The following is a 115343-nucleotide window of genomic DNA, read 5'->3' on the forward strand; positions in this document are numbered from 1 at the left end:
TATTTAAATGACACGTTATGGCAGTTTTACTTTATATACGCGATACGGTTCAGTGCGTTTATTTACGCCGTTGTTGTAATCAGGTTGTTTATTGATTTGCGAAGTGGTGATATATAAATATCCATCTTTAGAAATAGAATAAGTATCGGGCCAAATCAGGCTCATATCTTTAAACCATAAAGATGCTTTTAAATCTGGCGACATACGCAGCATACGGTAGTTAATCATATCTCCCATAATAAGATTTCCCTTTTTATCAAAAATCATCCCATCAGTAACCGCAACGTTGCCTAAATCCTGAACTTTACCACTCAACTGCTGTGGTGTAAGTTTTTGATCCAGTAACGCTGTTGTTGGAACGCGGTACAACTTTTTATCGGTTAGCGGTTTGTAATATAACCAACTGCCATCAGGTGTTAAAGCAATACCGTCTGAGCTGAATTTTACCGGTTGACCTTGTTTTTTCAATTCTTTACCATCTATCACAAACTTAAAGTTAGGATCAGAATGAACCGATTTGTGATTTTGTAACACTTGACGGGATTTTCCTGAATTTAAATCCAAAATAATTATACCACCCGTACCAGAATTGGTTAAATAAGCTACCTGTTTTTTAGTATCAACACGAATGTCATTCAGGTAGCTGCTTTGGTCGATTGTACCTGGAAAGCGATAAACGCGTTCAATTTTATTGGTGTTCAGGTTAAATTTAATCACTTTAGCACTGTTGCCTACCACTTTATTTAACATAGGAGCGGCCGGGTCAACAATATATAGGTAATCATTATCATCCACGTAGGCGGTTTGTACGCACACCCATTTGTTCATACCATCTTCGCCTGCTTTCCAACTGTTCATAGCGGCGTCTGGAAACGGTTTGGATGTGCCGTTTGGCATTACCTCAACAACCGCATATTTATAGGTTTTTGACCACAGCGGATAAGTAACAAAAAGCCGGTTTTTAGCCGATACAGCTACACCGGTAAACTGATAGGTATTATCAGCAAATACTTGTTGTAGCTTAGGTTGCTGGGCTGTACTGCTTTTTGGAATCGTTGCTGCGCCAGCAAAACTTACCAGCGTAATCAGGTGAATAAATATTTTCTTCATGTAGATATTAACCTGCTGATAAACCAAAAGTTTACGGGCTTCATGTAAATTACAATTTTATCAGAAGCTTACTTTTTAAAAGCACTCAACAAAGTTTTAACTACGCCGTCCATTTCATTATTTTCAATCCAGCGCACTACCATTACCACATCATATTCAGGGTCGCAGTAAATCATATTAGTACCATTGCCAATATGTACCCATGCGCTCTCCGGTGCCGATGGTAAAAGCTTTTTATCAGTATTCAAAAACCAGTTCATGTAGCCATAGCCGGTGTTAGCAGTGGTAGGCGTAAGAGCTTGTTTCACCCATTGCTCACTGATAAGTTGTTTGCCGTTCCAGTTGCCGTGGCGCAACGTAAGCAATCCAAAACGTGCCATATCATAGGTGTTTATAAACATGCCGCCGCCCCAGTGGCCCCCACCGCTCACGGATTGTACTGGTTGTCCATCCAACACAATCCACGCATTGCGGTAACCTGTCCACCGCCAAGTGGTCGAAGCACCAATAGGGTCCATGATATTTTCTTTCAGCACCTCTGGTAAAGGCTGGCGCCATACTGAAGTAGCAGCTAACGCTAATGCATTTACCCGCACATCATTGTATTTATAAACACTTCCTGGTTCGTTACGTTGCCTGGTTTTACACTGTGTCAGCTCGCCTTGCGGACGGTCGGCCCAGTCGGGTTTGCCCCACAAAGTACCTTCCCAATCGCTGGTTTGCCGAAGCATTACTTCCCAAGTCAAGCGGCGGTTGTGTGGCGTATTAAAGGGGTAAATTAAGTTGGTTTGCGCTGCATCGTAACCCGCAGTGTTAATGCCAAGATTATACAGTTCCACAAAGGGTACATAATGAGCAACAGTGTCCATAGTGCTATGAATTAGTCCACGGTCAACTGCCAGTCCAACCAGTGTAGATAAAAAGCTTTTAGAAACACTGTTTACAATATCCACGCGGTTTGGGTCGCCCCACTCGGCCACTTTGTAGCCATGATATATAATCACACCAGATGAGCCGCCCCGGTCAGTAAGCGGCCCTAAAGGTTCGCTAAACGGTTCTCGACCAAAGCTTTGATGTTGTGCCAGTTCTCCGTTGCGAGGTGATTTTGCTTCATGTTCTTTGGCAAAGTTGATGGTTTGTTGTATAGCCTCCGCATTTAAGCTCATTTGAGCAGGCAATCGGCTTTGCCAGCTTCCGGCTGGTGGAAAATAACCGGTGTCCTTATTCTTTTTCTGGCTATACGCCCAAGGTGATATCAGTAGTAACAAAGCGGCAGATAAGATGCGGATTTTCATGCAACCAATATAGTAAGGCCCATAGGCTTTAGAAAGTAATTTTGCTCTTGCATCTTAGTTTTGCATCTCAAAACCACTTAAAATATCATGTGCGCAGCATGTGGTTTGTTCCATTTTCATCACTCAAAAAATCCTATCTTTGCACACCAATTTTATATTGAAAAATGACAGCTCAACAGATACGCCAGGCTTTTCTGGACTTTTTTTCTTCTAAAGGACATACCGTTGTGCCATCGGCACCCATCGTAGTAAAAAACGACCCAACGCTGATGTTCACCAATGCGGGTATGAACCAGTTTAAAGATTTGTTTTTGGGCGAAGCTGTAGCTAAATACCCACGGGTAGCCGATACACAACGTTGTTTGCGGGTATCAGGTAAGCATAACGACTTGGAAGAAGTTGGTATTGACACCTATCATCACACCATGTTTGAGATGCTGGGTAACTGGAGCTTTGGCGACTACTTTAAAAAAGACGCTATTGCCTGGAGTTGGGAGCTATTAACCCAAGTTTACAAATTACCGGCCGACCGCTTGTACGTTACCTACTTTGAAGGTGATGAAAAAGAAGGCTTGGCTAAAGACCAGGAAGCGTATGGTTTGTGGAAACAATACGTAGCTGAAGACCATATTTTACCCGGCAACAAAAAAGATAACTTTTGGGAAATGGGCGAAACCGGCCCTTGTGGCCCTTGTTCTGAAATACATTTTGACGGTCGTAGCGATGAAGAAAGATCAGCGGTAAGCGGAGCAACCTTAGTAAATGCCGATGATCCAAACGTTATCGAGATTTGGAACAACGTATTTATGCAGTTTAACCGTTTAAAAGACGGTTCATTACAACCTTTGCCGGCCCGACACGTGGATACCGGAATGGGTTTTGAACGTTTGGTGCGTGTACTGCAAGGCAAAACTTCAAATTACGACACGGATGTATTCCAGCCGTTGATACAATTTTTATCTGCAAGAAGCGGTAAGGTGTATAACGCCGGCGCTACGCCGGGTAATGAGGGTTGGAACGAAGCCGTGGCTATGCGTGTAATGGCCGACCATATTCGAGCCATCAGCTTTGCTATTGCTGACGGGCAGTTGCCGTCTAACAACAAAGCAGGCTATGTCATCCGCCGTATATTGCGCCGGGCAGTACGTTATGCTTACCAATACTTAGGCTTTAAAGAGCCTTTCTTGAATCAATTGGTACCATTACTGGCAGAGCAGTTTAAAGGTGTGTTTGACGAGTTGTACAGCCAGAAAGATTTTGTACAAAAAGTAATTCTGGAAGAAGAGAACGCCTTTTTAAGAACTTTAGATAAAGGTATTCAATTATTTGAAAATCATATCAATAGTTTCATAAGCAATACGAATGAATTGAATGAAGCTACCACTGGCTCAATTGCCGGAAGCTTTGCTTTTGAACTGTACGATACCTACGGTTTTCCGATTGATCTTACCGAATTGATGGCTCGTGAAAACGGCTTAAGCGTAGATATGGCCGGTTTTGAAAATGAATTGCAACAGCAAAAAAATCGTTCACGCGCCGCTACGGCTATTGATACCGGTGATTGGACAGTATTAAAAGAAGATGATGCTGTTGAATTTACCGGTTACGATGAAACTGAGACGGTAGCGCACGTAGTAAAATACCGCAAGGTAAAAGCGAAAGGCAAAGAACAGTATCAGCTTGTGCTGGATAAAACACCGTTTTATGCCGAAAGTGGTGGTCAGGTTGGTGATACCGGCGAGTTGGTGTTTCCAAATGGGGAAATTATCGAAATTACTGACACCAAAAAAGAAAACGGCTTAACCGTACATTTTACCGATACTTTGCCGCAAGCTATTAATGACGCCTTGACTGCTATTGTTGATTCTGAACGTCGTTCAAGTACTGAAAATAATCACTCGGCCACACATCTATTGCATGCAGCTTTAAAGCAAGTATTGGGTAGCCATGTAAATCAAAAAGGTTCACTAGTAAATGCAGATAGTCTTCGGTTTGATTTTTCACATTTCAGCAAGGTAACCGATGAAGAATTGGCTCAAATTGAAACCATTGTTAACCAAAAGGTTCGTGAAAATATAGGTTTAAAAGAAGAGCGTAATGTACCTTATCAAGAGGCGATCAACAGTGGCGTAACTGCTTTATTTGGTGAAAAGTACGGTGATTTTGTTCGGGTTATTACTTTTGACGACCAATTTTCGAAAGAGCTTTGTGGTGGTACACACATCAAAGCAACCGGGCAGATTGGTTACTTCAAAATCGTATCAGAAAGTGCTGTTGCTGCTGGTGTGCGTCGTATCGAGGCCATAACTGGTGTAGCTGCCGAAAAGTTCATCAACGAGCAAAATCAGCTAGTACAACATTTGAAAGAGCTGTTAAAAAATCCTAAAGATATTTCTAAAAGTATTGAAAGCTTGTTGGAAGAAAACAATCGCCTCAAAAAAGAAATCGAGAAGTCGGTTCATGAAAAGGCAGTAGGCCTGAAAGCAGAACTGGCAAAAAAAGCTGAAACTATAAACGGTGTCAACTTTATTGCCCAGCAAGTAGAACTACCTAGTGCTGATGCAGTGAAAACGCTGGCTTACCAATTGAAAGATATTGTAAGCGATTTGTTCCTGGTACTGGCTGCTAACATCGACGGTAAGCCTAACCTGACCGTCATGATAGCCGAAAATCTGGTAAAAGAAAAAGGCTTAAATGCGGGTGCTGTCGTTCGTGAATTGGCTAAAGAGATTCAAGGTGGTGGCGGTGGTCAGCCTTTCTTTGCCACAGCCGGCGGTAAGGATTTGGGCGGCTTGGATCGTGCTTTGGCTAAAGCAAAATCATACGTGTTGTAAAAAGTAGTTACATATAAAAAGTAAGGGAGCTTAACTTAAGCTCCCTTACTTTTTATAATTCACCATGTACAAATAAACTTTCCGAACTGCCGCTCTTCTTTAGCAACATAAAGTGCGACTTTAACGCTTCTGATAACGGATACGAACGGTAAGGTAAATTGTACTTAGCGGCGTATTCCCTGATAATAGGTGTAATGGACGGGTAATAAGTATGCGCAACGGTTGGAAATAAGTGATGTGCAACATGATGATTGAAGCCGCCAAATAAGAAATTTGCTACGGCGCTATCAGGACTAAAATCTTTAGTTTCGGAGATTTGATACATGGCCCAGGTCATCCCAATCTCTCCGTTCTCTGGAGGAAGCGGAAACTCTGCATCCTCATCGGCATGGGTAGATAGCAGTGCCGTCACCCCAAAAGCGCTGGATGTAATGTGCATTAATAAGAAAGCTACTAATACTGAATGCCAGGGTTGATTTAAGATCAACATAGGTATAACCAACAAAAACAAAAAATTAATAATTTTAGCTGCAAATAGCTTTACATACTCTACGGTTGGTATATTGGTTACCCGTTTTAAGTAATTGTCTTTCGTTCCAAAAAAGTCTTTAAAATCTCTTACAAACAGCCAGTTTAGGGTATAAAAGAGGTATAAAAACCACATATACAAGTGTTGATATCGGTGGAAACTAAAGCGAGGACTCTCTGGAAAAATACGAACAATGTTGCTTTGCTTTACGTCAATATCCCAATGCTGTAAGTTGGGGTAAGGGTGGTGTAAAAGCAGGTGACGTTTTTTCCAAATATAGCTATTACTTCCAAAAAGTTCCAGTACGTAGGTATACAACTCGTTGTGCTTACGGCTTTTAAAAACAGCGCCATGTGCAGCGTCATGAAATCCGTTTAAAAAAACCATAATCATGGTTAATCCCGTTAGAATATAAAAAGCAAACAGGTAAGGTGTTTGGTTGCCAAATATTAGAATACAGCTATAAAAAGTAAAATACAGTGCCAACATAGTAAGCGATTTGGCTACTATGCTTTGCTGTACTATACGATTGTTAAGTACGCGTTCATGTACTTGCTGATTTAATTCTCTGAAAAAGTCGTCGCGTCCGGACTTTCGAAAAGTTGGTTTTATAAATATCTCGGTATCCATAGGTATGTGTTAAAAATTCGGTTGAAGAACCTTGTAGCAACATAAGCTGCAGCTTGTAATTGCATGGTTAAACAACAATTCTTTTGTAATGGTTTGTTCAAAACCACCGCTACCTGCCCAACCGCATTTTACATTCTGGTTATGTGCCTGTTTTAAAGCTGATTTCAAAGTTTATGCCGATTTTAGGCTTCGGTATGCCTATCTGTCAGCAATAGCTTTATATTTGCCTAATTCCGGATAACTGTAATTATCCTTTAAATTGTGATGACAAACACCAATATAGAAGCGCACGAAAAATATGAGCTGGTTGTAGGTTTAGAGGTACATGCACAACTATCTACATTAAGTAAAGCTTTTTCTTCTGATTCGGCTGCATTTGGGGCGGCTCCTAATGAACATGTCAGCATGGTATCGTTGGGGCATCCTGGTACGTTACCATTCCTTAATAAAAGAGCTGTAGAATATGCTGTGAAAATGGGGCTGGCTTGTGATTGCCGTATTAATCTGTACAATTATTTTGCCCGCAAAAATTACTTCTACGCAGATTTGCCAAAAGGTTATCAAATTAGTCAAGATCATGAACCTATATGCATAGGTGGCCATGTAACGGTAAAATTAAGCAACGGTATCACTAAAAATATTGCCATACACCATATTCACATGGAAGAGGATGCTGGCAAAAGTATGCACGATCAGCACGATGATTATTCACTGATAGACCTGAACCGTGCTGGCGTGCCTCTAGTTGAGATTGTATCTGAACCTGATATTCGCAGTGCCGAAGAAGCTGGGCAATATTTAACGGAAATGCGTAAAATATTGCGTTATCTAAGCATTTGCGATGGTAACATGGAAGAGGGTAGCATGCGCTGTGATGCCAATATATCTGTACGGTTAAAAGGTGCTACCGATTATGGCAATCGTTGCGAAGTAAAAAATTTGAACTCGATTAGAAATGTACAACGGGCAATTGAACACGAGTTTATCCGCCAGGTAAAAGTTATCGAAGCCGGTGGTTATATCGAACAAAACACCTTAAATTTTGATGCTAATACCGGCGAAACATCGGTACTTCGCACTAAAGAGATGGCTAATGACTATCGTTATTTTCCTGAGCCGGATTTACAGCCGCTACAGCTTACTGAAGAATACGTTGAATTAGTGCGCCACAGCATGCCTGCTTTGCCACAGCAGTTGCACAAAAAATTCACAGAGCAGTTCAATTTAAATGATTATGACGCATCAGTTATCGTAGCCGAACATGAACTGGCTATGTATTTCGAAAAGCTGGTTACTTATACGCATCATCACAAATCGGCTGCGCATTGGGTAATGGGGCCACTTAAGTCATACTTAAACGGGCAGCATCGCAACGTGGAAGAAGCCGGACCATCGCCCGAAAGATTAGCAGGTTTAATAAATTTGGTAGAAAGCGGAACAATAAATCATACCGTCGCTACTCAAAAGCTATTCCCGGCCCTTATGCATCATCCAGATAAAAATGCTGATGAGCTGGCTGCAGAATTAAATTTGTTAATAAGCGAGGACACAGACGAGTTAGCTCAATTTATTCGGGATGCTTTGGCTAAGTACCCGGATAAGGTTAAAGAATACCATAAGGGAAAAAAGGGCGTCTTGGGGTTGTTTATGGGCGAGATAATGAAACGCTCAAAAGGGAAGATTGACCCACAAAAAACCAATCAATTATTAGTAGAAGCATTAAATAGCAAATAATGAAAAGCAGACATTTATTTACAGCTGCGTTATTAGGCGTTATAGCCTTTTCTGCCTGTAAAGACAACAAATCATTTACAATTACAGGTGTAGTTAAAAATCCGGCTCAGGCAAAAAAAGTTTACCTGCTGCAAGCGGATAGTACTAATATTAGTGTAGTTGATTCAACTACTTTAAGTGAGGATGGTAAATTTACTTTTAAACGTCAATCACCTTACGCCAATTTATTTAAGATACGCGCCGGGGGCGTAGTATTCGATTTAATTGCGCAGAACGGTGAGCAAATTGAGTTTGAAACCGACCTGAAAGACCAAGCCCATCAATACCAAGTTAAAGGGTCTGAAGAATCTGATAAAATTAAAGAGTTCAACAGTTTAAGCAATAAGTTTGTAGCGCAGAATACCACTTTAATGGACGAATTTCAAACAAAGGCTCAAAGCGGTTTGAATCAGGACTCCTTAGTTCAGGTATATCAACCTCAGGTAAAAACCATTATGGAAGCCTACAGCACTGCTGTTTTAAAATTTGTTAACAATAATAAAAATACCCTTGCGGCTTTTTATGCTGCTATGTCGTTAGATCCACGTGAGTATGAGCCTGAACTGGTTTCTTATGCTGATGACATAAAGGGAAAGTTCACAAGTAACGCAACGGTGCAGCGCTTTGTTCAGCATATGGATAAGGTTAAACCAATATCAGTTGGGCACGCTGCTCCCGATTTTACAGTGGGTGGGATAGACGGTAAGGAAGTAAAGTTATCCGATTATAAGGGCAAATATGTGATGCTTGATTTTTGGGCGTCTTGGTGTGTACCATGCCGGGATGAGAACCCTAACGTTGTGCGCTTATACAATCAATTCAAAGGTAAAGGTTTTAATATTTTGGGTATTTCTCTGGACAAGGAAAAAGATAAATGGCAGCAGGCAATTGCCAAAGATAAGCTTACCTGGCAGCATGCATCAGATTTGAAAGATTTTGAAGGGCCTACAGAACGCTTGTATCAGATTGATGCCATACCTTCAAATTTTATAATTGATCCGCAAGGTAAAATCATTGCTAAGAATATAGTTGGCAAAGATTTGGAAAACTTTTTAAATAAAACGTTCGCTAATCTTTAAACCAATATTAAGGTTTAACAATTATTTAATATTGGTTTAACCATTTTCTTTTCTTTCGCTATTACCTTTATCCCAAAATTCGACCTGATGAGTACTACTGCGAAACAAAAAATATTAATTGTAGATGATGAGCCTGATATCTTAGAGCTCATAGAGTATAATTTAAAGAAAGAGGGTTATCAGGTGTATACTGCCAATAACGGACAGGAGGCGGTTGCAGAAGCTAAGAAAGTTCAGCCGGAATTAATTGTGCTGGACATTATGATGCCAAAAATGGACGGCATTGAGGCCTGTCGTGTAATGCGTACAATGCCCGAGTTTAAAAATACGTTTATGGTATTTTTAACTGCACGCAGCGAAGAGTATTCAGAAATAGCCGGCTTTAACGTAGGCGCTGATGATTACATTGCCAAGCCTATAAAGCCACGTGCACTGGTAAGCCGTATCAACGCTATCTTACGTCGTAACAATACACCCGATGAGGTATCTGACAATAAGCTGGAAGTGGATGACTTGGTAATAGATCGTGAAACTTACCTGGTTTACCAAAACGGAAATAAAGTTGTTCTCGCCAAAAAGGAATTTGAACTGCTGTACCTGTTGGCATCAAAGCCTGGCAAGGTTTATACACGCGAAGTGATTCTGAAAAACATTTGGGAAGATTCTGTGGTGGTAACTAATAGAACTATCGACGTGCATATCCGTAAGCTTCGTGAAAAGCTGGGTGATAAATATGTAACCACAGTTAAAGGAGTGGGTTACAAATTTGAAGCATAAACAAAAAGCGCTGGTTAACTACCAGCGCTTTTTGTTTATATGCCTTAGTGTTTTTGCTTATAATGCTTAATCCATTTAAGTTTATTTGCTTGAAGCCTTCGCCTTGGGTTTGGCAGCATTGGTTGCGGCTTTTGAACGTGGCAATTTGTTTTGGCTGGCTGGTGCTGTTTCTTGCTTAACTGCCGGTTCCTTCTCCGTATTGTTTTCTTTCAAATCCTCGGCTGCATCAGTGGTGCTTCCCCAAACATCACTAATGGCATTTTTAACTTTGTCAAACAAAGCTTCTTCTTTTGTTTGTACGGGTTTTGCTGACTTAGTACTCATAGTATTTTAGCTTAGCTAGTAATCGTTTATATAAAAATAATTAACATAAGGCTTATGTAAATGTTTCTGCAGATCATCCCAGCCAGCCGCCCTTAAGGATATTGCACGCATTTGGCATAATTACTGTATTTTTGCCAGCTATTGTATTATTATGAAAATTCCAAAAATTGCCGACCTGATATTGTATGAAGATGACAACTTGTTTGTGGTAAACAAGCCAGCGTTCATCAGTACACTGGATGAAAGGGGAGAAGGCAGTGAAATAAATATGCTAAGGCTGGCTAAAGCCTATTCAGATGATGCACAGATTTGTCACCGCCTGGATAAAGAAACGTCTGGTGCGCTTATTATTGCTAAAAATCCAGAAGCTTACCGTTTAGTGTCTATGCAATTCGAACGCCGCAAGGTAAAGAAGGTTTATCATGCTGTAATTGAAGGTACGCATGTGTTTGAAAGTTTACTGGTAGATTTGCCTATTTTAAATACCGGTAAAGGTACCGTGTCCATCAGCCGTCAGGAAGGTAAGCGAGCAGAAACCTGGTTTCAGTCGTTAAAATATTTCAAGCATTATACCTTGGTTGAATGTCGCCCTGTAACGGGCCGGATGCACCAGATCCGTATCCATTTGGCTACCCAGCGGGCGTCAATTGCAGGTGATGAAATGTATAAAGGTAAACCGGTTTTCCTGTCTCAGTTAAAACGCAAGTACCATTTGGGCAAAGACCAGGAAGAGTTGCCCATTATGAAACGATTTGCCTTACATGCTTACGAAGTAACTTTCAAAGTGAGTGAAGACAAAGAGGTAACTATCCATGCGCCCTATCCTAAAGACTTTGACACATTGCTTAAACTGTTAGACAAATTTGATAGCTAACAGTTATTATCTTAAGCCAGTTTAAAATCCGCAAGCTACTCGCTAACTACGATAGCTTGCGTTTTGCTTTTGTTCCGTTAGGAAAAGATATTTTCTGATGATTTCATTGGATGGAATTTCGATATAAGTGTGAATAATATATATGCAGCTATTGCAACAATTGTCGTTACGATAACTATAAGTGCATACGGATTTTCAACATCAATTACGCTTGATATGTTGGCAATTCAAAAAACACCAATATGAGAGTTTAAAAGCTTAAAATATTCAAGACCAAAAGCCCTGCGCTTTAATTTGATGGTTGCTAAATCCCAGTTTTCTTAATACTTTACGAAGTCCGGAAACCATTGTACTGTTACCAACCAAATAAAAAATAGTATCTTCTAAATTATAAGATTGCTGCAACAACCATTCGGTTAAAGAATGATGACCATAAATGTCATTGCGCGCGATAGGCTGTAATGGTGTTTTAAAATATTCAGTAAATAACTTGCGCCCTTGTTCGTCCCCAATTAAAACAGCGCCCGAAAAACGACTTACTGGTAATGACAGCTGTTGCATGGCCAACAGGTGCCCCAAACCACTTTCATCACCTAAGCAAATGATGGATGAAGTGTTAACGGGGGTTTGGCGGGTAGTATTAGTTCCCAAATAGGAAATACTATCACCTGTCTGAATTTGCTGCGCCCAACGGCTGCCAGGGCCATTATGGTTAACGTCTATGTATAATGTACAGGTTTGTGTTTCGACATCCCAGCCTGATGGTGTGTAATCACGAAAAGTTAGGTCGGCTACCATGCATTTCATGTATGGTACCTCATTCCAGTCATCCATGGTAGTAGAAGGTAAATGCAAATCTATTTCCACTATGGTTGATGAATCCCATTTTCTGACATCCAATACTTTGCCTGTTTTCAATAAGCGGTCTTCAATTAAGCCCGATGCTTTTCTTTTCAGTTGATGCAAAAATTTTGTACTCATTGTAGTAAGATTTATTTACTACAAAGAAACATTATAAAACTGCTTATTAAATTAGATGAAATAGGGTAGGGATTGGACTATTTACGGTAAATTTCTCTAAAAGCAAGTGGTGTTATTTGATTTGCCTTTTTAAACAGACGCGAAAAATAGGTATGATCATCATAACCCAAGTGGTGGGCTATTTCTTTTATATTAAGCTGACTGTAATATAACAATCTCTTAGCTTCCAACATTATTTCTTGCAAAATCCAATAACTCACCGAAAAGCCGGTTACTTTCTTTAAAGCTTCGTTTAAATAAGATTCTGAAATATTTAACATGCTGGCATATGCGGATGGGCTTTTTACCAGTTGTACATTGTCATTCAACAACTGTTTAAAGTCATGTGCTATTTGTATAGGTCGTGACTGACTTTTTGTACTAACCGCTTCGTTACAATACCCACAAGCTACCATTGATAAAAATGAGTTCAGTAATGACTGCATTATACTCAGATAAAAGCTTCCGTTGGTATCCGTCAGATAATGGTCTTGCATTAGCCGAAGGATACTTTGGTATTTTAAGTACTGTGTATCATTCAATTGAAATGGTTGTTGCAACAAAAGGCGGTTTTCAAATACGGAGCGCAACTCTTTTGCAATTAAAGCAGTATCAACCGCTATAAACCATCCGCTTGTATTTTCGCTGTGTGTGCCGTAATGTACCTGTCCTGGTAATACATAAAAGATAGATTTATTGTTGATCGTTATTTCGGTAAAATCCACCATAAACGATACGGTTCCCTGCTCAATCATAAAAAATAAATAATGATCATCGCGGTGAGCGCCTATAATACCGCTGTGCTTTTTCCACTTCTTGTCGTTTGTATGATGGATTTCTAACCCTATCTCCGCGCGGCGTTTCAGTTTATGTACAGGTATGTGATTCATGAGGTACGCAAAAATCAAAAAGATTTAGGTAATAAAAAAGCCCTCGGTTAAAAGGGCTTTTAAAAATTTATGCAGTGTAACCAAGTATTTTTAAAACCTGCTTACTGTTTTGTTCTTCGCCAAATACTTCATAATTAAATGTTTCATCACGATTACGGCGTATTAATACATGTTTAGGAGAGGGCAGCAGGCAGTGGTGTATGCCACCGTAGCCGCTTAACACTTCCTGGTAAGCACCAGTATGGAAAAATCCTAAGTATTGTACCTTACGGGTTTTAGGCATATACACACTGTTCATATGCGCTTCCTGATTGTAATAATCCTGACCATCGCAGGTAATGCCACCCAAGTTTACCCGTTCATATTCTGAATCCCAGTTATTTACCGGTAACAAAATATATTTTTGATTTAGTGCCCAAACATCCGGTAAGTTGGTTATAAATGAACCGTCCAGCATTAGCCATTTTTCGCGGTCGTTTTGTTGTTTACGGCCTAATACTTTGTATAAAATGCCTGAAGCTTCGGCACAAGTATATTTTCCGAACTCGGTAATGATATCTGGTTCTTCAACGTCGTGTTCGGCGCAAATTTCTTTGATACGTTTAACAATCTCATTGATCATATACTCGTAATCAAAGTCGAACACCAGCGAATCTTTGAACGGCATACCGCCACCAATATCAAGCGTATCTAAATCCGGATTAATTTTCTTGAACTTGCAATAAAGCGTTACATATTTTTCAAGCTCGTTCCAGTAATATGGTGTATCAGAGATACCCGAATTAATAAAAAAGTGCAACAGCTTAACCCTAAAGTAAGGGTTCTTCTCAATTTTACTGTAGTAAAAGTCAATAACATCCTCCATTCGAATGCCTAAACGCGAAGTGTAGAACTGCGAATCCGGCTGCTCTTCAGAAGCTATACGTATTCCTAAATTGCAAGGTGTATCCAGCTCAATTTCATCGTCGTAAATATTGAACTCTTCCTTGTTATCCAAAACCGGAATAATGTTTTGGAAACCATCATGCAACATATCTACGATATACTGCTTATATTGATAGGTTTTGAAACCGTTACATATTACTGTAATATCTTTGCTTACGACACCTTTCTTTTCCAGGGCGTCAATCATCGGCATATCAAATGCAGAAGATGTTTCCAGGTGGATGTCGTTTTTTAAAGCCTCTTCAACTACGTGTTTAAAGTGCGAGCTTTTGGTGCAATAGCAATATTTATAACTGCCGCGATAGTTATTTTTAATAATAGCCTGCTGAAACATCAGCTTGGCTTGCTGTATTTTTTTAGAGATAATAGGAACATAAGTAAAACGCAGGGGAGTACCATACGTTTCAATCATCTCCATTAAATTCAGATCGTGAAAGTATAATTCGTCGTCTATGATTTCAAACCCTTCTTGCGGAAAACCCACACTCAGGTCCAGAAATTCCTGGTAGCTTTGCATTCTTATTTTGTCCTCAAATTTTTTCGCAAAAATGTAACTTTTTTTGCGAAATGATCATTAAAGTTTCCCACAAATTTATCGCTCGAATGTAATTTATTTTCAGCGTGTTGTGCAAGCGTTACAATGTTGGTAAATGTACTTCGGCCAGCATACAACGGGCACTGCCACCGCCTACAGCCTCTATGGTTGTCAAATCAGCATAAATTATTTCAACGTACTGCTTTAAACTTTCTACCTGAACGCTATTTAAACAGCTATATGCACTTTTTGACATGACCAAAATTTTTTTGCCTTCATTATTGGTAACTTCCAGCATATTGCCGGCAAAATGGTTAAGCTGAGCTAACTCAATAGCTATGATTTCTTTACCTGTTACTTTTAGTGATTCTATAACCTTTTGTTTCTCATTATCATGCGTAATGCTATCTAAACAAATAATAGCAAATTGGCTGCCTATACACATCATTACGTTGGTATGGTAAATCGCTTGTCCGGTGTTATTTACTGCATTAAATGTTATAGCTTGGTATCCTAAGTATTCGCACACATTTTGAAGCACCTCCTCATTAGTGCGTGGAGAAAGGCAGGCATATGCAAGCTTATTCTCGCGGTCTAACACCATACTGCCTGTACTTTCCAGAAACTTGTCTTGCAACTCAAAGCGACTTAAATCGATGATGTGGTTCACCTGGAACCTATCTTCCAGTTTGCGAATGATATCCTCCCGTCGCTCAAAACGCCGGTTTTCTGCTTGCATGGGATATAATATTACATCTCCGTTTTCATGAAATGACACCCAGTTGTTTGGAAAGATTGCATCTGGCTTTTGCGGTTGATCTGTATCTTTCTGTACCATTACACTTACTCCACGACTGGAAAGCAGGTTTACAAACGCATCAAACTCCTGCAGTGCTTTTTCATGTACTAATTCATTTGTGTTTTTCTGAAAGGTATTGCTTTCGGCCGTTTGCTCATTAAAGCCAAAACTGGCTGGACGTATCATCAGCAGATTTGAAGTGGATTGACCCATATTGCTTTTATTCTAAATAAATAGAAAATAAATGTTAGATGATTTTGTTTGATTAATCGACTCCGCACCTTAAATTATAACGCATCCCTAAACAGCGGCAAACTCATACAGTGAAAGCCGCCGCGTGCTCTGGATAATTCCGAAGAAGGCATCAATATTAATGTGTCTTGCATGTCATGCGGCTCAATTTCGCCGTTCTCAAGTTTTGGCAGTAATTCAGTTACGTGTAAAACATTAAATCCCTGCTCTTTGAAAGCTTCAACCGTTTTATCGTTCCGGTCATATCCTAATACTACACCTTCTTTTAGCGCTAGCAGATTGCAGGAATCAGTCCATTGTTCACGGGCGTCGAAAGGAAAGGTGTTATTGCCAGAGTAAATGAACTTGGTTTTGTCTTTACTATGCAAATCGTTTCTACTAATGTCAATTAATAAATCTTCTATACAATCAAATAATCGCGGCTTTGGCTGACCAGCTAAGAATTGTACAATCTCTGGTTTGTCTTTTGACTTTTTATCAGCAAACCAGCTAATCGGTTCGGGGTCGGGTATTGGTGCTTCAGCGATAGACAGCGATCCAAGCAAAACCCATACGTTGCGTTTAACTTGCGTAAACACTGTATCGATGTGCATGTAGTCGCGCTTGTGCGGAATTTTAAGAACAGTAACTTTATCAACTACTTTATTGGCAAACAAAAGTTTGACGGCTTCGTTGGCTCCGCTGATTGACGTACGTTCACTGCACCCAATAATGACGTGGCCTGGACTAACAACCATCACATCACCGCCTTCAAGCGTGGTTTTTTCTTCGTGCTTTTCGCCGGGACGTAGAAAGTGCTGTACGCTTTCAGATATTTCCAAAATGTTATCGCGATAGGCCTCAAATAAAGGGTGATTAAATAGGATATATCGTGCCAAGAGCGTCTCACGTGATCTTGCCTTTTTAGCAGGTTTATTTAATAGTATGTGGTTGTTAATGGTAATGCCAATATCTCTTGAAAAAATCAAGTTAGGAATGGGAGCAAAAATCATTTCGTCTCTGTGCATCGAACCCGATATGAAAACCTTAGCCAGTTCAACTGGCGGCATATTGATCAACTGCTGTTGCAACCGGTAACTACACCCCTCAATGGCACAAACAGACGATGTTAAGTTTCTGCGGATGCCATCATCTTGCAATATATCAGCTATAAGCGTTTGTATTTCTATCACTTTATCAGACGCATAAAAATGCTCGTGCCCTGGTTTGTAAAAGTTACGGTCTTGCGCTAATGAATCTATCTCAGCAAGCCGGCCTTTAATTTTTTCAGGGTCTAAAAAGTACAGCAACAATTTTATATAGTAGTCATACTCATTTTTGCGCATGGTATCTAAGTGCACTATGTCTTCAAAGAGCCAGTCTTGCGCTTTAGAAGGCACCACTTTACCTAAACCACTGTCGGGGCTGTGAATTAACAATGCACGTAATGTGCCTATTTCAGATGTTACATTTAGTTTTATTTGGGCGGACTGTAGTGTCATAAAATAATAATGACTCAAAGGTATTCAGAATTAATCAATATAATAATAACACAGGGTTAAGGCAATTTATTAATTTTGGCGAATGGATTTTATTGTAAAGGCCACTATCGAGGCCGTTAAAACCTTATTTCAAACAGATATAACCGAAAAAGATGTAAACCTTCAGCAAACCCGTAAAGAGTTTGAAGGTCAGATAACATTGGTAACGTTTCCCTTCACCCGGTTTTCACGCAAATCGCCCGAGCAAACCGGCCAGATGATAGGAGAGTACCTACAGCAAAATGTGGCAGACGTAGCTGCCTTCAATGTCATTAAAGGTTTTTTAAATTTATCTATAGCAGATGCTTACTGGTTGCAATTGTGTCAAAACGAGGTACTTAACCCAGCCTTTGGCACGTTGCCTGCTAATGGCAAAAAAGTAATGGTTGAATATTCATCACCAAATACCAATAAGCCATTGCATTTAGGCCACGTGCGCAACAATTTACTAGGTTACTCAGTGTCCTCTATTTTGAAGGCAGCCGGTTATGAGGTGATAAAGGCGAACTTAGTGAATGATAGGGGTATACATATATGTAAATCCATGCTGGCCTGGCAAAAATTTGGCGAAGGCGAAACACCGGAGTCATCAGGGTTAAAAGGCGATCATTTGGTGGGTAAGTATTATGTGATATTTGATAAGGAGTACCGTAAGCAAATTGACGAGCTGAAATCAACAGGTATAAATGAAGAAGAAGCCAAAAAAACAGCGCCTTTAATTTTAGAAGCGCAGCAAATGCTGCAAAAATGGGAGGCGGGCAACGACGATGTAATTAGCCTTTGGAAAATGATGAACAGCTGGGTGTACGATGGCTTTGCCGTTACTTATAAAAAGCTGGGCGTTAATTTTGACAAGTACTATTACGAATCGAATACCTATTTATTAGGTAAAGATATTATTGAGGAAGGTTTATCTAAAGGCGTATTTTTTAAGAAAGATGACGGTTCTGTTTGGATTGACCTTACCGAAGACGGTTTAGACCAGAAACTGGTACTGCGTGCCGACGGAACGTCTGTATATATAACACAAGACTTGGGCACTGCTCAGTTAAAATATAACGACTTTAGCATGGACGAGTCGATATATGTAGTAGGCAATGAGCAAGACTATCATTTCAAAGTACTGTTTTTAATTCTGCAAAAGCTTGGAAAAACTTGGGCTAAAGGTTTGTACCATTTATCATATGGTATGGTGGACTTGCCATCGGGTAAAATGAAATCGCGTGAGGGAACTGTTGTGGATGCCGACGATTTGATTGACGAGATGGTGCAAACGGCAAGCGAGTATTTTGAAAAACAAGAGAAAAAGCTAGATCTATCAGAAGATGAGAAACAGGCGCTTTTTCCGGTGATTGGTTTAGGTGCTTTAAAATACTTCTTATTAAAGGTAGATCCGTCTAAACGTATTTTATTTGATCCCAACGAATCTATAGAACTACAAGGACACACCGGGCCATTCATACAATATACCCATGCCCGTATCAAATCGGTATTAGCCAAATCTGGTGCCGATTTCAATATCGCAAGTGACATTAATGTAATTGATCCTATAGAACGTGATTTAATTATTCATTTACTTGATTACAATCAAACATTGACTACAGCCGCTAAAGACTTTAATCCTGCTGCGGTTGCTAACTATGCCTATGAGTTAGCTAAACTTTACAATAAATTTTACCATGAAAAGTCAATCTTACAGGCAGAATCTGAAGTTATTAAAACTTTCAGACTCCAATTATCGGCTTCCGCAGCAAAGATCATAGCCAAGTGTATGAATTTGCTGGGTATCGAGGTGCCTGAAAGGATGTAAGATGATAAATTCTTAGTTGTTTTAACATATCTTAAAATGCAGTGGTATAAACACTGCATTTTTTGTTTTATTCAACTTTATAACAGAAGCGCATACCGAATATGCGGCTAAAATGTTTTAGGAAGCCTCACTATTGCCCACTTTTAATAAAATCATAAAAATTTTTTAACTTATTAATGTTTTATTAGGGTTTTGATTTTAATTTTTATATTTTTCGCTCCTGAAAACTATTTTATTAACTCAAAACTATTAACAAATGAAGAAAGTTTTACTTGTTCTTCTCGCTTTGTGCACGTTCGTTCTCAACGATGTATTTGCTCAGAGTAGGAAAATTACCGGTAAAGTATTAGGAAGCGATGACGGCTTGCCTGTTACTGGTGCTACCGTAAGGGTAGTGAATTCAACTATTGGTGTTCAAACGGATGCCAATGGTAACTTTTCCATCAACGTGCCATCCAACGCTACAAGTTTGGCAATATCTTTCATTGGTTTCACCACCCAAAATGTTAGCATTGCAGGTAAAGATGTTGTTGATGTAAAATTACAAGCTAATAATAATCAATTAACTGATGTGGTTGTAATTGGTTACGGTAGTGGAAAAAGAGCAGCGAACGTTGTAGGTACTGTTTCTACAGTTTCATCTAAAGAAATAGAAAACAAACCTGTAGCTAACGCTTTTGATGCATTACAAGGTAAGGTAGCCGGCTTGCAAATCTTTACATCATCCGGTGAGCCGTCAGAAACACCTTCAATTAGAATCAACGGCGTGGGTTCTTTAACAGCAAGCTCTTCTCCATTATTCTTGCTTGATGGTATTCCGGTTGATCAAACTACAATTACTTCTTTAAACCCTAATGACTTTGAAGATGTGACTGTATTAAAAGACGCATCATCTACTTCAATTTATGGTGCGCGCGCAGCAAACGGAGTTATTTATATAACTACGAAAAAGGGTAGTACCAATAGGCCTTCAACTATTCAGATCACTACACAAGCCGGTATTGCTAAAATTGCAAATAAAGACTTCTTTAATCGCTTAATGAATGCTCAGCAGCTTTTAGATTTTCGGTTAAACATCCCTACTGGTTTGCCAGGCGCTTTAACACAGCAAGGTGTAAATGATATCAGAACCCAGTTTGGAGCTAACACTGATACTAAATGGTATGACTATTTCTACAAAGACCAAACGCCAACTTTTCAAACCGTAGCTAATGTGAATGGTGGTGGTGGTAAAACCACTTATTATGTGTCAGCTGGTTATTACAAACAGCCAGGTCTTGCTTACCGTTCTAATTACGAGCGTTATACTCTACGTTCTAATATAAATTCTGTTGTTAATAACTGGATGCAGTTCGGTTTGAATTTATCAGGTGGTTATGATATTAGACAGACCAATCCATACGGAAGTAACAGTACTGCACGGGGTTTGGGTCTGTTAGCGGCACCTTATTATCCAACTGTTGATCCTAGCGGTAACGATTATACATTTATTCCGGGATGGAACGCGTATAATCCTCGGTATAGAGCTTCTAAAAATATAGATCCTCGAAATAAGACTTCATTCAATCCAACTGGCTATATTCAATTAACTCCATTTAAGGGCTTAACATTAAAAAGCCAGGCTGGTTTAGATGCTTACGACTATAGATTTAGTACAATAAGGCTTCCATCTTACCTTGGTTCTATAAACAATGGTAGTGTTAGAGAAGAATTCCAAAGAAACATTACCAGAACCGTTACAAACACTGCTGAGTATCGTTTTAGCTTCCTGCAAAAAAACCACATGTCTGTGTTAGCTGGTCAGGAGTCAATTGATAATTCATTTAGCGGATTTTGGGGTTCATCTACAGGTCAGGTAGACGATCGTTTAATATTATTAAATAACGGTCCTAGTAGTCGTGATTTAGCATCATACAAGTCTGAATACTCATTTCATTCATTATTCGGACGAGTTAGCTATGATTTTGATACTCGTTATTTTGTAGACGCATCTATTCGTCAAGATAAATCATCTAGGTTTGGTGCAAACAACCGTAGTGCTACCTTCTGGTCTGTAGGCGGTATGTGGAAACTAAAAGAAGAGAGTTTCTTGAAAGAGGTTAACTGGTTAGATGATTTATCATTAAGAGTAAGCACTGGTACCACAGGTAACTCAGATTTCGGCGTTGATAATCAGAACTATTTAAGCCTAGCTTTAGGTAGCACCAACACTTACAATGGCGGAGCTGGTTTGGCTATTTCTGCACCTGGAAACCCAGATCTAACTTGGGAAAAACAGCAAAACACAACTTTTGATGTAACTGCGACAGTTTTTGACAAAGTAAGATTAGATGTAGCATTTTATAACAGAGTTACTACTCAGATGTTGTTGGCTGTGCCTTATGCTTATACTACAGGTTACTCAAGTATATATCAGAACATAGGTAAGCTTAAAAACTGGGGATGGGATGTGTCTTTAGACTTTGATGTTTATAAAAACCGGTCGAAAAAAGCTTACATTACTCCATACTTGAATTTTAACTTTAACCAAAATAAAGTACAAGAATTATTCAACGGTAAAAATTACTGGGTGCAACAAGGAACTGGCGTTGCTTGGGTAGTTGGACAACCTGTGTCGTTCTTATACCCTATATGGAAAGGTGTTAACTCACAAACAGGACTACCTGAATGGTACGTGCCGGGAGCCGATCCTGGTGTAACTCGTAAAGATGATAATGCTATCACTAACACTTTCAATACAGCAGGTTTGCAACAAAACACTGGTATAGGCCGTTATCCTAAATTAAATGGTGGATTTGGTTTAAATGCAGGCTATCAAGGCTTTACTTTAGCAGCTCAATTCAGTTTCTCAACCAAGAAGTATTTAATTAATAATGATCGTTACTTCTATGAAAATCCAAGTCAATTTGCCGGGTATAACCAATACACCACTATTACAGATTATTGGAAACAGCCTGGTGATGTGACCAGATTTCCTAAATATGGTGTACAGTTTACGCAATTTGACAGCCGGTTAATTGAAGATGCATCATTCTTAAGATTAAAGGTTTTTACTTTAGGATATAGTGTACCTGAATCATTATTGAAACGCACCAAAGCAATTAAAGGTCTAAACTTGTTTTTAACAGGTCGTAACCTTTTAACTTTTACCAAATATACTGGTCCGGACCCAGAAGTTGACTCCAACTTGGCTTTAGGAACAAATCCTAACACTAAACAATACACTATAGGCTTAGATGTTAAATTCTAAAAATTAGGTAGATATATAAATTTATATTGAAATGAAAAAAATTAAAATAGGTTTTATTGCAGGTGTTATTGCTTTGACAGCAACTACATCTTGCAAAAAGCTCGATTTGACTCCATACGATTCTATTGAAGTAACAACCGCGTTCAGAAACATGCAGGATGCACAGTTATGGGACAACGGTTTATACGCTATATTACGTGGTCGTGTTTACGGTACTTACACGGTTAGTCAGGATGTGCAGGCAGACCAATTGAACGCTACGTTAGATTATGGTAACAGAAATGGTTCACCACACAGATGGGGAGACTCATTCTTAGCTGACGACGGCTCACTTACTACAGCATGGCAACAATACTACTATGCTATTACTGATATCAATAAAGCTTTAGAAGGTTTCGAAACAATTGCAGTAACTGGTGCTGACGCAACAAAGTTAAACCAGTATAAAGGTGATGCTTTGCTGGCAAGGGCATTTTATTATCACAATCTTATTATTCGCTTTGCAAAGCCGTATGAGCCTGCCACAGCTGCTACAGACTTGGGTGTTCCTTTGATCACAAAATATGATGTTTCGCTACAACCATCTAGGGCTAGCGTAAAACAAGTTTATGATCAAATTATTGCTGATATTACACAAGCAAAAACCTATTTGACAAGTGTAGCCGGCGTACCGGGAGCTAAAACCTTTACCATTGATGCGGCACTTGCATTGGAAGCAAGGGTGAGACTTCATATGCAAGATTGGACAGGAGCATATACGGCAGCCAACACCGTAATTGGTCGTTCCACTTATCCGTTGATATCATCTATAGATAGCTATAAGGCTTATTGGGCAACTGATGGAACTCAAGAATCTATATTGCAGATGAATGTGAATACAACCAATGAGTTCCCGAATGTTAATAATATCTATTTGGGATATTTAGCAGGAAACAAGAGATTTGATCCAGACTTTGTTCCGGCTCAGTGGGTGATAAATTCATATGCAGACGCAGATATTCGCAAAACTGCATATTTTGAAAGCAAGCCAATTGCAATTTCAACAACAAACAACATTAATTTAATTTTAGTAAATAAATATCCTGGCAATCCGTCTTTATTTACTACAGCAACTACAAATTATGCACATGCACCTAAGGTATTTCGTGTAGCTGAGCTATATGTTATTGCTGCCGAAGCTGCATACAAAGCAGGAAACGAAGGAAATGCTTTAACTGTATTAAATGCGTTGCGTACCGCTCGTGGTATCGGATCAGTAAACGTATCCGGAACCGCATTGTATCAAGCCATTAAAGATGAGCGTTTCCGTGAATTAGCTTTTGAAGGGTTCCGTTTGTTTGACTTAAAACGCTGGCACGAAGGTTTTACCAGACATGATGCACAAAACACTTCCGTAATTAACAGGGGAGCTACTTTTGACGCGTTGTCTGTACCTGCCAATGCAGACAAATTCACTTGGGGTATACCTACTAACGATATCATTATCAATTCAAATTTGGTTCAAAACCCAGGTTGGTAATCAATATCATTTCAACAAAAAAGGCTGTCTCAAAGACAGCCTTTTTTGTTGAAATGATATTTGGAATTATATTAATCAATCAGAAAAGTAGTTACGTCACAACAATTGGCAAATTCTTTTCATCTCAATATTATTAATATTTCCATCACTCAATGATAATAGGGGAATCAATTTAATATCAACTGTTGTAGGAATTTGTCTCCTAATTATACCTTCTGAATAGGTATCTTGTTTTCCGTTAAACATCAAAGCTTTAACTTTAATTCCTTTTTGCTTCAACAATTCTAGTGATAATAATGTATGGTTTATACTGCCCAAGTAATGCTTAACCACCAATATTACTTCCGCATCAAATTTTTGAATTAAATCAACTACAAACTCATTATCGTTCAACGGCACCATTAATCCACCGGCTCCTTCTATAATAAGCTGATTATTTGTTTCAGGCATCGTAATTTTATTTAAGTCAATTTTGACGCCATCCAGGTCGGCTGATTTATGCGGCGAAAATGGTTGTGTAAGCTTGTAAGCTTCAGGATGAAATTGGGATACTGAATTTGATACCAGCCTGCGCACTTTCATGGTATCACTATTATCTAAATCGCCCGATTGTATGGGTTTCCAGTAATCAGCTTTTAACTTTTCAACCAATATAGCCGATACTATAGTTTTACCCACATCAGTGCCTATGCCTGTAACGAATAAAGGTTTTTTATTTTCCATCAATAAAGCGTTTTATCTGTTGTGTTAACTGACTAATTTCGTTTTTGGTGTTGTAGGTGTGAAGGCAAATGCGCAACCGTTCAGACCCGGCAGGCACGGTTGGATTTAGAATCGGTCTCACGTCAAAACCATCCGATTGTAATTTATTAGCAAGCTGAACTGCTTTCTCGTTGCTGCCTAATACAACGGTTTGAATTGGACTGTTGTTTACTGCTGCGACACCCTCAATTGCACATGTATAATAATTGATTATATCGAACAAATCATTGTTGAGGTCTGCGTGCATATCCAGATATTGGTAGGCAGCTTTTATGGAAGCCAATTGATGAAAAGGTGCTGCTGTGGTGTATATAAAAGATCTGGCAAAATTTATAAGATACTCACGCAATACTGCACTGCCTAGCACTGCTGCCCCATGACAACCTAATGCTTTACCATAGGTTATAATCCTTGCAAATACCTCATTTTCTAATCTTGACTCATTGATTAGTCCTTTTCCAAAAACGCCTGTAGCGTGGGCCTCATCTACTATCAAATTTGCGTCATACTTTTTTACTAGCTGTGCTAAATCTTTAAGTGGTGCTAAGTCACCATCCATGGAGTATATACTTTCCACTACAACATAGCAAGTACCTTTAGACACTTTCAACTTGCTTTCCAAGCTTTCCAAATCGTTATGTTTAAAGTTAAACCGATTAGCATGACTCAATCGGATACCATCTATAATAGAGGCATGAATAAGTTCATCGTGAATTACGGTGTTGCCACGTTGCGGTAAAGACGATAGCAAACCTAAATTTGCGTCATAGCCTGAGTTAAATAATAAAGCTGCTTCACTCGAATGGAAGCCAGCTATATACGTTTCCAATTGTTCTGCATACTCAGAATTGCCGGCTAACAGTCTCGACCCGGTAGAACCGTTGAGTACTTGTCCATGACGTTCAATTTCTTGCTCAATCTGATGCTGTAATTCTAACGACCTGGCTAAACCTAAGTAATCATTCGAGCAAAAATCAATCAACCCATTTGCGGATTTTAACCGACGGAATATGCCGTCTTCGCGCCGTTGATCAAGCTTTTGTTGTATGTATTGATGGGCTGTTAGCATTAAATTTTTTTCAAAAATAAAAAAAGCGGCTTATAGCCGCTTTCAAATCATTTAAAATGTCGCTTATTTTTGTGCAGGAGCACCACCACCGTTTTGACGACGAGCACGTTGTTCTGCCAGCATTTTGTCATAAGCTGTAGCTTGCTCTGGAGTAAGAATAGCTTTAATTTTTTCAGTTCTTTTCTCCATCATTGGGCGCATAGCCTGAAACATAGCTTGCCTGTCACCATTTGAGGCAGTCATAATACTGTCTCTGGTTTTCGCATCAGTTTGGAAAATGGCTACCAATTTACTAGTTTGATCGTCAGTTAATTTTAACTGCTCCTTAAATTGTTTTGCTTGCTCCTCAGGGCTTCTTCTCATGCCGCCTTGTGCAAAGCTAACTGCGCTGATACCTAATAGAAAGCAGCACATCAATAAAATCTTTTTCATCGCTTTGTTTGTTTAGTGTTTTGATAAAGTTAATCGCTTAACGTTTAATATCAACGATGTAACTTAATTGTTGCTTTGCTGTAATTTAGCGATAGACTTTTGCATGGAGGCCATCATGCTAGTTAAATTTTCCATAGTAGGCGTAGGCGCCGGTTCTGGTAATTGTGTTGACAGATAAGCTTTAGCTTTCCAAACTTCCAAAATATCGTCACTTGTAATTTCATATGGTTCGTACACCGGGTTATCTGATATTAATTTTAAGCTCCGGTTTTCTTTGTATTTATTGCCCGCACGTTTGTAAACAACACCTTCGGTTTTTGACACTATCACATAAGTGTCGCCGGCTTTAATATCAGCCCAGTTTTCTACATATTCACCTATTATTACAGCACCTGAAGGCAGCGGCAACATAGAATCACCTTTAATTTCAAACGCCCGGTAAGTGCCTTGTTTAAACATAGGCAAATAAAATTTTGGTAATGCAGCAACATACTCAGGGTCGGCGTAGCCATTTAAATAACCTGCACTTGCCTTCACCGGAACCATTTCTATATTCTCGTTATCTTCTTTGTCTACAGAGATGCTTAGTACACGTAAATTGGCTGGGTTGCCTTTTGGTTTCGGCGCCCATTTTTCGTTTATCGTTTCATTGATGAAGTCATCAACGCTCACTTCAAAATAAGATGCTATTTTTTTTAGCAAATCATATTTAGGATCTGCGCGATCTTCCTCATATGCGCCCACTAAAGAACGTTTTATGCCTATTTCATCAGCAAACTGCTGTTGGGTGAGGCCTTTCTTTTTTCTAAGAAATTTAATATTTGATGAAATTATTGACATAAAATTTGGAATTGCTAAATTTGTTAGTAACTTTATGCTCATAAAATTAGTAAGAAATTTTTATTCAGCAAAATTTATTATCATTATGAAACAGTTTATTTATATCATTACCGACAGAAACCGTAACAATCTACATGTTGGACTTTGCTCTGATATGATGAAAACTGTTCAGTTTTACCGGGATATGCCAACGTTGTTTTTCGACAAATCGCAGCAATTAAGCCGCTTGGTTTATTTTGAAGAGATAAGTAATGAAGAGCAGGCAATGGAGCGCTTCAAATTTGTTAGCACGTTTACCCGGTCTCAAAAAGAAAAGATGATTAGATCTGTAAACCCTAACTGGATAGACCTGACCATCGGCTTAAATTTAGAAAGCAATCTGCGTACTCGTCCGCATTTGCGTCCGGCACTGGCTACAAGCCGTCGCGGAATTACTCTTTAATGAATTTTAGTGCAGCTGAATTCATACAATAGCGTTTGCCACCTTTGTTAGCAGGGCCGTCGTCAAACACGTGCCCAAGGTGCAGGCCAGTGCTGCGTTCCATTACTTCGGTGCGTTCGCCATCAGCATCGGTTACCAGCAACACTTTATCTTTGCTTACTGGTTTGGTAAAGCTGGGCCAGCCGGTGCCGCTATCAAATTTGGTGTCTGATGTAAACAACACGTCACCGGTTGCAGCGCTTACATAAACTCCTTTTTCGTGATTGTTCCAATAGGCGTTATGAAAGGGCGGCTCTGTACCTTTTTCTACCATTATGCGGTAGGTATTTGAATTTAGTTGTTTTTTCCACTCTGCTACCGGTTTGCTCTTAGGCCCCTTTGGCTGCTGGGCTTGACCGTTTATATCCTGGCAACTTAATATAGCTGCAAATGCAGCGACAGACAATATTACACTCAACTTCTTCATAACATATATACGAATTTGTAATACCGCCAGATTTAAAGCGGTGTTACAAAGCCTTTTCCTTTGGTATTAAAACGTTTGTAATGCCGTGTAGTATGCCATTGTTTTGTAAAACATCAAATTGTGCTACTACGCTCTGTCCGCCAGTTTCATCATACAACACAATATTCCGATTGCTGTCAAGTCGGGCTATTATTTTACCTCCGGACAAGGTTACAAAAGAAGCTTCTCCTTTTCCATCTTTTATTTGCTTGGCAATATCTTTTGCATTGAATCGGCCCGGAACCGCATGGTAGGTAATAATATTGCTAAGCTCATATTTATGAGCTGGCTTTAGCAAACTATCTAGTCGCGCTTGTCCAAATTTTTCAACAAAGGCACTATCGTTTGGTACAAATAAAGTAAGTGGTCCACGGCTTTTAAATGTGCCCACTAAACTGGCTGAGCGAAGGCATTCTAAAAAAAGTGTATGTGATTTAGATGATGTCAGATTTTCAACAATATCCATTATGGAATTCATCTTTGCACCGTCCAATAAACGCTGTTCATTTTTCACGTATTGCTGAGATCGTACAGAGTCTTGATATGATGATCCCCGGGGCACGGCGTTCTGACTATATGAAGTAGCAGCGCTAAAGAGTAACAAAAATAGTATCAGAATATATTTCATAGACATAAGCAATTAAGTGTATTAACTTAATTAGTGTTATCTGGTTTTACAAGCATAAAAAAAGCGGCTTAAATAGCCGCTTTTTGTTTTTCGTATTATCAACACTTACCAGCCTGGTGCGAAGTTTAAGCCAAACACCGCTCCGGTTGCGCTTGTACGAGTAAAGGGCACCGCAACATATGGCTCTAAAATCAGATACCCAAACAGATTTACCCTTAGTGATACACCAGCACTAGTGATAGGTACACGCGAGTAAATGCCGTAAAATTGTTCTTGATTTTTGGTGTCTAAAATTGGAACACCGTTGTTGTTAACTAATTTTTCGGTACGCAGAAGGGTAGGCTTTGATTTAAATTCAATTTTATCACCAGCGTTCCAAGCTAAACCAGCATCAAAGAAAAAGTTTAAGTCAGTGAATAAAAATTTCGACTTAATTTGTGCCAGTTTTTCAGGTCCGGTAAAGGGCAGCCTTATTTCAAAGTTGGCTACGGCAATACGATTTCCGGATAATTGATTAATATCAAAGCTGCTTTGCGGTATAGCACTAGCATCAGCATAATAGCGAGGCTGTGTGTTGCCTGTTCTGTTATAAAAACTACTATACTCGTATCCGCGTATTAAAAACGGGTATCCTAAATACATTGGATAGAGCGCATTCTCAGTGTTGCCAAACCGGCCCGTTCCGTATAACCGGCCAGCAAAAGTAACAGGCTTTGTACGCACATATTTTCTTAAGTCGACGGTTGGGCTAAAGAATTTAAATGTCCCCACGTTATATTGCGCATCTAGGCGGTAACGGAAACCGCTTAACGGCGCTGCAATCCCAAAATATGAGTTGTCGCCAACCAGAGCAGTATTCACATTGAATATTGCAAACGGACGCAAATCTATGTTGTTTTGGTCACGATATTCACTGCGTGATACCGTGTGCCGATCTTGACCTAAATAATTGCCTAAAATCAAGCTGTCGTTTCTGGTTGTGTACTGAGCATATTCGCTGTACCGCTGTATACGGTAAGAATAATAAGAAGCACCTGCACCGAATTCGACTCTGGTGGAGCGAGAGAATGGATATGACGCCAGTACTCTTCCTGAACTTTCAAAGGTTCTGATGATATCTGTATACTGTTCATATGCAGGTACATCCTGACCGTTCACACTTAGGGTAGTAAGTCGGTTTCCGAAATTACCATACTGATATGGAATATGTGAAAGACCAACACCCAGGTTCCAACGGCCTTTTTGATTCAAATAAAGCACCTGAGCACCAAAATCGTAAATCTCGCCATTAATAGCAGCACCAGCATAGATTTGGTTGCGACCTAATATATCGCTGAAAACGCCTTGAACACCACTGGCCAAACCCGTACCGTAATAGCTGCTTACACCAACACCTACGCCGCTACTGGCCAAGTAATCGAGTTTAAATTGTGGTTTGTAAGGAACATTATGAATCGAGTCGGCTGGAATGCGTTGGTAAGCCAGATAATTATTTAAATTGGTGTTAATCAAATCAACACCAACTGCGCCTGAGGGTGGCAGCATTGCGGCACTGAAATTGGTTTCTCCACCGGCCACAACTTTTGGTTTAAAGTCGGACGCTTTAGCGTTGTACAGCGAATACTTTTGAGAACGATAGTAGGAGTACAGCACATCGTCGTTATTGGATATACTAAGCGCTGGGGAAAACTCAGTGATGCCGCTGATACCGGTAAATAAATCGGTCATCTGTTCAACGGTACCGTTTGCTTTGCTATATCGGTATAAGTTTCTAAATCCGTCGCGGTTAGATAAAAAATATATTTTACTGTTGTCTGCCGAGTATTGCGGGTTAAGGTTGTTGGCACCGTCAAATACTTTGATATCGGTTACTTTCAAAGTAGCCAGATCAATTTCGGCCAAATTGAATGATATCGTTTGCGATAAAGAGGCGTCGTAGGTAGTACGGTCGCTCGAAAATACTATTTTCTTTCCATCTCTTGAAAAACTCGGCTGATAATCTGAATACTTATCATCAGTTAATTGTGTAAGCTTTTTGGAACTGAAGTTATATAGATATAAATCGCTGTGACCGTTAGCAAGACCTTGAAATGCTATCTGAGAACCATCTGGCGACCAGGTTAAATTACTAAACTGCTCGGCCTTGCCCATAGATAAATTACTAAGCACGCGTCCACTGGGTACTTCAACAACTAGCATGCGGTTGCGCCCGCCGCTAAATACGCTAAACGCAAACCTTTTACTATCCGGCGACCATGCACCTGTTGATTCAATAAAGTTAAATTCGTCGATATGAGTGTTCGACGTTTTACTGGTAAGCTTCTTTATCACTCGCCCCGTCTGTGCATCTGCTAAAAACAGATCTATTGAAAACAAATCTTTTTCGGACAGGAACGCAAGATATTTACCATCCGGACTGATAGCCGGTGCTACGTTCATCTCACCACCGTTTTTGCTGTCGATAATTCGCTTTCCTACTGGTGTTTGCAAAGTGTCTTTTAAGAATGGCTGATAAGTGGAAATGATAGAGTTTTTCCAAAGATTAGATAAGGTTTTATCATCATAACCAAAGGTGCGGCGTATTCCATACTCTAAGCCAAACCGTGCTGTATTTTTGAAGAAGGGTACAATAATACTATCGCCGTAAGTTGACCCCAGGTATGACCAGAATGCCTCTCCATAACGGTAAGGAAAGTACTTAGTACTTTCTGTCAAATCACGTATAGTCGGGATGTCTTTGTTCAAATAGGCGTCGCGCATCCACATAGCGGTATAAGCATCTTTTTTACCTAATGATAAATATTCGGCCATACCTTCAATCATCCATAGGGGTAAATTGTTGATATTACCTAAGCTGCTGGTATCATTAACCAGCAACATATGGTACTGAAAAGCGTGAACCAATTCGTGTCCCAGTACGTGTCGGGTTGTTTGGTTGGTTTCCATAATAGGCATTACCACCCTGTTTTTTAAACCTTCGGTAACACCACCTGTACCCACGCCAATATCACCGTCAATAGCAGTGGTTTGTTGAAAGTCGGGGTGATCGGCATATAAAATGATTGGGTTAGCGCGTCTGAAAGTATCCCTAAACACCTGTTGATGCAGGGTATACCACAACTCACTTTCCTGCGCGAAACGCTTGAGCAGGCTGTCGTTTTTCAGGTAATAATAAATTTCGAAGTGCGGTGTTTTATAAACCTTAAACTTTAAATTTTTATAACGCACTTTATTCTGGCCAAAGTACTGCGCCCGCGCCTGACTGCTTAAAAACAAGGCACTAATTACACAGGTAAAAATCACCAGATATTTTTTGGCTTTACTTACGGTGAAGTAATTGTTGCTCATATGGATGAATAAGGTATAACTGTTTTTTAAAAAGTGTTAAACCGTGTCAATATAATCATTACCCAACTATTATTTATCTTCGGCAGGTGGGTTTTGCTGTTGGGTTTGAGGCGGTTCTACGGTTTGTGGTGTGGCCGACGTGGTGTCTTCTGGTGCCGACAAACTATCAGTTTCCGAAGATGTTGTATCTATGGATATCCGCGGCGATACACACATGTACGATTTGGTGATTTTTACCCATGGTTTTGGAAATGGCCCAGGCTGATAACCGGACTTAGGGTCTGCATATACTCGTTCCATAAAGCTACCAAATATCGGTAAAGCAGTATGTGATCCTTCGCCACTTTCGGATGTATTAAAGTGGACGCTACGGTCATCAGCACCTACCCAAACACCTGTAACTAAGTCTTTTGTGATACCCATATACCAGCCATCCACATAATCAGACGATGTGCCGGTTTTGCCACCTATTTGGTTACTCGCTTTTTTCCAAAGTCCCGGATATTCCCACAAAGCCTGTGATGTGCCGCCTGGTTCTTCCATACCACCACGGAACATATACAACATCAGCCAGGCAGTTTCTTCACTTAAAACTTTGGTGGTTTTAAGCTCAAATTCTTCCAATACTTTATCATCATGATCTGTGATTTTGGTTACGAGTAACGGGTCAATACGTTCACCTTTGTTTAGGAAAGTGCTATAAGCCCGAACCATCTCATATACCGAAACATCATTAGAGCCCAGTGATACGGAAGGTACCGATTTCAGCGGACTTTCTATGCCACACTTATGTGCATATTCTACCACTTTATCCCAGCCCACTTGTTGGGTAAGCTGTGCGGTAATGGAGTTTACCGATTTGCCCATGGCCCAGCGCAATGACATTTCTCGGTATGAAAAATGAAAGTCGGCATTATTGGGCGACCAAACTTCTTGTTTGCCATCTTCAGTATACGAGATAGACACCGGTTTGTCAGTAAACTTATCGCAAGGAGTAAAGCCGTTATCTATAGCTGTTAAATAAGCAAAAGGTTTAAATGTTGATCCCGCTTGACGCTTTGCCTGATTTACGTGATCGTAATTGAAATATTTGTGATTAATGCCGCCAACCCAAACTTTGATTTTACCGGTTGTGGGTTCGATAGACATCATGCCTGTATTAAGGATTCGGGCATAGTATTTTATAGAGTCGACAGGAGAAAATGTAGTGTCTTGTTCACCATTCCAAGTAAACACCTTCATGCGTTTCTTAGTGTTGAAGTACTCATTTATCTTGGTGGTGTCGCCATTAAACTTTTTTTCTAAAATTTTATAAATAGGCAAGCGTTGTTCCGCTTTAGGAATAAAATCTACAATTTCTTTTCCTTTAGAATCACGCCATGGGTTTTTACCTCGCCAGATATTATTAAAGCGCTTTTGAAGCATCTTCATTTTTTCTTCAACGGCCTCTTCGGCATATTGCTGAAGGCGTGAATCAATGGTGGTGTATATCTTTAAGCCATCTTCGTATAAGTCGTAATCTTTTTCCTTCAACCACTTAGCCAGCCATTTTTCTACCGCGCGACGCAGATAAGAGTCGCCCTGACCGTCTTCTTCTACATAGCTCAAATTTAAGTTTAACGGTTGTGCCGAATTAGTTTTGTAATCTGCATCCGATAGAAATTTATATTTATTCATTTGGCTCAGCACCACGTTGCGACGCTCCAATGTACGCTCGGGATTACGGATAGGGTTGTATGTGGAGGTGGCTTTTAGCATGCCAATCAACATGGCAGCTTCGGCTGGCGTAACAGCATTTGGCGTTTTGTTGAAATACTTTAATGTGGCAGTTTTAATACCAAAGCTATTATTGCCAAACGGTACGGTGTTGAAATATAAGGTTAAGATTTGCTGCTTGTTGTAGATATGTTCAATTTTATACGCAGTTAGCCATTCTTTAAACTTATAAACCACTGTACGTAATACGGGTATATGCCTTACAACGCCTTGTGACTTACGTTTACGGGTTTTGAACAGATTTTTAGCAAGTTGTTGGGTGATTGTACTTGCACCACGCTTGTCGCCTTTTGCTGTTGATGCCAAGCTGGAAAAAAAGGAATAATAGTCTACACCATGATGTTTGTAAAAGCGCACATCTTCTGTCGCAATTAATGCGTTGACGAGGTTGGGAGACAAATCTTTGTATTCGATAGGCGACCGGTTTTCTTTATAAAATTGAGCTAAAAGTTTGCCGTCAGCCGTGTAAACTTCTGAAGCTACCGATAAGATGGGGTTCTTAATATCCTGTAGGCTAGGCGAGTAGCCAAACATGTTTAAGAAGTTTAATTCAATAGAGCAGAATAGGATGATTACAAAGTAGAGGAGTATAACAAAGTAACGCAGAAAGGGATTTCGGATACGTTTAAACATTGGATAAATATGTGAAAAATATATCGGTACTAGATATAAATATCAATAACGAAAATCTATTCGGTAAATTTTAAGTTAATAAAGTACAAAGCTATTTTTATCTATGGAAAATGTAAGTAACAAATTTAAAATATCTGACCGCAAAAAGATCTCGCTTAAAGATTATGATACCGGAGAGACGCTAGGTTACAAAAAAGAAGATGCAGATGAAGTGCTAGCCGGTCTTATAAAAAAAACTAACGAATTACATACCAGGTTGTATGCGGATAACCGCCATGGTTTGCTTATCATATTTCAGGCTATGGATGCTGCAGGTAAAGATAGCGCTATCAAACATACCTTCTCTGGTCTTAACCCGCAAGGTTGCCAGGTTTACAGTTTCAAACAGCCAAGTTCAGAGGAATTGGATCATGATTTTTTATGGCGGCATTACAAATCACTGCCCGAGCGTGGTCGCATTGGTATACACAACCGTTCGCATTATGAAAACGTGCTGGTTACCAAAGTTCATCCCGAGTACGTTTTAAATGAAAATTTGCCGGGCATTAGTAGCGCTGATGATTTAGATGAAAGGTTTTGGAAGCACCGTTACAAAAGCATCCGGGAGTTTGAAAAGCACTTGACACGTAACGGCATTACTATTATTAAGTTCTTTTTACACGTGTCTAAAGATGAACAGAAAGAGCGCTTTTTAGCCCGTATTAATGAACCGGAAAAGAATTGGAAGTTTTCGGCGGCCGACATTAAAGAGCGGCAGCATTGGAAAGAATACATGGAGGCTTATGAAGAAGCTATTGGTGAAACGGCTACTGAAGAAACTCCTTGGTATGTGATTCCTGCTGATAAGAAGTGGTTCACCCGAATTGCCATTTCCACCATAATACACGACACTTTACAAAGCTTAAACTTACAATACCCAACACTTCCTGAAGAAGAAAGGGAAAGGCTTGGAGAAGTGAAGCGATTGCTGGAAAGTGAAGAATAGTAGAACCTGCATGATAAACAACGCGATCAGGCATTGTTTATCATGCAGGCATTTGCTTACCTTACGGTTATTTCATCAGCAAAAATATATGAGAGACTGCCTTTATTTTCGTGCCAATCCGGTAACGGGCCGTATTGTTTAGCAATTACCTTAATATACCGAGCGTTAGTGTTTAACATACTATCAAAACTTTGGGTTTGCACCTTAGTATCTTCTGCATTGATCTTAGTATTCACTGTAGCAACAGTTCTATAATTCTTACCATCGGTTGATACCTGGTATTGGACATATTTAGGAAATATGATCCATGAGCCAGTATCCTGCAAAGTGTTAAGACTAACTTGATGAATTGGTTTTACAGTGCCCACATCGATAATAGCCTCCAAATCATTACCCTGATAGCCTTGCCAATTGCCTAATCGCCAGTTAGTTTGGCCGGTCAATCCGTCAACTAAACTTTCGTCGCCTTGTGCTGCATAATTAGGAAGGTATTTGCTTACTTGAATCACTTTCATATCGCTGTTAGCTTTAACAAAAGTGCCACTATTTACTAAGCTGCTTTTTCCGTTTTTAACAGCAATTGCTTTGATTAAAGTGTTGTCGCTGATACTGATGGGCTTGTTGTAAAGGGTTGTTGCAGTAGTTGGAGTGCTGCCATCCAACGTGTAATATAATTTAGCATCCGGTTCATAATCTTTAATTTCAATGGTTGCGGCTTGCTTAAACGTGCGGGCGCTGCCAATAAAATACGGATTAGCAACAATTAGAGAGTCGGTTATTTGCGACACAGGCTTTTCAAGTGCTTGCGTAAATAGCTGGTTAGGCAGTCTGCCACTAAAAACCTCAAAATCCCCGCCGTTGGCAATATTTTTATAATCTAATATTAATTTATAATACGGGTTTTTATTTAAGTTCATTCCCTGCAAATACACATTGTTGGTGCTTACAGCTACGCCCGAGTTTAGAATGGTAAACTTTTTGCCATTCTCGAGATTAATTACAGCTTTCTCAAACCTTGGCATTCCAATTTGGAACTGTTGCTGACCAGGCGCTATGTTATAAAATCCAAGTGCGCTCATTACATACCAAGCCGACATTTGGCCGCAATCTTCATTACCGGCCAAGCCATCGGGCTTATTGCTGTATTGCTTATATATAATGTTGTTTAAATTAAGCTGCGTTTTGCCCGGATTGTTGGTGAAGTTATACAGATAAGCAATATGATGGCTTGGTTCATTACCATGAGCATACTGGCCAATTAATCCGGTTACGTCTGCTTGCTCATGGCCGCTTAGTTTGGCGTTAGTGGTAAACAGTTCGTCTAATTTGCTTTCGAGTTTGTCTTTGCCGCCCATGCGCTCAATCAACCCATCTATATCCTGCGGTACAAAAAAACTGTACTGCCACGCATTTCCTTCTGTGTAATTTTTGTTAATTTCAGTCGGCTCAAACGGACTGAACCAGCTGCCGTTTAAACGTGCCTGCATAAAGCCGGTTTGGTTGTTATAAACGTTTTTCCAGTATTGCGCACGCTGTATATATATATTATAATCTGATTGTTTACCGAGCATTTTCGCCATTTGTGCGATACACCAGTCATCGTAGGCATACTCCAGTGTTTTGGAAACTGATTCATTTTCACTGTCTGCTAAAACGGCGCCATATGTTCGGTAAGTGTCAAGTCCAAATTGGTTACGGTCAACAGCCGATTTCATCGCAGTAAAAGCTTTCTCTGCATCGAAATCACGGATGCCTTTGGCATAAGCATCAACAATAACTGGAATAGCATGATTACCTATCATGCAAAATGTTTCATTACTGGCTAGCGGCCATACCGGCAGTAAACCACCTTCATCATACATTGCTAAAAATGTTTTAATGAAATCCAGCGTGCGCTTTCTGTCTATTAGTGTCAGTAAGGGGTGCTCGGCACGAAAGGTATCCCACAGCGAAAAAACTGTATAGTAATTAAAACCTTGTGCAGTGTGCACCTTGCCATCTAACCCACGGTATTGTCCGTCAACATCATTGTAAACGTTAGGCGCCAGCATGCAATGGTACAATGCTGTATAAAATATGGTTTGTTTAACCTTTGAGTAGTCTGTACCGGGCGGTTGTTTGCGAGGTGTGGCAACCCCGTTACCATAGCTGTTGTATTGCTGCTGTTGTACAGGCGGGCCACCGCCTTCTACGTCAATTTTATTCAGTTCTTTGTTCCAGGCAGCTTTGGCTTGTTTTTGTGTCTTTTTTAAATCAAAGTCAGGTATTTCAGCTTCCAGATTTTTTAAAGCACCCTCGGCACTCACAGCAGATATTCCCACTTTTGCAACTACTTCTTTAGGACTTTCAAACTGCACATACATCTTTACGTTTTTTCCTTCTGCGCGTTTTTGGCCTTGTTGCAACACATCATTTAAAGCAATGCCATAACTTTTAAAAGGCTTGGAAAATTTAGCGTAAAAATATACGTATTGATTTTGAGCCCACGCTTTTGATTGTCGTAAGCCGCGAATTTCGTGATCGTTAACCACTTCAATCCAGGAGTTAAGCACTTTGTCGTTATGCTGTAGATCAATGATGATATTGCCTTCATTACTAGATGTATATGTGTATTTGTGTATACCGGCGCGCTGGGTAGCTGATAGCTCGACCTTGATGTTGTATTTGTCTAGCTGCGTTCTGTAATATCCTGGTGAGGCTGCCTCATTTGATTTTTTGAAGCCGGAACGATAGTCTGTATTTTTAAGTTGAGGTTGCCCGGTGGTAGGCATAAACAAAATGTCGCAGTAGTCTGTCACGCCTGTTCCACTTAAATGGGTGTGCGAAAAGCCATAAACAAGTGTGTCAGAATAATGGTAGCCCGACGAACCGTCCCATCCCTCTAAACGAGTATCCGGGCTAAGCTGAACCATACCAAATGGCATTACGGCACCTGGGTAAGTATGTCCATGTCCACCCGTACCTATAAAGGGATTAACTAGGAGCGTGTAATCTTTATCTTTCTTTTTTTGTGCGGATGATGTTATGCCTAAAGCACAGAGTGCTAAGCATAACAAAGTTGTACAAGATACTTTATCGTAAAAATGCATGTATGGTTGTAACCCTTTTGGTTAGCAATGCAAGGTAAGCAGTTTACTACTTACATACAATACGGCAAAGTTAAGCGGTTCTGTTTGTTGCAAATGGCTTTATTCGTCAAAGTGAAAACTTTCCATGTCTTTTAAAAAGGGAAGTGCCCTGCGCGTTTTTATAACTTCCTCTCCATTGATGGTGAAGGTGTAAACGTCTTCTTCGTCACGTTTATAATAGACAACATTACCCATTGGGTCTATACACGTCGAATCGCCAGAATGGTAAACCTCATTACCGTCATGTCCAACACGGTTTACACCAATAACGTAAGCTTGGTTTTCTACAGCGCGTGCCGGTATAAGCGTACGCCAGTGTAAAGCCCTACGCTCGGGCCAGTTTGCCACAACCAGCAGTAAATCATATTTCGGATCCGTATTTCGCATCCAAACCGGGAAGCGAAGGTCATAGCAAATCATTGGGCAGATGTTCCATCCCTTTAATTCAACCAGCAGCTTTTTACTACCGGCTGTATAAACTTGATGCTCTTTGCCCAAAGCAAACAAATGGCGTTTATCGTAACATTCGAAAGTGCCATCGGGGCGCATCCATATTAAGCGGTTATAGTATTTTCCGCCATCGTGTATGGCTAGGCTACCGGTTACTACGCATTCATATTTTTGTGCGGTAGCTTGCATCCATTGCATGGTTTTGCCGTTCATAGGTTCGGCCAAACGCTCAGCTTCCATTGTAAACCCGGTATTAAACATTTCGGGCAATACAATCAAATCAGTTTTAGTACGAATACCTGATAACTTCAAAGATATATTTTGAAGATTTTTATCAATGTTTTCCCAAAATAGATAGCCCTGGTAAGTAGTGATTTTTAAGTTTTCCATAACGAACGGCTTAAATATGTACTAAAAGGTTTATAACGGATAAGGCAATTATTATATTTTCATCAAACGTTCTATAGCACGGTCGAGTGTTTCGATCTTCTTAGCAAAGCAAAATCTTAACACTTGGTAATCAATGGCTTTGTTATAAAACGCTGAAACTGGTATAGCCGCCACTTTAAACTCAGTGGTAAGTCTTTTAGCAAATTCCGCATCCGATTCGTCACTCATACCAGTATATCTTACCGATTGAAAATAAGTGCCCGAGCAAGGTAGTAATTCAAATCTGGTTTGTGATAAACCAGTTCTAAAATGATCCCGCTTTTCCTGAAAAAATTGTGGTAACGCAAGATATGACTGCTCATTTTTTAAATATTCAGCAACAGCCACTTGCATAGGTGTGTTAACACTAAAAATTAAATACTGATGCACTTTGCGAAACTCTTGCATTAAATGTGCGGGCGCCATACAATATCCTAGCTTCCATCCGGTGCTATGAAACAGCTTGCCAAACGAAGCTACAATATAGCTGCGTTGCTGTAATTCTGGATAACGGGCCATGCTTTGATGCGTTTGCCCATCGTAAATAAGATGTTCATAAACTTCATCGCTCAAAATTAAGATGTCACGATTTTTCACAATAGTAGTTAACTGTTCAATATCATCTTGCTGCAAAATAGTTGATGTAGGGTTATGCGGCGAATTTAAGATAATCATCCGCGTGCGAGAACTAATCAGGCGCTTCACCATTTCCCACGGAATGCGATAGTCGGGCGGTTCTAAGGCTAATGATTTTACGGTGCCGCCCATCAATTTAATGGCAGGAGCGTAGGCGTCATAAGCAGGTTCAAACACAATAACCTCATCATTGGGATGGATAGTGGCACAAATTGCTGTAAATATGGCTTGCGTACCACCGGCGGTTACTGTTATTTCGGTGTCAGGGTTATAAACAGCGCCATATAACTTTTCGGTTTTTTCGGCAATGCGCTCGCGTAAAGCTGGTAGTCCGGCCATTGGCGCATACTGGTTATGCCCATTTTTCATAGCGGTATTTACCAGTTCAATCAACTCGGCAGGGCATTCATAATCTGGAAAACCTTGCGATAAATTAATAGCGCCCACCTCATTTGCCAGGGCCGACATTACAGTAAAAATAGTAGTTCCGGTTTGCGGAAGTTTAGACACAGGTATCATGTAGGGGCTAAATTAGTTAAAAGCAGGTAAAAAAAACCGTATGCACATAAACTATTAACGCAGAATTGCGCAATTGCTTACTTTAGTGCGATGAAGTATACCAACTGCCTTTCCCTTTTTGTTAGCGCTTGTTTACTAACAGCCTGTCAGTCATCTCACAACAAAAATATGCCTGTTGTAGGCTTTGTTGATGCTTTTGAAGATGCAACTATTGCCCAGGCAAAAAACGGTTTTGTAGACGCCCTGGCAAAGCAAGGGTTCAGCGAAAAACAAAATAATATTAAAATAGAATATCGTAATGCACAAGGCAGCATTCCAACACTTACCCAAATAGTAAACTACTACGTTGCTGAACCGGTAGACCTGCTGGCCACCAGCACTACCTTATCATCAGTAACAGCTGCTCAAAAAACCAAAAGCATACCTATATTCATGATGGTGTCGCCAACGCCCCAACGTGCTCACTTGGTAGATGCGCAAGGCAAAACGCAACCAAACCTATTTGGTACTGTAGAGGATTTAAATTATATTGATACGTCATTTAGCCTGATACCTAAATTGTTGAAACCAAGAGGTAGTAAGTTGGTAGTAGGCATGATTTATAATCAGTCAGAACCGCAATCGGCAGACGCACTAGAGCGCATTAAACAATTGGCTGCTCAATTAAACGTTACGGTAGAGGCTTTGCCACTCAATTCGTCGGCGGATGCACAGTTGGTTACACAGTCGCTACTGAGCAAAAACATAGATGCTTTTTTTGCCAATCCAGATAATACGGTGTTTGCTGCTTTTGAAACCATCTTAAAAAGTTGCAATGAAAAAAATATACCAATTTTCACCAGCGAGGCGGGTTTGGTACAACGTGGTGCGGTAGCTGCTTTTGGTGCGGATATTTACCAATGGGGATACCAATCGGGCTTACAAGCTGCTCAGTACTTAAAAACACATAAAACTGATGGGTTAAAGCCTGAAATGGTCAAAATCAGAAAGCGGGTTTATAACGCAGTGGTGGCTAAAAAGTATAATATTACTATTCCGGCAAATTTTGAAGCTGTAAAATAATGGATTTTTATTTAACTGCTTTATTGCAAGGGCTATGCTTTTCGGGTTTGGCGCTGGGTATTTATATATCCATGAAGATATTTAACATCCCGGATATAACCACCGATGGCAGTTATACGCTTGGTGGTATGGTAACTGCTGTAATGCTTACACATCAACAACCCATTTATTTAACGGCATTGGCTGTTTTAATTGCTGGTGGCCTAGCCGGTGCTGTAACAGGCCTCATTCATACCAAACTAAAAATAAATGCCTTGTTGTCCGGAATTTTGGTAATGACAGCCTTGTATTCAGTTAATTTAGTAGTGGCCGGCCGTTCCAATATTCCGCTGATTGGAACTGCTTCATTATACTCAGCTATCAGTTTAACAGAAAATGCAAATTTGAATAGCCTTGTTGTACTACTCATGGTTGTTGTAGTTTTGGTTTTGCTTATCGGCTACATGCTTAAAACAGATTTTGGTATTGCCATGCGTGCCACTGGCAATAGTGAAACCATGATCCGTGCGTTGGGTGTAAATACCGATCGGATGAAAATTATTGGTCTTGCATTAGCTAACGCTTTGACCGCTTTAAGTGGTTTTTTAATAACGCAATTACAAAGCTATGCAGACATCAGTATGGGAATTGGTATAGTAATTATTGGCTTAGGTTCTGTGATCATTGCAGAAACTTTGATTAATTGGCGCCTAATCACATCTGTATGGGTAAGTTTAATGCTGGTAGTAATAGGTGCTATTATTTTCCAGATGGTGCTTGCGTTTACACTGGCCAGTGGGGTAGATGCTAACTTGCTTAAAGCGGTAACGGCTATATTTGTATTGTTAATTGTGAGCTTGCCTCGTTTATCGTTATTAAAAAGAAATGATTGAAGTAAATAACGTAACCAAAATATTTAACCGGGGCAAAGCAAACGAGGTAACTGCTGTAAAACAATTGTCTTTAATTATCCCTGCACAAGAGTACGTTGTAGTTGTAGGAAGCAATGGTTCGGGCAAAAGTACACTGCTTAATTTAATTGCCGGAAGTACGTTTGCCACTAGTGGTGACATAAAACTTGACGGCGAACTGGTTAACCGCTCCCCGGATTATGAGCGCAGTCGCTGGATTGCTCGTGTTTTTCAAAATCCACTTAGTGGAACAGCGCCTGATTTAAGTATACTTGATAATTTTAGACTAGCAGCTTTACGTACAAAACCGAAGGGGTTGAGCATTGGCACCACAGAGGCCTTCAAAAAGCTGGTACAAGATAAAATAGCTATATTAGGTATGGGACTGGAAAATAAGGTACAACAAACCATGGGAACTTTATCCGGCGGACAACGACAGGCGCTTACCTTGCTGATGAGTGTAATGGATGAATGCCGGATTTTATTGTTGGATGAACCCACTGCCGCTTTAGACCCAAGGTCTGCTGATTTGGTGATGCGAACTGCGGAAGAGTTGGTAAAAACATTCAAACTGACTGCTATTTTAATCACTCATAACTTAAAAGACGCTTTTAATTTCGGAAATCGAATTATTTTAATGGGAGAAGGACAGATTATAAAGGATTTTTCGTCAGAAGAAAAATCAAATTTGAAGCAAAGTGATTTATTTGAGTGGTTTAGTTAATTAAGTTTCTATAATGGCAAAATAATTGCGTAAGTGGTAGTACCATGAAAAACAATTTATTTGCTCCAATTAAAGATGCCTATCAATTAGTACAAGGCGCGAAGATTAAAGGTATTAAACACGAAGAAATATTTGAACTGGGTAGTTATGACCCGAATAAACGCGGATATACCATTTATCCTTACGAGGATGGTGTTAAATTTGATGATTTCAGCATCATTGTGAGTGAAAAAGAATTGAAAAATCATTACGTAATTGAGGGTATAAATGTAAATATGCCCATCTCATCAACTACACAAAATACTGACAATTTCAGAAGATTAGGCATGGCCAGCTAAGGCAATTGTTTCTAATTCAATTTTATAATATATACCATCAAAATGCAGCAAGTTCGCTGTTCTTAATTCATTAAGCTTGCTGCATATTTTAGATAAGCATTTTATTAAACTTTGCTATATTTGACAAACTTTAATAAAATGCTTACCAATAAATACATATCTTATCTGCGTGTTGAGCTGCCTTTAGGCTTGCTGCAGAGGGGTATTGTGTTTGCATAGCCTTTCTGCACTACGCATTGCTGAACCTTTCTAATCAGCATTCCTTCATTTATTTCTTATTTAAAATTCGGCAGCGTTTGCTTGTCCGTTTGAATCTATTGTTATCATGGATATTTATTACACCATTGAAGAAAAATACTTGAAAGCTATTGAAGAATATTGGTATGGTGAGTCACCTAAAAGCTTTCAATTGCTAAATGAAATAATTATTACCGATGCTTCATACGCTAAAGCCTATTACCAGCTAGGGCGAATACATTACTACGAACTAAAAGATTATAACGCTGCCGGTTACTACTTTAAAACCTGCAACGAACTAGATCCGTCTTTTCCTGATTTATATAAGGATTATATTCAACTACTGGCCTTCTTGGATATGGAAAAACTATTGAATGTGGTTAAAGAAAAAGCTTTGGCTACGCCAGGAGTAGATTGTGCAGCAATATGGAATATCATAGGTTTGCATGCCGAAAAAAAGAAAGCTTTGCACGAAGCCAAAAGGTGCTTTGATGAAGCCTTTGCTATAACCACCAGCAAAAAACAGTTGGATATTATAGAGGAGAACCTGGAACGGATAGAACGAAAGTTTAAGCGAAAAGTTGTTTACAAGTATAGTATTGTATAAATAAAAAAGGGGCACCAGCCCCCTTTTTTATTTCATTACTTGCCTGGTCGCAGTTTATTGACGTCTGCTACAGTAACAGATGGCGCTTTATTGCCAAAGTTATTTCGAACAAAGGTAAGCACATCGGCTATTTGCTGATTGGTTAAGTGTGCGAAAGATGGCATAGCGTTAGAATAAGTATCGCCGTTTATCTCTACATCCTCGTTGAACCCATTTAGCAGAATTTTAATTAATCTGTCTTTATCACCTAAAACATAGGTGGTTTTTATTAAAGGTGGGTTCATGTTTTGAACGCCGCCGCCATCTTGCTGATGGCAGGGTAGGCAGCTTTGCATATAAACAATTTTACCGTTTGCGGCAGATGTTGCACTTCCGCTGGCCTTGGTAGCCTTTTTAGGCGTTTTTTGTGCAGACAAAAAAGTTGATAAACACACTAAGCCGGTTATAAATACTACGCGGACCAATTTCATAAATTACTTTCTATTATATACAATTCGGTAGATGGTGCCTTTGTTATCATCGCTTACGTACAAAGAGCCATCGGGGCCTTGTGCCAAGCCGGAAGGGCGGTGCTCTGCCCGGCCTGAAACTACATTTGCTTCTGAACCGGCAAAGCCATCAGCAAAAACTTCCCATTTGCCAAATGGCTTACCGTCTTTAAAGGGCTGAAATACCACAAAGAAACCTGCTTGTGGCTCTGGTGCGCGGTTCCATGAACCATGGAAGGCAATGAACGCCCCATTTTTATATCGCTCCGGAAACATGTTACCCGTGTAAAATAATATTGCGTTTGGCGCCATGTGGCCGGGATACGCTGCTGCCGGATCAATAATACCACTTGGGCCTTCTTTTTTACCGTCGCCGCCATACTCAGGTGCTAAAATCTTTTTGTGCTGATCTTGGTCGTAGTAGATGTAAGGCCAGCCGGCATTATCGCCCTTTTTTAAGGCATACATGCACTCAGCCGGGTAAATGGCCGATTGTTGAACGGTGTATAAATCTGGAAATAAATCGTGCAGTTGATCTCGGCCATGTTGCATTACAAATAGCTGATTGTTCTGCTGGTTCCAGTCTAAGCCAACTACGTTTCTTAAGCCGGTTGCATAACGGGTGCCGCTACCGTAAGTTTGGTTTAACTTGTCGGCTTTAAACTGCCAAATGCCACCGGCCGAATCTAAGATAGGGCAGCCTTTACGGCCCATTGATCCTTTGGTGCGCTCTTGTTCCTGGCAAGAATTTGAATAAGCACCGATGTTTACATATATATTGCCGTCGTTATCCAGTACCACCGACTTAGATTCGTGCTGACGGCGGTTAATCAAACCGGTAACAATATGCTCCGGCTCGGCAGGGTTTACTACTTTTTGGTTTGCATCCAATTTGTAACGGTAAACATCGTTATTAGATGATGCGTACAGGTACCCGTTTTTAATGTACATACCTGTACCCGGATAATTGCCAAAACCCTGCGTATCATCCATTTTGCCATCACCATTGCCGTCATGTAAAAATAAAATACCATTACCATTAACTGCACGGTTCAATTTAACATATACATCGCCCGATTGTGTAACGGCTATATGACGAGCTCGGCCTAGATTGTCGGCCGCCTTTAAGGCACCAAAGCCATCCGGTAATTTTAAACCTGCATTGTCTGCATCCGGTGTAAAAGCAATGCTTGTACTGCTGTTATATTTTGCACCGTACCATGCTAATCCGGCAACCGCAATTAACGGCAGAAATGATGAGAAGATAAATTTTGTTTTCATAGCTAATTATGAACTGCCAAATTAAGGTATTTAAGCAGGCAATCAAAGTATCGATGCAGCAGGATATTGATTTGTTACACTAAACGTGCTTGCCTGAAAAGATTTTGGCAAGTAAGCGCTGATAATTAATTATATGATATCAGTAACGCCATTGGCAACAGGTTGAGGTTGTAACAGTAATCGTTTAGTATTCAACCCTTTTCTGAATCGATATATTGGCCTTTCAATAACATAATAACAGAAAACCGATAATAGCGATGTTCCTGCAATACAGCAAGCAAAATACAGGTAAGTATGTCCATTTGCCTGTATAAAAGCAAGAGATTTTACGACCAGCATATGTAACAGGTAAATAGAATAACTTACTTTTCCTATTGATACTAGCGCTTTATTAGACAATGCCTGCCTGATAATCGGATAACTATCAGTGTTAATAATCGCCGGAACTAGAATGAAAAATGATAATCCCTGAAGTGTATACCGAACGGTATACCTAAACATCGGATCGCGTATAACAAGGCAAAAAACTTGAACCAAAAATGCAAAAACGAGTAGTTTTTTGTTCGATAACAATGACTTGTAATTGTCTGACTTTTTGCTGGTTAACAAAACAGCCGCCATACAGCCAAATAAAATTGAATCGAACCGGGTGTGTGTTAAAACATAACAGTAACGTTCCAATTCATCTGCAAAGTGCTTGTACTGTATATAGCCGCCTATTCTTACAACTAGCGCAAGCAGCATCAAACCAAGAAAGATGCCTATGATTTTTTTGGTGTTTTTAAAAAAGCCCAGAAACAAAAGGGGGTATAAGAGATAAAAGTGTTCTTCAACAGCCAGCGACCATAAGATGGTTAATGTCAAATGACCTTTGCCACCGTAGAAAAAATAATAGTTTTCGTAATACAATAAGCAAGCTAATATCTCGCCCAACTTAAAGCTGTAGCTGATATAAATAAGATAAAACGCCGTCAATATCAGCATAAACAACAACGGTGGATATAGCCGTAGTATCCGTCCTGTGTAAAAGTGTTTAAGGTTGATAGACGTGTTTTTTTTGTATTCGTTGTTCAGCACCAGGGTGATGATGTAACCGCTGATGAAAAAGAAAAGCGTAACGCCTAGTCCACCAGGTACTATACGGTCAAAACCTAAATGGGCAATAAACACAAGCAATATTGATAGGCCTCGCATGCCGTCAAGTGCAGGAATATAGGCTAAGGTTGCTTTTTGATGCATTTAGGTAGAAGCGCTAATATGATATAGTTAACGGATTGCTTTCGATAACGTAAAATGTTACCTTATGTTTTACAATCATATACCACTTTATCAAATATACATATTAGTTAATAATCTGTAATTAAAGTTACTCCAATTAAACTTTTCATTTTATAAACGCTATTTCCCGGCGAAGCTAGAACACTTAATTAAGTGTTCGGGAGCGAAGCTAAATTATGGAGTAATTGTAAGTTCAATTAAACCTCAAAGCGAATATTTGGTCATACCTACAAATTCGCAGATATGAAAAAGGTAGTCTTAACCATGATGATAGCAGCCGGTAGTTTAATGTTTAAAACTGCAAGCGCACAGGTAGGAGTGAGTGTTGGTTTCAACATCGGCCCGTTATCCGTTCAAATACACAAACCGGTGTATGACGATTTTTACTACCTGCCGGATGTGGAAGCATATTATAGTGTTCCAGAACAGGTATATTACTATATGGATGGCGATGATTGGGTTTGTAACCCATATTTACCGGGTGCTTACCGTAATTATGATTGGCGTAACGTTCCGCACTACGAGGTGAGAGCACAGCGGCCTTATATGAACCATGACATGTACCGGTCTAAGTTTGGTGGTTATGGTGCAGGCAGACCCGATTGGAACCGTAGAGGCAACGACGGCGGATATGCTTATAACCGTCCGCAGCGTATGGAGCCACGTGGTGGCAATTTTCCACACTCACCTTACGATTCAAACAATGCCGGCCGTGGATACGGTCAGCCTGATAGACAACGAGGTGGCTATGGCGCTCGTTATAACAATGGACGCGGTAACTGGAATAATGATAATGACAACCGCGGACAGGGCAGCTATAACGGTGGACAGCGCGGTAATTGGAATCGAGGCAATAATGACAACCGTACGCAAGGCGATTACAATAGAGGCCAACAGGGTAACTGGAATCAAGGTGGCAATGACAACCGTAACCAGGGCGGTTACAACGGTAATCAATGGCAAAACGGTAATAACGATAATCGCGGACAAGGCGGCAACTATGGTCAACCAACCAATCAGCAAGGCCATGGCAACAGAGGTGGCGACCAACAACGCAATAACAATCAGAACGATAACCGTCAACGCTTTCCCGGCAACCGCTTAATGTTTTAAACTTAGCAGATCCCCTATATATATTAAATCAATTCTAAAGGGCCGCTTACAGAAAGCGGCCCTTGCTATTTAGTAACTGCTGGCTCGAGTAAGCGAGTCAACAGCTTCTTTGCTTAAATTTAGATGAACTGCTTTTGTTAGTTCATTTAATTGCTCAACACTGGTAGCGCTTGCAATTGGTGCTGTAATGCTGGGCTGGGCAATTACCCATGCCAAAGCAACTGCAGCCTGGGTTGCATTGTACTCTTTAGCCACAGTATCCAATGCATCCAAAATGCGGTAACCGCGTTCATTCAAATTTTTTTTTATGCCCTCACCGCGCTTACTTTTATTCAAATCTTTTTCGCTGCGGTATTTACCGGTTAAGAAACCACTGGCTAATGAAAAGTAAGTAATTACACCAATGTTATTCTCCCGACATAAAGGAGCCAGTTCTTTTTCATAACCTTCCCGATCGTATAAATTATATTCTGGTTGCAAAGTATTGTAAATTGGCAAACCGTAATTACTGCTAATTTTTAAAGCCTCGGCCAAGCGCTGGGCAGTAAAATTTGATGCACCTATGGCTCGTACTTTCCCTTCATTAATCAATTGTGTATAAGCTTCCAATGTTTCTTGTAACGGTGTATCGGTATCATCACGGTGCGATTGGTAAAGGTCTATGTAATCGGTTTGCAAACGATTTAGCGAATCTTCAATTGCCTGCACAATGTACTTTTTAGACAGCCCCTGTTTACCTTCGCCCATAGGGCTACCTACTTTTGTAGCGATGATTACTTTGTCACGTTTGCCACTTTTTTTTAGCCAGTTGCCTATTATCGTTTCAGATTCGCCGCCTTTGTTGCCAGGTGCCCAGGCTGAATAAACATCTGCCGTATCAATACAATCCAATCCGGAGTCTACAAAAGCATCCAGTAATTTAGAAGAGGTAGGCTCATCAATTGTCCACCCAAACACATTGCCACCAAACACAAATGGATCTATACTGATCCCAGAGTTGCCTAAACTTCTTTTTTCCATTAAATTGTTGTGTTTTGTTGTTTTGAGAAATTAATCTGTTCTACCAATTCATCTACCCAGCCAGAAAAAAACGGCTCAGTGCCAGCAATGCGAACCCAATGTCCGTCAGTATCTTGTGCAATAATTAGGTGCAAGCTATCATCGTATGAAACGAATTCGTACGCAGGGTTAAAATTATCATGAGTAATTGCTTTTACTTCGCCTTCAATTTGGCTGTCCGATCCGGTAAGTATAGCTTCTATTGGTTGTTCCATAATAGTAAGTTCTGTTAAGTATTTGATATAAGCATAAATATCGGCGATGAGGAAAATGTTTTTATATGGCCATTAGTAATTGTATGATGAGACTGCTGTTGCACCGGTTTTTAAGTTACTAACGGCAGCTGTAATGGCTGTTGCAACACGCAATAAAACTTTTTAGCTAAACGTCTTGTTAATAAAGCAACCAAATTATCTGCTATTTTCTTAACTTATGAATTATAACAACAATATAAAATATTTCCAGGTAGCGCAGGGTGTGTGGGGCATGCGACTGGTATTTGTTAACGTATATATCATTGCCAACCGGCGTGGGTTTCCCAAAGGTTGGGTGCTTGTAGATGCCGGTATACAAGGCTCTGCTGATAAAATTATTGCGTTTGCTGAATCTATCTTTGGCGCTGGAACCCGGCCGTCTGCTATTGTGTTAACGCACGCACATTCCGATCACACCGGCGCATTGGAAGAGCTTTTAAAACATTGGGACGTGCCGGTTTATGCACATGAACTGGAGATTCCTTATTTAACCGGCAAGTCAAGCTATCCACCGTCAGATCCTACAGTTGGTAGAGGGCTAATGAGCTTGATGTCTCCGTTTTTCCGTACCAAGCCGCTTAATATTAACGAAAAGGTAAAAGTTATTGATGTAAATTCAGGTATAACAGAGTTACCCGAGTGGAAAGTAATTCATACCCCCGGACATGCACCTGGCCATATTTCGTTGTTTTTACCGCTTAATACAACGCTTATTGCAGGCGACGCTTTTGCCACAACAAAAGCCGAGTCGGCAGTTTATTTGCTAAATAATATCAAAAAATTGTCGGGACCGCCCGCATACATGACTACCGATTGGAGTGCAGCAAAAGCATCTGTGCAAAAGCTGGCTGATTTGCAGCCGCGTATAGCCGCGGCAGGGCATGGGCCGGTTATAAGAGGCAGAGAACTACAAGCTGAGCTTCGTAAACTGGCCGATAACTTTGACAAGAAAGCGGTACCCGGTAGCGGACGTTACATTGGCCACTCTACCCAAGCCGACGAAACTGGTACTTACTATGTGCCGCCGTTTAGGTCGAGCACAAAATTCAAAGTGGTGGTAGGCTTGATTGGTGCTATAGCTGGCTTTGCCGTTACGCAAAGTTTAGTTAAGTAAAATGTATTATTGTAGCTTTGCCGGGTGGAAAATGTTCGGCCCGACTCAAGCATACTGATTGATATTGTTAAAACCCGCATGCCCTTTGGTAAACACAAAGGAGTTCTTATTTGCGATTTACCTGTACATTACCTGGAGTGGATATATAGTAAAGGTTTGCCTGCAGGTAAAATGGGAATGATGCTGGCCACCGTTTATGAAATTAAAACCAATGGTATGCATTCAATTTTACAATCCGTTAAGAATGCAGTGAACTCCAAATAGCTGCTAACTGCGTATATTGCTATATGAAGCTAATGATGATTTATATAGCTGGCATTCTGCTGCTTGGCAGCTGTGCCAACGGACAGGCAAATACCAATCATAAAGACAACGATAAACAGTTTGCTAGTGCTCCGCAGCCTAAAGCTGGTGAAGAGGTAACCACATTTGGTGGAGGGTGTTTTTGGGCAACTTCAGAAGCTATGCTGGAGTTAAAGGGTGTAAACCGGGTGATAGCAGGATATGCCGGAGGAACTGTTAAAAACCCGACTTATGAGCAAGTTTGTACCGAAACTACCGGCCATGCCGAGGTGGTGCAGGTTTATTACAATCCCAAAGTAATAAGCTATGAAACGTTAATGAAAGCGTTTTTTAGTGCGCACGATCCGACGACTTTAAACCGCCAGGGTTGGGATGAAGGCACAAGTTATCGTTCCATTGCGTTTTACCGCACTCCGCAAGAAAAGGAAACTATTGCCAAGGTGGTTAATGAGGTAAACGCCTCTAAGCATTATCCTAAAAAGGTAGTAACGCAGGTAGAGCCATTCAGGACATTTTATCCAGCCGAAAAATACCATCAAGGTTATTTCCGTGAGCATTTGGATGATAATTCATACCTCACTTCTGTATCACTGCCTAAAATTGTAAAAATGCGTAAGGCGATGAAGGCTCAATTAAAACCGGAGTTCCAAAAATAGCCTAAAAGTTTTTGAACCAGCCTTTGCGCCAAAAAAACAGCACTTGCGCAATACCAATCAGCCCCATGATAGCTATGCAATAAATGTAGCCGTGGGGTTGATACAGTTCCGGCATATTACCTGGTAATAGTTTGTTCGTAAATGGGTTAGTAGGCGCAAAGTTCATTCCGTAAACGCCGGCAACAAACGTTAGCGGAATAAATATTACAGAGATGATGGTAAGTACCTTCATCACCTCGTTCATGCGGTTGCTAACCATAGACAGGTACAGGTCGATGTTATTGGCGCTAATCTCCTTATAGCTTTCTATCAGGTCGATGATTTGTATACAATGATCGTAAACATCCCGCAAATAAGTTTTAACCTCGTGGTTAATTAACGGACTTTCAGACCGGATCATGTCGTTAATCTTATCCCGTTCGGGCCAACTGGCACGTCTAAGGGTAATAAGCAGTCGTTTCAGTTGTTGTGTTTCGTACATGACGCTGCGGTCGGCACCAGTATATAACCTATCTTCAATGGCTTCTAGTGCATCACCAATTTGATTAAGAACTACAAAGTACCGGTCAATAACAGTATCTAATAAGGCATAGCAGATATAGCCGGGTCCGGCTGTACGGATAGCTCCTTTACCAGCTTTAAGGCGGGCTTTTACCGCTTGGAAATTTTTTTCGTAATCCTCTTCAAAGCTTATTAAAATATTGTCTTTAATAATTGCGGAAAACTGTCTGTTGGTCAGCTCGTGCTCGTCACTCATGTTAATGAGCCTGCTGGTATCAAACAAATAGTTTTCGTACTCGTCAAATTTAGGGCGCTGATGAACGTTCATAATATCCTCCAATACCAGTTCATTTATGCCCATGTGCTGACCGATATCAGCAATCAAACCGGCGTCGCCCAATCCGTTTATCTTAATCCAATGAAAATGATCCTGGCATACTTGCAGCTGATCAAAAACAACCTTAATGGAATCGCCTTTTGACGACACCACCTCTTTTTCATTATATGAATAAACCCGGATTTGCGGTTTAAGCGCGCCCTCTGGAACATTAATGGTACCCGGGCGCTCGCCAACGTTTGGTTGGCGCCGGTTTATTCTGTGAAGCTTTTTTTTGGAGGGGTAAGCCATTTATAAATAGTTAACCGACTGAGGCCCCTGGTTAAAGAGCAAATCTACAATGCTCAAATTTTTCAAAAAGCCTTTACGTTCTTCAAAAACCTGAAAATATGGCTTTTGTTCAAAAGCTGATTCTTTTTTAGGGTGTATGCTGTTACGATAATCTGCAATGTTTGTGTAGTTCGCCTGGTAGTCTTCCGTAAAACCGGTTGAAACAGAAAGCTTCAAGAACTTAAGAATCATATTAAGCAATTGCTCATTGTAATCGAACAGGTAGTCAAAGCTGTCTTCATAAAATCTTGCAAAGTCATCTTCATAATATTCAAAATAAGCGCTACGGCGATAGCATGATTGTAGGCTCATCCAGTGTAAACGCTGCCAGTTAAAATCGTTGCTTATTTTAACATCCTTTACCTGGGTATGCACTTTAGAACCTTTTACTACAGGTACAACTAGCGATAACAAACCATCCGGCGAGTAAATATGCGCCCGGTTACGATAAGTTTGTTTTGGAAAGTGTTCATGTTTGTCTATCAGCACATTCGGCTTATTGTTAACCAATATTGTAAAATACTCAACAGGTGGCAAATAAAACATCGGCAGCACAGCACCTTTTTCCATCATATATTTTTTATGTTTGTGGCTTTAAATTTTGCGAAAATAATGATAAAGAAAGGGTTTTCAATGCTGGGCACAGGTTTACTGTACCTAATTTCATTGTTGCCTTTTTTTATACTTTACCGCATTGCCGATATATTGTTTCTAATCACTTATTATATAATAGGCTATAGACGCAGTGTGGTACGGGAAAATTTACAAAGTGCCTTTCCGGAAAAAACTAAAGCGGAACGGCTGGCTATAGAAAAAAAATATTTTCGTTATCTGGCCGATTTAATAGTCGAAAGTATCAAGCTGTGTACTATATCTACCGGCGAAGTGCAAAAGCGTATCCATATCGTTAATATGGACCTTATTGAAAGCATAGCTTTTAAGCAGGGCAGGAGTGTGATTGGTGCGGTAGGGCATTATGGTAACTGGGAGATGGGGGGCTTGCGCTTAAGTTTGCTGACGGATAAGCGCAGGATAATTGTTTACAAGCCGTTGTCCAACAAAATATTTGATCGCTTTTTTTTCAATATGCGTTCAAGATTTGGTGCTACGCTCGTGCCCATGAAAAGCACATTTCGTAAATTAGTGGAATATCGCCACGAAGTAACGTTTACTGTGCTAGCAGGAGATCAAACGCCATCACGCGAGGAAGTGCAATATTTTATGCCTTTTCTGAATCAACCCACCGCTGTATTTTCCGGCGTCGAAAAATTGGCTAAGGCTGTAAATAGTGTAGTTGTTTTTTGTGATGTAAGACGCATTAAGCGCGGCTATTATAATTGTACATTTGTACCTTTATTTGAAGAACCTAAATTGACTGCCGAGCACGAAATAACCCATGCACATGTGCAATACCTGGAAAAGGTAATTAAAGAAGAGCCGCAATACTGGCTCTGGTCGCACCGCAGGTGGAAGTTTAAGCCGGAGAATATGAATAGATGAGTAATTTTCCAAAAGTAGCTGTTGTAATATTAAACTGGAACGGCCTAAACTATCTGAAAAAATTTTTACCTTCTGTATTGGCATCAACATGGCCGAATTTTGAAGTGGTTGTTGGGGATAATTGTTCTACCGACCAATCTGTTCAGTTTTTAAAAGATGCATATGCTGATAGCGTTAAGCTTATCATCAACAATGATAACTACGGGTTCACAGGCGGCTATAACAAAGTGCTTGAACAGGTGGATGCTGATTATTACGTTTTGCTTAATTCGGATATTGAAGTTACGCCTAATTGGATAGAGCCGGTTATTGAATTGTTGGATAGTGATGACTTAATGGCCGCTGCTGCACCCAAAATTCGATCATACAATCAAAAGAACTTTTTTGAACATGCCGGAGCAGCAGGCGGATATTTAGACCGGCTAGGATATCCGTTTTGCCGTGGACGTATGTTTTTTGAAGTTGAAGAAGACAACGGGCAATACGACCAGTCGGGAGAAGTGTTTTGGGCAACAGGCGCCGCCTTATTTATTAAAAGTAAATACTGGAAAATATCCGGTGGGTTTGACGAGCGATTTTTTGCCCACATGGAAGAAATAGATTTGTGCTGGCGTTTAAAAAACATGGGCTTCAAAATAATGTACTGCGCGCAATCCGTAGTTTATCATGTGGGTGGTGGTACTTTAAATGTTGAGAACCCTTTTAAAACCTATTTAAATTTTCGCAACAACTTATTATTACTGCAAAACAACTTGCCAACTGTTAAAGCGTTGCGGGTAATAGCCATGCGCTTTAGTATGGACTTTATGGCCCTTATACGTTTTTTAAATGAAGGTAAACGTAAAGATGCCTGGGCCGTAAGCAGGGCCCATCAAAGCTTCGTGGCAGGTTTGTTTCGTAAAAATGAAAATAAATTAAAACGCCAAGTATCAACAAAAAGCATTGCCAGCCATGATTTGAATGGTAGGCAAGCAAACTTGAAAGGTCTGTACAAAGGCAGCATTGTTGTCGACTTTTTTGCAAAGAAGAAAACGCATTTTACCGATTTGAAGCCGGAGGATTTTTGTTAGGTTCAGTGCCGCCGTTGGGCAAGTAAACGTTTACATCAGTCCCGCTTTTAGGTAATTCAATGCCTTCTGTTTCAAATAGTTTATAAATGGCCGATAGTACACGGCTTTTCAGCTGCTGGTACATGCTGATGTCGGCTGCCCAAAAAAACACTTTAAAGTCTACCGAACTGGGCGATAAGTTATTTAAGTACACTACTGGTGCCGGGCTAATCATAATATCATCGCGGTTGCTCAATAAATCCCGCAATAAACTTTTTACAACATCAACATCACATCCGTACGCTACACTGATATTAAGTTCTACCTGGCGATTATTGTCGCTTAAGGTCCAATTGATCACATGCTGCGAGATCAGATCGCCATTAGGAATAATTATTTCGGCACCATTGCCTGTAGCTATTTTACTGGAACGGATCCCTATTTCTTTTATCGTTCCTGAACGGTTAGAAACCTCAATGACGTCTCCCACTTGTACAGGTTTTTCAAACGCCAGTATAAGCCCGGATACGAGGTTGTTCACGATATTTTGTAAGCCAAAGCCTACACCCACGCCCAACGCACTAATAATAATGGTTATCTTATCCAGCGGAAAGCCTGAGGCACCAACGGCCAGTAAAAATCCGACACTGAAAATCCCAATGCGAATTAGCAGAAGAGAAGTTTTGCTTTTACGGCCGGCAGATGTTTTAGATTTGTGCTGTTCAGCGAAGTCATAAAAGTAGCTTATGATGCGTGCTACTACCGACGACAGCCAGATTACACCCACAAAAATAATGATGCTGCCAAAAGTGAACAGCGTGCCGCCTAAGGCCCGCGATTGGGTTAAGAAATTGCCTATGAAGTCAAAAACATTTTCTTCAATACTTAAATTTTGCAGTAGCGCTACCACCCAAATTACAAAGGCGGCAATGTTAAGTATATTTCGAAATTTGCCTTGCAATAGTTTAAAATCCAGATAAGAGCTGATGTTGTTCTTATCAGATTTGTTGGCTTCGAGTTGTAAAAACAAGCTCTGTACTAGTATTTGAACAAAATAGTATAAACATAGTGCCTGCCAAAAATTATACACCGCCGTTATCCCAATAATTTTAGACAAACTGAATCTGCCTGTTATATTCATTAGGAACGAAATAACTTCCAATGCTGACAGTAACCACAACGCAGCCCTTGCATGCGGCACATAGGGTTCATGGCTTATTCTAATATGTTTTAAAAATTGCAGATTGAGCAGCACCGTCAATGCGGCCAATAATAGAACTGCATAACGATCTATAGCGGTTATTTCTATAAATAAATTGCTGATGCTGAAAAGTAGCGTAATGCAAAATAATTTAAGTAAGTACCTAAATGCAGGCGACGGGCAAGTTTTATAAATGATGTATAACAACGAGCTTATCGAAACAAGGAAAATAATCTCTAAAAATACAACCGGTGGATGATCGTAAAAGAACGGCGCAATTATGGTTGCAATTAGCAGTGCCGAGGCCAGCGGATAATTTGCTGCGTAAGTGGCTTGTGCCAAAACATCCTCTTGTTGTTCATGATTATTAATTACCCTTTTGCGGTTAACATAAATCCATCCACCAAATGCGAATAGCACAACCAAAGCCAATACATGATTTAAAGTTTCACCATTTAGCAATCTAAACAGTTTTGTGTTAACAGTAAACGTTCGGGTAAGCGCTGATAAAAACTTACTGCCATTTTTTACATCCCATATATAACCGGACTCGCAATTCAGCGCATTTAAACTAAAATTGTGAATTTTGTGGTTAATCAATTCCTTTTGATCAATAATAGAAATGTATGCAGATGTTACCCGATTTTGCAGCAAGCCAACTCGCAGTAAAGCTTTCCTATTAATGGAGTCAAGCTTATGCCCTTTGTTTACTAAAGCCGTTCTTTGTTGCAAAAACGTAAGCATTAATGTGCTGTCGGTAGGGAAAATGCTGAATACTGAATCGCGATGAATTTGTGTGAGGTTGCCATGCACATCAACCAGCTTGCTATTCATATCTGCCAATTCATTTTGCCAGATATCTAATTCGTCCTGACGATGACTTAAAATATCTTTTATGGCATACAGGTACCTCAAAGTTCCAGATCTGTCTTTTGCAATTAAGTTTCTAACCAATGTAACAGTTCTTTCAACTTTGGGCAGTTGACTGCTAATTTCCGCCGTGTCTAAACCCCTGTTTAAGGTGTTACCTATTTGATTAAACGACTCAGTATAATACTCAATTTTTTGTAAGAGATTATTAGTCGAGGTATCCGATGTTTTATAATACCGGATCAAGGAATCCCGACGCAACATTATACCGCGCAATGAATCAGCAACGCTTTTATGCTTCCTAATTTGAGCAAATGCAGGCTCACAGAAGCACAAAGCAATAAATGTAATAATAACACTTAATAGATTGCAGTATTTTCTAGTCATTTATAATCAGCAACTTAAATGATTTATGTCAACAAGATTTTATACGTTTACTTTGATATAAAGTTTTCAAGTGCCAAACGATATGAATCTAAACCAAACCCAGCTATAACGCCTTTGCAATTAGCTGCTAGCATTGATTTATGTCGAAAACTTTCGCGCCGGTATACATTGGATATGTGCACTTCAATAACAGGTGTTGTAATTCCAGCAATGGCATCAGCAATAGCAATTGAGGTATGGGTATAAGCGCCGGCATTTAAAATTATACCGTCATATAAAAAGCCTACTTCATGAAGTGTGTCTATTATCTCGCCCTCATTATTGCTTTGGAAATAGGTAAGCTGTTGGTCGGGATAGCGCTGTATAAGGGAGTTGAAATAGCTATTAAAATCAGCGTCACCATAAATAGATTTTTCTCGTATGCCCAGCAAGTTTAAATTTGGGCCGTTGATGATTTGTATTTTCATTTCATCAAACTTAATACAAAACATCAAAACTAAAAAACGTGGATTGGCAGTCGGCAATAAAAGGGTTTCAGTCGTACTTAAAGTTAGAAAAATCGCTTTCATTAAATTCTATCGAAGCCTATAGTAGAGATATAGATAAGCTTAAGCAATTTGCTGAAATACAACTACCTGTATTAAATCCGAACCAATTTTCTTTAAATGATTTAAGGCGTTTTATCACATGGTTAAATGAGTTGGGTATGATTCCTAGTTCGCAAGCTCGGATCCTATCCGGTATCAAAGCTTTTTACAAATATTTGCTCATGGATGATGTCATCAGTAATGATCCTTCTGAATTGCTCGAGTCGCCCAAAATACAACGCAAGCTGCCCGATACGTTAAGTTATAAAGAGATTAATCAAATAATTGCTGCTATAGATTTATCCCGACCCGATGGTGTTCGGAACAAAGCTATATTGGAAATGCTGTACAGCTGTGGCTTGCGTGTGTCTGAACTTACAGATTTAAAATTGTCTAATCTTTACCTGGATATTGAATTTATTAAAGTAGTAGGTAAAGGAAATAAAGAGCGATTGGTGCCAATTGGTAGTTCTGCAATCAATGCGTTACAGCAATGGCTGCAGCATGTACGTGTGCATCATCCCATAAAAAAGGGCGAGGAAGATATTGTGTTTTTAAACCGTAGGGGTACACGTTTAACACGTGTTTTTATATTCATGGTAATTAAGCGACTGGCCGAGAGCATAGGTTTGAAAAAGAAAATCAGTCCCCATACTTTTCGTCATTCTTTTGCTACACATTTAATTGAAGGTGGTGCAGATCTGCGCGCTGTTCAGGAAATGTTGGGGCATGAAAGTATAACTACTACCGAGATTTATACGCATCTAGATCGAGATTATTTGAAAAGTACCATCATTCAATACCATCCGCGCAGCTAAACTTTAGTTTAGCCATGCCGCTTTAATCATCCGGTCTCTACTTGACATATCTTTTCTTAACTCAATGTTTTTAAAGCCTTTATCAGTAAGCATGTCAACTGTTTGTTTTCCGTAAGATTCATTAATTTCAAAGAGGAGATGACCATGATTAACTAAATGCGAACTGGCATAATCGGCAATAGCTTTATAAAACAACAAGGGATCCTCTTCAGGTACAAAGAGGGCTGTATGGGGCTCGAAGTCCATAACGTTTATATGCATTTGCGTTTTATCGGTCGGTGTTACATAGGGCGGGTTGCTGACGATAATGGTATATTGCTGTTCATTCGCGATTATGTCTTGAGCGTTTAAAATGTCCGCCTCAATAAAATTTATTTCTGCGTTATTAGCTTGGGCATTTTGCTTTGCTGTTTTTAAAGCCGCTGTAGATATATCAATGGCTGATACATCAGCCACAGGTAAATTCACTTTTATTGAAACAGCAATACATCCACTACCGGTTCCAATATCTAAAACACAGTGGGTAGTGTTTGGTGATGTATTTACAGTTTCAAGTACCCATTCTACCAGTTCTTCTGTTTCTGGTCGTGGTATTAATACCGACGGATTCACCTGAAACGTAAGTCCGTAAAAGCCGGTATGGCCAATGATGTACTGTACGGGTTTTCCTGTTTGTAAGTCTGCAAGTATCTTCTCTGCTGCTTGAAATTGACTAACTGTCAGTTCTGCATCTGTAAAGGCTTTGAGCTTGGCACGAGAGAAGGCTGTTAACTCTTGCAATACTATGTCGGTAATCGAATTTATTTCATTATCATCATAAATTGACCGCAGTGTTGTTCGATACTGATTGTAAACATCTTTAACCGTTTTCATGCTGCAAAGAAACAGAAAAAGCTAATTTTGCAGCATGATAAGGCACGAATTTTACATGCAGCGTTGCTTACAGCTCGCTCAATTGGGAGCAGGGTACGTGAGCCCAAACCCTATGGTAGGCGCTGTAATTGTGCATCAAAACAAAATAATTGGTGAGGGCTATCATCAATGCTACGGCCAGGCGCATGCCGAAGTGAATGCTGTAAATCAAGTAATCGCAAACTATTCTAATGCCGAAGAATTGCTTAAACAGTCAACCATCTACGTATCCCTCGAACCTTGTGCGCACTACGGCAAAACGCCACCTTGCGCCGACTTAATTATCAAGCATCAAATTCCAGATGTTGTTGTTGGCTGCCGTGATCCGTTTGAACAAGTAGATGGGAAAGGAATAGAAAAGCTGACAAAAGCCGGTGTTCAGGTAACGGTAGGTGTATTAGAGCAGGAATGCAGGGATTTAAACAAGCGTTTTTTTACCCGTGTGCAAAAGCAGCGTCCTTATATCATACTAAAATGGGCGCAAACGGCCGATGGCTTTTTTGCGCCGAGCGATGGCACGCAATTTTGGATAACTGGTATAGAATCTCGCCGGTTGGTTCATAAATGGCGAACGGAAGAAGATTCCATACTAGTTGGTAAAAATACTGCAGCTATTGACAACCCCAAACTAGATGTACGCTATTGGCAGGGCAGGGCGCCCAAGAGGTTGGTGATTGACCGTTACCTTCAACTGGATACAAGTAATCATCTGTTTGACAATAGCGTGGAAACGATAGTCTTCAATGAAATTAAAACAGATTTTGTAGGGAAAACGAAATATATCGCATTAGAAGACTTCAATTATTACGTTCCGCAGTATATAATCTATCAATTGTATCTTCAAGATATTCAGTCGGTAATTATAGAAGGCGGCGCAAATACGCTTAATCAATTTATTGAAGCTGGTTTGTGGGACGAAGCCCATATATTTACTGGTAAAGCGATATTAAAAAAAGGCATAGAGGCGCCTATATGCCGCGGTGAAGAGCTGTCTGAAATTTTTGTTGGTGACGATCGCTTACAGATAATTTATAACCAATAAGTCCTTTCATGATTTATATATTTTTAAGCGTTTGCTGTAGCGTGTTGGTTTCTGTGCTGCTTAAGTTGGCACGGCGCTATCAAATTAACGTAGTACAGGCTATTACCTGGAATTATTCTATGGCAGCCTTACTTACCTGGTTTTTTCTTAAGCCTGATTTAGAAAAAATCACTTATGCACCTAATATCATTTACACATCTTTAGGTATTTTATTACCGTCTATCTTTTTTGTAATGGCTATATCGGTAAGGGTGGCTGGCATTGTGCGAACGGATGTTGCACAGCGCCTGTCGTTGCTCATATCGTTATCTGCTGCATTTTTGTTATTTGGCGATGCTGTTACTAGTTTAAAAGCTGTAGGAATTATAATGGGCTTTGTGGCTATTGCCTGTTTAATCCCATGGCAAAAACGGCATGGCATAAGCGGTAATAAGGGGAATTATTATTGGGTTTACCTGCTATTGGTTTTTTTAGGTTTTGGCCTGATTGATATCTTATTCAAGCAAATGGCGCTTGATAAATCTGTACCTTATACAACTGCTTTGTTTGAGGTATACATCCTGTCATTCGCTGTATCCGTTATTGGCCTGCTGTACCAAGTTTTTGTTAAAAAACGCAGGTTTTATTTTCGATATATTTTCTTCGGTTCAATACTCGGTATAGCCAATTTTGGAAATATTCTGTTTTATTTAAAAGCACATCAAAATTTGTCGCAAAATCCGGGTACGGTATTTACAGCCATGAATATAGGCGTAATCGCTGCCGGAACAATAGTTGGTGCTGCTATCTTTAAAGAAAAATTGAGCAAACTAAACATTGCCGGTGTTGCGCTGGCAATTGTTGCAATTGCTGTTATTGCTTATTCAACTTCTCATGCTGTTTGACGATACCTATTTAACCATAAAAGAAAATGCCGAGGCCATATTTACAGACCGTGGCAGCAAATTTATTGCTTACGCTTACGCTATTACCTCCGAAGCGGATATCAAGCCATTGATAGCACAATTAAAAGCAGTGCATCCTAAAGCTAATCATCATTGCTGGGCCATGCGCCTTAGTGCCGATCGTGGTGTTTTTAAAGTAAACGATGATGGCGAACCATCGGGTACAGCAGGGAGGCCGATCTTAAATGTACTTTTATCCAAAAATATTACGGATACACTGGTAGTTGTGGTAAGATATTTTGGCGGTAAGTTATTAGGCGTACCGGGTTTAATTAGTGCATATAAAACAGCGACCGAGCAAGCGCTTGCCGCTGCCGGATGTATTGAAAAAGTGATTACAGATACTTATGTTATTAATTTCGACTATCCGAAGATGAATGAGGTGATGAAGGTAATAAAAGATGAAGGATTGCAGATTTTAGCGCAAACATCGGATATGCAATGCTCCGTTAAAATTTCAATAAGAAAATCAAAAGTCAATCAAACAATCAGCCGTTTTGAAGGTATTAATAATATACAGGTGAAATACATCTTTAACAACTAGTATTGCTTAAAAATTATTAAGCAAATTACTTGCATTTATCCCTGCTGCTAGTTAACTTAGTGCATAACATTTACACCTCTAACCTACAGAAAAATGAACGGCTTACCTATCGGAATCTATCTCGAAGACGAGAAGAGATTCGAATTTGATTTTGTTAAACATCTTTTAAAAATCAGCTTCTTTAAAGAAACCAAACCGGCTGGTACTATTGTCTCACCGTTTCGTTTAATTAAGAATGAGGATAGTCTTTACTTATTAATTCATAATTACGATCGTTTAGGCGAACGTAAAATAATGATAGAATCCATTGAACAAAATCAATTGGTTATTAACCACGATAACACTTCTTATAAACTACAAAAAGTAGCTTAATTAAAAGCGTTTATCGTTCAAAAAAGGTAAAAAAGGGTAGTAGCAATATTACCCTTTTTTATTGTCCTGTAGGCCATATTTTGTTAACTTGGCCCGTATGCCATCTTTTGATATTGACAAATCAGATCTGTTACGCCTTAGGGGGGCGCTCGACAGCACTGATGTGGAACTGCAACAGGTTTTGGATCAGTATCATGCTTCCGAAATTGCTATTCTTTTTGATCGCCTCGAACCCGAAGAGCGCGAACGGATTATCAATATTCTTCCTGCCGAAACAGCTTCCGAAGTAATTTCTGAGATGGATGAGGAAAGTCATCCTGAAGAATTACTGGTTAGTTTGGACAAAGAAAAACGAACCGAAATTTTAAAGGAGCTGGATTATGATGATGCGACTGATATCATTTCCCAGTTGGATGAAAGCGACCAGCAGGAAATTTTAGATGAGATAGATCAGGAGGATGCCAGCAACATTCGTAACCTGATGACTTATCAGGAGGATACCGCCGGTGGCTTGATGGACACTGAACTGATTAAGGTAAACATCAGTTGTAGTAAAAATGAGGCGCTTGAAGAAATTATCCGGCAATCGGAACAAATGGAGGAGTTTTACACACTCTATGCGGTAGATGATGACGGTATACTACAGGGAATCTTATCAATTAAAGATTTAATCAAAGCAAAAAAACAGCTTTATGTTAAAGATTTGATTAAAACAGATTATGTGTATGTAAAAGCCGACTTGGACCAAGAAGAAGTTGCCCGCTTAATATCACAGTATAATCTAACCAGCGTACCTGTGGTTGATGATTACATGAAGCTGTTAGGCCGTGTTACCGTTGATGATATCATTGACGTAATGGAGGAGGAGAATACGGAAGATATATTGAAAATATCCGGTGTATCTGAAGATGAAGAGTTGAGTGGCAACTGGCAGGATGCGGTAAAAAGTCGTCTGCCTTGGTTGGTACTAAATCTGGGAACAGCATTTTTAGCGGCAGCTGTTATTCGACACTTTTCAACAATTGAAGCAAAGTTACCAGTTGTAATGGCTTACATGACTATCATTAGTGGTATGGGCGGTAACAGTGCCACGCAGGCACTTGCGGTAACCGTAAGACGGATTTCCTTAAGTGACCTAACCGATCAGCAGGCTTATAAAACTGTATTAAAGGAACTTTCAGTAGGGTTAATTAACGGAGCCATTAACGGTCTCATTTTATTGCTATTTGCACTCTGGTACGATGCCAACCCCATGTTAGGCCTAGTTTTGTTTATGGCCATGACCGGCAACTTAATTGTAGCTGGTTTAACTGGCTCTGGAATACCTTTACTACTGAAACGCGTAGGTATTGACCCGGCTGTGGCATCATCTATAATTATTACTACTTTTACAGACTGTTTTGGTTTTCTGCTGGTATTATGGCTGGCATCAAAGCTTTTATTATAAATTTGGCATTTCTTAAACATTAAACGCTTATGACTGAAATAAGACACGACTGGACTAAAGAGGAAATTTCAGAAATATATCATACCCCTATACTGGATCTGATTTTCCGTGCGGCAACTATTCACCGCGAAAATCAGGATTATGGCGAAGTACAAATCAGTTCGCTGATATCGGTAAAAACCGGTGGCTGCCCTGAGGACTGCGCTTACTGCCCCCAAGCTGCCCGTTATCAAACAGGCGTAAACGTACATGCCATATTACCTAAAGAAGAGGTAGTGGCCGCGGCACAAAAGGCTAAAGCGGGTGGTGCATCACGCTTATGCATGGGCGCTGCCTGGCGCGAAGTTCGCGATAATCGCGACTTTGACAAAGTAATCGACATGGTGAAAGCTGTAAACGAATTGGATATGGAAGTATGCTGTACATTAGGTATGCTTACCGAAGCCCAGGCCCAACGCCTGGCCGATGCTGGTTTGTATGCTTACAACCATAACCTCGATACCTCTGAAGAAGATTATAAACGTATCATCACCACTCGTACTTATGATGAGCGTTTGCAAACTTTAGAGCATGTGCGCAAGGCTAAAATATCAGTTTGCAGCGGCGGAATTATAGGTTTAGGCGAAACGGTAGAAGATCGTATTTCTATGTTAAAAACGTTATCTAATTTGCCTAAGCACCCAGAATCTGTACCGGTAAACGCGCTGGTTCCGGTAAAAGGCACCCCACTGGCCGATCAGCCAAGAGTATCCGTGTGGGATATGGTGCGCATGATTGCCACCGCACGTATCATTATGCCTAAAACTGTTGTACGTTTATCGGCAGGCCGCACCGAGATGAGTGTGGTTGAACAAGCTATGTGCTTTATGGCTGGTGCCAGCTCTATTTTTGCAGGCGAAAAGCTGCTCACTACACCAAATCCTGATTTTGATACTGATATGGCGATGTTCCAATTGCTGGGATTAAAACCACGCGAAGCATTTAAAAATGGCCGTCCTAACCAGGTAACCGAGCAACAAGCTGTTGAAGCTTAACATCAAAAATTTTTACTGGTATATAATAAAGCAACTCGGTTTATTAAAATTGTAAACCGGGTTGCTTTGTTTTAGCTGAAGGCTAATAGATTCAAAATGGCAAATGATGCCTATTTCCCTGCTTTTGCCTTATACGGCAATCACTTTAACATCAATATTTCCTCTAACCGCTTTTGAGTAAGGGCATGCACGGTGCGCTTTGTCGGCAAGCTTTTGTGTGTCTTCCAGGCTCTGACCGGGAATGTGTACATGTATTTCGGCCGATAAAGCGTATGTATTGTCATCTTTGTTAAAACTTACATGCACTTCGGCCGTCGCTTCAGTTACATCTGCGCCGTCGTGTTTGGCTATTGTGCCTAACGCTCCTAAATAGCATGCGCCATAAGCACCGGCAAATAACTGTTCGGGGTTGGTATAAGCGCCGCCTTGGCCGCCCATTTCTGTTGGTTTACGTAAATCTAAATCAATTACGCCGTCGGATGATTTAATATGTCCATCGCGACCTCCTTTAGCAGTTACTACTGCGGTATATACTTTTTCCATTTGCTTTTATTTTCAATGGAAACCAATTACAAGTTGTAAAGTTTTGTCGGCATAAGATTTGAATTGCTAAAAATATTAGTAAATTTGATGTATATGAATGCTGACCGTATTACCGAAAAACTGAACATACTGGCTGATGCTGCTAAATATGACGTGTCTTGTTCATCAAGCGGGAGTAAGCGTAAAAACGAAAATAAGGGTTTGGGTAATGCCAGTAATGGTATTTGCCACACTTATACGGAAGATGGCCGCTGTGTTTCATTATTGAAAATTCTTTTAACTAACCACTGCATATTTGATTGTGCATATTGTGTGTCGCGTAAAAGCAACGACATTAAACGGGCAGCCTTTACCGTGCAGGAGGTTGTAGATTTAACCATTAACTTTTACCGTCGTAATTATATTGAAGGTTTGTTTTTAAGCTCGGGTATTTTTCACAATGCCGATTATACTATGGAGCGTTTGGTTCGTATTGCTAAAAAGCTTCGTACCGAGCATAAGTTCAATGGATACATCCATCTTAAGTCAATTCCAGGCGCCAGTGATGAATTGATGCGTGAGGCCGGTTTGTATGCTGATCGCTTGAGTGTAAATTTGGAAATGCCTACGGAAGAAGGCCTTAAACTATTAGCACCGGAAAAGAATCGTCAGGATATGATTCAGCCGATGGATTTCCTGAAAAAAGAAATCATACAGCGCACAGAAGAAAAGGCATTATTTAGAAAAGCACCCCAATTTGCACCGGCTGGCCAAAGCACCCAAGTTATTATTGGCGCAACGCCTGAAACAGACAAGCAGATACTTTATACCGCTAATCACTTTTATAAAAATTTTAATCTTAAAAGGGTTTATTATTCGGGATATGTACCGGTACTAAGTGATAGTAGATTACCTGCATTAAATACGAGTGTTCCTATGGTACGTGAAAACCGCCTTTATCAGGCCGATTGGTTAATGCGTAACTATGGCTTTCATGTTAATGAAATTGTAAACCAGGAGCATCCACATCTTGATTTAGATATAGATCCGAAGTTAGGCTGGGCATTGCGAAACCTGCAAGTATTTCCAATAGATATTAATAAGGCTGATTTGCAATTGATACTGCGGGTGCCAGGTATTGGCGTTCAATCTGCACAAAAAATTGTAAGTGCCCGGCAGTTTGGCAAATTAGATTGGGATCAGTTGAAAAGCATTGGTGTTTCCTTAAACCGTGCAAAATATTTTATTACCTGCAATAGCCGGAATTTTGAACGGCGCGATTTAACAGGTACTGCAATCAAACAATATATTTTATCGCAATCGCAAAGTAAGTACTTAAAAACATCAACTACCCAGCTAAACCTATTCTAATAAATGTATGACTACGCTAATTTACGATGGTTCTTTTGAAGGACTTTTAACGGCCGTATATGAAATTTATGAGCGCAAAATTTGTCAAATTAAAATTCAAAAAGAAAAATGGTTAAGTACAGCGCTTTTTGAAGATGTGTTGCAAATTCATACCGATACCCAAAAAGCATCGCGTGTGTTAAAAGCTTTGCAGCAAAAAATATCAGCAGCGGGCTTACAACGGTTGTATGCGGCGCATACCGCTGGTTTAGAAGGGGAGGATGTGATGTTGATTGGCTATATACGCTACGTTTTTGATTCGCCTCAAAATGTAGAAGAAGATTATGGCAACAAGTATGTGCTGCGATTATCGGAAATTGTAAGGAAAGTTAGACGGGAAAAGCATCGTATGGAGGCTTTTGTTCGTTTTCAAAAGTTGGAAGATGAAACCTTTTATGCGGCCATTGAACCTGATTTTAATGTTGTACCATTACTAAGCAAACATTTTAAAGACCGGTATACCGATCAAAAGTGGATCATTTATGATCTGCGCCGCAATTACGGAATTTACTATAACTTGCATGATGTAGAATACATTACGTTAGACTTTTCGGTAAATAATCCATCCAACGTTATCTCTGCTTACACTGAAGATGAGGGTTTGTATCAGCACTTGTGGCAAAACTATTTTAAAAGTGTAAACATCACGGCCCGTAAAAATACCAAACTGCATATGCGGCACATACCCAAACGTTACTGGCGATACCTAACTGAAAAATTTTGAGGATTTTTAGGTCGTTAAAGATCGCATGAAAAAATAAAATATGTTTTTTTTCATTTTACTATTGACAAGTAATAATTATCTCACTATCTTGGTATTATCAAAAACGACGTACTTTGACAGCCTTGAGAAACGGAAATTGAATCGGGCGAACTTTCGGGGGAGCTAAAGATCATGGAAAGTCTCTAACGAATTACGTAGCGGTCATTGTAGCGAAAGTTGCAAAACCAACGTAAATTGTTAAATGAGGTATTGCCAATAGGCACCGTACTTTACGGAGAACAGTGTAAAAATGGTAATGATCAGGCAAAAGTAATTGCAACCGCAATGCAATGGGTAAGAATAAATGTTTTTAACCTACGCGAATAGTAATAGCTCACAAAAAGGAAATAGCAATGGTAAAACATTGATAATTGCTTTTGATGCTTGCACTGAAGCTTAAGGTTAGAAGTTGTAGATTCTAAATCAGGCAATACGAGTGGCAGCTTACTTGGCAGATCGGTTAAATGTGCATAAATCTTTTTGATGCTTTTGATAAGGACTACGGTTCATGTCATGAGTTAAGAAAACGGAAGTCAATACCTAAAGGAGGCGGCTTCCGTTTTCGTTTTTTATAGATTTTTCTACTCATTAATCTCTTTAATTCTTCTTTACAGCACCCTTCAAAATTTATACATTTACGTTGTATGAGCAAAGAGGGAAAAAGCAAACTTATTAAAGAGCATAAAATTTTTGTGCTGGATACCTCCGTTATCCTGTATGACCATAACGCTTTTGAAAACTTTCAGGAACACGATGTAGCCATACCCATTCAAGTATTGGAAGAGTTGGATAACATGAAAGCCGGTAATGATACCCGCAATTTTGAAGCGCGAGGTTTTATTCGTTTGATGGATAGCTTTTCGCAAAATCAAATGCTAAACGAGTGGGTGTTATTAAATGGTAGCCGAAAAGGACGTTTCAAGGTAATCATGGATAAAGCCACGCGGCATGCAGATGCCGAAGCTGTGTTTGGTAACAATAAGGTTGACCACCGCATTTTAAATGCAGCCCTTAACATACAACAGGAAAATCCGGATAAGAAAGTAGTACTGGTATCTAAAGATATTTGTCTTAGACTTAAAGCGAAAGCACTTAGCCTAAATGCTGAAGATTATGAAACCGGAAAGGTAAAAAACCTGGATGAGCTTTACACAGGCAAAACAACCGTAAGCAAGGTTGCCGAAAAAGTATTGAGTTCATTAAAAAAACAAATTAATATACCCTTAGATTCACTTAATGTCAATTCGCCAAAACGGAATCACTTCTTTGCATTAGAAGGTAAAAAGGATATTGTACCTTGCTTTTACTATCATCCAACAGCGCAGCTAGAGCGAATTGAAGAGCAGCAGGCATTGGGAATACGTCCTAAAAACATTGAGCAGGCTTTTGCTCTGCATGCGTTACTTAATCCTGCCATTAAATTGGTAACCATTCAGGGTAACGCCGGTACCGGCAAAACGCTGTTGGCGTTGGCCAGTGCACTTGAACAACGTAAAAATTACCGGCAAATTTATGTAACCCGGCCAACTATACCTTTAAGCAATAAAGACATTGGCTTTTTACCAGGTGATGCACAGTCGAAGGTCGACCCTTATATGGCGCCCATTTGGGATAACCTGAAGTTTTTAAAAGAGCAGTTTGTACAAGACGAGAAGATGCAGGCCAAGATTGATGAACTGGTTTCTACCGATAAAATTTCCATTACGCCACTAGCCTTTATCCGCGGACGAACACTGACCAAAATTTTTTTTATTGTTGACGAGGCGCAAAATCTAACGCCACATGAGGTTAAAACAATAATTTCCAGAGCAGGAGAGAACAGTAAACTGATTTTTACCGGCGACATTTACCAAATAGATACACCTTACCTGGACGCTGAAAGTAACGGGTTGTCTTATTTAATTGAAAAGGCTAAAAACCATCCGTTATATGCACATATTACACTGCAAAAAGGTGAACGAAGTGAATTGGCCAATTTGGCAAACGATTTACTATAAAAGGCAATCTGTACTTTTTGCAATATCATTGCTAATTTTATGAATAAAATCCAGTTGTTCTTTCAATAGCTTTTCGTCTGGTGTAAGTTCTGGTTTTTCATCGTCGGCAGACTTGCGATCTCCATTAAAATCAACACCCGCACCATTTAGCTTTTTGGCACTGTCATTCAGGACAGTAATACTGCGTTTGATCAGCTTTAGGTTTTCCGGACGGGATTTATGCAATTCTTTACCGGATAACCCTGATGCGATGGTAGCAATGTAAGATGATAAAATATGGTTCAGCACCACAAATCTGTGTACATCTTTACTCTTTTTTTGCCGGCTTTTCGGTTCGGACGTCATGCGTTCAAATGCTGCAGCTAAGTTGGCGGATGTAATATAGACATCTTTACGGGCCAACTTGTATTCCGTAACACTTACTTGCTTACCACTAATGTTTTCGGCTATCTTTATTAAGTAGTTAAGATTTGCTGTAATTACATCGCGCAGATTTTGCCGCAATTGTTCTGATTCCCAGTTTGGAAAAATTAAGTAGTTAGCCGCAAAGCCGACAATAGATCCAATTAAGGTGTCGGCTATACGTTCTTCCGCAATATTTAAGCCGCCTACTCCTAAAAAGCGGAATAGTATGAGTACGTACGGCGTCATTAATATCACTGTAACAATATAATTAATACGCTGAAAGCTATAAGCGCCAATCATAAGTACAGTCATAATAATAAACTGAGCTGCACTGTTTTTAACAAACATCAAAATCAAAATCCCTACTACGCCACCCACAATAGTACCCATAAGGCGTTGGTAATTGCGCTGCTTTGATAAGCTGAAACCTGGTTTAAGAATTACGATTATAGTAAGCAAAACCCAATAGCTATGGTGACCAAAAGCTACCTTTCGACCAGTAAAATCACTAATAAGCATCAATAGCCATGCACCTTTGGTAATAATAAAGCCTATGAGGCATACTAATGCAACACGCAAAGCATACTTAAATGTGCTGGATTGCAGATTAAGGTTATCCAACAAAATATTTGGCGAAAAATCTTGGTGCCCTACAAATTTGTCATATTCAACCTGATATGGGTTATCAATCAATTTTTTAGCTGAACGGGAACTGTGATAATAATTGATACTATTAATTTTCTTATTTAAATCCCGCAGGTTTATTAAAACCTTTTTTAGTACCAAGTTACTAGCGGCTTGATCTGCTTGTCCCAGTTTATCAATCTGGGCTTTTAAGCTTTCCAAACCGCTGTCAAAATTAGCAGTTGTTTTGTATTCAGAATTTGAGAGTACCGCATAGCCAACGTTGCTTAATTCGTGCGCCATTCGGTGTAATAGATAACCAATCTCTTCAATAATGCCTGTTTTGCCAAACTGCTCGCGCATGTAAGCGTAATCATAATGTGTAGCCATGATCTGCTCAAACAAATCGACCAAATCAATAAATGTAAGCACCAGCATACGGCTATAGTTGGTTGATTCTTTTACAATCTGCCGGCTTTTAAAAAGTAACTCCCGCACGGCGTCTTGATGCTGGCTTACTTGTATTTGTTTGGAAACCAATTTGCGATAGTTATCATCAATGTCAGTTTTCAGCAAATAAAAATCAGCTTTTATGCGTAAGAATTCGGCTATGTCTTCAATATTTTCGCCAAGGGCCTGCTGAGCTGCACGGTATGGGCGAATGCCAAAAAAAACCATGCTCATCAGCATATACCAAATGCCTCCGGCCAATACGGTAGCGCTATACGCTAATACTTCGTTTGGCGGTAGCGCTTTGTCCATCACAAAAATCATAGCGAGTAAGCCTGCGGTTCCTACAGATGCTGCACGGTTGCCATACACAATGAACATGGAAAACAAAAACGATAGAACAACCACTTCGGCACCTAATGCATAAAGATTAAATCGGGCAAAACCCGTAAGTATGGCAACTAAAAATACTATCAGGTTGCTTACGGCCATAGAATTCCGCTTATGCACAACCGGACCAGGATTATCTGTTACGCAAATGCATATGGCGCCCAATGATAGGGTGATGCCTAGCTGCAATAAACCTAATTGAGCAAACACTAATCCCGGTAGTAGAATGCCAGTTGTAATTCTCAACCCGTCAGAAAAGTACTGACTAAAAAAGAAACTTTTTATTTCGCGGGATGGAATTGGCATTTATATAATTCGATTGGTTAACGGTACCTGCAAAAATACACAATGTGTGTATGATGTATACGTAAAATGATTTTACTCCCATAAAACTATTAAATGCACTTGAAGTTTGAATTATTAACATGATTGTACGTATTTTAAGCCCCGAAATGCAATCAACCTGATTGACTAAATATACTTCAATATGCCATCACCACAACAATCCCTTCATCGCGAAGCTGTTTTTAACCAGGAAGTGATTACTCGGTTTGAGCTTTTTAACAGTTTGTTTTTAACGTTGCCGTTTTACCAGGTAAAAGATACCGGGATACTACTGCCGTTTTTTAGCTCGCATTGCGAAAAAGGTACAGCGCAGTTAAAAGCGCCCGTTGAAATAATTGATTCGTTTTTTGAAGAATACGTGCCTAATGTAGACGAGCGCGAACACATTAACCGTCTGTTTCGCTTTATCCAATACATTGAAAGACAAGTAGTTTTATTTGACGCCATTGAAGATTCATCGTTTAGTAAGTTAAGCAGAACCGACGATAGTGGCAGCCTGCAAAGCTTAATACAACAGGCGGCTGCTGATGACAAGTTAAGAGAAAAAGTAAGCGAAAAACTTAAAAACTTTTCTTTGCGACTGGTACTTACAGCGCATCCTACGCAATTTTATCCAAGTACGGTATTGGGTATCATGACTGATTTGATTGATGCGTTAAAATCTAACGATATCAATACCATTAATTTGCTACTTCATCAACTGGGCAAAACGCCGTTTTTTAATAAAACATCGCCCACGCCAGTAGATGAAGCAACAAGCCTAATTTGGTTTTTAGAAAACATTTTTTACAATGCACTCGCAGCAATACGCACTCGTTTGGGAGAGGAATTTGGTGTAAGTGAAAAGTTGAACGAAATATTAGAATTGGGCTTTTGGCCAGGCGGCGACCGCGATGGTAACCCCAATGTTAAAACTGAAGCGACCAAAACCGTTGCAGCAACTTTAAGGCAAATTATTTTTAGATGTTATTATCGCGATTATCGTGTATTTAAACGCCGTATTACTTTTAGAGGCATAGAAGAGCCGATGCGGCGACTGGAAGAACTGCTTTACCAAAATGCATTTAATCCTGAGTCAGAACCGCGCAACCTTCAAGATGAATTATTGGCGTTGCTAGATAATATTAAAGACGTTTTGGTTGAAGACCACGACAGTATTTTTATTGAATTGGTTGATGACTTGTCTCTTAAAGTAAAACTATACGGATGTTATTTTGCTACCCTCGACATTAGGCAGGATAGCCGGGTGCTGCGTACGGTGTACGAATATGGCTTACAACAATCCGATATAGGCAGCGCTATAACTCCTGAGGCTTATTTAAATTTATCTGAAGAAGAAAAACTTGAAGCTATAGCCTTTAAAGAAGTCAATTTTGATTGCTCAGATAACGACAGCTGTACAGCCGACCCTATGATTAATGATACATTAAGCACTATTCGCTTAATGCATGCAATCCAACAACAAAATGGCGAAAAGGCATGTCAGCGCTTTATTATAAGCAACTGCCAGGAAGCGTCGGACATACTACAGCTCATGAACTTGTTTTTATGGAGCGGTTGGACAAAAGAGAATTTAACCATCGACTTTACGCCGCTGTTTGAAACTGTGAATGATCTTAAAAATGCCGGTGAAGTAATGGAAAGGCTTTACACTCATCCGGTCTACAAAGAACATCTGAGACGCCGTGGCAATCGTCAAATGATTATGCTTGGCTTTTCTGACAGTACGAAAGACGGGGGCTATTTAATGGCCAATTGGTCTATATATAAAGCCAAGGTTGAATTAACGGCCATCACGAAAAAGTATGGTATTGAATTGGCGTTTTTTGATGGGAGAGGAGGACCACCGGCACGTGGGGGCGGTAAAACGCATCGTTTTTATGCTGCCATGGGTAAGGAAATTGCCAATGATCACATTCAGTTAACCATCCAAGGTCAAACAGTTAGTTCGCAATATGGTTCAGTCGAAACAGCAAAGTATAATATCGAGCAATTAGTAAATGCAGGTATCACCTCGGCATTACATCCCGATCATCGTGATTTATTAGATAGCCGGCACAAAGATCTAATCTCTCAAATGGCAGATGCCAGCCATAAGTTGTTCATGGATTTACGCCATCATCCGCTGTTTACAGAATATCTCGAAAATTTGAGTCCGCTTAAATTGTTATCTAATATCAATATCAGTAGCCGGCCAACTAAGCGAAATGCTGGTGCACCACTTAAATTAGAAGATTTGCGTGCCATTAGCTTTGTAACAGCTTGGAGTCAGCTAAAGCAAAATGTACCGGGTTTTTATGGTGTAGGAACTGCTTTGAACAAAATGAAGCAAGACGGTAACTGGGAAGAAGTGAAAGACTTGTATAATGCATCAGGTTTCTTTAAAACAATGATAGATAATTGTATGATGTCTATGTCTAAGTCTGATTTCAGGATTACGGCGCACTTAGAACATGATGAACATTATGGTGAGTTCTGGAAATTGTTGAAGCAAGAATTTGATTTAACAAAAAGCTTATTATTAGAACTGGCAGGCAGTGATGAGTTAATGCAGGACTACCCAGTTGAAAAGCGCTCAATTGCAATGCGCGAGCGTATTGTGTTGCCATTGGTAGTCACTCAGCATTTTGCACTACAGCGAATGAAAGAAACAGATGATGAAGAGCTTAAAAGCGCTTATAGCAAGTTAGTTATTCGTACAGTTTATGGCATAGTAAACGCCGGACGAAACTTGGCTTAAAACGTAATATATTAATAAGGCATGATGTTTTTTGTAGCATGTTGTAAACCAGTTAGAGCTTTGTTTGTTAAGCAAACATAAACCTGCTAAATTTCAGTTTATAATGAAAAAAATATTCTACATCAGCGCTATTGCCTTATACACATTTACAGCCGTGTCATGTGGTGAAAAACGTAAGTCTAAAAACTACAATGAAAAGACTAACGTTGACGACATGAGCCTTGAATTTATCAAAAGTGCCACAGAGGCAGGACTTACTGAAATTTCTGCAGGCAAAGTTGCGCAAACGAAGTCAAGCAATGCAAAGGTAGTTGAGTTTGCGAAAATGATGATTACAGATCATACCAAATCGGGCCAAGAACTTGCAAAAATAGCTAATGCTAAATATGCACCTGTACCAAACGACCTATTACCAGAGCACCAAATGAAACTAGATAGTATCTCTAAACTCCCAGGACCGGCATTCGACAAAGCTTATATGCAGATGATGGTAATGGATCATGAGAAAGCTGTAAAACTGTATTATGATATCGCCGATTCTAAAATTGAAGCAGTTCGCGGCTATGCAAACAAAAATTTGCCTATCTTGAGAACGCATTTAGAAGAAGCAAAAAATATAAATGCATCATTAAAATAAATTAACCATCAACAGATACAAAAAAGGCTTTACTGTTTATTACAGTAAAGCCTTTTTTAATTACCGGTTACTGAAAAAATAAGTTCTCATAATTAACATTATGTTAAGTATAATTGACTTTTAAATAGGGACTTGTATACAGTCCCTATTTAATATATTAAAGAGCGCTGATTTTTTTATTTAACTCAGCAGCTTTCACATTATCTTTTTTAACAAGATAATAGTTACGTAAATTAGTTAATGCACTGGCAGACTTCGGATCAAGTTCCACCGCTTTTAATAAATACGGTTTGATTGTGTCCATCTGTGTGTTAACTTTAGCCATAGCAGCGGCATATTCTTTTGCTTTGTTAGCAGGCAATTTGTTGGCTGCATTGTAATCATCAACAACTGGAGATATTAAAGCATCAGTTAAGCTCACTGCAGCTGGTGCATAATTAGAATCTAATTCTACAGATTTTTTCAGCGCAGCCGCAGCTTTATTCATGGCCTCTGCTTTTTGCTTTTGCAAAGTAGCTAGAGTTGCTGCATCCTTAGTTTTTTTGATCTTGGCATCAACGCCATTACCTACGCCAATATATGATAAGCCTAAATAATAATGCAAAAATTTATCGTTAGGGCTATTGCTAATAGCGCTTTGAATTTTCTCAATAATTTCGGCTTGTTTACCAGTAGTTAAAGCTAGTTCAATTTCGCGAGAACGTAAGCTTGCGCTGCTTGGGTATTTGCTAACGCCTTCAGTTAAAGTACTCATAGCGTTGGCAGTGTCACGGTTTGTCAAATAGATATTTGACAAATCATTATATACACCTTCGTTTTTGCTATACTTTGTAGTAAGCAGTTTTTTATAATGAGTAATAGCCACCGGATAGTTTTTGCTGTTCACAGCTGCCAAGCCAGTATAAAGAATAGCAGTGGTATCTTCCGGATTCAAGTTGCGGTAATAGTCAAAGGATTTATAAGCTAAATCGTAATTACCACTTTGATATTGTTTAGCGCCCCTATTCAGCGAGTAAATACCTAAATATTGGCCTGCAGCGTCAGTGTAGGTTTTAAATTCATTGCTTTTATCTGCATCTTTTGCTTTTTGCAACGCCTCTGCAGCAGCTGTGTATATTGGTTCAGATGTAGAAGCAACTGTATCTTGATAAGCCATTGCACCATAAATTACTGATTTAAGTGCGTAGGTTCTTGGCATTGTAGCCGTTTTTTCATTTGCCGCAGCTTTATCAATTGCGGTTTTAGCGTTAGTTAAGCTGGTTTTAGCCAATGCTTCAGTCATTTTTTGACCTCTGGCAGTTTCAAATTTACCGTATTCGGTTTGGGCGTTATCTAATTCTCCTTTTTGAGCAAATGCCGCAACTGATGCTATTGACAAAGCACCCGTTATCAAAAATTTAATTTTCATAGATTTTAATTAATTTAACTGTTGCAATTTAGTATTTATCTTCTGTAATTGGGATTCGTTACCCGTTTTTGCATAAATCTGTTGTAGCAACTGTAAGGTTATAACGCTTTTTGGCGACATTTCATATGCTCGTTGTAACCAAACTGCAGCCCTTGATAAATACTGAGAAACTTCTGACGGATTAGACTTTTTTGTGCTTAGCTTTAAATACAACAAACCTAAATTAAATACCGGTTCATAGTTAGCGTTGTTTAAGTCTATAGAGCGAAGATAAAGCGACTCTGCCCTATCGTATTTTTTTAAGCGGTCATAACAATTTGCAGCCACAAAAGAAACTTCGGCATTGTTCGGGTTTTCGTCCAGCAAACGTGGCAAAAGCGGTTCTAAGGCTTTGTAATCTTCTCTGTTGCTGTAAATGTTAGCCTCTTCTAAAAGCAGGCTCTTCTCTGCTGGTAAAAACCTCCGTCCTTTTTGTAAAACATCAAGTGCTTTGGCCGTGTCTCCCATGGTTTTATAAATATTGGCAGTTGCCATTACATATTCAAGTCGGGTACTATCGGCAGTAAGCAAAGTGTTGTAATGTTTTACTGCTTCTTGCAAATTGCCGTTTTTACTCTCGGCGTAGGCAATGTAGGCATTGATCGGCGAAAATTTAGGCGTATATGCTTGTGCTTTTTTAAAGTTCTCAACTGCATCGTTATAATTTAAACGATGAAGACTTTCAAAACCCTGCCTGATGAAAACATTTGCCAGGCAACGTTTTGCAAAATCGATTTCAGTTTGATACTTGTAAATTTTTTTCCGTTCCGATAGTGTGTTTAATAACTCACTGGTTTTATCTACAAAATCGGCAGGACGGTTTTGCTGGTTGGTAGAATCTACATAAGCAATGCTTGCGTAAACAATTGCTTTGTATACATTTTTTTCCAGATTTGAGGAATCAGATTTGGTTCTGATTAAACTGTCTACCGATTTTTTGGCGCTGGTTAAATATTTAATTTCAGCTTTTTGACGGTAAAAGGCCAGGTTATTCACCACCACCTTTAGCGCTTCTGATTGACAGAAGGCTAAAGGCGTAGTGAAAAGTACTGTTAAAACCGATAAGATTATTTTACGGCTTATCATTTTAATTATTCATTTTCTTCGTCAGCAGGCGACTCAGGGTTTTCTTCTTCAGGTGTTTCTTCTGAGGATATAATACCTGTTTCTTCCAGCGCTTGTTGGAGTTCTTCCTCCTCGCTATGCTCAATTTTGGCTACTGATGCAATTTCATCCCCTTCCTTAAGCGATATCAATCTCACACCTTGTGTTGCACGGCCCATAACCCGTAGTTCATTCATTGCAATACGGATGATAATGCCCGAGCGGTTGATGATCATCAGGTCATCTGTATCAGTAACATCTTTTATGGCAACAAGTTTTCCGGTTTTTTCGGTAACGTTAATGGTTTTAACACCTTTACCACCCCTATTTGTTACACGGTAATCTTCGATGTCTGTACGTTTGCCATAACCTTTTTCTGATACAACCAATACGGTGGTTTCAGGATCGTTAATAGCAATCATGCCTACAACTTCATCCTTATCGTCTTCTAATGTGATACCACGAACGCCAGTAGCTGTACGGCCCATTGGTCTAACGGTTGATTCATTAAAACGAATCGCCCGTCCTGATTTCAATGCCATTACCACTTCACTGTTGCCAGTAGTCAGTGTTGCTTCTAGCAAAGAGTCACCATCGTTGATGTTGATAGCATTGATACCATTAGCACGCGGACGTGAATATGCTTCTAAAGAAGTTTTCTTTATAGTACCTTTAGAGGTACACATGATGATGAAGTTGTTTTCCAAATATTCTTGGTCCTTCAAATTAACAACTTTGATGTAAGCCTTAATTTTTTCCTCTTTTGGAATGCTGATAATGTTCTGAATTGCCCGTCCTTTTGAGGTACGTGTGCCTTCAGGAATTTCAAATACCCGCAACCAGAAACAACGGCCAGCTTCTGTAAAGAACAGCATGTAGTTGTGATTAGAGGCAACCAGCAAGTGTTCAATGAAATCTTCGTCACGGCTGTTACTTCCCAGAGCGCCTTTACCACCTCTGCCCTGACGGCGATATTCTGTTAAAGGTGTACGTTTAATATAACCTTCATGCGATATAGTGATTACCACGTCTTCATCTTCAATGAAGTCTTCGGTCATCATCTCGGCAGTAGAGTGTACCATTTCGGTTTTACGCTCATCACCGTATTTGTCTCTGATTTCCAGCAGTTCGTCTTTAACTATCTGCATTTGCAGACCCTCATCGGCCAAAATTGATTTGTAATATTCAATTTGCTTCATTAGCTCGGCATACTCCTCTTTGATCTTATCACGCTCCAGACCGGTTAACCGGCGCAGCGTCATATCCAAAATTGCACGGGCTTGAATTTCAGTCAAATTAAACTGAGTCATTAAACCTTCACGTGCTTCTTCTGGAGTTGATGATGCACGAATCAGGCGTATAACCTCGTCCAAGTGATCCAATGCAATTAGCAAGCCTTCTAATATGTGGGCACGCTTTTCTGCTTCAGACAGTTCATATTTGGTACGGCGTACAATTACTTCCTGGCGATGCTCAACAAAGTGAAAAATCAAATCTTTCAAATTCAGCAACATCGGCCGGCCTTTAACCAAGGCAATGTTATTGATGCTAAATGAAGTTTGCAGCGACGTGTATTTATAAAGATTGTTCAGCACAATTGCAGCGTTGGCATCGCGCTTAATTTCATATACAACACGTATACCTTCACGGCTCGATTCGTCGCGTATGGTTGATATGCCTTCAATCTTTTTCTCATTTACCAAATCAGCTGTGCGCTCAATCATTTGAGCTTTGTTAATTTGATAAGGAATTTCAGTCACCACAATACGCTCGCGGTCGCCATTAAAAGTTTCAATCTCGGCACGGGCACGCATTACAATCCGGCCGCGGCCTGTTTCAAAAGCTTCGCGCGCGCCATCAAAACCATAAATGATACCACCGGTCGGAAAATCCGGACCTTTAATATATTGCATTAACTCGCTAATCTCAATTTCGCGTTTGTCAATAAATGCAACAGTCGCATCAATAACTTCAGATAAGTTGTGCGGCGCCATGTTGGTAGCCATACCTACCGCAATACCCGAAGCACCGTTAACCAGCAAATTTGGAATTTTAGCCGGTAACACAGACGGCTCTTCAAGCGAGTCGTCAAAGTTGAGCTGATAATCAATCGTGTCTTTGTTGATATCAGCAAGCATCTCTTCAGCAATTTTTTGCAGGCGTGCCTCGGTGTAACGCATTGCCGCCGGGCTGTCGCCATCTAAAGAGCCGTAATTACCTTGGCCATCTACCAACGGATAACGCAAGCTCCAATCCTGAGCCATACGTACCATGGTATCGTATACCGACGAGTCGCCGTGCGGGTGGTATTTACCCATCACCTCGCCCACTATACGGGCCGATTTTTTAAAAGGCTTGTTGTTATTCAATCCTAAATCGAGCATACCAAACAATACGCGTCTGTGAACTGGTTTCAAGCCGTCGCGCACATCAGGCAAAGCACGAGATACGATAACCGACATTGAATAATCAATGTAAGCCGATCGCATTTCTTCATCAATATTTATAGGAATTATTCTGTTGGTTTGTTGTGAATTATCTTCAGCCATCAATTAGAATTTTTGTAGAAAAAAAATGCTCAAATACCTTAGGTCGATGTGTTAAATGAACTTGCGAATATACGAAAATTAAGGCAAACAGCTGGCTTTTTTACCAACATTGTATAGGTAAAAAGCTAGCTTTAAGACTTGAAATAATAGGAAAGAAAATATATTTTTAAGTAACTTATTTTACTCTAACCCAATACTCTTCCACCACCATGCCGGTTGGTAGCTTTCCGTCAAATGTAAGCGTATCGTTCTTGATTTGATAGTGATATCGTAAAGTTACCCCCGTCAAGTTAGATGGTTGAGTGCTATAGGTTTCGGTTTCCATACAGCTATCGCCAGATAATTTGTAATTACCGGCCTGAAACTTTTGAGGTGTAGTTCCATCCTCTAACATAAAAGCTTCAAATTTGCTTCCTTTGTATGTGCGTTGCAGTTTGTAGCCTTCTGTTCCACCCTCTTTTTGGCCGTTGTAAATTCCGCCGTTAAACTGCCAGGTGCCTTCTAAGTCACTTTTTCCGACGCAACCTAATAGCGCTACAGTGGTCATGTAAATTGATACAGTTTTTCCAATCCAATTCATGCGGATAGTTTAAGATTTTTAACTAAAATGTTATTTGACCACAAGCTTTCAATTTGCTGTTTGCCTCATCATAACGGATATATTAATAATAAAGGTCGAGTTAGTATTAAACCCAGTTTATTCCCTTTTTTAACAAGCTTAATGTTTTTTCTTCGGCACTGCCGGGTTCTGGCTGATGATTATATACCCATTTAGCAGTTGGTGGCAAACTCATCAATATAGATTCAATCCGGCCATTGGTTTCCAAACCAAACTTTGTACCAGCATCATAAACCAAGTTAAATTCAGCATAGCGACTACGACGAAGGTATTGCCATAATTGTTCCTGTTCGGTAAACGGTTCATTTCTATGACGGTTCACCAACTCTGTATAAACCGGTGCAAATGTCCGTCCTAAAGATTTTGAGAATTCCAGTATGTCTATCCAGCTAATATCCTCTGTAGCAGTTAAGCGGTCGTAAAATATGCCACCTATTCCTCGGGTTTCTGCGCGGTGTTTAATAAAAAAATAGTCATCGGCCCAAACTTTAAAACGATGATAAAAATCTGAGTGGTACTTATCGCAAACTGCTTTTAAGCTACTATGAAAGAAGCGCGCATCGTTTTCAAATACATAATGTGGTGTAAGGTCTATGCCTCCGCCAAACCAGCGCAAGGGCTGATCGTTGACAAAAGATGAAGGCATTTCAAAATACCGGATATTCATGTGAATAATAGGTACCAGCGGATGATTAGGATGCATAACAATAGACACACCGGTAGCAAAAAAGTCATCTTGCTCCACTTTGAACGCTTTTTTTACAGCTTCAGGAAGACGACCGTGTACAGCCGAAAAGTTGACGCCACCTTTTTCAAGCACGCTGCCATTTTGAATGATGCGTGTGCGGCCACCACCTCCACCGTCACGTTCCCATACTTCTTCTTCAAACCTGGCAGCACCATCCAGTTGTGTGAGGCTCTGGCAAATCTCGTCTTGAATGGTTTGGTAATCGGCAGCTATTTGTTCTTTGGTAATCATCTCTGCAAAGATGCACAATTGGTTCTATTGCAGCAATCCGATTTTAAGAGGCAATGCCCGCCGGCTCTTGCTCTTCTTCTTGTTCAGTGTAATTTAGATCTTTGCCGAAAGTTTCTTTCAGCTGGCTAAGGGCTGATAATGCTACTAATGTCACTAAAGCCATCATCACATAAGCACTATCAATTTTGCACGTAGCTTCCCGACCGTGTTGTTTAAAGTATGATACCATCCCCTCAAATGCGAAGGTAATGGGTATCAAGGCCCCGCGAACAAAATTAGGTACCGTAGTGGTTACCGTAGAGCGTATATTGGTGCCAAACTGCTCAGAAGCTATAGTTACAAAAGTTGCCCAATAACCTACCGAAAAGCCAATAAATAAACAAAGTATTTGAAACTGACCTGGCGTAATACCTTTTGCGTTTAAATACAGCAGCACACTAATTACCGATAAGATTTGAAACACCAACATGGTTAGCCTGCGTGATTTGGTTAACTGTGCAAACACACCAGCAAACATATCACCAACAGATATGCCAATATAAGTAAACATAATGCCAGTACCGGCGCTTAAAGGTTCGGCCGCATGCAGCTCGGCCCCCATTTCGGGCGCCTGCGATACCAGTATGCCTACCACAAACCATAACGGTAAGCCAATTAATATACAGCTTATATACTTTACAAAGCGGACTTTATTGTTAAACAGCATGAAGAAATTCCCTCTGGAAACTTCGCTTTCAGCGGCATTTCTAAACATGCCCGACTCGAATGTACCTACTCTTAATAATAGCAGCAGTAATCCTAGACCACCGCCAATAAAGTAGGCATTTTGCCAACCAAACTTGGCCACTATATTTGCCAATACTGCACCAAATAAACCTACAACGGCCACTATCATGGTGCCATAGCCACGGTTCTTCTTGCTCATGGTTTCGCTTACCAGGGTAATACCAGCGCCCAGTTCGCCAGCCAGACCAATACCGGCAATGAAACGTACTGTGGCGTATAAAGTATATGTAGTGACTAAACCGTTGGCAAAATTTGCCAGCGAGTACAGTAATATCGACCCGAACAGCACTTTTATCCTGCCAAACTTGTCGCCTATTATACCCCAAAGCAAGCCACCAAGTAACAAGCCCAGCATTTGCATATTAATGATAAACTCGCCTTTGGTGCGTAGCTCCTCCTTATCTAATATTCCAATGTCTTGCAAGCTCTTAACTCGCACAATCGAAAAAATTAGTAAATCGTATATATCAACAAAATAGCCTAAGGCAGCCACTATAACCAGAAATATAACATTGCGGCTAGCTTTTGCAGAAGTATCAGTCATTGTGCCGTTTAAAAATTGTTTGAATTACCAAATTGTTGTTTAAAAAAAAAGCCCCTGCTGTAGCAAGGGCTTTAAATATCAGAAAAAATTAATTATATTTTTTTAACATTTACAGCTTGTAAACCTTTTCTTCCTTCTTCCACGTCATATTCAACATCATCGTTGTCTTTGATAGCGTTTACGCCACCCTGAACGTCTTTAAAATGCACAAACAGGTCTTTACCATCATCTGTAATAATAAAGCCATAACCTTTTTGGGTGTTAAACCATTTTACTTTTCCAGTTTTCATAATTATAGTATCGTATAAGTTTATAAGAGATTTATTACTATAGCCAAACTGAAAATTGTAATGTGTTAAGATTCAGAAAGGTATCTGCAAATTAAAATATTTTTTCAAATATATACATTTAATAAACAAATATTAATTTTATTTATTTGGCTGAGGCGTTAAACGCAGATAAGGTTTCACTTCAACATGGCCTTTAGGAAACTTGGCCGGAATGTCTTCGTTTTTTATAGCAGGCGAAATAACCACCTGATCACCCTCTTGCCAGTCTGCCGGTGTAGATACACTGTAGTTGGCCGTTAATTGTAAGGAATCGATAACCCGTAAAACTTCCTGAAAGTTGCGACCGGTTGATGCCGGATAAGTGATAATTAATTTAATTGTTTTATCCGGTGCAATAATGAAAAGAGAACGTACAGTTGCTGTTAGTGAAGCGTTTGGATGGATCATGTCATAAGCTTCTGAAATTTCCCGGTTTTCATCAGCTATAATCGGAAAGTTGACCTCAACATCTTGAGTTTCATTTATATCATTAATCCATCCTTGGTGCGATTCGACTGAATCGACACTTAGTGCAATAACTTTAACGTTACGCTTAGCAAACTCATCTTTCAATGCAGCTGTTCTACCTAACTCTGTGGTACATACCGGGGTATAATCGCCTGGGTGCGAAAATAGCACTGCCCAGCTGTCCCCTAAATATTCGTAAAAATCTATTTCCCCTTCAGAGGTCTGTGCCTTAAAATTGGGGGCTTTATCGCCTAATCTTAAACTCATGGTTTTATTTATTTAATTGTTTGAACTGGTTGACAGGTAAAAGTAAGTGAACAAATGTAATAACTACAAAATCTATAGACAATATGCGTGCAAATTAACGTTTAGCTGACAACATACTTAGCTTAATAGCTTCCAACTATTCATTCTTGTCCTATTGTGGAGTTGATTGACAAGGCTCTTAACAACTGTCGAACTTCGGACGGATTGCGCAAATAAAACTTTGCTGCCGAAGAGCCGCTACCTACCTTAATGGTAACTGAATTATCGGGTAAAGCTTTAAATGTATCTTCATCAGTTAAATCATCACCTAAGGCCATTATAAAATCATAGTCGCCTTGGTCAACCAAGCCCAGCGCAGCTTTGCCTTTGTTAATTTCCATATTCTTTACCTCTACCACTTTGTCGCCGGGTAACAGTTGTAAACCTTTATCTGTTGCTAAATATTTGAGGGTATTCATTAATTCGTTGGCACGCAATTCACCTAATCCTTTTTGAGCCTTACGGTAATGCCACACCAACGAATATGATTTTTCTTCTATAAATGACCCTGGTGTACGATCGACGTATTTTTGCATGATATCAAAAAGTTCAGGTTTCCAGGTAGTAGATAGACCATTAACCTTATGCCATTCCATTCCTTGCTGTTTGAACCATGCGCCATGTTCGGCTATCAGGTAAATGTTTTTATCGCCAAACCATTCATTTAAGTTTTCATGTTTACGACCACTAATCAGCACCAAGTGATTGGCCGGATCCAGCATAAGCTCATTTAGGATACTATAAAGATCACTATCCGGAACGGCTTGATTTACATTAGGCTGAAAATCAACCAACGTGCCATCATAATCCAAAAATATCAAACGCTTGCTTGTACTTTTATAGCGATTGATGATAGACTGTTTAGTAGAGCCCTCCACATGACGGGTTTGCATGGAGCGTTGCATCAGTTTAACTTCATTTAAACGTTCCATAAAAAGATCTACCCAATGCGCTACATTAAACTTGCTTACTACCTGTCGCATTTGCTGCATCCTGGCGTTTTGCTCGTCAAGCGGCATGTTTAATGCTTGTATAATAGCATCTTTTACCTGTATAATATTGTTTGGGTTAACTATCAATGCGTCAATTAATTCGCGAGATGCACCTGCCATTTCACTTAATATTAATACACCGTCGTTATTAACCCTGCTGGCTATATATTCTTTGCTCACCAAATTCATGCCGTCGCGCATTGGCGTTACCAAGCAAACTTCTGCACTGGCATATAAAGCGGCCAATGTTTCAAATGGTACAGACCGGTAAAAGTAATTTACTGGTGTCCAATCCATAGTGCGGTACATCGAATTGATGTTACCCACACGTTTGTCAATCTGATTGCGTAACTCGGCATATTGCGGGACTTTATCACGAGAAGGCACAACTACCATGTATAATGTCACTTTACCAATATACTCTGGATGTTGCTGAAGCATTAATTCAAAGGCCTGCAATCGCTGCAAAATACCTTTGCTATAATCAAGGCGGTCTATGGATAAGATCAGCTTACTTTCTTTGAATACATCTTTTATCTGCTGCATCTGTTCCTGTACGTCTGGGTCGCTTACCGCATCTTCATATTTTTTGTTATCAATACCCATCGGGAACGATTCGGCCACAACATAGCGGTCTTTACAGGCTATGATGTTTGAGGAAATAGGCATTGGCAATAAGCGGGATACTGCACTCAGGAAGTGTCTTACATCGTCGAATGTATGGAAGCCTACTAAATCGGCGCCTAACATGCCTTGTAATAATTCGCTACGCCATGGAATAAGGCGAAACATTTCATGCGATGGGAACGGAATATGTAAAAAGAAGCCGATCGAAACGTCCGGGCGTTCAGCGCGTATCAATTCAGGTAAAAGAAGTAACTGATAATCATGTATCCAAATGGTGTCGTTAGGCTCGGCTACAGCTAGTATTGCTTCTTTAAACTTTTGGTTTACGCTTTGGTAATAGTCCCAATGCGACGGTTTGTAAGTGGTATATGTTGATGCATAGTAATGAAATACAGGCCAAAGTACTTCGTTTGAAAAACCTTCATAAAACTGGCTGATATCATCTTGTGTTAAATATACTGGTATCAGGCTAAGTTCTTTCAGTTGTTCATTTACGGTTGTCTTATTATCTTCATCAATAGCTTGACCTGGCCATCCTATCCATACATTTCCATCGGTTTTATATATTGATCCCAAGCCGGTGGCTAAACCGCCTTCGCTTGGCTTTAAAAGCAGTTGTCCATCGTTATCCTGTATTTTAACAGGCAATCGGTTAGAAACAATAATCGTTTTAGGCATACTATAATAGCGTAGTTTACCATTTAAAAAGCATAATTAGAATTTCTTGTTTTAAGTTATTGCTTTTATCTGTAAAAAGGGCACAAAAAAAGCCACACCAAAGGTGCGGCTTCTGATATATAGTAAAGGGGAATTTGTACTTAGCTTTTTACTACTTCAAGAGAAGATGTAGGGCTTACTCTTACTAAAACTTGTTGCCCGTCTTTTTCCAGATTTACGAAGTAAGCAACTTCGTCAGAATAAGATCCTGTAGTTAAGCGAGACAATGACGATGATACTGCGTTTTCAGTATGGAAACGGATAATTTCGGTAATGTTATAATCTTTGTATTTAATAGCTAATTCTTTACGTGCTGAACTTGGTAACAATTTTGATGACACACTTTGCGTATAACCCAAATATTCACCATTTAAATTATAATAAGCAGTTGTTTTTAAATCATCAACATAAAATTGTGCTTTTTGAAATTCAGATGTCACTGCCCAGGTTACATCCTCAACACTACCAAATGTTACATCAAATTGATTTCTAACATTGTATGATATCTTGTCTAAGTCATCAGTTTTCTTTACGCCATCAAAAGCAAATGCACTGACGCTAACTGTAATTGCTGCTACCAACGTTAATATCGCTTTTTTCATATCTTTAAATTTTTACCTTTTCTTTTTTAATTTCTTCAACAAAATTAAGTAAGTGTTATGAGGTTTTAAAATTTTAAATAATTATTATGAAAAAGTTATATTGATGCCAGAAATAATATGATATAATTAAAATATTTAAATTAAATGTGCCTTCTATTAAAAAACCGTTAAATCAATCGTCTGTGACGTTGTTAAATATTCAATAAAACTTAATTATGGTTGTCAATATCATACCATATTTGGTTTTTTGTTGACACATTTATAAATTTAGCATCTTGCACATGCCCGACAATAGTTCTAATATTAGCTATAGCTTCTGGATATAGTCGAGGAATAGATATAACGCCTCTTTTTTAGGTTCTGTTAATGGATAATCAATTTTATGAAGTAAATAATCTTTTACATCAAAATCACTTCTCATTTCCATTTCCTTAAATAAATCTTCCCGATGGTCTAAACCATACTGGAGCGAAATATTGAAAGCATTTATAAATTCTTTTGGAATTGGCTTATTCGCAATCCAGGCAGCAAAAGTAAAAGGTAAGCCAGTAAACTTAGTCCACTCTGCAGCTAAGTCATATACGTATGGGTATTTGTCTGCTTTCCCAAATGTACGATCGCCTATTTGTACAAATGCAGTTTGTTCATCTTTTGACTGGCCATAATCAGCAGCGCCGGCAATTTGCTCAGGATTCAGTTTCCAGTAATTTTTTAAAAGTACTTTAGCTAAATTGTTGGATGAGCGAGATTCTGGATCTAATTGTAAATACCTCACATCTTTTATATCGCAGTTGCTGAAAATGAAAACAGAGTTAACTGCTCCAACGGCACCTATACAATAGTCAGAAACAATTTCCCAATGTGGCAGGCTTAAGGTAGCAGCTACGGGAATCAGACCGATGTCTACCTGGTCGTCAATTAATTTTTGAGCACAATCTGATGGATGGTCTAAACTTAAATCTATTTGATTGATAATATCGGTATGTTGTATACCATATAAAAAAGGTTTGGTGTTAGTGTAACTAACAGCAGATATTCTTATTTTTTTCAAAAGTGAAGTTAGTGTACTTGTAAGTGAATAGAATTATTAAAGTCGGCTATTTCAAACCGGCTACCATCAAAGGTTACTTTGTATAGCACTAAGTTTTGATGCGGAAAAGTTTCCATCTTGGTTAATGGCTGCTCGGTAAGTAGGCACAAAAACAATCGCATAGCACGGCCATGCATACAAATGAGCACATTTTGTTCTTCCGGGTGGCTCATGATGATTTTTAAGGCCTCTTCTTGGCGGATCTTTACTTCGTTCGGGCTTTCACCTTTTTCAAATTTGCTATCTAACCGGCCGCTTGTCCAATCACGCATAACTTTTAAAAACGCGGCTTTAGTTTCGGGCGTGCTTCGCTGACCTTCATGTATGCCCCAGGCTAGCTCATCCAAGCCCGAAAGTTTTTCGAATGAAATGCCAAGGTCAATAAACGGCTGTATGCTTTGTTGTGTACGCTTAAGTTCGGATATATAAATTTTGTCGAATGGTATATGTTTGTAAGCATCATAAAACATCTGTGCTTGCAGGCGGCCCTCTTGGTTCAAGTCGGTATTCATGCCGCGGCCTTGTACTATGCCTTGTTTATTAAGGTCCGTTTGTCCGTGACGTACAATATATAGCGTTTTTAAAATCATTCTTGTAATTGCAAGCTGCTTAGTTTATAACAGGCAACTTATAAAATTGTGGTTTTTTTTGCTCAGCAAATTCGTAGTTGCTGTAATCGGTAATTACATTGTATAGCGTATCACGTTCAATTGGATGACGACCTACGTGTTTAATTAGCTCCACCAACTCTTTTGTGCTCATAGCAGGGCGTTGTTCTTCGGCGCCAGCCATTGAGTATATTTTGGTTGTATCGTCTAGTGTTCCATCAATATCATCTACACCAAAATTTAGCGACAGTTGTGCTGTTGTACGACTGATCATTGCCCAATAAGCCTTAATATGGTCAAAGTTATCCAGGTAAATACGAGCCACTGCATAATTGCGCAAATCTTCTATTACAGACACTTCTTTAACGTTCGACATCTGATTGTCTTTGTTTCGGAACTTCAATGGAATAAACGTTTGGAAACCGCCTGTACGGTCTTGTAACTGGCGTAGGCGCTCCATATGGTCAACCCGATGGCGATACTCCTCTATATGGCCATAAAGCATTGTAGCGTTTGAACGCATACCTAGCTTATGCCATTCTTCGTGAATTTGCAACCACTGGTCGGCCGTGCATTTATCCTTAGCAATTTGCTCGCGGATTTCCGGATGGAAAATTTCAGCTCCGCCACCCGGCATTGATTCGAGCCCCGATTCTTTCATCAAGCGCATGCCGGTAGCATAATCAACCTTTGCTTTTTTAAAGATGTAATGATACTCAACAGGCGTTAGCGCCTTTACATGTAACTCTGGTCGATGTGCTTTGATGGAGCTAAATAGTTGCTGATAAAACGGCATATCATACTGCGGTAATACACCGCCTACAATGTGAACTTCAGTAACCGGCTCGTTATCATATTTTTTAACAATATCGAGCATATCGTCCATGGTATACTCCCATCCTTCCGAACGTTGTTTAATCAGCCTGGAGTAAGAGCAGAATTTACAATCGTAAACACAAAGGTTCGTCGGCTCAATATGAAAATTGCGGTTAAAATAAGTTTTATCGCCGTGACGCTTCTCGCGAATATAATTGGCTAAAACGCCCAAGTAACTAAGTTCGCCTTTTTCATATAAGAGTAAGCCTTCATCAAACGTAATGCGCTCATTGTTTAAAACTTTTTGCGCTATATTTTTAAGATCAGCAGATAGGTGAGAGTCATTTAACAACACCTGTAGGGATTGTTCAGCGTCCATTAAATTACTATTTTTTCTGCAAAAGTACTATAATCGATTTGATACCATATCACCTTTATGTAACAAAAACGCCAGGTTATTTTTAGAACTAGTGCCAAGCTATTATACGGGCATCAACCTAAGTTGTTGCTTTACAGCTTAAACCACAAAACCCTACAATGGACAAAACAACTTAAATAATTTAGTGTAATTTTAACATCTAGTAATTTACGACTGCTTTTGTATGAAGATTGAAACCCTTGCTATTCATGCCGCCAACTATACCGACTCAGCGTCTAAAGCGGTTGTGCAACCATTGGTATTGTCTACCACATTTGAACGGGACGAAGATGGTGGCTATTCAAAGGGCTTCAGTTACAGTCGGGCGGATAACCCAAATCGGCGTATGCTGGAAACTGTGTTGGCCAAATTAGAGGGCGGTGCAGATGCGGCTGCTTTTTCTTCAGGCAATGCCGCTGGTATGACAGTGTTTCAATCCTTTCAGCCCGGAACACACGTTATAGCGCCCAATGATATGTACCACGGCTTGCGCAATCAATTAAAGAGTTTATTTAATGGTGTGTTAGCGTTTGACTTTATTGACTTAACTGATGAACAGACTCTCAGAAATCATATTAAACCCACTACTGGATTGATATGGATCGAGACGCCTTCTAATCCATTACTGAAGCTTACTGATATCAGGAAGGTAGTCCAAATTGCTCATCAGCATTATATAAAAGTAGTTTGCGATAATACTTTCGCAACGCCAATTGGTCAGCAACCGTTAAGTCTGGGTGCAGATATGGTTATGCATTCTACCACCAAGTACTTGGGTGGCCATAGTGATTTAACTGGTGGCGCACTCATTACTGCACGGGAAGATGACTGGTGGGAACGTATAAAACAAATTCAGCAAATGGGCGGTGCAATACCTTCGCCTACAGATTGTTATTGGCTAACCAGAAGCATTAAAACGTTGCCATACCGAATGCGCGGGCATGTTTATAACGCGCAGCTATTGGCAGCATATCTGGAAAAACAACCTCAGGTGGAAAAGGTATTATACCCAGGATTGCCTTCTCATTCCCAATATCATTTAGCTCAAGATCAAATGTTAAATTCAGGCGGAATGTTATCATTCCTCATTAAGGGCAATGCAGAACAGGCAATGCGTGTTGCATCTTCTACACGCTTATTTACAAATGCTACCAGTTTGGGCGGTGTTGAAAGTTTAATTGAACATCGTGCATCCACAGAAGGCCCTGATACCAAAACGCCTCAGAATCTGTTAAGAGTATCCGTTGGACTTGAACATATAGATGATTTGATTGCTGATATTGATTTAGCTTTAAGCTCTTTATAAATTTATTTTCAATTATTGTTGCAAATCTTATTTTTTGCATTCTATCTTTGTGGCGTCAAAAGACAGTATTAGTCTTAATCAAACACCCCTCAAAAGGTTTTGATTTATAAAGAAGCGGCGAGAGATCAGGCTCCCCGACCCGCTGGCAACCCTCCTACGTAGGAGAAGGTGCCAATTCCTGTCCCGGAAAACAATAATGACCGGGGGATATAAATTTAACAACCATGAAACAAGTAGTTATTTTTACCCAGCCTCAAACTTTTTGTACCTCAAACGGTGCATACTCTTTGCTTAGCGTTCGTCAGGCAGACATGTGTATGTGTTGCTGCTGTTAAAGTCAGTACACGCGGGTTATTCGTCATCAGAAAAACATCGTGTTTAACAGCAGCCAGGGAACATTATACCCTAAACGTACCCTTCTACACATCACATAAATTTAAAATCAAAATTGCCAACGTTATGTCAGCACAACCTTTAAAATTTGAAACTTTACAATTGCACGCCGGTCAGGAGGTCGATCCGGTAACGGGCTCGCGTGCAGTGCCCTTATATCAAACTACCTCTTATGTGTTTAAAAATGCCGAACATGGTGCAAACCTTTTTGCACTGAAGGAATTTGGAAACATTTATACGAGGATTATGAATCCGACTACTGATGTTTTTGAAAAGCGTATAGCGGCACTTGAAGGTGGTGTAGCAGCATTGGCAACATCATCAGGCCAGGCAGCGCAATTTATAGCGTTAAATAATATTTTGCAGGTTGGCGATAATTTTGTTTCGTCACCATATTTATACGGTGGTTCTTATAATCAATTTAAAGTAGCTTTTAAACGGATAGGTATTGAAGTTAGGTTCGCAGATAGCGATGAAGCTGAAAGCTTTGAGCCGTTAATTAACGAAAAAACCAAAGCCATTTATGTTGAAACCATTGGAAATCCTGGCTTCAGCATCCCGGATTTTGAAAAGCTTGCAACTTTGGCGCGTAAATATGACTTACCGCTAATTGTAGATAATACTTTTGGTGCGGGTGGTTATTTGTTACGTCCGCTTGAGCATGGTGCCAATGTTGTTGTCGAGTCGGCAACTAAGTGGATCGGTGGCCATGGCACCAGCATTGGCGGTGTAATAATTGATGGTGGTAATTATAATTGGGGTAACGGAAAATTTCCGCAGTTTACTGAGCCGGCGGAAGGTTACCATGGCCTCATTTTTTCAGAAGTATTTGGTATTAACGGGCCGTTCGGAAACATACAATATATCATTAGGGCAAGGGTTGAAGGCCTGCGCGATTTTGGCTCTTCACAATCGCCGTTTAATTCTTTTTTGCTTATACAAGGACTAGAAACTTTATCGTTACGTGTGCAGCGTCATGTAGATAATGCACTTGAATTAGCTACCTGGCTCGAGCAACATCCTCAGGTAGCCAAAGTAATTTATCCCGGTTTACCGTCGTCACCATATCATTCCCTGGCAAAAAAATATTTAAAAAACGGTTTTGGTGCTGTGTTGGCATTCGAATTAAAAGGTGATAAAACCAACGCCGGGAATTTTATTGACAACTTGCAATTGGTGAGTCATTTAGCTAATGTGGGCGATGCCAAAACTTTGATCATTCAGCCGTCGGCAACCACTCATCAACAATTATCTGAGGTTGAGCAATTGGCAGCTGGCGTTACCCCTACTCTTTTGCGTGTAGCTGTTGGTATTGAGCACATTGATGATATAAAAGCCGACTTTGAGGCGGCTTTTGCTCGAGTTAAAGAGCGTGAATTGGTTTTAAAGAATTGATGTTGAACTCATTTGATAGGTTAATTTGTTTGAATAATGTTAAAGTCTCCTCCAAAATTGAAGGAGGCTTTAGATATTTTTAATGTATTTGAAAACTTTTACATACAGTGGTGCTTTCGAGCTGGAGTCAGGACGAACCTTGCAAAATTTGCAGATAGGTTATCATGTCTACGGCCGTTTAAATGCGCAAAAAAATAATGTGGTATGGGTGTGCCATGCCCTTACCGCTAATTCTGATGTTTTTGATTGGTGGAAAGGATTTGTTGGTGAGGATTGCTTCTTTAATCCGGATGAGCATTTCATTATTTGCGCTAATGTTTTGAGTTCGCCATATGGTACAACCAATCCGTTGAGTATTGACACTAAAACGCAGCAACCTTATTATCTAAACTTTCCTATATGCACCATCCGCGATATGGCCAAAGCGCATCAGCTACTGGCCGATCACCTGGATATAAATAATGTAGAGGTATTAATAGGTGGCTCATTGGGTGGGCAGCAGGCTTTAGAGTGGAGCATCCAACAGCCTAACCGCATTCAAAAGCTTATATTGATTGCTTCCAATGCCTTTCATTCCCCTTGGGGTATAGCATTCAACGAGTCTCAACGACTGGCTATAAGTGCAGACCCTACGTTTTATCAAAATACGCCCGATGGTGGCAGCGCAGGTTTAAAAGCGGCTCGCAGTATGGCCTTGTTGTCTTACAGGGGATATCAAGCTTATAATCAAACACAAAAGGAACCAACATCCGCTTTAGTCGATGGCTTTCGTGCGGCCTCTTATCAAAGCTATCAAGGCGACAAACTTGTAAAACGTTTTAATGCTTATAGCTACTGGTATTTGAGCAAAGCTATGGACTCACACCATGTAAGCCGCAACCGCGGCAGTGTTGAAGATGTACTTGCTTTGGTAAAAGCTAATACATTAATAATTGGCATTACATCAGATATTCTTTTTCCGGCTACTGAGCAGCAATATATGGCTCAACATATTCCAAATGCAATATATGCCGAGTTTGACACCGTTTATGCGCACGACGGCTTTTTAATTGAAACCGGCATTTTAACAAATATTGTATCCTCCTTTTTTAATCAACATACACAAACCATCGCATTACAAAATCTTTCTGAATGAGTACTAAATTGAATATAGGTTTATTCGGTTTTGGTGTAGTTGGGCAAGGCCTGTACGACATCATCAAAACCAAAAACCTGAATCTTGAAATTAAAAAAATAGCCATTAAGCATCCTGGCAAGCTCCGTTCTTTGCCGCCTGAGCTATTTACCACTGATAAAGACGAATTGCTTAACAACCCCGAAATCAATACCATTGTTGAGCTGATTAATGATACCGAAGCTGCTTTTGATATCGTTTCAACGGCGCTTAAGTCAGGAAAAAACGTAGTGTCAGCCAGTAAAAAAATGATTGCCTTGCATTTGCAGGAATTGTTGGACTTGCAACGCGAACATGGCACATCGTTATTATACGAAGGAGCCGTATGCGGCAGTATTCCTATTATTCGTAATCTAGAAGAATACTATGACAACGAATTGCTGCACTCCATCAGCGGAATTTTCAACGGTTCATCCAATTATATTCTTTCAAAAGGCTTTTTAGAGAACATGGACTACGCTGCGGCGTTAAAATTAGCGCAAGACTTAGGCTTTGCAGAAACTGACCCTACCATGGATGTAGGCGGTTTCGATGCCAAATTCAAACTCGTTATTGCAGCGGCACATGCTTACGGTTTAATTGTGAAACCTGAAGATGTGTTAAATATAGGTATCCAGAACCTGTCTGCGCATGACATGCGATATGCCCGCGAAAAGCGCTGGAAAATAAAATTGGTACCTGTAGCCAAAGAGTTGGATGCACAAAACGTTACGCTGTTTGTGATGCCAAAATTTGTTACCGAAACCGAGTTTTTGTATAATGTAGAGTACGAATATAATGGTGTAACTGTACAGGCTGCCTTTGCCGACCAGCAATTCTTTTTTGGTAAAGGCGCTGGCGGCCACCCTACTGGCTCGGCGGTATTATCTGATATTGCTGCCTTGCGTTACGATTACAGTTATGAGTACAAAAAAGCAAATCAAAAGCACAGTCTGCACTTTACCAACGATGTAGAATTATACGTTTACTTGCGCTACGAAGATGAGCAATTGGTTGAAGATTTAAATTTCATCCATATTAAGGAGCGTTTTTATTCGGGCGATTTTAAGTTTGTAATTGGAAAAGTAAATCTGCAAAATCTGATTAATCATCAGCAACGTATATCTGAAAGCAAGGCATTTGTTGCCTTTGCCGATCAGCTATCTGGGGTCAATTTAGCTTCGGCAGAATAATAACGGTTATAAGTTTTAAGTAGATTTCTTTAAACTGTTAAAGGCAAACGGCTTCAATATGAAGCCGTTTGCTGTTTTATGAATATGGTAGGCCTTAACCGAGATTTTGTGACTGCATAATGTAAAGAGATTGTTATATTTGTAGTAAGTAATTCAGGTGCCTGCTCTATTGATGTCGAAGTTTTTAAAGCTTTTTACCAACCGCGCTTTTGTAACCGTAATTTGGTTTGGTTTAAGCTTGTTTGCAGTAATTAAACAAGCGCTACATCATCACATTAACAACTACTTAATCTACAAATATACATTCACTAACCTAATACACCAGGTTAATTTGTATACGCCGCAACCCCAGTTTTATGAAGACAGTAACCACTACGGGCCATTGTTTGCCTTGGTTATTGCGCCTTTTACTCTTTTTCCAGACCTGCTGGGCTGTATACTTTGGGTAATGGTAAACGCTTTGGTTTTACACAAAGCTATTTTAATGTTGCCTGTTAGCCCATGGCAAAAATCAGCCGTTTTGATAATCTGCGCACACGAATTAATGACGGCGTCATTCAACGTACAGTTCAATCCTATTATGGCAGCCCTTATTATTTTAAGCTTTATTTTTATAAAGAGAAAACAGGATATATGGGCAGCATTAGTCATCGTTGTAGGTACTTATATCAAGCTGTATGGTGTTGTTGGATTGGCTTTTTTCTTTTTTTCAGAGCAAAAATGGCACTTCATTAAATGGCTAATTATATGGGGACTTGTTATGTTGGTGTTGCCAATGTTGTTTTCTTCGCCCGAGTTTGTGTTGCAAAGTTATTATGATTGGTATGCAAGCTTGGCCGATAAAAATGCCCACAACGCGGTATCTTTAATGCAGGATATCAGTGTGATGGGAATTGTTCGACGAGTGTTTAGCTATCCGCAATTATCTAATTTTGTAGTGCTGGTTCCGGCAATGCTTGTTTTTGCTTCATCATATTTTAATTTTAGAAGTTATTCAAAAACACCGTATCAATTGTTGATTTTATCTTCAACGTTAATTTTTACGGTAATATTCAGTACCGGTTCCGAATCGCCAACTTATATTATTGCATTTGTGGGCGTGGCCATATGGTTTGTAAACTTACCGCAGCCGGTTACTAATTTGAATGTTGCCTTATTGGTTTTTGCTTTATTGATTACCAGTTTGTCGCCTTCTGATCTTTTTCCTAAATTTATTAATCAACAATATATTAAACCTTACGCATTGAAGGCACTGCCCTGTTTTTTGATTTGGCTTAAAATAGTATACGAAAGCTTAACGCGTAAATTCAACCAGGAACCGTCCTACGAGGTTGCAAGATGAGAAAGAAAGTTTCTGTAGTAATTCCGTCCTTTAATGAAGAGGGCAACATCGAGGTATTGGCTTTGCGGCTGATAGAAGTGCTGAAGGCTACTCGCTATGCGTATGAAGTTATATTTGTTGACGACGGTAGCTCGGACGGCACATTGCGCAAGCTGCATTCTATTAGTGACATCGACAACAATTTATATTATCTGGAGCTGTCACGAAATTTTGGCCATCAAAATGCGCTGAAAGCCGGTTATGATTATGCCGATGGCGACTGTATCATTAGCATGGACAGCGATATGCAACATCCGCCTGAAATGATTGCTCAATTCTTAGAGAAATGGGAAGAAGGTTATGATGTCGTTTATACTCTGCGAGAGTACCAGGATGAAACAACGATTTTTAAAACCAAAACTTCTGATCTTTTTTACAAAATGATCAACTCGTTGTCGGATACGAAATTGGAAAAAGGGACGGCAGACTTTAGGTTGATTGATCGTAAGGTGGCCAACGTATTAAGTGGCTTGAATGAAAACGGCTTGTTTATACGTGGCTTGATCAAATGGTTAGGCTTTAAGCAATATGCCATTGCTTATCAGTGCGATGCCCGCTTTTCGGGTAAAAGCAAGTACAACCTCAAAAAAATGGTAAAGTTTGCCGTGCAGGGTATAACAGCTTTCAGCGTACGCCCATTGTACATGGCAACTGGTGTGGGTTTGTTCTTTTCGTTAGTGGCAATCTTGTACATTCCATATATCTTGATCAGCTATTTCACCGGTCACGTGGTTTCCGGTTGGACATCTATCTTGGCAACTATCGTATTTTTTGGTGGTATTCAGCTAATGGTATTAGGTATCATTGGTTTGTATCTGGGCAAACTGTTTATGCAATCCAAGCAGCGCCCAAATTATATTGTTCGGTCTACTAACTTACAAAGGGTAAATAATGATTTTGTTAAGCTTTGATATAGAGGAATTTGATATGCCGTTTGAATACGGCAAAAGTTTACCCTTTGATGAACAATTGTCTATATCAACCGCAGGTACGCTTAGTATCTTGAAAATACTAAAAGGTGCCGGGGTTAAGGCAACGTTTTATTGTACGGCTAATTATGCGCAACATCAGCCAGAGATAGTAATTCAGATTATAAACGAAGGGCATGAACTGGCCTCACATGGCTATTACCATTCTGAGTTTAAGCCGGAGCATCTGTTACAATCCAAGCAAAAACTGGAGGAACTTACCGGCGTCGAAATTCGGGGCTATCGCATGGCACGCATGATGCCTGTAGACGAAAAAGAAATTGAAAAAGCTGGTTACATTTACAACTCATCTATTAACCCTACTTGGTTGCCAGGGCGATATAATAACTTTAGCAAACCGCGTACCTGGTTTTACCATCAAAACGTGTTGCAACTGCCATCTTCAGTTTCTCCGGTTATACGCTTTCCACTGTTCTGGTTAAGCTTTCACAATTTGCCAATGAGCATTTTAAAAATAATGAGTGTTGCTACACATAAAAAAGATGGTTATTTGAACTTGTACTTTCATCCCTGGGAGTTTACCGATTTAAATCAGCCCGAACGTTTTGGTTTTCCTAGTTATGTAACCCGCAATACTGGTGAAGCATTCATCAAACGCTTGGCCGATTTTATAAATTGGGCACAGCAAAAAGGATATCAATTTATGCGTACAGGAAATTTTGTAGATACTATTAAACAGAAAAGCCGGATGTAATATCCGGCTTTTCTGTTTAACTATATTTCTTTGTTGATGTCCCAGGCTTCCAGGTAATCAGCTATTCTTTTCAAGAACATGCCACCTAAAGAACCGTCAACCACACGATGGTCGTAAGACAATGATAAAAACATCATATGTCGGATAGCAATAACATCGCCGGTTGGTGTTTCCAAAACCGCAGGTTTCTTTTTAATCGCACCAATAGCCAAAATTGCAACCTGAGGCTGGTTAATTATTGGTGTACCCATAATATTACCAAAGGCAGCTATATTGGTTATTGTAAAGGTGCCGTCCTGCGTTTCGTCTGGTCGTAATTTATTTTGACGGGCACGGTTTGCCAAATCATTTACCGTTTTTACCAGGCCCACCATACTTAAGGTATCGGCATTTTTGATAACCGGTACAATTAAATTACCATTTGGAAGCGCGGTGGCCAAGCCAATGTTGATATTTTTCTTTTTGATGATTTGCGTTCCTTTAACAGAAACATTAATCATCGGCATATCGATAATGGCTTTAACAACAGCCTCAATAAAAATTGGGGTATAAGTTATTTTTTCGTTTTCGCGGCTTTCAAAACGCTTTTTGTTTTTTTCGCGCCAGTAAACCAAATTAGTTACATCCGCCTCTACAAATGAAGTGACGTGAGCCGATGTTTGACGGCTCATGGTCATATGCTCCGCAATCAGGCGGCGCATCCGGTCCATTTCAATGATCTCATCGTTGCCCGATACCGATACGGCGGGTGCAGTATATGCAGGCGGCTGTGAAGCTTCAAATGAAGGTTGTTGCGTAACAGCAGAATGCGTTGTTGCTTGTGCTGGCTGGCTACGGCTTTTTAAATAAGCCAGTAAGTCGTCTTTGGTCAGTCGGCCTTCCGCACCACTGCCGGGTATAGTGTCTAGTTCGGCTACGCCTATTCCCTCTTGATTAGCTATATTTCGCACCAACGGAGAGTAAAAGCGAACGGATGATGACAACACAGGCTTGTGCTCAACATGCCTTTGTTCAACGTGCTCAATGCCTGGAATGGGCAGTGGCATGTCGGGCGCTGCTTCCGGCTCTCGCTGTTGTTCTGATGAAGGGTTAGGAATTTCGGGTGCAGATGTTGAAACAGGTTCTTCTTCCGGCCCATCCGTTTCAATCACAGCAATGGGGTCGCCTACTTGTACTACCTGATCTTTTTGATATAATTGTTCAACCAACTTGCCGCTAACCGGAGATGGTACTTCTGAATCTACTTTATCAGTTGCAATTTCTACAACGGCATCATCGGCTTCAATATAATCGCCAATGTTTTTAACCCAGTTAATCACCGTTGCTTCAGCAACACTTTCGCCCATTTTAGGCAGCAACAGCTGATATTTTGCCATATCTATTCAATACAGTTAAATTCTAGTTAAGTAAGGGCCAAACTTACTTATTTATCTGTTTATATTTTAACGGGTGGTCAGTAAAGTATTCAACATTCCTAAGGCGGTGATGGCCGTGCGTTCAATATTTTGTTTGCGCTTATTGCCGAACGTGAATTTTTTTACCACCGTTTCGGTTGCTGAGGCTACCGCAATCCATACCGTACCAACCGGCTTTTCATCTGTACCACCACCAGGGCCGGCAATACCAGTAACCGCTATAGCATAATCTGAATCGAAATTTTTTAAAGCGCCTTGTACCATTTCGGTAGCTGTTTCTTCGCTCACGGCACCATGTTGCCACAAGGTTTCTTCCTGCACGCCTAAAATGGTTTCTTTTAAATCATTTGAATAGGAAACAGCGCCCCCTAAAAACGCTTGGGATGAACCCGGATGTTGTGTAAATAAATGGGATATATATCCGCCGGTACAACTTTCGGCCACTGACAGCGTTTTACCTTCTGTTGTGAGTTTATCTAAAATAGCTTTTTCAAGGGCTATATCTTCGGTAGCTGCAACCACATTATTTACCCTTTCAATTATCAAGTCGGCATAATGGCTAACCTCTTCCATTAACGCAGCTTCCTGCTCGCCGTAACCGCTTAAACGCAAACGTACCTGGCCAAGTTTAGGCAAATACGCCAGTTTAATATGTTGTGGTAACGAATCTTCTATATCGGCTATGCGTTCGGCTAAAAAGGATTCGCCCTCACCTACCGTTAAAATGGTTTGATGTACAATGGCTGGCAGCTTAAAGGTAGTCTTTAATTTAGGCAACACCTGCTCTTCAAACATGTACATCATTTCGAAGGGCACGCCGGGCATGGATACGTATATTTTGTTTTCGTGGTTAAACCACATACCCGGTGCAGTTCCGTTGTGGTTCAAAATAATTTCGCAGTTAGCTGGTACCAGCGCTTGTTGCTTGTTGACATCCAGCAACGGGCGATTATATTTGGCAAAAATACTTTTCACGTTTTCCAGCGCGGCTTCGTTCTCAACCATGCTTACGCCGAAATATTCAGCTAGGGTTTTCTTAGTAATATCGTCTTTGGTAGGTCCAAGTCCGCCGGTTATTAGAATTATATCAGCACGGTTTTTGGCCTCGGCCAGCGCAGTCAAAATATGTTGCTTGTCATCAGATACCGATGATATTTGTTTAACCCTGATGCCTGCACTATTTAATTGCTGGGCCATCCAGGCTGAATTGGTGTCTACGATCTGACCAATCAGTATTTCGTCGCCTATGGTGATAATTTCTGCTAACATTAGTAATTGTTGTAATAGTCTCTACGCTTAGATAGTTTTAAATCTTGCAAAATAGATGCTTTCACTTTTAAATCAACACTAAAGGAGCGGTATAAACCAAAGGGTACCCAACTAAATGACAAATCCCAACAGTGCAGATCGCGATAGACAGAAAAACGGGTTAAACTTACCGCCTTAGCCTTTAAATCGTACCCTGTTGTATACTGCACTTTCCATTTAGGAGTAACATTTAAGTCACCACTGGCATTTAAAGTGCTTGAAAAATCAGGATTTATACCAGTGTTCGTATACGTGTACACAAAATTAACGCTCACATTATATGGAATGTTAAAGTCAACATAAGCTGCCGGATCGTTATTGATCATCGCTAACCTGTTGGCTTGATTCGGATCCAAATTTTGCAATGTATTTACCTGCCGCCGGTTTTGGCTATTCATGCTATTTGAATTTAATGAAAAGCTGGTTGAAAAAGACAGGTTGCTTAAAAGTGGGGCTCTCCCCGCTTGGAAAAAGTATTTGTTAACCCTTTGCGCATATCTTTGTATCTGACCGTTTGAAATAGAATCCCGGGCGTAAGTAACATACGGGTCCAATGTACCTGTAACACTCACGCTCACTTTTTGATTGAACAAAGCAGTGTGTGCATTCATAGATATCGGGCTTAATTTTAAACTGTCGGCCGCAAAGTTGTAGAAAGTTGAAAAGGTTAACCCTTGTAAAATAGACACTTTACGGTCGGTGCCGGTAGTGTCTGTGCTTTTCGCTCTTAGTTTAGCTTCAATAGTGTTATCCAAAGTAAAACCAATGCCTGCAGATGTTCTTTCATTCGGTTGGCCAAATGGCATCGCTTCAAAAATTGAGTAACGTTGCGAGGTAGAGGGATAGGGTATTACTGCATTACTTACTGCGGTTCGGTAATAGCCATAGCTTGGATCTCCGTAGCCTGGCGTGTAACTAAAGCTAATGCTTGGTGTCATCACATGTCGGATGGCACGCAGATTCCCTCTTTTAAAAGCTATAGTGTTATATACTTTAGTACTCAAACCCGAACTAAGCGTATACTGGCCATATCTGGCAAAGCCTGGTACAGTGTCGGTTACTAAAGCGTCGGCACTACCACGAATACTACCTCTTTCGTATCGTTTGCTCTTAGATTGGAAGTACCATGTTTCTGTATAAGTTCCGCCAGCATTGAAATTGAAATATTTCAACAAATTGAAGTTAATGCTCAGTGGAACAGTTTGCTGGAAACCGTTTTGCAAACGCTTGGTTAACGTATAACTTTTAAACAATTCCGATTCTGGAATTTCAGTTAAACTGTTTGTTCCCCGTAATGTATAACCTAAGGTTAATTTTTGATACCATTTCTGATTTCCCAAACGGTTCGGGCTGTCGAAAGGGCTAAACGTACTTGCATTCAGCGTAAATTCTGGTAAACGCAACGTAACCGTTTTTCTAGTAATATCTTGGCTATGCTCGGCACTGGCAGTGAAGTTTACTGTGCTTGGACCAACAGTAAAGGTTTTACCATAAGAGATTGACGAACGTAAGTTGTTTTGCGTTAATGCTTGCGGGTTATAACCTGTGGTAGCAGGGTTGTTCTGGTAAAAGGTGGCTGTACCGGCATCTACCGAAGCACTAAAGGTAGTGCCCGGATGAGCGTTGGCATCTTGCGAGTGCGACCATTGTATTTTAAAATCCTTTGCAGCCGGGTCACCTTCTAAGCCATATTTGTGTGAGCCGTAATTCAATACAAGGTTACCTTGATATTTGTATCGTTTTTGATAACGAGTGATTGCCCCAAGTTCATAAGAGCCCTTAGAATAAATTGTTCCTTGTGTAGTAAGGTCCATATAATCGCTAAGGCCAATGTAATAACCAAAGTTTCGCAGATAAAACCCCAAGGTAGCATCTTCACCAAAACTTGGTAATATGATACCAGATGCACGGGATTCTGGCTTAGGAAAAAAGCCAAACGGTACACCTATAGGCAACGGTACACCTTCAATCTCTAAGTAAGCAGGGCCCGAAATGATTCGTTTTTTTTCACCAATACCTTTTGTAATTACCACGCCAAAGTGTGTTTCCGGGTAAGGCAGGTTACAAGTGCTAAACAGAATGTTACGATAGGCTATTTCAGTATCATTCAATTTACGAGATTGACCACCGGTAATAAAGTTTCCGTCTTGCTCGGTTGACGTGTTAAATGATTTAAAGTTTTTTGATTTATAATCATAATATACCGAATCGGCCAAAACCGGGCTTTGACTCCCTTGTTTCACGATAGGCTTTCCTGTGTAACGTCCTGTTTTAGGATCACGGCGGCCACTGGCAAATATAAGATGGTTCTTTTGGTCAATTCTAATATAATCGGCATCCACCTCCACATCTTCATACGTAACCCGGGCGCGGCCAAAAAAGTAGCCTATGTTACGTTCGGCGTCGGTATAAGTTGAGTCATCAGCAACAGCTTTTACTTCCGATTGTAAACCATCCTTCTTTTTTTTAGTCGTATCATTAGTTGAAGTTTGCGATGGCGTTTTTGATGGTTTGGAGCCACGGTTTTTTTTCAAGACTTTCTTGTCTTTAACCGTATCCAACTTGATGATGGTATCCCGGCCCAAGGCAGGTTTAATATAAGTATATTTACCCGCCCGAGCTATAATACTCACAATCAAAACAATGGCCAGAAGAAAAAAGAACCTGATAAATTTCAAAATTAAATATGAATAGTATTTTTGCAGATAAAGTTATTAACGGCGTTCAAAAATAATGAAAAATAAGGCTTTCAAAAGACTCATTTACGGTTTCCTTGCATTGTTCATTTGCATCTCAAATTTTTCGTTTCGGATTGGTGACCCTGTAAAAAGAGATTCTACCGGTACCGGCTTCAAAATAAAGACTATTGTAATCGATCCCGGTCATGGGGGCCATGACCCCGGTGCTTACGGCTCTTTCTCAATGGAAAAGAATGTAACGCTGGCAATAGGCCTTAAATTGCAGAAGGCAATGCAAAAAGAATTGAAAGATGTTAACGTTATCATTACCCGTGATAACGACCAATTTGTGGAGCTGCACAAACGTGCCGAAATTGCTAATAAAAATAAAGGCAACATCTTTTTATCTATACACTGCAACTCATTGGCCAGCGCGCATGAGCGTGTTATTGTTGATTATAATAAAGGCCGGCACGGCAAAAAAGTACCGGTTTACAAAACAGTTTCAATTCCTAATCGTTCAGGAAAAGGAGTATTGCTACTGGTATATGGTTTTAAACGCACCGGCGAGCAGTTAGAAGCCATACGTGAAAACGCGTCAATTTTGCAGGAAAAAAATTATAAAGATTATTATTCTGACAGTGACGACCCAACCACTGCTATGGTTTTGAATGCTTACCGTGATAAATACCGGAAACACAGTATACACTTGGCTGACTTGATTAATACTGAATTTACAGAAACTGACGGGCGTTATAGTAATGGTGTAAAAGAGCAAAGTTTGCACGTTTTAGCCAATAGCGGTATGCCTGCCGTATTGATAGAGACCGGATTTATAAATAACTCACAAGAGGAAGAATATTTAAATTCGGATGAGGGACAGACTGAAATTGTAAATTCCATCATAAGGGCCATAAAGCAATACCGTAGAGAAGTTGAGCAAACGGCTCCATAATTTTGTAAGAATAAATCTGCATTACCTTGAAAATATCAAACGAAACCAAAATTGGTGTATTAACAGTACTAGGTATTACTTTACTTATATTAGGCTATAGTTACTTAAAGGGTAACGATGTGTTCTCCGGTTCTAAAAAGTTTTATGCAATATACCGCAATGTTGAGGGCTTAACTTTATCTAAACCTGTATTGGTAAACGGGTACCCAATTGGTCATATATCTAAAATGCAACTGCAAATAGCCAGCGGTTTCACTGTAGTAGAAATGAAAATTGATCCACAGTATGATATACCTCAAAATACTACTGCACGGTTAGCCAGTACTGATTTATTGGGTAGCAAGGCTATCGTTTTTGAATTAGGCAACAGTCATGAATTTGCTGAAGATCAGGATACTTTACGGGCTGACATACAAGGTAGCCTGGCCGAAAGTTTGCAACCAATTCAACGTAAGGCCGAGGTGCTGATTGCCAAAATGGATTCTACATTGAGTTCGGTTAATCAAATAATGAATCCTAATTTCCGCAAAAATGTTGACCGTAGCTTTTTAAGCATCGCAAATTCATTGCAAACATTGGAGGGTACTACCAAAAAAATCGACAATTTAGTTGGTGCCCAATCTGGTCACATAAACAGTATCCTATCTAACTCTGAGGCACTGACTTCAAATCTGCGTAATAGTACCGTTAGGCTAAACGCCACTACGGCTAATTTCGAAAAGATAAGTTCAGACGTAGCTAACTCTAATTTAAGCGGAACACTGGCTAGCGCTAATAAGGCCATGACCGATCTGCAGGCAACCGTTAACCGCATTAATAGTGGCCAAGGTTCTTTAGGACTGTTGCTGAAGGACGAACAAATGTATAACAATTTGAACGCCGCTTCAGCTAATTTGAATAACTTGTTTATTGATTTAAAAGCGCATCCTAAGCGCTACGTAAGCTTCTCGGTATTCGGTCGTAAAGGCGACTAATTACACATTAAACTCTTTAAATCAGATCATGGCCAACGGGGTACGTTTTACCTTCGATGGCCAATTCTGTTTCGGGGAAAACGCTTTTTGCTTCATCCAGCAATTCGTTCAAGCTTTTATAACGCGCAGAGAAGTGTCCGATCAACAAACTTTTCGCTTCTGTTTTGATAGCCACCTGACCCGCCTGCCAAGCTGTAGTATGGTGCGTTTTATTTGCCCTGTCGAGCATGTTGTGCAGAAAGGTTGCCTCGTGGTAAAGCAGGTCAGCATGCCGTATTTGGTCAAAGTACTGCTCATTATATAAAGTGTCAGAGCAGTAGGCATAACACTTAGGGCGTTCAGAATCTACAGTCAGCTCGTTATTTGCATACACCGTGCCATCGGGCGCTGTATATGGTGCGCCTTTCTTCAATGTTGGATATAAATCTACAGGTATTTCCAGTGATTCGACTTTTGCTTTAATCAGCTTACGTAACCGCTTTTTCTGCTTGAATAAAAAGCCGGTTGTGGCAATGCGATGGTCAAGCGGTATAGTTTCTACCACAACATCCTGATTGTCCAGAATTACCTCGGCCTTAGTACCATCAGTAGCTACAAATTCTAATGGATATTGAATAACCGTTTCTGAATACTTAAATTGAATGTCGACAATTTCTTTAAGGGCTGGCGGCCCAAATATTTTCAAAGGACGGGTGCGCCCGTTAAGGTGCATGGATGACAATAAGCCAACCAATCCTAAATAATGATCGCCATGCAAATGGCTGATGAAAATATAATCTATGCGGCTTGCTTTGATTTCGAAACGGAGCATTTGCAGCTGGGTGCCTTCGCTGCAGTCTATCAGGTACAGGCGCTCATTGAGGTTAAGCACCTGTGCTGTAGGGTTTCTGTTAAATATAGGAGTAGCTGAACTACTACCAAGTATGGTTACCTCAAACTTCATATTGGGTAAACATACAAAATGCTTATTTTGCTTCTTTCTTTAATTCTTTTTCTATTTCCTCCATAAAAATAAGGTCAATAGCCTCTTCAGTGGTAGGAACAACCGTTAAAACGTTATCTAATTGTGAGATACTAATCAGGCGTGATACGGCTTCATTTAAGCAAGTTAAAATAAAGCTGCCTTCTGCGTTTTTACACAAACGATGGCCTACTAACAGGCTGCTTAAGCCCGAAGAGTCTGCAAACTTCACTTGGCATAAATCCAATACGATGTTTCTTTGCCCCTCTGCGTTAATCAATATCAGCTCGGATTTTAATTGCGGCGTAATCAATGAATTTAGTTTTGATTCGTTTAATCTAACCAAAACATATTTTTCATGCTTATCGACAGTGAATTTCATTCTTGTAAAATTTATTCAGCTAAGATAGAATTAATTTATGTATTCCTAAAATCACAAATTTGTTAAAGCATTTTTCACCGAATTTTCAACTCGGCTTAAAACGCTGCTATTATCACCTTTAACAAAGGCTTCGCCAGTGATTTGTTCATATAGTTCAATATAACGATCGGATATAGATTGTACAATCTCTTCGGTCATTAACGGTACTTCCTGACCGTCTTTTCCCTGAAAGCCATTTTCAATAAGCCATTTGCGTACAAATTCTTTTGACAGTTGTTTTTGCGGCTCGCCACTTGCCTGACGCTCGGCATACCCCTCACTATAAAAATAGCGCGATGAATCGGGCGTATGTATTTCGTCGATCAAATAAATCTGGCCATCAGCTTTACCAAATTCATATTTAGTGTCAACTAATATCAAGCCACGCTCGGCTGCCATTTGCGTACCTCGTGCAAATAAAGAACGGGTATACTGTTCCAATTGTTTGTAATCTTCTTCAGATACAATTCCGCGTGCCAAGATATCTTCTCTGGAAATGTCTTCATCGTGCCCAACAGAAGCTTTAGTTGTTGGTGTGATAATAGGTTCCGGTAAAATATCATTTTCCTTTAGGCCTTCGGGTAAGCTCACACCACAAACTGTACGCTTTCCGGCACTATACTCGCGCCAGGCATGCCCAGCCAAATACCCTCTGATAACCATTTCCACTTTAAAAGGCTCACACATTTTGCCTATCGTAACACTTGGATCTGGAACGCTCACTACCCAATTAGGTACAATATCGCTGGTAGCTTTTAAAAACTGCGCAGCAATTTGATTAAGCACCTGCCCTTTGTATGGAATAGGTTCGGGTAATACCACGTCAAATGCAGATATACGGTCCGAAACCACCATCACCAGATATTTATCTTTTATAGTATATACATCACGTACTTTTCCTTTGTAAAAAGCTGTTTGTCCCGGAAAGTTAAAGTTAGTTTGTTGTATTGCGTTCATTATCAAGAGTCAAGAATATTAAAATGTTAATCACAGCACAATCTGCAATCTAAATTCAGTACCAAAAATAAAAATAGGAACCAAGATGCTACAAAAAAATATCATCTTGGTTCCTGATTTTAAATTTTCAACGCTGATTATTTTTATTGGATGTCGCCGTATGCTTCCAAAATACGTCTCACCAATTTGTGACGCACCACGTCTTCACCGCTTAGGTAAATGATTTCAATTCCTTTAATGTCTGTCAAAATGCGTAGCGCTGTATGTAGGCCAGATTGCTGCTTTTTAGGTAAGTCAATTTGCGTAACGTCACCCGTAACGATGAATTTGGCGGATGGTCCCATACGCGTTAAAAACATTTTCAGCTGCATATCCGTTGCATTTTGCGCTTCGTCTAAAATAACAAAGCAGTTATCCAGCGTTCTACCACGCATAAAAGCCAGTGGTGCTACCTCGATGGTACGGTTCTCCAGATAAGTTTTCAGCTTTTCAGGCGGAATCATATCATCAAGCGCATCGTATAAAGGACGCAGGTAAGGGTCGATCTTCTCTTTTAAATCACCCGGCAAAAAGCCCAGGTTCTCCCCTGCCTCTACCGCTGGGCGAGTAAGTATAATTCGCTTAATCTCCTTATTTTTTAATGCCCTTACGGCTAATGCTACTGCAGTGTAAGTTTTACCGGTACCAGCAGGGCCTATGGCAAACATTATATCACTGTTGTTTATAGCCGTTACCATCCGACGCTGGTTTGCCGTACGGGCCTTTACCATAATGCCGTTAGGTCCAAATACGATCACCTCGCCGGTAGTAGATTTATCATTAGGTGCGTCTGCTGCCTGCGGTGTAGCCGCTGTAACATTCTTTGCACCAAAAATCCGTTCTAAGTCGGTTATGTTCAGGTTGTCAAATTTTTCGACGTGTTGCAGCAGCTGGGCAAATTTATCGTTAAATACTGCCAGTTCGTGCTCATCGCCCAACACCTTCACTTCACTTCCTCTGGCTACTATTTTAAGCTTAGGATATTGTTTTTTAATGATCTCAAAATGATCATTATTGGGTCCCCACAAAACAGCGGGGTTTACTTGTTCAATTGAAATTTTTAGTTCGTTCAACAGTAAATGATTTTTTAGTTACAGATTATTTCTGGTTAAAAGTTGATATTTGCACCTCGCTAAGGCTTATACAAGATTAGCAATAAATATTTCAAAAAACTAATGGCAATAATAACTTTAACTACCGATTTAGGCGACAAAGACATCTATCAGGCGGCCCTTAAAGGCAGCATATACAAGATGATGCCATCGGTAAATGTTGTGGATATTACCCATTCTGTTTCTGCATTTAACATTCAGCAAGCTGCATTTATTTTAAAGAACAGTTTTTATTATTTTCCAAACAACACCGTACACCTTATCGGTATCGACACTGTTTATAGTGAAGAAAACCGCTTTCTGGCCATTCGCTATCAAAGCCACTTCTTTGTGGGGGCTGATAACGGAATTTTTTCCCTGATTTTTGACGAGCACCCGGATGCAATTGTGGAAATAAACATTATGCAGGACTTAAAGTTTCTGCATTTTCCGCTGGCAGACATTTTTGTTAAAGCTGCCTGTCATTTGGCAGATGGCGGCGAGTTAAGTGAAATTGGTGTACCCGTTGCGAGTATCGAAAAACGTATGACCTTACAACCAGCCGTTGAACGCAACTTAATCAGAGGCATGGTTATTTATATTGATTCATTTCAAAACGTTATTACCAATATCACCAAAAACTTCTTTAACAGGGTGCAGCAAGGACGCAAATTCACTTTATATTTTAAACGAAATGAAACGATAACGCAATTAAGCTGGCATTATAACGAGGTGCCAGAGGGCGAGAAATTGTGCATGTTTGGTATAAGCGATCATTTGGAAATAGCTATTAATAAAGGTAACGCCAGCGGGTTGTTAGGTTTAAATTTAGGTGATAGCGTTATTATTGAGTTTGAATAAGGTTTATATATGCAGAAGTGGATTGGACTTATTTTAAGCTGTTGTATATCAATAAGTGTAGCGGCACAAAGCCGTAATGATTCATTGGCTTATGAAATGCAGCGAAAAAAAATTAATGCCATGCTTGCTCAGCGTGAAGCGAAATTTGATCAATACGATCAAAGTTTAAGTCAACGCTCGGGCATATTTGGCATGCAAACCAAAAATGATATCCGCCGATCAAACGAGATTTTGATGGATATTAACGGTACTGATAATCAGATATTAAAAGAACTAAAAATATTGCTGGATTACAGGGCGTTTCAGCAACAGCAGGTGCAAACTAAGGCGGCAGAAGTTGAAACTACAAACCGTAATTTTATGTATACCATCAATCAACTGCGATCCCAAAACGACCAGTTGACCATGCAGCTGGATGCGGAGCGAAAAAAAATAGAAAAATCAAAAACAAATTATATTATTGTTATCGCTGTTCTCATTATAACGTCAATTTTACTACTGCTCACCAGAAAAAGACGTTTTAAAGCGTAAATTTACCAGTTACTATTGAAAACTTATGGGAAGACAACGACTGAACAGTGGGAACGCAGCAGAAAAAGAATTACCTAAAGCTAAGTTAAATAAGCAGAGTTTACAAAATGTAGGGAAACTGTTAAGCTATATTAAACCATACAAAGCTAAATTTATTGGAGGGCTTTTCTTCCTGGTGTTGTCAAGCTTGACTGGCTTGGCATTTCCTGCATTTTTTGGTGCTTTAGTTGATGCAGCGCAGGGCAAACAGCATACATCATTTATTAAGGCCGATTTGTTGACAATTGGCGAGATAGCCATGGTCGTTTTGTTCATCCAAGGCTTTGTGTCTTATTTTAGAATTACCTGGTTTGTACAAGTAGCCGAAAAATCGTTGGCCGACATCAGACGGGACACTTACTTTAAACTAGTTACGCTGCCTATGAATTTTTTTGCCAACAGACGAGTTGGCGAATTAAACAGCCGTATTTCATCCGACTTATCGCAAATTCAGGATACGCTAACAACAACTTTGGCTGAGGTAATCAGGCAGGTTATTATATTAGTTGGTGGTACCATTTTGTTGACCATCGTGTCTTTAAAACTTACCTGCGCATTGTTATGTGTGTTGCCTGTATTAATTGCAGTTGCTATATTCTTTGGTAAATTTATTCGTAACCTATCTCGTCAGGCCCAGGATAAACTGGCTGAATCCAATACCATTGTTGAAGAAACATTGCAGGGAATTGCCAACGTAAAGGCCTTCGTGAGTGAAGCGTTCGAGGCAGGCCGTTACGACCGTAATCTACGTGATGTAGTTGGATTAGCCGTTAAAGGTGCTAAGTACCGGGGCATCTTTGGTGCATTCATCGTTTTTTGTTTGTTCGGTACCATTTTTTGTGAGATATGGTATGGCTCTTATCTGGTGTCTATCCATGATCATGACTTCACTTTTGGTAAGTTAACTGACTTTATTGTTTATGCCGCGTTCATCAGCGCAGCAATGGGTAGCCTGCCCGATTTATATGCAAACATTCAAAAAGCTGTCGGTGCGAGTGAAAGAGTGCTCGAAATTTTAAGCGAGCAAGGCGAGCCGGTATCTATTAATGAAAAAGACAACTTAGTGAAACAAACAATTGATGGCCAGGTAGCTTTTGATAATGTGCAGTTTCATTACCCATCAAGGCCCGAAATTCAGGTTTTAAGAGGTGTATCATTTGAAGCCAAGGCCGGACAAAAAGTAGCTATTGTTGGTCCTAGTGGATCAGGAAAATCGACAATGGCTTCATTGATTCTTGAATTTTATCATCCGCAATCTGGCACGGTGCTGTTTGATAATAAGCCAGCAAGCGAATATGCATTAACTGATATACGAAATCAAGTTGCTATTGTACCGCAGGACGTTTTACTATTTGGCGGTAGTATACTTGAAAATATTGCCTACGGGAAGCGCAATGCTTCTAAAGAAGAGATTATTCAGGCAGCTAAACGGGCTAATGCTCACCAATTTATTAGCGGTTTTCCTGAAGGATATGAAACGATTGTTGGCGATCGTGGTGTTAAATTATCAGGCGGTCAGCGGCAACGGATTGCGATTGCAAGGGCACTATTGAAAAACCCAGCAATATTAATTTTGGATGAAGCGACTTCATCACTAGATTCTGAATCTGAACGTTTAGTACAAGAAGCGTTAGAAGAATTAATGAAAGGCCGTACCTCTATCATCATTGCTCATAGGTTGTCTACCATTCGCGAAGCCGATAAAATTGTGGTTTTGGAAAAAGGTCATATAGTTGAAAGTGGCACCCATGATGAACTGGTTGCTAACGAAAAAGGGTTATACCACTATTTAAGTCAGTTACAATTTGAAAGTGCCGTATCTGCCGATAAACCGTCGGTAGTAGCAGAATAAACTTTTAAATTTAAATCATTACGTGCCTGACGGGATTTATACCTTGTCGGGCATTTATTTTCTTGTTAAAAATGAAGTTAACTATACACGGGGCAGCCCGTCAGGTTACCGGAAGCATGCATTTGCTGGAGGTTAATCGATATAAAATATTAGTGGATTGCGGCCTGGATTATGAAAAGGACCGTAGTACGCAAGCAAACGAGGATTTTCCCTTCAACCCTACAGACATCGATGTTGTGATATTGACACATGCACACATCGATCACTCTGGTAACTTACCTACCTTAATACGGATGGGCTTTGACGGGCAGATATTATGTACACCGCCAACAGCCGAACTTACCGAATTACTATTAATGGACTCGGTTAGTATATTCATGCACAAAGCCGAAAAGCGCCGCAAACACAGTCGTGGTGGCAAACATCATAGCCGGCCTCAACCCTTGTACTTGCAAAAGCATGTAATGGACACCATGGAGCGTATGGTAACTATTGGATTCAACAAACCTTTTAGGCTAAATGGAGACGTAGAGCTAACGTTTATTCCGGTTGGGCACCTTTTAGGCGCAGCAGCTGTGATTCTTAAAGTGAAGGATGATAACGAGGAGAAAACAATTGGTTTTACAGGAGATATCGGCCGTTATAACTATCCAGTATTGAACGACCCGCAGCCTCTTCCACCGGTAGATTACTTAGTAACCGAATCAACATACGGCGGCCGCTTCCATAGTAAAGATCAAACCATAGAACAGGTACTGGTAGACACTATTGAAAAGGCATGCATCAAAGAGTCGGGAAGGTTAATTATTCCAGCATTTAGCATTGGTCGTACGCAGGCACTGGTTTACTCATTAAATAAAATATTTAGCAGTGGTTTATTGCCGCCGGTTAAAGTATTTGTTGATAGTCCGCTGGCCAATATTTCCACTAATGTATTTCGTAAATACCACGAGTTGCTAAATGATGAGGCGCAAGATTTTTATAAAGCAAAAGGCGACGAGTTTGAGTTTGAAAACCTTACTTACATAGAAAATTTAAAAGATAGTAGGCAGATATCCAACTACTTTGAACCTTGCATCATCATCTCTTCTGCAGGTATGCTTGAAGGTGGCCGCATCCAGGATCACTTGTACAACAATATCCAGAATTATTATTGTACCATTCTCTTTATTGGATATTGTTCTAAGGGCACTTTGGGATATCGGTTGTTGCGCGGCGACCCGATAGTGCATATTAAAGACCGCGAAATGGCTGTATACGCTACTATTAAAAAGACTGACTTATTTAGCGCACACGGCGACCATCAAGACTTAGTTAATACTGTTAAACAGCAAAGTCCAGACCGGTTAAAACGAGTGTTTCTAGTGCACGGAGAAGTTGAAAGCATGCAAGCATTAGCCGATGCTTTACAGAATGAAGGGTATGAGGTGACGCTGCCGGATAAAGGTGTAGATTACTTGTTGTAATAACTGAATAGTTAGTCTTTAATTATTTTCGTGTCCAAAGTGCAAATTAGTGAAACCTTGGCATATTGCCATTAAAATAGAAAGAGCGACCTGTTTATTACAAGTCGCTCTTTTTTATTGAAATAGTACATTTAAGCGATTTGCTTAAAATGATTGATAATTAAAGTAGCCAATTCTACCCCTATCCTTTCCTGCGCTTCATTTGTTGAGGCACCAATGTGCGGGGTAAGCGAAACTTTAGGATGTTGTAAAAGATCGGTACGTGGCGTGGGTTCATTGTCGAACACGTCTAAACCGGCAAAACTTAACTTGCCGCTGTTCAAAGCTTCTAACAATGCATCTTCATCCACCGTGCCACCACGTGAGCAATTAACCAAACCG

Annotated in this window: 99 protein-coding genes and 1 riboswitch (1 of these 100 only partly in view); of the genes, 46 read left to right on the plus strand and 53 right to left on the minus strand. The window is 39.9% G+C overall.

Annotated elements, in window-relative coordinates; all coding sequences use genetic code 11:
* Positions 1-15: 15 nt before the first annotated feature.
* Positions 16-1110 (minus strand): L-dopachrome tautomerase-related protein, encoded by a 1095-nt coding sequence (locus tag GPM24_RS17310; RefSeq protein ID WP_158828360.1) that lies wholly within the window; start codon positions 1108-1110, stop codon positions 16-18.
* Between the two features lie 68 nt (positions 1111-1178).
* Positions 1179-2405 (minus strand): serine hydrolase domain-containing protein, encoded by a 1227-nt coding sequence (locus GPM24_RS17315; protein ID WP_158828361.1) that lies wholly within the window; start codon positions 2403-2405, stop codon positions 1179-1181.
* A gap of 164 nt (positions 2406-2569) precedes the next feature.
* Between GPM24_RS17315 and alaS the strand changes: the two genes are divergently transcribed.
* Positions 2570-5239, plus strand: coding sequence for an alanine--tRNA ligase (gene alaS, locus GPM24_RS17320; protein ID WP_158828362.1), 2670 nt, complete (start codon positions 2570-2572; stop codon positions 5237-5239).
* Positions 5240-5291: 52 nt separating this feature from the next.
* Here the strand turns inward: alaS and GPM24_RS17325 are convergent, their stop codons facing one another.
* On the minus strand, positions 5292-6398 hold the full coding sequence (locus tag GPM24_RS17325; protein WP_158828363.1) for a fatty acid desaturase family protein: 1107 nt from the start codon (positions 6396-6398) through the stop codon (positions 5292-5294).
* Positions 6399-6662: 264 nt separating this feature from the next.
* On the opposite strand from GPM24_RS17325, the gene gatB reads away from it, so the two are divergent.
* From gatB to GPM24_RS17340, 3 genes are all read left to right on the plus strand, one after another.
* A complete protein-coding gene (gene gatB / locus GPM24_RS17330) occupies positions 6663-8132 on the plus strand; it encodes an Asp-tRNA(Asn)/Glu-tRNA(Gln) amidotransferase subunit GatB (RefSeq protein WP_158828364.1) in 1470 nt (489 codons plus the stop codon).
* Complete coding sequence (locus GPM24_RS17335) at positions 8132-9250, plus strand: TlpA disulfide reductase family protein (protein ID WP_158828365.1); 1119 nt, start codon at positions 8132-8134, stop codon at positions 9248-9250. Before gatB ends, GPM24_RS17335 begins: the two co-directional genes overlap by 1 nt.
* Before the next feature lie 87 nt (positions 9251-9337).
* Positions 9338-10027, plus strand: coding sequence for a response regulator transcription factor (locus GPM24_RS17340; RefSeq protein WP_158828366.1), 690 nt, complete (start codon positions 9338-9340; stop codon positions 10025-10027).
* Positions 10028-10108: 81 nt separating this feature from the next.
* Here GPM24_RS17340 and GPM24_RS17345 read toward each other — a convergent pair whose 3' ends face one another.
* A complete protein-coding gene (locus GPM24_RS17345) occupies positions 10109-10351 on the minus strand; it encodes a hypothetical protein (protein WP_158828367.1) in 243 nt (80 codons plus the stop codon).
* 151 nt (positions 10352-10502) lie between these two features.
* On the opposite strand from GPM24_RS17345, the gene GPM24_RS17350 reads away from it, so the two are divergent.
* On the plus strand, positions 10503-11225 hold the full coding sequence (locus GPM24_RS17350; protein WP_158828368.1) for an RluA family pseudouridine synthase: 723 nt from the start codon (positions 10503-10505) through the stop codon (positions 11223-11225).
* Between the two features lie 267 nt (positions 11226-11492).
* Here GPM24_RS17350 and GPM24_RS17355 read toward each other — a convergent pair whose 3' ends face one another.
* From GPM24_RS17355 to GPM24_RS17375, 5 genes are all read right to left on the minus strand, one after another.
* Positions 11493-12206: a siderophore-interacting protein gene (locus tag GPM24_RS17355; RefSeq protein ID WP_158828369.1), complete on the minus strand. Its 714-nt coding sequence runs from the start codon at positions 12204-12206 to the stop codon at positions 11493-11495.
* A 77-nt stretch (positions 12207-12283) separates the two neighbouring features.
* Complete coding sequence (locus GPM24_RS17360) at positions 12284-13135, minus strand: AraC family transcriptional regulator (RefSeq protein ID WP_158828370.1); 852 nt, start codon at positions 13133-13135, stop codon at positions 12284-12286.
* Between the two features lie 67 nt (positions 13136-13202).
* A complete protein-coding gene (locus GPM24_RS17365; RefSeq protein WP_158828371.1) occupies positions 13203-14597 on the minus strand; it encodes an arginine decarboxylase in 1395 nt (464 codons plus the stop codon).
* Positions 14598-14715: 118 nt separating this feature from the next.
* Positions 14716-15627: a citrulline utilization hydrolase CtlX gene (ctlX, locus tag GPM24_RS17370; protein ID WP_199269780.1), complete on the minus strand. Its 912-nt coding sequence runs from the start codon at positions 15625-15627 to the stop codon at positions 14716-14718.
* A 74-nt stretch (positions 15628-15701) separates the two neighbouring features.
* Complete coding sequence (locus GPM24_RS17375) at positions 15702-17147, minus strand: arginine deiminase family protein (RefSeq protein WP_158828372.1); 1446 nt, start codon at positions 17145-17147, stop codon at positions 15702-15704.
* 82 nt (positions 17148-17229) lie between these two features.
* Between GPM24_RS17375 and argS the strand changes: the two genes are divergently transcribed.
* The 3 genes from argS to GPM24_RS17390 all read left to right on the plus strand — a co-directional run bounded on the left by argS (position 17230) and on the right by GPM24_RS17390 (position 23765).
* Positions 17230-18996 carry an arginine--tRNA ligase gene (gene argS, locus GPM24_RS17380; protein ID WP_158828373.1) on the plus strand — a complete coding sequence of 589 codons (1767 nt, stop codon included), beginning with the start codon at positions 17230-17232 and terminating at the stop codon, positions 18994-18996.
* Between the two features lie 256 nt (positions 18997-19252).
* Positions 19253-22246, plus strand: a complete 2994-nt coding sequence (locus GPM24_RS17385) for a SusC/RagA family TonB-linked outer membrane protein (protein WP_158828374.1) — start codon at positions 19253-19255, stop codon at positions 22244-22246.
* A 31-nt stretch (positions 22247-22277) separates the two neighbouring features.
* Positions 22278-23765 carry a RagB/SusD family nutrient uptake outer membrane protein gene (locus tag GPM24_RS17390; RefSeq protein ID WP_158828375.1) on the plus strand — a complete coding sequence of 496 codons (1488 nt, stop codon included), beginning with the start codon at positions 22278-22280 and terminating at the stop codon, positions 23763-23765.
* Between the two features lie 96 nt (positions 23766-23861).
* Here the strand turns inward: GPM24_RS17390 and bioD are convergent, their stop codons facing one another.
* The 4 genes from bioD to GPM24_RS17410 all read right to left on the minus strand — a co-directional run bounded on the left by bioD (position 23862) and on the right by GPM24_RS17410 (position 26868).
* Complete coding sequence (gene bioD / locus GPM24_RS17395) at positions 23862-24488, minus strand: dethiobiotin synthase (protein WP_158828376.1); 627 nt, start codon at positions 24486-24488, stop codon at positions 23862-23864.
* Positions 24478-25596 carry an aminotransferase class I/II-fold pyridoxal phosphate-dependent enzyme gene (locus GPM24_RS17400; RefSeq protein WP_158828377.1) on the minus strand — a complete coding sequence of 373 codons (1119 nt, stop codon included), beginning with the start codon at positions 25594-25596 and terminating at the stop codon, positions 24478-24480. Before GPM24_RS17400 ends, bioD begins: the two co-directional genes overlap by 11 nt.
* A gap of 63 nt (positions 25597-25659) precedes the next feature.
* Complete coding sequence (locus GPM24_RS17405) at positions 25660-26028, minus strand: DUF4890 domain-containing protein (RefSeq protein WP_158828378.1); 369 nt, start codon at positions 26026-26028, stop codon at positions 25660-25662.
* 63 nt (positions 26029-26091) lie between these two features.
* The gene (locus tag GPM24_RS17410) at positions 26092-26868 is read right to left on the minus strand and encodes an XRE family transcriptional regulator (RefSeq protein WP_158828379.1); all 777 of its coding nucleotides are present in this window, start codon (positions 26866-26868) and stop codon (positions 26092-26094) included.
* A gap of 85 nt (positions 26869-26953) precedes the next feature.
* On the opposite strand from GPM24_RS17410, the gene GPM24_RS17415 reads away from it, so the two are divergent.
* The gene (locus GPM24_RS17415) at positions 26954-27310 is read left to right on the plus strand and encodes a GIY-YIG nuclease family protein (RefSeq protein WP_158828380.1); all 357 of its coding nucleotides are present in this window, start codon (positions 26954-26956) and stop codon (positions 27308-27310) included.
* On the opposite strand, the gene msrB is transcribed toward GPM24_RS17415, so the two are convergent.
* The 4 genes from msrB to GPM24_RS17435 form a co-directional block, all read right to left on the minus strand.
* Positions 27300-27776 (minus strand): peptide-methionine (R)-S-oxide reductase MsrB, encoded by a 477-nt coding sequence (msrB, locus tag GPM24_RS17420; protein WP_158828381.1) that lies wholly within the window; start codon positions 27774-27776, stop codon positions 27300-27302. The two genes, GPM24_RS17415 and msrB, sit on opposite strands and share 11 nt — an antisense overlap.
* 43 nt (positions 27777-27819) lie before the next feature.
* Positions 27820-28329 (minus strand): fasciclin domain-containing protein, encoded by a 510-nt coding sequence (locus GPM24_RS17425; protein ID WP_158828382.1) that lies wholly within the window; start codon positions 28327-28329, stop codon positions 27820-27822.
* A gap of 219 nt (positions 28330-28548) precedes the next feature.
* On the minus strand, positions 28549-31791 hold the full coding sequence (locus tag GPM24_RS17430) for a DPP IV N-terminal domain-containing protein (RefSeq protein ID WP_158828383.1): 3243 nt from the start codon (positions 31789-31791) through the stop codon (positions 28549-28551).
* A 69-nt stretch (positions 31792-31860) separates the two neighbouring features.
* The gene (locus GPM24_RS17435; protein WP_158828384.1) at positions 31861-34200 is read right to left on the minus strand and encodes a penicillin-binding protein 1A; all 2340 of its coding nucleotides are present in this window, start codon (positions 34198-34200) and stop codon (positions 31861-31863) included.
* 103 nt (positions 34201-34303) lie between these two features.
* Here GPM24_RS17435 and GPM24_RS17440 point away from each other — a divergent pair, with 103 nt between their 5' ends.
* A complete protein-coding gene (locus GPM24_RS17440; protein ID WP_158828385.1) occupies positions 34304-35185 on the plus strand; it encodes a polyphosphate kinase 2 family protein in 882 nt (293 codons plus the stop codon).
* Positions 35186-35241: 56 nt separating this feature from the next.
* Here the strand turns inward: GPM24_RS17440 and GPM24_RS17445 are convergent, their stop codons facing one another.
* The 3 genes from GPM24_RS17445 to GPM24_RS17455 all read right to left on the minus strand — a co-directional run bounded on the left by GPM24_RS17445 (position 35242) and on the right by GPM24_RS17455 (position 40347).
* Entirely contained in the window at positions 35242-38274 is a 3033-nt protein-coding gene (locus GPM24_RS17445; RefSeq protein ID WP_158828386.1) for a GH92 family glycosyl hydrolase, read from the minus strand.
* 99 nt (positions 38275-38373) lie between these two features.
* Positions 38374-39153 (minus strand): amidohydrolase, encoded by a 780-nt coding sequence (locus GPM24_RS17450; protein WP_158828387.1) that lies wholly within the window; start codon positions 39151-39153, stop codon positions 38374-38376.
* A 51-nt stretch (positions 39154-39204) separates the two neighbouring features.
* Positions 39205-40347: a methionine aminotransferase gene (locus GPM24_RS17455; protein WP_158828388.1), complete on the minus strand. Its 1143-nt coding sequence runs from the start codon at positions 40345-40347 to the stop codon at positions 39205-39207.
* Positions 40348-40515: 168 nt separating this feature from the next.
* Here GPM24_RS17455 and GPM24_RS17460 point away from each other — a divergent pair, with 168 nt between their 5' ends.
* The 5 genes from GPM24_RS17460 to GPM24_RS17480 all read left to right on the plus strand — a co-directional run bounded on the left by GPM24_RS17460 (position 40516) and on the right by GPM24_RS17480 (position 44205).
* Positions 40516-41409, plus strand: coding sequence for an ABC transporter substrate-binding protein (locus tag GPM24_RS17460; protein ID WP_233268888.1), 894 nt, complete (start codon positions 40516-40518; stop codon positions 41407-41409).
* On the plus strand, positions 41409-42281 hold the full coding sequence (locus GPM24_RS17465; RefSeq protein ID WP_158828390.1) for an ABC transporter permease: 873 nt from the start codon (positions 41409-41411) through the stop codon (positions 42279-42281). The genes GPM24_RS17460 and GPM24_RS17465 overlap by 1 nt, the downstream gene beginning before the upstream one ends.
* Positions 42274-43023 (plus strand): ABC transporter ATP-binding protein, encoded by a 750-nt coding sequence (locus GPM24_RS17470; RefSeq protein ID WP_158828391.1) that lies wholly within the window; start codon positions 42274-42276, stop codon positions 43021-43023. The genes GPM24_RS17465 and GPM24_RS17470 overlap by 8 nt, the downstream gene beginning before the upstream one ends.
* A 44-nt stretch (positions 43024-43067) precedes the next feature.
* Positions 43068-43361 carry a hypothetical protein gene (locus GPM24_RS17475; RefSeq protein WP_158828392.1) on the plus strand — a complete coding sequence of 98 codons (294 nt, stop codon included), beginning with the start codon at positions 43068-43070 and terminating at the stop codon, positions 43359-43361.
* A 325-nt stretch (positions 43362-43686) separates the two neighbouring features.
* Positions 43687-44205, plus strand: a complete 519-nt coding sequence (locus tag GPM24_RS17480; RefSeq protein ID WP_158828393.1) for a tetratricopeptide repeat protein — start codon at positions 43687-43689, stop codon at positions 44203-44205.
* A 35-nt stretch (positions 44206-44240) separates the two neighbouring features.
* On the opposite strand, the gene GPM24_RS17485 is transcribed toward GPM24_RS17480, so the two are convergent.
* The 3 genes from GPM24_RS17485 to GPM24_RS17495 all read right to left on the minus strand — a co-directional run bounded on the left by GPM24_RS17485 (position 44241) and on the right by GPM24_RS17495 (position 47213).
* Complete coding sequence (locus GPM24_RS17485; protein WP_158828394.1) at positions 44241-44675, minus strand: c-type cytochrome; 435 nt, start codon at positions 44673-44675, stop codon at positions 44241-44243.
* Positions 44676-44678: 3 nt separating this feature from the next.
* Positions 44679-45974, minus strand: a complete 1296-nt coding sequence (locus GPM24_RS17490) for a PQQ-dependent sugar dehydrogenase (RefSeq protein ID WP_158828395.1) — start codon at positions 45972-45974, stop codon at positions 44679-44681.
* A gap of 129 nt (positions 45975-46103) precedes the next feature.
* Positions 46104-47213: an acyltransferase family protein gene (locus GPM24_RS17495; RefSeq protein WP_158828396.1), complete on the minus strand. Its 1110-nt coding sequence runs from the start codon at positions 47211-47213 to the stop codon at positions 46104-46106.
* 282 nt (positions 47214-47495) lie between these two features.
* Between GPM24_RS17495 and GPM24_RS17500 the strand changes: the two genes are divergently transcribed.
* Positions 47496-48365, plus strand: coding sequence for a hypothetical protein (locus GPM24_RS17500; RefSeq protein WP_158828397.1), 870 nt, complete (start codon positions 47496-47498; stop codon positions 48363-48365).
* Between the two features lie 69 nt (positions 48366-48434).
* Here the strand turns inward: GPM24_RS17500 and GPM24_RS17505 are convergent, their stop codons facing one another.
* Together GPM24_RS17505 and GPM24_RS17510 are read right to left on the minus strand one after the other, a co-directional pair.
* Positions 48435-49385 carry an aldo/keto reductase gene (locus GPM24_RS17505; protein ID WP_158828398.1) on the minus strand — a complete coding sequence of 317 codons (951 nt, stop codon included), beginning with the start codon at positions 49383-49385 and terminating at the stop codon, positions 48435-48437.
* Positions 49385-49639, minus strand: a complete 255-nt coding sequence (locus tag GPM24_RS17510; protein WP_158828399.1) for a hypothetical protein — start codon at positions 49637-49639, stop codon at positions 49385-49387. The genes GPM24_RS17505 and GPM24_RS17510 overlap by 1 nt, the downstream gene beginning before the upstream one ends.
* Before the next feature lie 217 nt (positions 49640-49856).
* Here GPM24_RS17510 and GPM24_RS17515 point away from each other — a divergent pair, with 217 nt between their 5' ends.
* From GPM24_RS17515 to msrA, 3 genes are read left to right on the plus strand one after another with little or no spacing between them, the layout of a single operon-like run.
* On the plus strand, positions 49857-50792 hold the full coding sequence (locus GPM24_RS17515; RefSeq protein ID WP_158828400.1) for an MBL fold metallo-hydrolase: 936 nt from the start codon (positions 49857-49859) through the stop codon (positions 50790-50792).
* A gap of 24 nt (positions 50793-50816) precedes the next feature.
* Positions 50817-51056, plus strand: a complete 240-nt coding sequence (locus GPM24_RS17520) for a DUF3820 family protein (protein WP_233268889.1) — start codon at positions 50817-50819, stop codon at positions 51054-51056.
* 32 nt (positions 51057-51088) lie between these two features.
* Positions 51089-51751: a peptide-methionine (S)-S-oxide reductase MsrA gene (gene msrA / locus GPM24_RS17525; RefSeq protein ID WP_233268890.1), complete on the plus strand. Its 663-nt coding sequence runs from the start codon at positions 51089-51091 to the stop codon at positions 51749-51751.
* Position 51752: 1 nt separating this feature from the next.
* Here the strand turns inward: msrA and corA are convergent, their stop codons facing one another.
* A complete protein-coding gene (gene corA, locus GPM24_RS17530; protein WP_158828402.1) occupies positions 51753-52880 on the minus strand; it encodes a magnesium/cobalt transporter CorA in 1128 nt (375 codons plus the stop codon).
* Positions 52881-53492 (minus strand): WbqC family protein, encoded by a 612-nt coding sequence (locus tag GPM24_RS17535; protein ID WP_369409703.1) that lies wholly within the window; start codon positions 53490-53492, stop codon positions 52881-52883.
* 39 nt (positions 53493-53531) lie between these two features.
* On the opposite strand from GPM24_RS17535, the gene GPM24_RS17540 reads away from it, so the two are divergent.
* Both GPM24_RS17540 and GPM24_RS17545 read left to right on the plus strand, forming a co-directional pair.
* Positions 53532-54419: a lysophospholipid acyltransferase family protein gene (locus GPM24_RS17540; RefSeq protein ID WP_199269781.1), complete on the plus strand. Its 888-nt coding sequence runs from the start codon at positions 53532-53534 to the stop codon at positions 54417-54419.
* Positions 54416-55489, plus strand: coding sequence for a glycosyltransferase family 2 protein (locus GPM24_RS17545; protein ID WP_158828403.1), 1074 nt, complete (start codon positions 54416-54418; stop codon positions 55487-55489). Before GPM24_RS17540 ends, GPM24_RS17545 begins: the two co-directional genes overlap by 4 nt.
* Here GPM24_RS17545 and GPM24_RS17550 read toward each other — a convergent pair.
* Together GPM24_RS17550 and aroQ are read right to left on the minus strand one after the other, a co-directional pair.
* Positions 55458-57803: a mechanosensitive ion channel family protein gene (locus GPM24_RS17550; RefSeq protein ID WP_158828404.1), complete on the minus strand. Its 2346-nt coding sequence runs from the start codon at positions 57801-57803 to the stop codon at positions 55458-55460. The genes GPM24_RS17545 and GPM24_RS17550 overlap by 32 nt on opposite strands.
* A gap of 170 nt (positions 57804-57973) precedes the next feature.
* The gene (gene aroQ / locus GPM24_RS17555) at positions 57974-58393 is read right to left on the minus strand and encodes a type II 3-dehydroquinate dehydratase (protein WP_158828405.1); all 420 of its coding nucleotides are present in this window, start codon (positions 58391-58393) and stop codon (positions 57974-57976) included.
* 38 nt (positions 58394-58431) lie between these two features.
* Between aroQ and xerD the strand changes: the two genes are divergently transcribed.
* Positions 58432-59331, plus strand: a complete 900-nt coding sequence (gene xerD, locus GPM24_RS17560) for a site-specific tyrosine recombinase XerD (protein WP_158828406.1) — start codon at positions 58432-58434, stop codon at positions 59329-59331.
* A gap of 3 nt (positions 59332-59334) precedes the next feature.
* Here the strand turns inward: xerD and prmC are convergent, their stop codons facing one another.
* Entirely contained in the window at positions 59335-60204 is an 870-nt protein-coding gene (gene prmC / locus GPM24_RS17565; RefSeq protein WP_158828407.1) for a peptide chain release factor N(5)-glutamine methyltransferase, read from the minus strand.
* 34 nt (positions 60205-60238) lie between these two features.
* On the opposite strand from prmC, the gene ribD reads away from it, so the two are divergent.
* The 6 genes from ribD (at position 60239) to bioB (ending at position 65626) form a co-directional block, all read left to right on the plus strand.
* A complete protein-coding gene (ribD, locus tag GPM24_RS17570) occupies positions 60239-61285 on the plus strand; it encodes a bifunctional diaminohydroxyphosphoribosylaminopyrimidine deaminase/5-amino-6-(5-phosphoribosylamino)uracil reductase RibD (RefSeq protein ID WP_158828408.1) in 1047 nt (348 codons plus the stop codon).
* 8 nt (positions 61286-61293) lie between these two features.
* Complete coding sequence (locus GPM24_RS17575; RefSeq protein ID WP_158828409.1) at positions 61294-62169, plus strand: DMT family transporter; 876 nt, start codon at positions 61294-61296, stop codon at positions 62167-62169.
* Positions 62159-62773, plus strand: coding sequence for an IMPACT family protein (locus tag GPM24_RS17580; protein WP_158828410.1), 615 nt, complete (start codon positions 62159-62161; stop codon positions 62771-62773). The genes GPM24_RS17575 and GPM24_RS17580 overlap by 11 nt, the downstream gene beginning before the upstream one ends.
* Positions 62774-62866: 93 nt before the next feature.
* On the plus strand, positions 62867-63145 hold the full coding sequence (locus GPM24_RS17585; RefSeq protein ID WP_158828411.1) for a hypothetical protein: 279 nt from the start codon (positions 62867-62869) through the stop codon (positions 63143-63145).
* Between the two features lie 97 nt (positions 63146-63242).
* Entirely contained in the window at positions 63243-64592 is a 1350-nt protein-coding gene (gene mgtE / locus GPM24_RS17590) for a magnesium transporter (protein ID WP_158828412.1), read from the plus strand.
* 29 nt (positions 64593-64621) lie between these two features.
* Positions 64622-65626: a biotin synthase BioB gene (bioB, locus tag GPM24_RS17595; RefSeq protein WP_158828413.1), complete on the plus strand. Its 1005-nt coding sequence runs from the start codon at positions 64622-64624 to the stop codon at positions 65624-65626.
* A 129-nt stretch (positions 65627-65755) separates the two neighbouring features.
* Here bioB and GPM24_RS17600 read toward each other — a convergent pair whose 3' ends face one another.
* Positions 65756-66169, minus strand: a complete 414-nt coding sequence (locus GPM24_RS17600; RefSeq protein ID WP_158828414.1) for an organic hydroperoxide resistance protein — start codon at positions 66167-66169, stop codon at positions 65756-65758.
* A 93-nt stretch (positions 66170-66262) separates the two neighbouring features.
* Between GPM24_RS17600 and GPM24_RS17605 the strand changes: the two genes are divergently transcribed.
* From GPM24_RS17605 to GPM24_RS17615, 3 genes are all read left to right on the plus strand, one after another.
* Complete coding sequence (locus GPM24_RS17605; RefSeq protein WP_158828415.1) at positions 66263-67519, plus strand: putative DNA modification/repair radical SAM protein; 1257 nt, start codon at positions 66263-66265, stop codon at positions 67517-67519.
* A 7-nt stretch (positions 67520-67526) separates the two neighbouring features.
* The gene (locus tag GPM24_RS17610) at positions 67527-68282 is read left to right on the plus strand and encodes a TIGR03915 family putative DNA repair protein (RefSeq protein ID WP_158828416.1); all 756 of its coding nucleotides are present in this window, start codon (positions 67527-67529) and stop codon (positions 68280-68282) included.
* A gap of 683 nt (positions 68283-68965) precedes the next feature.
* On the plus strand, positions 68966-70318 hold the full coding sequence (locus GPM24_RS17615; RefSeq protein WP_158828417.1) for a PhoH family protein: 1353 nt from the start codon (positions 68966-68968) through the stop codon (positions 70316-70318).
* Here the strand turns inward: GPM24_RS17615 and GPM24_RS17620 are convergent.
* Positions 70313-72493 carry an FUSC family protein gene (locus GPM24_RS17620; protein WP_158828418.1) on the minus strand — a complete coding sequence of 727 codons (2181 nt, stop codon included), beginning with the start codon at positions 72491-72493 and terminating at the stop codon, positions 70313-70315. The two genes, GPM24_RS17615 and GPM24_RS17620, sit on opposite strands and share 6 nt — an antisense overlap.
* Positions 72494-72674: 181 nt before the next feature.
* Between GPM24_RS17620 and GPM24_RS17625 the strand changes: the two genes are divergently transcribed.
* On the plus strand, positions 72675-75272 hold the full coding sequence (locus GPM24_RS17625) for a phosphoenolpyruvate carboxylase (RefSeq protein WP_158828419.1): 2598 nt from the start codon (positions 72675-72677) through the stop codon (positions 75270-75272).
* A 103-nt stretch (positions 75273-75375) separates the two neighbouring features.
* Positions 75376-75909, plus strand: coding sequence for a DUF4142 domain-containing protein (locus GPM24_RS17630; RefSeq protein ID WP_158828420.1), 534 nt, complete (start codon positions 75376-75378; stop codon positions 75907-75909).
* Between the two features lie 157 nt (positions 75910-76066).
* Here the strand turns inward: GPM24_RS17630 and GPM24_RS17635 are convergent, their stop codons facing one another.
* From GPM24_RS17635 to mqnE, 13 genes are all read right to left on the minus strand, one after another.
* The gene (locus GPM24_RS17635; RefSeq protein ID WP_158828421.1) at positions 76067-77317 is read right to left on the minus strand and encodes a tetratricopeptide repeat protein; all 1251 of its coding nucleotides are present in this window, start codon (positions 77315-77317) and stop codon (positions 76067-76069) included.
* Positions 77318-77326: 9 nt separating this feature from the next.
* Positions 77327-78442 (minus strand): tetratricopeptide repeat protein, encoded by a 1116-nt coding sequence (locus GPM24_RS17640; RefSeq protein ID WP_158828422.1) that lies wholly within the window; start codon positions 78440-78442, stop codon positions 77327-77329.
* 5 nt (positions 78443-78447) lie between these two features.
* Complete coding sequence (gene gyrA, locus GPM24_RS17645) at positions 78448-81009, minus strand: DNA gyrase subunit A (RefSeq protein WP_158828423.1); 2562 nt, start codon at positions 81007-81009, stop codon at positions 78448-78450.
* A 175-nt stretch (positions 81010-81184) separates the two neighbouring features.
* Positions 81185-81589, minus strand: coding sequence for a hypothetical protein (locus GPM24_RS17650; protein ID WP_158828424.1), 405 nt, complete (start codon positions 81587-81589; stop codon positions 81185-81187).
* A 106-nt stretch (positions 81590-81695) separates the two neighbouring features.
* Complete coding sequence (gene hemF, locus GPM24_RS17655) at positions 81696-82607, minus strand: oxygen-dependent coproporphyrinogen oxidase (protein WP_158828425.1); 912 nt, start codon at positions 82605-82607, stop codon at positions 81696-81698.
* Positions 82608-82650: 43 nt separating this feature from the next.
* Positions 82651-83937, minus strand: a complete 1287-nt coding sequence (locus GPM24_RS17660) for an MFS transporter (RefSeq protein WP_158828426.1) — start codon at positions 83935-83937, stop codon at positions 82651-82653.
* Positions 83938-84029: 92 nt separating this feature from the next.
* On the minus strand, positions 84030-84227 hold the full coding sequence (locus tag GPM24_RS17665) for a cold-shock protein (RefSeq protein WP_158828427.1): 198 nt from the start codon (positions 84225-84227) through the stop codon (positions 84030-84032).
* Between the two features lie 138 nt (positions 84228-84365).
* The gene (locus GPM24_RS17670; RefSeq protein WP_158828428.1) at positions 84366-85001 is read right to left on the minus strand and encodes a peroxiredoxin; all 636 of its coding nucleotides are present in this window, start codon (positions 84999-85001) and stop codon (positions 84366-84368) included.
* Between the two features lie 140 nt (positions 85002-85141).
* Positions 85142-87337 carry a bifunctional alpha,alpha-trehalose-phosphate synthase (UDP-forming)/trehalose-phosphatase gene (locus GPM24_RS17675; RefSeq protein WP_158828429.1) on the minus strand — a complete coding sequence of 732 codons (2196 nt, stop codon included), beginning with the start codon at positions 87335-87337 and terminating at the stop codon, positions 85142-85144.
* A 140-nt stretch (positions 87338-87477) separates the two neighbouring features.
* Positions 87478-87978 carry a hypothetical protein gene (locus GPM24_RS17680; RefSeq protein WP_158828430.1) on the minus strand — a complete coding sequence of 167 codons (501 nt, stop codon included), beginning with the start codon at positions 87976-87978 and terminating at the stop codon, positions 87478-87480.
* 307 nt (positions 87979-88285) lie between these two features.
* Entirely contained in the window at positions 88286-89029 is a 744-nt protein-coding gene (locus GPM24_RS17685) for a menaquinone biosynthetic enzyme MqnA/MqnD family protein (protein ID WP_158828431.1), read from the minus strand.
* 8 nt (positions 89030-89037) lie between these two features.
* Entirely contained in the window at positions 89038-89658 is a 621-nt protein-coding gene (locus GPM24_RS17690) for a histidine phosphatase family protein (RefSeq protein WP_199269782.1), read from the minus strand.
* A gap of 19 nt (positions 89659-89677) precedes the next feature.
* Positions 89678-90871: an aminofutalosine synthase MqnE gene (mqnE, locus tag GPM24_RS17695; RefSeq protein WP_158828432.1), complete on the minus strand. Its 1194-nt coding sequence runs from the start codon at positions 90869-90871 to the stop codon at positions 89678-89680.
* A 223-nt stretch (positions 90872-91094) separates the two neighbouring features.
* Here mqnE and GPM24_RS17700 point away from each other — a divergent pair, with 223 nt between their 5' ends.
* From GPM24_RS17700 to GPM24_RS17730, 7 genes are all read left to right on the plus strand, one after another.
* Positions 91095-92216 carry a trans-sulfuration enzyme family protein gene (locus GPM24_RS17700; RefSeq protein ID WP_158828433.1) on the plus strand — a complete coding sequence of 374 codons (1122 nt, stop codon included), beginning with the start codon at positions 91095-91097 and terminating at the stop codon, positions 92214-92216.
* 101 nt (positions 92217-92317) lie between these two features.
* Positions 92318-92432, plus strand: a riboswitch (SAM riboswitch).
* 243 nt (positions 92433-92675) lie between these two features.
* Entirely contained in the window at positions 92676-94004 is a 1329-nt protein-coding gene (locus tag GPM24_RS17705) for an O-acetylhomoserine aminocarboxypropyltransferase/cysteine synthase family protein (RefSeq protein ID WP_158828434.1), read from the plus strand.
* An 82-nt stretch (positions 94005-94086) separates the two neighbouring features.
* The gene (locus GPM24_RS17710; protein WP_158828435.1) at positions 94087-95139 is read left to right on the plus strand and encodes a homoserine O-acetyltransferase family protein; all 1053 of its coding nucleotides are present in this window, start codon (positions 94087-94089) and stop codon (positions 95137-95139) included.
* On the plus strand, positions 95136-96350 hold the full coding sequence (locus GPM24_RS17715) for a homoserine dehydrogenase (protein WP_158828436.1): 1215 nt from the start codon (positions 95136-95138) through the stop codon (positions 96348-96350). Before GPM24_RS17710 ends, GPM24_RS17715 begins: the two co-directional genes overlap by 4 nt.
* Before the next feature lie 172 nt (positions 96351-96522).
* On the plus strand, positions 96523-97692 hold the full coding sequence (locus GPM24_RS17720) for a glycosyltransferase family 87 protein (RefSeq protein ID WP_158828437.1): 1170 nt from the start codon (positions 96523-96525) through the stop codon (positions 97690-97692).
* Positions 97689-98642, plus strand: coding sequence for a glycosyltransferase family 2 protein (locus GPM24_RS17725; RefSeq protein ID WP_158828438.1), 954 nt, complete (start codon positions 97689-97691; stop codon positions 98640-98642). Before GPM24_RS17720 ends, GPM24_RS17725 begins: the two co-directional genes overlap by 4 nt.
* On the plus strand, positions 98623-99414 hold the full coding sequence (locus GPM24_RS17730; protein WP_158828439.1) for a polysaccharide deacetylase family protein: 792 nt from the start codon (positions 98623-98625) through the stop codon (positions 99412-99414). Before GPM24_RS17725 ends, GPM24_RS17730 begins: the two co-directional genes overlap by 20 nt.
* 20 nt (positions 99415-99434) lie before the next feature.
* On the opposite strand, the gene GPM24_RS17735 is transcribed toward GPM24_RS17730, so the two are convergent.
* From GPM24_RS17735 to GPM24_RS17745, 3 genes are all read right to left on the minus strand, one after another.
* Positions 99435-100790 (minus strand): dihydrolipoamide acetyltransferase family protein, encoded by a 1356-nt coding sequence (locus GPM24_RS17735; RefSeq protein ID WP_158828440.1) that lies wholly within the window; start codon positions 100788-100790, stop codon positions 99435-99437.
* A 66-nt stretch (positions 100791-100856) separates the two neighbouring features.
* Positions 100857-102098, minus strand: coding sequence for a competence/damage-inducible protein A (locus GPM24_RS17740; RefSeq protein WP_158828441.1), 1242 nt, complete (start codon positions 102096-102098; stop codon positions 100857-100859).
* Positions 102098-104770, minus strand: coding sequence for a putative LPS assembly protein LptD (locus GPM24_RS17745; RefSeq protein ID WP_233268891.1), 2673 nt, complete (start codon positions 104768-104770; stop codon positions 102098-102100). Before GPM24_RS17745 ends, GPM24_RS17740 begins: the two co-directional genes overlap by 1 nt.
* Before the next feature lie 100 nt (positions 104771-104870).
* On the opposite strand from GPM24_RS17745, the gene GPM24_RS17750 reads away from it, so the two are divergent.
* Together GPM24_RS17750 and GPM24_RS17755 are read left to right on the plus strand one after the other, a co-directional pair.
* A complete protein-coding gene (locus tag GPM24_RS17750) occupies positions 104871-105770 on the plus strand; it encodes an N-acetylmuramoyl-L-alanine amidase family protein (RefSeq protein WP_158828443.1) in 900 nt (299 codons plus the stop codon).
* A 26-nt stretch (positions 105771-105796) separates the two neighbouring features.
* Positions 105797-106744, plus strand: coding sequence for an MlaD family protein (locus GPM24_RS17755; protein WP_158828444.1), 948 nt, complete (start codon positions 105797-105799; stop codon positions 106742-106744).
* Between the two features lie 16 nt (positions 106745-106760).
* On the opposite strand, the gene GPM24_RS17760 is transcribed toward GPM24_RS17755, so the two are convergent.
* The 4 genes from GPM24_RS17760 to GPM24_RS17775 all read right to left on the minus strand — a co-directional run bounded on the left by GPM24_RS17760 (position 106761) and on the right by GPM24_RS17775 (position 110195).
* Positions 106761-107687 (minus strand): ribonuclease Z, encoded by a 927-nt coding sequence (locus GPM24_RS17760; protein WP_158828445.1) that lies wholly within the window; start codon positions 107685-107687, stop codon positions 106761-106763.
* Positions 107688-107709: 22 nt separating this feature from the next.
* On the minus strand, positions 107710-108087 hold the full coding sequence (locus GPM24_RS17765; protein WP_158828446.1) for an STAS domain-containing protein: 378 nt from the start codon (positions 108085-108087) through the stop codon (positions 107710-107712).
* Positions 108088-108138: 51 nt separating this feature from the next.
* Positions 108139-109083, minus strand: coding sequence for a phosphoribosylaminoimidazolesuccinocarboxamide synthase (locus tag GPM24_RS17770; RefSeq protein WP_158828447.1), 945 nt, complete (start codon positions 109081-109083; stop codon positions 108139-108141).
* A 143-nt stretch (positions 109084-109226) separates the two neighbouring features.
* Complete coding sequence (locus tag GPM24_RS17775) at positions 109227-110195, minus strand: PhoH family protein (protein ID WP_158828448.1); 969 nt, start codon at positions 110193-110195, stop codon at positions 109227-109229.
* A gap of 102 nt (positions 110196-110297) precedes the next feature.
* Between GPM24_RS17775 and GPM24_RS17780 the strand changes: the two genes are divergently transcribed.
* From GPM24_RS17780 to GPM24_RS17795, 4 genes are all read left to right on the plus strand, one after another.
* On the plus strand, positions 110298-111074 hold the full coding sequence (locus tag GPM24_RS17780) for an SAM hydrolase/SAM-dependent halogenase family protein (RefSeq protein ID WP_158828449.1): 777 nt from the start codon (positions 110298-110300) through the stop codon (positions 111072-111074).
* Between the two features lie 9 nt (positions 111075-111083).
* On the plus strand, positions 111084-111605 hold the full coding sequence (locus tag GPM24_RS17785; RefSeq protein ID WP_158828450.1) for a hypothetical protein: 522 nt from the start codon (positions 111084-111086) through the stop codon (positions 111603-111605).
* 25 nt (positions 111606-111630) lie between these two features.
* Positions 111631-113496, plus strand: coding sequence for an ABC transporter ATP-binding protein (locus GPM24_RS17790; protein ID WP_158828451.1), 1866 nt, complete (start codon positions 111631-111633; stop codon positions 113494-113496).
* A 71-nt stretch (positions 113497-113567) separates the two neighbouring features.
* On the plus strand, positions 113568-114962 hold the full coding sequence (locus tag GPM24_RS17795; RefSeq protein WP_158828452.1) for an MBL fold metallo-hydrolase RNA specificity domain-containing protein: 1395 nt from the start codon (positions 113568-113570) through the stop codon (positions 114960-114962).
* A gap of 131 nt (positions 114963-115093) precedes the next feature.
* On the opposite strand, the gene GPM24_RS17800 is transcribed toward GPM24_RS17795, so the two are convergent.
* Positions 115094-115343, minus strand: the 3' portion of a protein-coding gene (locus GPM24_RS17800) for a D-2-hydroxyacid dehydrogenase (protein WP_199269783.1). 707 nt of this gene lie beyond the right edge of the window; 250 of the gene's 957 nt are visible here — the last part of the coding sequence; the start codon falls outside the window, past its right edge; it ends in the stop codon at positions 115094-115096.

Origin of the sequence: Mucilaginibacter lacusdianchii (assembly GCF_009770985.1) — a bacterium.
Taxonomy (GTDB): Bacteria; Bacteroidota; Bacteroidia; order Sphingobacteriales; family Sphingobacteriaceae; genus Mucilaginibacter; species Mucilaginibacter lacusdianchii.

Bases quoted from the DNA above. Each gene is read 5' to 3' on its own strand.
- GPM24_RS17780 (WP_158828449.1), top strand. From the start codon at position 110,298: ATGGCAATAATAACTTTAACTACCGATTTAGGCGACAAAGACATCTAT.
- GPM24_RS17480 (WP_158828393.1), top strand. From the start codon at position 43,687: ATGGATATTTATTACACCATTGAAGAAAAATACTTGAAAGCTATTGAA.
- GPM24_RS17310 (WP_158828360.1), bottom strand. From the start codon at position 1,110: ATGAAGAAAATATTTATTCACCTGATTACGCTGGTAAGTTTTGCTGGC.
- GPM24_RS17545 (WP_158828403.1), top strand. From the start codon at position 54,416: ATGAGTAATTTTCCAAAAGTAGCTGTTGTAATATTAAACTGGAACGGC.
- GPM24_RS17485 (WP_158828394.1), bottom strand. From the start codon at position 44,675: ATGAAATTGGTCCGCGTAGTATTTATAACCGGCTTAGTGTGTTTATCA.
- GPM24_RS17400 (WP_158828377.1), bottom strand. From the start codon at position 25,596: ATGCTAACAGCCCATCAATACATACAACAAAAGCTTGATCAACGGCGC.
- GPM24_RS17670 (WP_158828428.1), bottom strand. From the start codon at position 85,001: ATGAGTTTAAGATTAGGCGATAAAGCCCCCAATTTTAAGGCACAGACC.
- GPM24_RS17430 (WP_158828383.1), bottom strand. From the start codon at position 31,791: ATGAGCAACAATTACTTCACCGTAAGTAAAGCCAAAAAATATCTGGTG.
- gyrA (WP_158828423.1), bottom strand. From the start codon at position 81,009: ATGGCTGAAGATAATTCACAACAAACCAACAGAATAATTCCTATAAAT.
- GPM24_RS17720 (WP_158828437.1), top strand. From the start codon at position 96,523: ATGTCGAAGTTTTTAAAGCTTTTTACCAACCGCGCTTTTGTAACCGTA.
- GPM24_RS17470 (WP_158828391.1), top strand. From the start codon at position 42,274: ATGATTGAAGTAAATAACGTAACCAAAATATTTAACCGGGGCAAAGCA.
- GPM24_RS17785 (WP_158828450.1), top strand. From the start codon at position 111,084: ATGCAGAAGTGGATTGGACTTATTTTAAGCTGTTGTATATCAATAAGT.
- alaS (WP_158828362.1), top strand. From the start codon at position 2,570: ATGACAGCTCAACAGATACGCCAGGCTTTTCTGGACTTTTTTTCTTCT.
- GPM24_RS17500 (WP_158828397.1), top strand. From the start codon at position 47,496: ATGAAAAAGGTAGTCTTAACCATGATGATAGCAGCCGGTAGTTTAATG.
- GPM24_RS17615 (WP_158828417.1), top strand. From the start codon at position 68,966: ATGAGCAAAGAGGGAAAAAGCAAACTTATTAAAGAGCATAAAATTTTT.
- GPM24_RS17375 (WP_158828372.1), bottom strand. From the start codon at position 17,147: ATGACACTACAGTCCGCCCAAATAAAACTAAATGTAACATCTGAAATA.
- GPM24_RS17515 (WP_158828400.1), top strand. From the start codon at position 49,857: ATGAATTATAACAACAATATAAAATATTTCCAGGTAGCGCAGGGTGTG.
- mgtE (WP_158828412.1), top strand. From the start codon at position 63,243: ATGCCATCTTTTGATATTGACAAATCAGATCTGTTACGCCTTAGGGGG.
- GPM24_RS17345 (WP_158828367.1), bottom strand. From the start codon at position 10,351: ATGAGTACTAAGTCAGCAAAACCCGTACAAACAAAAGAAGAAGCTTTG.
- GPM24_RS17495 (WP_158828396.1), bottom strand. From the start codon at position 47,213: ATGCATCAAAAAGCAACCTTAGCCTATATTCCTGCACTTGACGGCATG.
- GPM24_RS17630 (WP_158828420.1), top strand. From the start codon at position 75,376: ATGAAAAAAATATTCTACATCAGCGCTATTGCCTTATACACATTTACA.
- GPM24_RS17795 (WP_158828452.1), top strand. From the start codon at position 113,568: ATGAAGTTAACTATACACGGGGCAGCCCGTCAGGTTACCGGAAGCATG.
- GPM24_RS17770 (WP_158828447.1), bottom strand. From the start codon at position 109,083: ATGAACGCAATACAACAAACTAACTTTAACTTTCCGGGACAAACAGCT.
- GPM24_RS17405 (WP_158828378.1), bottom strand. From the start codon at position 26,028: ATGAAAAAGATTTTATTGATGTGCTGCTTTCTATTAGGTATCAGCGCA.
- aroQ (WP_158828405.1), bottom strand. From the start codon at position 58,393: ATGAAAATACAAATCATCAACGGCCCAAATTTAAACTTGCTGGGCATA.
- GPM24_RS17360 (WP_158828370.1), bottom strand. From the start codon at position 13,135: ATGAATCACATACCTGTACATAAACTGAAACGCCGCGCGGAGATAGGG.
- GPM24_RS17580 (WP_158828410.1), top strand. From the start codon at position 62,159: ATGCTGTTTGACGATACCTATTTAACCATAAAAGAAAATGCCGAGGCC.
- GPM24_RS17605 (WP_158828415.1), top strand. From the start codon at position 66,263: ATGAATGCTGACCGTATTACCGAAAAACTGAACATACTGGCTGATGCT.
- bioD (WP_158828376.1), bottom strand. From the start codon at position 24,488: ATGGAAAATAAAAAACCTTTATTCGTTACAGGCATAGGCACTGATGTG.
- GPM24_RS17730 (WP_158828439.1), top strand. From the start codon at position 98,623: ATGATTTTGTTAAGCTTTGATATAGAGGAATTTGATATGCCGTTTGAA.
- GPM24_RS17750 (WP_158828443.1), top strand. From the start codon at position 104,871: ATGAAAAATAAGGCTTTCAAAAGACTCATTTACGGTTTCCTTGCATTG.
- GPM24_RS17675 (WP_158828429.1), bottom strand. From the start codon at position 87,337: ATGCCTAAAACGATTATTGTTTCTAACCGATTGCCTGTTAAAATACAG.
- GPM24_RS17760 (WP_158828445.1), bottom strand. From the start codon at position 107,687: ATGAAGTTTGAGGTAACCATACTTGGTAGTAGTTCAGCTACTCCTATA.
- GPM24_RS17505 (WP_158828398.1), bottom strand. From the start codon at position 49,385: ATGGAAAAAAGAAGTTTAGGCAACTCTGGGATCAGTATAGATCCATTT.
- GPM24_RS17535 (WP_369409703.1), bottom strand. From the start codon at position 53,492: ATGATGGAAAAAGGTGCTGTGCTGCCGATGTTTTATTTGCCACCTGTT.
- GPM24_RS17640 (WP_158828422.1), bottom strand. From the start codon at position 78,442: ATGATAAGCCGTAAAATAATCTTATCGGTTTTAACAGTACTTTTCACT.
- GPM24_RS17335 (WP_158828365.1), top strand. From the start codon at position 8,132: ATGAAAAGCAGACATTTATTTACAGCTGCGTTATTAGGCGTTATAGCC.
- GPM24_RS17315 (WP_158828361.1), bottom strand. From the start codon at position 2,405: ATGAAAATCCGCATCTTATCTGCCGCTTTGTTACTACTGATATCACCT.
- GPM24_RS17585 (WP_158828411.1), top strand. From the start codon at position 62,867: ATGAACGGCTTACCTATCGGAATCTATCTCGAAGACGAGAAGAGATTC.
- GPM24_RS17705 (WP_158828434.1), top strand. From the start codon at position 92,676: ATGTCAGCACAACCTTTAAAATTTGAAACTTTACAATTGCACGCCGGT.
- msrA (WP_233268890.1), top strand. From the start codon at position 51,089: ATGATGATTTATATAGCTGGCATTCTGCTGCTTGGCAGCTGTGCCAAC.
- GPM24_RS17790 (WP_158828451.1), top strand. From the start codon at position 111,631: ATGGGAAGACAACGACTGAACAGTGGGAACGCAGCAGAAAAAGAATTA.
- GPM24_RS17385 (WP_158828374.1), top strand. From the start codon at position 19,253: ATGAAGAAAGTTTTACTTGTTCTTCTCGCTTTGTGCACGTTCGTTCTC.
- GPM24_RS17410 (WP_158828379.1), bottom strand. From the start codon at position 26,868: ATGTCAATAATTTCATCAAATATTAAATTTCTTAGAAAAAAGAAAGGC.
- GPM24_RS17455 (WP_158828388.1), bottom strand. From the start codon at position 40,347: ATGATACCTGTGTCTAAACTTCCGCAAACCGGAACTACTATTTTTACT.
- GPM24_RS17540 (WP_199269781.1), top strand. From the start codon at position 53,532: ATGATAAAGAAAGGGTTTTCAATGCTGGGCACAGGTTTACTGTACCTA.
- GPM24_RS17680 (WP_158828430.1), bottom strand. From the start codon at position 87,978: ATGAAAAAAGCGATATTAACGTTGGTAGCAGCAATTACAGTTAGCGTC.
- argS (WP_158828373.1), top strand. From the start codon at position 17,230: ATGGATTTTATTGTAAAGGCCACTATCGAGGCCGTTAAAACCTTATTT.
- GPM24_RS17550 (WP_158828404.1), bottom strand. From the start codon at position 57,803: ATGTTGCGTCGGGATTCCTTGATCCGGTATTATAAAACATCGGATACC.
- GPM24_RS17710 (WP_158828435.1), top strand. From the start codon at position 94,087: ATGTATTTGAAAACTTTTACATACAGTGGTGCTTTCGAGCTGGAGTCA.
- GPM24_RS17475 (WP_158828392.1), top strand. From the start codon at position 43,068: ATGAAAAACAATTTATTTGCTCCAATTAAAGATGCCTATCAATTAGTA.
- ctlX (WP_199269780.1), bottom strand. From the start codon at position 15,627: ATGGGTCAATCCACTTCAAATCTGCTGATGATACGTCCAGCCAGTTTT.
- GPM24_RS17700 (WP_158828433.1), top strand. From the start codon at position 91,095: ATGAAGATTGAAACCCTTGCTATTCATGCCGCCAACTATACCGACTCA.
- GPM24_RS17765 (WP_158828446.1), bottom strand. From the start codon at position 108,087: ATGAAATTCACTGTCGATAAGCATGAAAAATATGTTTTGGTTAGATTA.
- GPM24_RS17635 (WP_158828421.1), bottom strand. From the start codon at position 77,317: ATGAAAATTAAATTTTTGATAACGGGTGCTTTGTCAATAGCATCAGTT.
- msrB (WP_158828381.1), bottom strand. From the start codon at position 27,776: ATGAAGAAGTTGAGTGTAATATTGTCTGTCGCTGCATTTGCAGCTATA.
- GPM24_RS17365 (WP_158828371.1), bottom strand. From the start codon at position 14,597: ATGCAAAGCTACCAGGAATTTCTGGACCTGAGTGTGGGTTTTCCGCAA.
- GPM24_RS17715 (WP_158828436.1), top strand. From the start codon at position 95,136: ATGAGTACTAAATTGAATATAGGTTTATTCGGTTTTGGTGTAGTTGGG.
- corA (WP_158828402.1), bottom strand. From the start codon at position 52,880: ATGGCTTACCCCTCCAAAAAAAAGCTTCACAGAATAAACCGGCGCCAA.
- GPM24_RS17325 (WP_158828363.1), bottom strand. From the start codon at position 6,398: ATGGATACCGAGATATTTATAAAACCAACTTTTCGAAAGTCCGGACGC.
- GPM24_RS17620 (WP_158828418.1), bottom strand. From the start codon at position 72,493: ATGCCAATTCCATCCCGCGAAATAAAAAGTTTCTTTTTTAGTCAGTAC.
- ribD (WP_158828408.1), top strand. From the start codon at position 60,239: ATGATAAGGCACGAATTTTACATGCAGCGTTGCTTACAGCTCGCTCAA.
- GPM24_RS17650 (WP_158828424.1), bottom strand. From the start codon at position 81,589: ATGAATTGGATTGGAAAAACTGTATCAATTTACATGACCACTGTAGCG.
- GPM24_RS17450 (WP_158828387.1), bottom strand. From the start codon at position 39,153: ATGGAAAACTTAAAAATCACTACTTACCAGGGCTATCTATTTTGGGAA.
- GPM24_RS17355 (WP_158828369.1), bottom strand. From the start codon at position 12,206: ATGAGTACAAAATTTTTGCATCAACTGAAAAGAAAAGCATCGGGCTTA.
- GPM24_RS17610 (WP_158828416.1), top strand. From the start codon at position 67,527: ATGACTACGCTAATTTACGATGGTTCTTTTGAAGGACTTTTAACGGCC.
- GPM24_RS17440 (WP_158828385.1), top strand. From the start codon at position 34,304: ATGGAAAATGTAAGTAACAAATTTAAAATATCTGACCGCAAAAAGATC.
- GPM24_RS17575 (WP_158828409.1), top strand. From the start codon at position 61,294: ATGATTTATATATTTTTAAGCGTTTGCTGTAGCGTGTTGGTTTCTGTG.
- GPM24_RS17660 (WP_158828426.1), bottom strand. From the start codon at position 83,937: ATGACTGATACTTCTGCAAAAGCTAGCCGCAATGTTATATTTCTGGTT.
- bioB (WP_158828413.1), top strand. From the start codon at position 64,622: ATGACTGAAATAAGACACGACTGGACTAAAGAGGAAATTTCAGAAATA.
- GPM24_RS17510 (WP_158828399.1), bottom strand. From the start codon at position 49,639: ATGGAACAACCAATAGAAGCTATACTTACCGGATCGGACAGCCAAATT.
- GPM24_RS17725 (WP_158828438.1), top strand. From the start codon at position 97,689: ATGAGAAAGAAAGTTTCTGTAGTAATTCCGTCCTTTAATGAAGAGGGC.
- mqnE (WP_158828432.1), bottom strand. From the start codon at position 90,871: ATGGACGCTGAACAATCCCTACAGGTGTTGTTAAATGACTCTCACCTA.
- GPM24_RS17465 (WP_158828390.1), top strand. From the start codon at position 41,409: ATGGATTTTTATTTAACTGCTTTATTGCAAGGGCTATGCTTTTCGGGT.
- GPM24_RS17735 (WP_158828440.1), bottom strand. From the start codon at position 100,790: ATGGCAAAATATCAGCTGTTGCTGCCTAAAATGGGCGAAAGTGTTGCT.
- hemF (WP_158828425.1), bottom strand. From the start codon at position 82,607: ATGATTACCAAAGAACAAATAGCTGCCGATTACCAAACCATTCAAGAC.
- GPM24_RS17435 (WP_158828384.1), bottom strand. From the start codon at position 34,200: ATGTTTAAACGTATCCGAAATCCCTTTCTGCGTTACTTTGTTATACTC.
- gatB (WP_158828364.1), top strand. From the start codon at position 6,663: ATGACAAACACCAATATAGAAGCGCACGAAAAATATGAGCTGGTTGTA.
- prmC (WP_158828407.1), bottom strand. From the start codon at position 60,204: ATGAAAACGGTTAAAGATGTTTACAATCAGTATCGAACAACACTGCGG.
- GPM24_RS17665 (WP_158828427.1), bottom strand. From the start codon at position 84,227: ATGAAAACTGGAAAAGTAAAATGGTTTAACACCCAAAAAGGTTATGGC.
- GPM24_RS17460 (WP_233268888.1), top strand. From the start codon at position 40,516: ATGCCTGTTGTAGGCTTTGTTGATGCTTTTGAAGATGCAACTATTGCC.
- GPM24_RS17690 (WP_199269782.1), bottom strand. From the start codon at position 89,658: ATGATTTTAAAAACGCTATATATTGTACGTCACGGACAAACGGACCTT.
- GPM24_RS17415 (WP_158828380.1), top strand. From the start codon at position 26,954: ATGAAACAGTTTATTTATATCATTACCGACAGAAACCGTAACAATCTA.
- GPM24_RS17445 (WP_158828386.1), bottom strand. From the start codon at position 38,274: ATGCATTTTTACGATAAAGTATCTTGTACAACTTTGTTATGCTTAGCA.
- GPM24_RS17390 (WP_158828375.1), top strand. From the start codon at position 22,278: ATGAAAAAAATTAAAATAGGTTTTATTGCAGGTGTTATTGCTTTGACA.
- GPM24_RS17350 (WP_158828368.1), top strand. From the start codon at position 10,503: ATGAAAATTCCAAAAATTGCCGACCTGATATTGTATGAAGATGACAAC.
- GPM24_RS17600 (WP_158828414.1), bottom strand. From the start codon at position 66,169: ATGGAAAAAGTATATACCGCAGTAGTAACTGCTAAAGGAGGTCGCGAT.
- GPM24_RS17625 (WP_158828419.1), top strand. From the start codon at position 72,675: ATGCCATCACCACAACAATCCCTTCATCGCGAAGCTGTTTTTAACCAG.
- GPM24_RS17340 (WP_158828366.1), top strand. From the start codon at position 9,338: ATGAGTACTACTGCGAAACAAAAAATATTAATTGTAGATGATGAGCCT.
- GPM24_RS17490 (WP_158828395.1), bottom strand. From the start codon at position 45,974: ATGAAAACAAAATTTATCTTCTCATCATTTCTGCCGTTAATTGCGGTT.
- GPM24_RS17740 (WP_158828441.1), bottom strand. From the start codon at position 102,098: ATGTTAGCAGAAATTATCACCATAGGCGACGAAATACTGATTGGTCAG.